The organism is Chloroflexota bacterium (assembly GCA_011322445.1).
In the GTDB taxonomy this organism is placed as follows: Bacteria; Chloroflexota; Anaerolineae; order Anaerolineales; family DRMV01; genus DRMV01.
Genome location: DRMV01000032.1, coordinates 1 through 111,327, shown reverse-complemented (window position 1 = coordinate 111,327; position 111,327 = coordinate 1). Strand labels below are relative to the sequence as shown.

Genomic DNA, 111,327 nt, shown 5'->3' with positions numbered 1-111,327 from the left:
GCCTTCCCCAAAGCCGAGACGCGCGTCCTGCCCGACCTCGCCGGGCACGATCGCGTGGTTGCCGTTGTCATTCCTGATTCCTGATTCGCCATTCCTGATTTTCTCCCCCATGCCCCTTATCCTCCCCGCCTCCGACCCCGAAGCCCGCGCCCGCGCCGCCGAAGCCCTGCGCCGCGGCGAACTCGTCGTACTCCCCACCGATACGGTCTATGGCCTCGCCGCCTGGCCGTGGGATGCGGCGGCCATTGGCCGCATTTACGCGGCTAAAGGGCGGCCTGAAGCCAAAGCCATTCCCGTGCTTGTGGGGGAAACCGGCCACCTCGCACGCGTCACCGACGCCTTGCCTCCCTGCGCCGAGCGGCTCGCGGCGCGGTTTTGGCCCGGCGCGCTTACGTTAGTGGTGCCCAAACACCCCGACCTGCCTGCGGCGCTTTCCCCCTACCCCACGGTGGGCGTGCGGATGCCCGACCACCCCGATGCCCTTGCGCTGCTGCGCCTCACCGGCCCCCTCGCGGTGACTTCGGCCAACCGTTCCGGCGAACCCCCGGCCCGCACCGCTGCCGAAGCCGTGGCGCAACTGGGCGACGCGGTGGCCGTGGTGTTGGATGCCGGTCCCGCGCCTGGTGGCCTGCCTTCCACCGTGGTGGATTGCACCGCCACCCCACCGCGGGTGCTGCGCCCCGGCCCTGTCGCCGCGGCAGAGGTTGCTCGCTGTGTAGAAAATTGCGAATGAAGGAATTGCGAATGGCGAATGAAGGAATTGCGGATGAAAACCAAGCGACTAAGCGACTAAGCGACCACCTGACTATCTGACTCCCCGACTTCCCCCCATGTCCATCCCCGAGCACCTGCGCCCCACGCTGGAAACCCTGCCCGAAAAGCCCGGCTGTTACCTGATGAAGGACGCCGCGGGCGAAATCATCTACGTCGGCAAGGCCGTCAACCTGCGGCGGCGGGTGCGTTCCTACTTCCACAAAAGCGCGCAGAAACACCCTAAAACCCGCAAACTGGTTTCCCAAATTGCGGAAATCGAATGGATTACCGTGGGCAGCGAACTCGAGGCGCTCATCCTTGAGATGAACCTCATCAAAAAGCACCGCCCGCGCTACAATATCCGCCTCAAAGACGACAAACGCTACCCCTACATCAAAGTCCACTGGCAAGACCCGTTCCCCAAGGTCACGGTGACGCGGCGGGTGGTGCAGGATGGCGCCCGCTACTTCGGCCCTTACACCAGCATGTGGGCAGTGCATCAAACCCTCGACGTCCTGCGCAAGATTTTCCCCTTCCTCACCTGCAACCGCCCCATCACCGGCCACGACCCGCGAGCCTGCCTCTACGCCGACCTGGGCCTGTGCGCCGCGCCGTGCGTGGGCGCGATTTCCCAGGAAGCCTACCGCCAGATGATTGCGGACTTGTGCGACTTCCTGGAAGGCCGCACCGAGCCGGTGGTGCAGCGGCTGGAAGCCGAGATGCGGCGGGCCGCGGAAAAACTGGCCTTCGAAAAAGCCGCCCGCCTGCGCGACCAGATCCAGGCCATCCACCAACTGGTGGAACGCCAGCGGGTGGTTTCCCAAAGCGGGTTGGATTCAGACGTGCTGGCGTTAGCCCGCGACGAGCGCAACGCGTGCGTGGAAGTGTTCTTCATTCGGGGCGGCAAACTCATTGGGCGGGAATACTTCCTGCTGGAAAACGCGGAAGACGCGCCCGCTCCCGACGTGCTGGCCGCGTTCCTGAAGCAATTTTACGGGCAGGCCGCGCACGTGCCGCCCAAGGTGCTGCTGCCCCACGATGTGGAAGAGGCGCAAATCATCCGTGAATGGCTCAACGACGCCCGCCATGCCACGGTGGAGATTTCCCTGCCCCAAAACGCGGAGCAGGAAGCCCTGCTGGAACTGGCCGCGCAAAATGCGGCGGAAACCTTGGCCGCGCTGCAAGCCCGTCAGGAAGCCGAAGCCGGCCAAATCACCGAGGCGCTGGCCGCATTGCAGGAAGCCCTTGCCCTGCCCGCACCACCCAACCGCATCGAGGGTTATGATATTTCGCACCTGCACGGCACCGCCGCGGTGGGCAGCATGGTGGTTTTCGAGCAGGGGCAGCCGCGCAAGGGGCATTACCGCCGCTTCAACATCCGCACCGCGGCGGGCGACGACTTCGGCAGCATGGAAGAGGTGCTCACCCGCCGTTTCCGCCGCTGGGAAGCCGCCCGCGCGCTGGCCGAGGAAAGCGCCCCCGGCAGTCGTCCCGACCCATCCTTCGTGCGCCTGCCCGATTTGATGCTCATCGACGGCGGCAAAGGGCAACTGGCGCGGGCGCTGAAGGTGCTCGACCGCTTCGGCCTGCGGGAGCGGATCTTCGCGGTGGGGCTGGCCAAGCGCGAAGAGGAAATCTATCTCCCCGGAAAGGCCGCACCCCTGCGCCTGCCCCGCAACCACCCTGGCCTGTTTCTGCTCCAGCGGGTGCGCGACGAGGCCCACCGCTTCGCCATCACCGCCAACCGCAACCGCCGCGTGCGGGAAGGGCTGACGTCCACGCTGGACGCTATTCCCGGTGTGGGGCCAAAGCGCAAACGGGCGCTGCTGCAGCATTTTGGCTCGGTCGCGGCTATTCGCCAGGCCACGGTGGACGAAATCGCCGCGGTGCCCGGCATCGGCCGCGGGCTGGCCGAGGTGGTGAAAGAGGCGTTGGGGTGAGAGAGGATGCGAGATGCAGGATGCAGGATGCAAGATGCAGGAGTGACGCATGGCGAAAAACGTGTGGATTGTGGACGATGACCGTGAGATGGCCGAAGCGATTGGATTGATGCTTCAACTGCTGGGTTGGGAGCATCGCATTTTCCTTTCGGGAAAGGCCGCCGGACGGGCTTTGTTGCAAGGCCCCCCGCCCGACGTTATCCTGCTTGACCTCAATATGCCCGTGGTTCCCGGCGATGAATTCCTGAAATTCGTGCGCAGCCGCCGCCAGTGGCAGCGCGTGCGCGTGTTCATGCTGACGTCGGAGTTTGCCGAAACCGAGCGCGCCCGCCTGCTTTCCCTGGGCGCCAACGGCTACCTCACCAAGCCGGTGGATTTGGATGAGTTGGAGCAGGTGTTGGGGCCTGGGGAATGACGGGCCATAGGCAGCATCCAGGGCAATGTGGGCATCCTTTCAGAAGCGCGCTCCTTTCGCATCTTGTGCTAAAATACCCCTTCGGAGGTGTATGATGGCAAAAAGCAAAAAAGCCAGGAAGCCCAAGATGAGCCGCGCACAGCAGCGCGCGATGCGCCGCCGCCAGGTGGTGATGGCTGTGATTGGTGGGCTGATCATTCTTTCCTTTGTAGTTACCCTCATCAAATAAATCGGCCATGTTCTCTTGGCAGCGGTTGATGGGGTGGTTGCTCGGGGTGGCCTTGCTTCTGGGCTTCCCCGTTTTTGCGCGCGCGGCCGAGCCTGCGCCCACCCCTTCGGCGCCTTCGGGCGCCTGGGTCGTGACGGCCGAGGTGGTGCGTTGGGCGCCACATGCTGCTACCCCTGCCGAGGCGTTGAAGGCGGTGGGCGTCTCGTTGCCCGCTGAAGCGGTTTTGACCGTCAACGGCCAGGCCTGGAAGCCCGACCGCTCTTTTCCCGCCGGTAGCGTGGCCGTGGTGCAGGTGCAGCCCGCTGTAAAGATGACGCTGATGGTGGATGGCGCGCCGCTAACGCTGCAGACGGCTGCCCCTTCTTTGGGCGAAGCGCTGTGGCGTGCTGGCGTGACGTTGCACGAAGGCGACCGGTTGCTCCCCGCGCCCTGGGTTTCCCCCGCAGCAACGCGTGATGCTGCGCTCAAGCGCGCGGTGCGGTTGCAGGTGCAGGAAGGCAAACAGGCTTTCCTGTTGACGAGTGCCGCCCCCACGGTGGGGCAGGCGTTGGCTGAAGCGAACCTGGCCCCCCAGGGGCTGGAAACCACCGTTCCCGGCGATGTCGCGCCTTTCCCCGAGAAGGGAAGCGTGGTGCTTCACCGCGTTTGGGAAAAGGTGGTGTTGCGCCAGTTGCCTGTGGCGTTTACTTCCAAAACCGAGGCGCGCGCCGATCTGCCGCTGGATACCGTCAAAGTGGTGCAGGAAGGGCAGTACGGTTTGCAGGTGCAGCGAATGCGGGTGCGGTATGAGGATGGGAAAGAGGTCGGCCGGGTGGTGGAAGACACCTGGCTGGCACGCGCCCCCCAGCCGCGCATCGTGGGCTATGGTACGAAAATCACGATTCAAACTTTGCAGACACCCGATGGCCCGGTGAAGTGCTGGCGGGTGTTGCGGGTGTATGCCACTTCGTATTCCCCCTGCCGCCTGGGGGTGGGCCATTGTTCGGATAAGACCTTTAGCGGCGCGACGCTGCGCAAAGGCATCGTGGCGGTCAAACGCTCGTGGTACGGCTATATGGCGGGGCAAAAAGTCTACGTGCCCGGCTATGGCTTTGGCACCATTGCCGATATCGGCGGAGGCATTCCTGGCCGCTATTGGATTGACCTGGGCTATACCGACAGCGATTACCAGTCGTGGCATCAGTGGACGACGCTTTGCTTCGTGGCCCCGCCGCCCCCGCCCAATCAGATTCCGTGGATCCTTCCCTGAACGTTCCCCAATTGCTGCGGCGATACGGCCTGCGGCCTGACCGACGCCTGGGGCAGAACTTTCTGGTCAGCCCGGGCGGTCTGGCGCGGGTGGTGGAAGCCGCCGACCTTGCCCCCGACGATGCGGTGCTGGAAATTGGCCCTGGTGTGGGCAGCCTGACCGTGTTGTTGGCCGAGCGAGCGCGGCGGGTGGTGGCGGTGGAACTGGACGAGCGCCTGCGGCCTGCCCTGGAGGCCGTGCTGCGGCCTTACCCCCAGGTCACGCTGGTGTTTGGCGACATTCTGCAGCAAGACATCGCCGCGTTGATGGGCCGCGGTGCCTACAAAGTGGTGGCGAATATCCCTTATTACATCACCTCGGCGGTTATCCGCCATTTGTTAGCCGCGCGCACACGCCCCGAGCGGCTGGTGCTGACGGTGCAGCGGGAGGTTGCCGAGCGCATTACCGCGCAGCCGCCGCACATGAGCCTGCTGGCGCTGAGCGTGCAGGTGTTTGGGGAAGCCCGGTTGGCGGCGCGCTTGCCTGCCGGCGCGTTTTACCCCCGCCCCCAGGTGGATTCGGCGGTGGTGCGGGTGGATGTGACCTCGCCCAGGGTGCCGGAAGCCCAGTTAGATGCTTTTTTCCGGCTGGCGAAAGCCGGTTTTGCTCAGCGTCGCAAAACGTTGCGGAATGCCCTCGCGGCAGGCCTGGGCTGGCCGACGGCGCAGGCTTTGGTGTTGTTGGAAGCGGCGGCCATTGACCCTCGCCGCCGGGCGGAGACCCTTTCGCTGGGCGAATGGGCAACGTTGACGGCGGCGTATGAGGCGCTTTCGGCGTCGTCGCCTTGAGAGGGCACCACACCAAGACGTCAACACGCCCCGCACATGGCGGGGCGTGTTTTGTGTTTTGGTCGGGAGTGAAGGGAGGTTACTGCTGGGCGGCGAGTTCCTGGTCGATGATTTGTTTGAACACGCTGAACGGTTGCGCACCCACCACCGGAATGCCGTTGATGAAGAACGTGGGGGTCGAGCGCACACCTAATTGTGCCGCGTATTGGGCGTCGGCCTGCACTTCATCGCGGTAGCGGTGTTCCTGGATGCATTGCTGGAACTGGTCGATGTTTAGCCCCAGTTCCTTGGCATAAGCCAGGTAGGCTTCTTGTCCCAGCCCTTTCGATTGCTTGAAGAGCGCATCGTGGTATTCCCAGTATTTGCCCTGTTCGCCGGCGCAGTCGGCGGCCTCGGCAGCGGGCAGTGCCTCGGGATGAATTTGCGTCAATGGGAAATCACGATAGACAATGCGGATTTTGTCGCCGTAGGTTTTGATCAGCTCGCCTTCGACCTGCTCAGCCCACTGGCGGCAGTAGGGGCACTGGTAGTCGGAAAATTCGATGATGGTGACAGGAGCAGTGGCAGGCCCCAGCGCGGGGTCGTCATCGGTGGAGACGTCGTAGCGTTTGGGTTCCCCCTGCGTAGCCTGGGCTGCGGCTTGGGGGGCCTGGTTTTGGGTTTGGGCCGCGGCTTGCGTGTGCCCTGTGCCCCAGACCAGGAAGCCCGCGAACAGCCCTGCCGCAAAGGCGACCACGATGAGGATATAAAAAGCGCTGACGACCAGAGGTTGTGAGTTGGAGGGGGGGAGTTGTTTCTTAGCCATGCGGCGGATTATACCATGCTGTCCTCAGGTGGTTTTGGACGCCGCAGGCGTGGTGCTTTTCTTTTCGGTTGTGGAAGCCGCGGGCTTGCTTTCCGAGGCCTTGGTTTCGGTTTTGCTTTCAGCAGCGGCAGGGCTGTCGGCCGATTTGCCGTTCCCGTTGCCCTGGGTGCCCGAGGGGGAACGATGGTCGGTTGCGTAGAAGCCCGACCCTTTGAACACAATGCCTACCGGTTTGTAGACGCGATGCAACGCCTCTGCCCCGCATTCCGGGCAGCGGGAAGGCTGGGGGTCGTTGAAGCCCAGGCGTTGATCGAAAGTAAAACCACAAACGTCGCAGCGGTAAGTGTAAACCGGCATAATGCACCTCGTCCCAAAGCAGGATCCTCACAACCGGCCCTTGCGGGCGAAGAGGATTATAGCGCGCCCGCAGGCGTGTGGCAAGTGCAGGCGAGCGAGAAAAGCGGCTGCTTTTGGGCGGTTTTGTGGGATAATATGGGGAACTTGAACCTTGGCTGGGAGAGGATGATGCTGCAACAACGCTCTGAGGCGAGACAAGCCTGGCTTGGCGACAAGGGCATCCGGTACGCGAAGCGTCTGCTGGCGGTGGTGGGGGCGATCGCGTTTTTGGCACTGGTGTTGCGCATTGCGTGGGTTTGCGATGATGGGTACATCACCTTCCGCACTTTAGAGCAGGTCATGGCGGGGCACGGCTTGCGGTGGAACCCCCACGAGCGGGTGCAGGTGTTTACCAGCCCGCTGTGGTTCTTCCTTTTACTGCTCCCTCGTCTGGTCTCGCCCCATGTTTTTCTCAATGCCTTGGGCGTTGCGCTGGTGGTGGATGCGGCGCTCTTGGTCGTGCTGTATGCCTGGGCGCGTCGGGATGGGGGTGTGTATTTTGTGCTTTTGCTGCTTTTGGTTGCCAGTAAGGGGTTTTTCGATTACACCACGGCGGGGCTGGAATCTCCCCTGGCGTATGCTTTGCTGGCGTGGTTTGCGTGGCAGGTGCGGGCCTGGGCGGAAGCACGCACGCCGCGCTCGAAGCGGGCTTTCCAGGTGCTGGCTGTGGGCGGGCTGGTGGTGCTGACGCGTTATGATTTGGCTTTGATGGTGTTGCCGGCGGCTGTGTGGGTCTGGTGGCGCATGCATTCCAGGGCTTCGTGGTGGTTTCACTTCCGCTCGTGGGTTGTGGCCTTCAGCCCGGTTTTGGCATGGGCTCTTTTTGCGCTGTTTTATTATGGCACGCCATTCCCGAATACGGCTTATGCCAAAATGCCCCCTGGCTACCCCCGCTGGGCGCTGCTGAAGGATGGGGTCAAGTATTTTGTCGCCCTCGGCATGTGGGATACAGCCAGCCTGGTTTTGTTAGGGGGCGGTTTGGGGCTGGCGGCATGGGCGGCGTGGCAACTTTGGCGGCATCGTGAGGTGCGCGATCGGGCTGAGGTGGTGGTGCCTGGGTTGCTCGGTGCAGGTATGGTGTTGCACCTGGCCTACATCGGCTGGGTAGGGGGCGATTTTATGGCCGGGCGCTTTGCTGCTTTTGATGTGTTGTGGGCGGTGATGCTGGTGGTTTGGTGGGCTTCCCGGCAGCCCACCTGGCGGCCTCTGCTGGTGTTGGCGGCGGTCGGGGCGCTTTACGTGGTGTTTTATCCCAACACGGCGCTCAATTCCCCCTTGCCTTACACCAAGCCTCGCATGTGGAAGGGGATTTCGGACGAGCGGGGCTTTTACGAGGAAGCCAGTTTGTTCATGTATTTGCATGGGCATTTTGCGACCTCAGGCCGTCCCTTCCCCCTGACGGATTGGACGGAAGAGGGGTTGAAGTTCCGGCAGGGGCCGCATACCGTGATTGTGGCTTCCAATATTGGTTATTTTGGCTATTGGGCCGGGACGGATAAAATCATTGTCGATCGTTATGCCCTGGCCGACCCGTTTCTGGCGCGTTTGCCCGCCCAGTTTCCCTCTCGCATTGGGCATTTCAGGCGATTAGTGCCGGCGGGTTATGTAGCGACGCTGGAAACAGGGCAGTTGCACATTCAAGACCCCGATTTGCGGGCTTATTACCGCCAGTTAGCGCTGGTCACCCAGGGGCCTTTGTGGTCGTGGGAGCGATTGAAGGCCATTTTTTGCTTGAATGTGGGTTGTTACCATCATTATCTGAGCGCCTGGGAAGCCCGGCAGGCGCGGTGAGCGACCTCTCAGCGCCGGGCGTGGAGATGGCGAGGTTATCGTGGTCGAAGCGCGAAACGCTGCGAGGGCCATGATCCGTAACTTGAGTTGAGGAGCAGGAGCAGGCTGATGCAAATTCGAGCGGTGACGGTATTCTCGCATTTGGAAGATGTGGCAACCGCGGCGAAAGTGGCCGCGACGGTGCGGCTGGCGTTGGAAGCCGCGGATGAGACCGTGCAGACGGTCCGTTGGGCGTTGCCGCCGTTCCCGTTGCTGGCCGCCGATGAGGTGGAGGCAGTGGGGCTGGCCCGGCAAGTGGGGGAGGCAGCCCAGGCGTACGGGCTGGATTATGTGTCTTTAGGACCGGCGTTGCCTTCCCGCCCCGAAACCTATCGCTGGGTGCCGGCGATGCTGGCTGAGGCTCCGGCAGTTTTTTGCAGCGGCGTGATGGCGGATGAAGATGGCATCACACCCGCGGCGGTTCAGGCCTGCGCGGCGGCGATAGCCGAGTTGGCGCCGCTGGAGCCTAACGGCTTTGCCAATTTGCGCTTTGCCGCGTTGGCCTCGGTGCCTGCGGGGGCGCCATTTTTCCCTGCGGCTTATGCCCCCCCGCTGTTGCCGCGTGGGCAGGTGTTGGTGGCGCTGGCGCTGGAAGCCGCCGATTTGGCGGTGACGGCTTTTGCCGAGGCCCCCGACGCCCCCGCGGCGCGTGCGGCGTTGGTAGAGCATCTGGAAGCCCACGGCCGGCGCTTGGCCGATCTGAGCGCGCGCAGCGCGGCAGCACATGGTGCGCGTTTTCTTGGGCTGGATTTCTCCCTCGCACCGTTTCCCGAGGAAGCCGTTTCGATTGGGGCAGCGTTGGAACGCCTGGGCGTGCCGGCTTTGGGCGCCCAGGGATCCCTGGCCGCGGCGGCTTTCCTGGCCGATGCCCTCGACCGGGCGGCTTTCCCGCGCACGGGGTTCAACGGCCTGATGCTGCCGGTGCTGGAAGACCCTGTGCTGGCCGCGCGGACGGCTGAGGGGCTGTTGACGGTGAAGGATTTGTTGGCTTACAGCGCGGTGTGTGGCACAGGGCTCGATACTGTGCCTTTGCCCGGCGATACCACGCCGGCGCAACTCGCGGCTGTGTTATGGGATGTCGCTGCGCTTTCCCGTCGCCTGCGCAAGCCGTTGACGGCGCGCTTGATGCCTGTGCCTGGCAAGCAGGCTGGTGACCCGCTGACCTTTGACTTCCCTTATTTTGCCAACGGACGGGTGATGGCTTTGCAAGCAGCGCCCCTGGGCGGCGTGTGGCAGGGGAAGGCTTTTGACCTGCGCCCGCGCACGCCCGCGTGAGTTTGCTGCGGGCTTGGTTTGGGTTTGGGGCCAGCGTGCCGGGCAGAGGGCGGTTACTGTCGGAAGACAGGGGCTTGCCTGGCGCGCTTTGGCCTTGCTTTTCGTCGCAGCATACCTTGCACAAAGTGAGCCGTGGGGGAATTCCCTCTGCTGGTACTTTTGGGGGACAAAAGAAAAAAATCAGTTTAGGAAAAGTTGGGTATAATGTAACGTAGCGGCAGAATGTGCGTTTAGGTTTGCTTTGGAGTGTTGCATGGCTTTAATTCCTCAGAAAGCCCTCCCCACGCAAGAGCGGCGACGCAAGCGACGGGCACAAAGCCTGGTCGAAACGGCTTTGTTTTTCCCTATTTTGCTGATCATTTTTTCGGCGCTCATTGAAGTGGGGTTCTGGATGGTGGACTATCTCTCGTTGATCGACGCGACGCGGAATGCTGCCCGCTTTTCGAGCGACAGTTACTATTATGTGCGCGATAACGACACCAATTGCCAGACGACACACGATTTCTACCGTCAAACGGCCTGTGCACTGTTGCAGGAATTAGCGCAGGAAAGGCCGCGCATCGTGCTTGATACTGCGGCAGATGATATTGTGGTGTCGGCGGTATCGGTGGAACAGGGAGTGGGTGTGACGGCGCGCTTTCCCGATGCGAATGGCTGGTCGCTTTATGGGCATTTCACCTCGCGTTTGAGCGATGCGGATATTAACAGCAGGTTGGATCTGAACGCGCCCAATACGGGGCTGGTGATTGTGGAAGTGTTCTATCATTACCACCAGCGCTTGAAACTTCCCTGGGTGACGCCGTTCCTCCCAGATCCCATCTTGATTTACACTTATGCAATCATGCCGTTGACATCGGCGGAACCCACCCCTACCCCTGCGCCTTGAGGATGCTCGGCTTATGTTCAAAAAGCAGCAAGCCCGTGTTGGACAGATGATGGTCATTCTGGCCGTAGCCCTGGTTGGGGTTTTGGCCTTTACCGGCTTGGCGGTCGATCTGGGGCGGTATTTGCTGGCGATGGGGCGTTTGCGCCAGGCCGCGGACGCGGCGTCGCTGGCGGCCGCGGCACAGTTTCGCGAGAACCGCACCATTGCGGAGATGACGGATGCTGCCCGTTCAATGGTGGTAGCCAATGGTTTTACGCCGACGGCGTTTACTGTCAATACTTGCGATACCAAGCCGGGCGACCCTTATTTGTGTAATCCTCCTCGCAGCAAGAAAGTTGAAGTTGATGTGGAAGCAGAGATGCCGACGGCATTCCTGCAAATTATTGGGATTAACACCTTACGTTTGAAGGCTGTGTCAGTCGGTGAAGCCGCGTCGATGGACGTGGTGCTGGTGATCGACACTTCGGAGTCGATGACGTATGACGCCGCAGCGGGCAATCCTATGCGCGACCCCTCGCAGTGTAATCCGGGGCATCGTTGTCATCCTTTTGAAGAGGTGCGCGCCGCGGCGAAGAATTTCACCTCGCGGATTTTAAACCTGCCCCCGGCCAAGGAACAAGACCGCCTGGCGATTGTGACGTTTGCAGATGGCTGGCGCACAGGAGATACGGGCCCGCATTTCCCGGCGGGAGTGAGCGGCACGACTTCCCTGGCTCAGGCGTGGACGTACAATTACACCGATGCGGTGGGCATTCTGGATAGTTTGCAGGTGTTTGACCCTGGCTGGACATGCAGCGCGGATGACCTGGCCGGGAAGGGGGATGAGCTGGGGCCCTGTCGGCGCTATGACGGCGATGGGAATTATCAAGGGCTGGATTGCCCGCTTTTCCGTAATCCCTCGTACCATGATCCTTCGACTTGCACCACCACAGCCATCGGTGGCGGGCTGTACTGGGCGGCGCAATTGCTGAGCACCAGCGGCCGTGAAAATGCGCTCTGGATTGTGGTCGTGCTGACTGACGGGGCGGCAAATTCCACGCTGCCGGCGCCGGGGGATGATTTGCGAGACCACGCGCACGCGTTGGCTTCCCTGCCCATTGGCTTTTGCCCGCCTTCGACGTTTGGCGCTCCCCCGTTTTGCCGGGATAACAGTGTCGCGAGCCGGCATGTCTATCCTGATCCTAACTACGACGCTGACGATTATGCGCGCGACATGGCCGATTGGCTGGCGTGCAGTGCAAACCCCGCGGCGGGGTGTTCCACCGCTGGGCAGGGGGCGGCGATCTTTTCCATTGGCCTGGGGCCGTTGGTGGTCAAGGTGCAGTCGCCGGATACGGTGCCTGCGGGCGGCGCGCTGTTGCGATATATTGCGGCGGTGGGCGACGATGGTGACCCCAGCACCGATCCTTGCGCAGGCATTACGGATTACACGGCGTGGTGCGGCAACTACTATTACTCGCCTACTGGCTCGAAACTGGACCGGGTCTTCGAGGATATTGCTTCTCGCTTGTTTACCCGCCTGACCCACTAAGGGCAGGAGGAGGCTGGCATGGATAAGATTGTGGGTTTTTTGCGGGGCCGTCGTGGCCGACAGGCACAGGGGGCATTGGAGTTTGCACTGCTGTTACCAGTGGTGCTGACGATGCTGTTTGCCATGATCGAGGTCGCGCGTCTCTTTCAGGCTTATGTGGTGGTCGAGAATGCTGCCCGCTACGGTGTCCGTTATGCGCAAACGGGGGAGTACGACCCCACTTATTGCACTGATTTGGATGGCGATGGCACGCCGTGCGATGGCGCGAGCAAAGATGCTGAAATTGATGCCGCGCGCGTGCAAAGCATCAAGGCTGTGGTGAAAGGGGTTGCCGCCGGCATTATGCGCAACGACACGGCGACGAAGGACCAGCCGGGCTATTTCCATATCACGGTGTGCAGCTCGCGCCCCGGTTTTGTGTATCATCCCTACCCTGATGACTATTGTTCGCCGCATGATGACGCGGGCGACCCCTCGTTGGGGACGACGCGTGTGTTGATTTCGGTCACCTTCAACCATCCGGTGATCTTACCGATTATGAGCAACATCGCGCCTTTTGTGCGGCTTCACGCGGAGCGCACGGGCATTTTGGAGCAATTCCGCGTGGCGAAGGTGGTGGGGCTGCCGCCGCAAATTCGCGTGCCTACGCCTACCGCATCGCCGACGCCTATTCCTCCCACGGCAACGAATACACCTTCTCCCACGGCAACCCCTACCGCGACGCCTACACCGGAGCCGAGTTGTGATTTGGTCTCTGTGGGCATCTTGCGGGTGGGCGACAGCACGATTGGTAATGGCAAATTGGGCATGACCATCTTCAATGGCAATACGGTGCCCATTTACTTTGACGGTGCTTCCATTGAGTGGACGAAGGTCTATTCGAAGGAATACTTCAATTACGCCAAATACGCGGGCGAGAAGTATGTGACTAAAGATGACAAGACGCCGCCGTCGGCTGCGACGGCTTCCCCGCCGATTAAGACCGGGCCAGGGGAACAGGAAACGTGGATCGCGGACTTCAACAAATATGACAAGAACTCGCTCTTCAGACAAGGGGATTACAACGTCACTTTGCAATTCCATTTGGAAACAGGGCAGACTTGTTCCTTTACCGGTAGTTACGTTTTTACGCCCATTCACGTGGAAATCGTGGTGCCGCCAGCAGGTTGGGTGGTGGATTCCGACGACGACCGCGCCCAATCTCGCTTTGAGGCCGTGGCCTGGGATCCTCTCGTGGGCACGGACAACGGTGATGGTATTAGTAAGGTGCAGTTCAAACTGGAACTGCCAGATGGTTTTGCGAAAAGCCATACCGAGTACGTCAAGCGTTATTGCTTCTTCAAAGGCGATACGACGTGTGGCAAAATGTGGAGCTCGTGGTGGGATCATCTGCATAATGCGAACGGCACGGCACGGGTGTTGGCGCGAGCATATTCGTCGCAGCGCGGCCTGTGGTCGGATTGGGTTGAGCAAGATTTCCAGGTGAACTTCCCAGCCACCCCCACTCCGACGGCAACGCTTACCCCCACCCCGACGCCAACGCCGGATTGCAACTTGATATCGATCAGAGATCTGCGGGTGAACGGCACGACGCTCACAGCGTGGGTCACGAATGACAATCCGGTGCCCATCCACCTGACTTACACCAAAGTGTGGTGGCCGACGCTGGACGCCGCTCGCCCCGATGTGTTCCTTGGCTGGATCACGTTGAACAACAATTACTTCAGCGGGCAGGATAACAGTTCGCCCACTGAGACCAACAATGGCATCACCATTGGCAATGGCGGTTGGTGGTGGTGGGGAGCAGGTTGGTTTGATGACCGCTGGCGCAGCGTTGCGCCTTACGGTGAGTTGGGCGTGCATTTGACCTTTGATAATCGCTGTGATGTGGAAACGAGTATCTTCCAGCCTTCGCCGACGCCTTCGCCCACGCCGACCATCACTCCCTCGCCGACCATTACCCCGACGCCGACGATCACGCCGACGCCTTCGAATACACCGACGCCTACCAGGACGCCTACACCAACCAAGACACCTACGCCGACGAACACGCCGACGATTACCCCGACGCCTACGCCGACACCGACGCCGAATTGCTCGCTGATTTCGGTTTCGACTTCCTTGTATGTCAGCGGAACGCAAATTCGGATGCGGGTCAGGAACGACAATCCCATCAGTGTGCCTTTGCTGAGTTCGTCGTTGACGTGGAACACCTTCGTTTCCGGCTCGTATGTTGATTACTTCCAGTGGAACTGGAGCACTTACTACCGCGGCAATGATTACTCGTCGCCGACCAGTGCCAGCACAGACCGGGCCTTCCCTGCCGGCGCGAACTATTACTGGAGCGCGGCGTTTGGGAATGTGCCTTCGCCTTTGTCGGGCTCTTACCGGGTGACGTTGAACTTCGCGGGCGGGTGCTCGGTGAGCAGTTCGCTCAACGTGCCTACCCCCACGCCCACGCCAACGCCGAAGGCCTCGCCCACGCCCACGCCGGTGCCGCCGACGCCGACGCCGACCCCGCAGCCGACGCAGCCTTCAACACCGGTGCCGACCACCTGTTTTGACTGCTAAGCACTTCCTTGGAAATGCCGTTGCAAAAAAGCCCCGCCACGCCTCGGCGGGGCTTTTTTGTTAGGGTTTTTTACGGGTTACAATAGAGCCAGCGTTTGGTGCTTTCCCAACGGAGGTGGATATGCGCGCATCGATGAGTCGCACAGAGCGGTGGTTTTTCTGGGGGTTGGTAGGTGGTGTGGCGTTGCTGGCCGCTGCGGCGTTGGCCGTGGCCCTGACGCGCCGGCAGCAGGCGGCTTACCGTACCGACGATACGCCCTCGGCAGTGGTGTATAATTTTCTGTTGGCGCTGCGGCGCGGCGAGCCGGATGTGGCCTATGCTTTCCTGGGGGAGATGTCGTGCAAACCCTCGTTGGATGACTTTAGCACGCGGGTAGAGCCTTTAGCCCGCATGGATGTGACCCTGGGGGCGACACGCCAGCAGGGCGACCGTGCCTGGGTTGCGTTGACGATGTATTACAACGACGGGCCCTTTTCGGAGGGCCGGGGGCCGACGGAGCAAGTGATGCTTCAGCGGGAAGGCGGTCGCTGGAAAATTGTACGCCTGCCCCCGGAATTGTGGCCTTTTTCGCCGCCCTGGCCTGAGGGCCAATGCCCGCCGTCCCGAGGAGGTGACTGATGGCGAGTTTACGGCGTTTGTATACCTATGGTGCGGCATTGGCCGCGTTGGAAGCCTGGCTGTGGAGCCTGGTTTCCCTGACCACCAAAGCGCTGCGGGGGGCGCTCTGGGCCCGCCCGGAAGACCTGGCAGGGGCATTGGCGGCGTTCATCATTGGTTTGCCGGTGTTCGTGTTCCACTGGCGGTGGGCGCAGCGCGATGCAGCAGCCCGTGAGGAAGAACGCCACGCCGCGGTTCGCGCCGGGGCGCTTTACCTCGCGTTAGCCCTCGCGTGGGGGCCCGCCTTTCATGCAGCCGCGGCGTTGCTCGCCCGGGGGCTGGAGGGCCTGCTGCCCTTACCGCAATGGACGACGCTCTTCCCCGGCCTTTCGTGGCAGCGCGCCGTGGCCGTGTTGGTGCTTCATAGCCTGGTGGGCGGATACTTTGCCTTCGTCTTGCGGGAAGACACGCGCGCCGGCCTGACCGATGCCCCGGCCATCGCCCGCCGCTGGTATCGCTACCTCTGGCTTTCCTATGGCGTGGTGTGGCTCTGGCTGGGAGTGCATGATTTCCTCAGCGTTTTTGCTCCCCCTGACGACCTCTTTGCCCCCCTGGTGCTCAACAAATTTGTGGCGCAGGGGATCGTTTTTGCAGCCGGAGGGCTGCTGATTGTTGTAGGGTGGGGCGTCCGCTGGTGGCGGGAAAGCCTCAGCGGGCCGCGCGACCGCCAGTCGGCCGTGATTGCCGGTTTTCTGGTCGTGTGGACGTTGGCCGGTCTGGCTGTCGCCGTGGCTGCGGTGGGGGTGGCCGTGCAGCGGGCGCTGAGCGTGCTTCTCGGCGATGCCTATCGCCTGTACCCTCCGGCGCGTACGGCTTTGGTGGCTGGTGTGCCTTCTCTGGCGCTCTGGCTGGCAGCGCAGCGCGGGCTGGCACGTTTTGCCTCCGCCTGGGAAGCCCCCCGCCGCGCCTCGCTCTACCGCCTGATGCTCAGCACGATTGCCCTGGCCGGGCTGTTTGTGCTCAGCGGCGGCGTCGTGAGTTTGCTGAGTTACATTTCCGGCGTCTGGTTTGCGACCTTGCAAGATCACGTCAGGCTGGCGGCCGGCTTCACCTGGGCGGTTTTTGGCCTGGCCCTGTGGGCGCTGCCCTGGCGTGCCTTGCAGGCCGAAGCCGAGGCTGATGAAACCGCCCGCCGCACCCTCTTGCGCCGCGCTTACCTCTACTTCGTGCTCTTTGTGGCTTTGATGGCCGCCATGGGCTTTGCCACCGGCGCGACCTTTGAGGTGCTGCGGGCGCTGCTGGGCGCACCTTTCCACGGGCGCGGCTTTGTCTTTGCCCTGGGTATGACCCTCTGGGCTGCTGCCGTGTTGGTTTACCATGCCCACCTGCTTTGGGAAGACCGCCGCGCCGATGCTGCCCGCAGCGAAGCGCGGGTGCGGGCTTTTCGGGTGCTGGCGCTCTCGGCTACCCCCGATGCTCCCTGGCTGGAAGCGTTGCAGGTTGAGGGGGAAGGCCCTACTGTGGTAGCGCGCACCGTGGCCGATGCGCCGCCCACCGAGGAGACTTTTGGCGCCGTGGTGTTGGGCGAAGATGCGTGGCTGGCGCTTTCCCCTGCCTGGCAGCGCTGGCTCGCGGCCTTTGAAGGGGAACGCATCATGCTGCCGCGAGAGGACGACCGCTGGCTGTGGCTGCATGGTCCCCACGCACGGCGCACTGCTCCGAAATTGCTGCACGACCTCGCGTTGGGCAAGCGTCCGACCCCGGGCCGCCCCAGCGGTGTATGGCTGATTCTGGCCTATCTCGGCATTTTCTCTCTCATTTCGTGGGCGTTGGGCATCGCATTGCCCTTCGTGCTGGGACTGCTGTTTGCCGGAGGGATGCGTTGACGCCGCGGGTTTGCCGCTGCTACCGCTGGGGCGAAGTGCCTTACCGGGAAGCCTGGGCGCGCCAGCGGGCGCTGGCTTCCCGCATTGCCGTAGGAGAGCACCCGCCCGCTTTGCTGCTGCTTTCCCACCCGCCGACCTTCACCTTCGGGCGGCGCGGCGACCCCGCCAATCTGCTGTGGGGCGAGGAAGGCGCACGGCGGCGGGGCATTGAGGTGGTCTGGGTGGATCGCGGCGGCGATGTGACCTACCACGGCCCCGGTCAGATTGTGGGCTACCCCCTGCTGCCGCTGGGGCAGCCTCTGCCGGTGGGCGCGGGCCGGTTTCGCCTTCCTGAAAACGATTATCTCGGCTACCTGCGCCGTCTGGAAGCCGTCCTCATCCGCACCCTGGCTGCTTTTGGCGTCAAGGGCTTCCGCATGGAGGGCATGACGGGCGTGTGGGTACGCCTGCCCGACGGCGCGCCCGGCAAGATCGCCGCCATTGGCGTCAAAGTGGATGCCCGCGGCATTTCGCAGCACGGCTTTGCCCTCAACCTCGCGACTAACCCCGCACACTGGGCGGGCATTGTGGGCTGCGGCCTGCGCGGCTATGCTGTGGCGAACCTGGCCGACCTGGTGCAGCCCCCCCCGCCGTGGGAAGCCGTGCTGGATGTGCTGCAAGCGGCTTTTGCTGATGTTTTTGGGTGCCTCTGGGCGCGCGATGGTATAATTCCTGCCGCTGGTGAGCGCCCCAGTAGCTCAGGGGATAGAGCAACCGCCTCCTAAGCGGTGGGTCGCGGGTTCGAATCCCGCCTGGGGCTTTAGGTAGCGCAGAGGCGCAGAGAGGGACGCCAAGGGCGCCAAGGAACGAAGGTAAGCGCTATACTCTGCGGTATTTTGGTGTTTTTTGCTCAATCAACGCCAATCTGTGCTAATCTGTGAAATCGGTGGATGCTTTTTTTGCGTTGTCTTGTGGCCACCTGAGCAGTGACTCAGCCAAAGCGTTGCGGCTTAAAAAAGAAAAAGGCGGCTGTGTGCCGCCTTTTTGGTGCCGAAGGTGGGAGTCGAACCCACACGGGGTGTAGGCCCCAACGGATTTTGAGTCCGTCGCGTCTGCCAATTCCGCCACTTCGGCACGCACGGTCAAGTATAATCGGATTGGCGGCGAAGGTCAATATTTGGTGCATGGTGCACGGTGCACAGTGCACAGTGCATACTACACTGAACACCGTGCACCGTTCACTGAACACAGGAGTCTTTCCATGCGCTTAGGCATTATCGGCCTTTCCCAGAGCGGGAAAACCACGGTTTTCAACGCCCTTACCCGCGGCGACGCCCCCCTCACCATGAGCGGCGGGCGCTTTGAGGTGCATACTGCCGTGGTGGACGTCCCCGACCCGCGGGTGGACGCCCTTTCGGCCATGTTCAACCCCCGCCGTACGATTTACGCCAAAGTCACCTATGCCGACATCGCCGGGCTGGAAGGCAAGGCCGGCGGCGACATTTCCGGCCCGCTGCTCAACCAACTCACCCAGATGGACGGGCTGGTGCACGTCGTGCGCTGCTTCGAGAGCGACAGCGTGCCGCATCCCATGGGCAGCGTGGACCCGCTGCGCGATGTGGCTGCGATGGACGCCGAATTCCTGCTCAACGACCTGATTGCCGTGGAGCGCAAACTGGAGCGGCTGGAAGAGGAATGGAAGAAAAGCGCCCGCGACCGCAAGCAGGTGGAGCAGGAGCAGGCGCTGTTCCACAAACTTCACGAAGCCCTTTCCGCCGAAATCCCCCTGCGGGATGTGGAACTCACCCCCGCCGAGGAAAAACTGCTGGCCGGTTTCGGCTTTCTTTCCCGCAAGCCGCTGCTGATTTTGTTCAACCTTGGCGAAGGCCAGGAACCCCCGACGCTGGACTACCCCCACAAGCGCAGCGCGGTGGCTTCGCTGATGGGCAAACTGGAGATGGAAATTGCCCAACTGCCGCCCGACGATGCCGAGATGTTCCTCGCCGAATATGGCATTGAGGAACCCGGCCTGAATCGGGTCATCCGCCTTTCGTATGAACTGCTGGGGCTGATTTCGTTCTTCACCGTGGGCGAAGACGAAGTGCGGGCGTGGACGGTGCGCCGCGGCGCGAAAGCCCCCGAAGCCGCGGGCGTGATTCACACCGACCTGCAAAAGGGCTTCATCCGCGCCGAGGTGATTTCCTACGACGACCTGATGGCCCTGGGCAGCATGGCCGCCGCCCGCAAGGAAGGCAAACTCCGCCTGGAAGGCAAGGATTACGTCGTCCAGGACGGCGACATTCTGCACATCCGTTTCAACGTCCGCTGAACGCTGCACCCTGCACCCTGCACCCTGCACCCTGCAACTTGCAACTTCCCCCTGGAGATTACCCATGACCGCTTATACCCAAACCCGTTGGAGCCTGAACGACCTGTTTGAATCTCCCCAGGCCGCCTTAGCGGCTTTCGACCAACTGGACGCGATGGTGGCCGAGGTAGAAGCCCGCCGCGCCGACCTGCGCCCCGACATTTCCACCGAGGCTTTCCTCGAACTCTTGCAGCGCCTGGAAGCCATTGACCGCCTTGCCAACCGTATTTACGGCTATGCCCACCTGCGCTTTTCCGAAAATACGCAGGATGAGGAAGCCCAGAACCTGCTCGGCCAGGTGCGGCAGCGCATGGCGGGCCTGCAGAACCGCTTGCTGTTCTTCGACCTCTGGTGGAAAGCACTGGATGACGAGAACGCCGGGCGGTTGATGGCGGCTTCCGGTGATTACCGCTATTACCTGGAAAAGATGCGCCTTTACCGCCCGCACACGCTTTCCGAGGCCGAAGAAAAGGTCATCAACCTGAAGGACACCACCGGTGCGATGGCGCTCATCACCCTTTACAGCGCCATCACCAACCGCTACACCTTCAAAATTGAAGTGGACGGCGAAACGAAGGAACTCACCCGCGGCGAACTGATGGTCTATGCCCGCCATCATGACCCCGACCTGCGCGCCGCAGCCTACCAGGAACTCTATCGCGTTTACGGCAACGACGGCGCCATTCTGGGGCAGATTTACCAGAACGTGGTGCGCGACTGGTACAACGAAAACGTCGTGCTGCGCAAGTTTTCCAGCCCCATTGCGGTGCGCAACCTTGCCAACCACCTGCCCGATGAAGTCGTGGACACCCTGCTGGATGTGGCGCGGGAAAACGCCGAGGTCTTCCGCCGCTTCTTCCGCCTGAAGGCGCGCTGGCTGGGCATGGAACGCCTGCGCCGCTACGACATTTATGCCCCCGTGGCGAAGTCCGACAAGACCTACGACTTCGGCCAGGCGGTGGAGATGGTGCTGGCGGCTTATCGCCGTTTCAACCCCAAAATGGCGGAACTCGCCGAGAAGATTCTGGCGGAAAACCATCTGGATAGCGAAGTACGCAAGGGTAAAACCGGCGGAGCGTTCTGTTCCACCATCGAACCCGGCCTGACGCCGTGGGTGCTGGTCAGTTATCAGGGGCGTCCCGACGACGCTGCCACCTTAGCCCACGAACTCGGCCACGCGGTGCATTCCCTGCTGGCTTCCCACCACACCGCCTTTACCCAGCACGCCATCCTGCCCCTCGCCGAGACGGCTTCCACCTTTGGCGAGATGCTGCTGGTGGATATGTTGCTGGAGCAGGAAACCGACGAGGCCGTGCGCCGCGACCTGCTCTTCCGCCAGGTGGATGACAACTACGCCACCATCATGCGGCAGGCTTATTTTGCCATGTTTGAGAAGCAGGCGCACGATATGGTGCAGCAGGGCGCGTCGGTCAACGCCCTGGCCGACGCCTACATGGAAAACCTGCGCGACCAGTTCGGCGATGCGGTGGAAATCGGCGACGAATTCCGCTGGGAGTGGGTTTCCATCCCGCACATTTACCACGCGCCGTTCTATGTGTATGCTTATGCCTTCGGGCAGTTACTGGTGCTCTCGCTTTACCAGCGTTACCAAGAGGAAGGCGAGGCGTTCATCCCCCGCTATCTGGACCTGCTCGCCGCGGGCGGCTCGAAACCGCCGATGCAGATTCTGCAGGAAGCCGGTGTGGATGTCACCCAGGCGGCGTTTTGGGAAGGCGGCTTTGGCCTCATCCGCCGCTGGGTGGAGCAACTGGAAGCCCTGCCGATGCCGTAAGTCTGCAAGTAGCCTCAGTTTCGGATAATGTCTCTGGTAGCGTTTCGTGCTGAGCGGAGCGACCAACGGGGGCGAAGTCGAAGCACGAAACGCACTTATCCGCGACTCAGGTTAAGTAGGGCGGGACGCCATCCCGCCTTCCGATGGGTTACACGGCGCTTTCCGTCACGGGAAGCGCCGTTTTTCGTCAGGGCGCGGGCGTGGCTGTGGGGATGGGCTTCCCCAGCACTTTGCCGACCTGCGCCATGATGAAGTTTACATAGGCCTGCGTGCCGTAATAGCGCAGGTGGATGTGGTCTTCCACAAACCATTCGGGGTGTTGCAGCGCCAGGGCGTGCCAGTCAATCAGGTACGCCTGCGGCCAGCGGGCGACGCCTTCTTCGATGCGTTTGTTGACGAAATCTTCCCAGCGCACGGGGCGGCGGATGTTGACGAAAAACACGGTGGTGACGCTGTGGGCGAGCAGGGTTTTCATGGCGTCGTCTAAGGTTTCCGGGGCAAAGGGGTAGTTGGTGCCCAGATGGATGACGACCACGGGCGCCAGTTGGCCTTTGGCGGCCAGTTCGGGGATGAGGGTGGCGAGGTCGCTCATCTTGCGGCCGGGTTTGGCGTCCACGACCACCTGCTTGCCCCAGGCCTGCCAGAATTTGAAGGTGACGGCTGATTGCAGCACCGAATCGCCGATGATGGTGAGGCTTGGGCCGGGGTGCGGGGTGGGGAAAGCCGTGGCAACGGGGCTGGGGAAGGCGGTGGCAGCGGCTGTGGGAAGGGCGGCGGCCACGGCGGTGGCGGGGCGGGGCGTGGTTGTAGGGCTGGGGAAGGCTGTGGGGGTGGGAAAAGCCGTAGGGGCCGCGCTTGCGGCGGCTTCCGGCAAGGGCGCTGGTTTGGCTTGCACCAGCCCCTGCACGTTGGCCGCCAGCAGGGCGAGAAAAACGCCCACGGTCAGCGGGGCGAGCGAAGGCCGCTGCGCCCACCGGCGGCGCAGACTGCCCCACCAGGCCTTGAAGCCCTGCTTGCGGATGGGGTGTTCCAGCCAGCGGTAACTGGCTTCGGCCACGGCGAAGGTGAGGGCGAACTGCACCACGACCGCCGCGGCGAGGGGAACCTGCCAGTCTTCGCCGGGGCGCAGCACGGCGAAAATCGGCCAGTGCCAGATGTAGATGCCGTAACTTCGCAGCCCTACCCAGCGCGGCACAGGGTGCCCGAGCAGTTTTCCGAAGGTGGTGTCGGGGTGGGCGACGGCGAAAACGACGGCCAGCGTGGCAGCGTCTACCAGCAGAAAGCCGCCGTAGTAGAGGAAGGGGGTGTAATCGTTGACGCGGGCAAAGATGACCAGCAGGCCGGCCAGGCCGCCCCAGCCGAGTATTTCGGCCCAGCGGCGGCTGCGGGCGCGCAGGGCGGCGTTTTCCCGCACGTGGTGGGGACGCCAGAGCGCGGCAAAGGCTGCCCCGAAAAGGATGGCCGCGGCCCGCGTGTCGGTGCCGTAGTAGGGGCGCGAAGGGTCGGTGTAGGGCACATAAAGGTAAGCGCGCCACGCAGCCGAGGCCAGCGCCAGCACCACTGCAGCGAGGGTAAAGCGCTTCAACAGGCGTTTGGGGCGTCGGAAGTCGCCGCCCGCGGCCATCAGCGCGGTGAAGATGAGCGGCCAGGTGAGGTAAAACTGCTCTTCCACTGCCAGCGACCATAGGTGCCGCAGCAACGGCGGGCGGCCAAACTGCTCGAAGTAGGAAATCTTGCGGAGGATGTAAACCCAGTTGGTGACATAGGCCAGCGCGGCGGGGACGTCTTCCCGCAGGCGGAAGAGGGCGTCGGGGGCGACCAGGCGCGCCATGACGGGCACCAGCAGCAGAAGCAGCCACAGCGCCGGAAGCAGGCGTCGGGCGCGCCGCAGCCAGAAATTGCCGTAGTTCAGCCTGCCATCGTCCAGCCAGTCCAGCAGCAGCAGCGAAGTGATGAGGTAGCCGGAAAGCACGAAAAAGACTTCCACGCCCAGGAAGCCGCCATCGCTCAGCGGCAGGTTAGCGTGGTAAGCCATCACGGCGAGCACGGCCACGGCGCGCAAGCCGTCCAGGCCGGGCATGTAAGGCAGGCGGAGGTGTTTTTGGCTCATGAGCAAAAGGGCCCTGTTGAAAGGCTGGTGCCAAGTATAACCCGAAAAGATTTTGTTGGGGGAAGGTTGCAAGAACGCGGTAGAATGAAGGTAGCGAGTCCCTTGTCGAAGACTATGGAGGCAACCATGTTCAACAAGAAAACCGTCCGCGATGTTGAGGTGGCCGGGAAGAAAGTGCTCGTGCGGGTTGATTTCAATGTGCCCCTGAAAGAAGGGCAGGTGGCCGACGACACCCGCATTCGGGCAGCGATTCCCACCATCGAGTATCTGTTGCAAAACGGCGCCGCCGTGGTGCTGATGTCGCACCTCGGGCGGCCAAAAGGCAAGCGGGTGCCGGAACTTTCCCTGCGGCCGGTAGCTTCCCACCTGAGCGACCTGCTGGGATTGCCGGTGGCCTTTGCCGAAGATTGCGTGGGCGCGCCGGCGGTGTCGGCCAAGGCTGTCTTGCAGCCTGGCGGCGTGCTGCTGCTGGAAAACACCCGCTTCCATCCCGAAGAAAAGAAAAACGACCCCGAATTTGCCCGCCAACTGGCGGCCGACTGTGACCTTTTCGTCAACGACGCCTTTGGCTCGGCACACCGGGCGCACGCTTCTACCGTGGGCGTGGCGCACTATTTGCCCGCGGTGGCCGGTTTCCTGATGGAAAAGGAACTCCGCTACCTCGGCCAGGCGCTGGAAGCCCCGGAGCGGCCGTTTGTCGCCATTTTGGGCGGGGCGAAAATCAGCGACAAAATCGGCGTCATTCGCAATTTGCTCGGCAAGGCCGATGCCATTCTCATTGGCGGCGGCATGGCGAACACCTTTTTCGCCGCCCAGGGCTTTGCGATGGGCGATTCGCTGGTGGAAGCCGACGCTATCGAGACCGCTAAAGCCCTGCTGGCCGAAGCGGGCGGCAAACTGCACCTGCCGGTGGATGTGGTGCTTGCCGATGCCTTTGCCGCCGACGCCAACCGCAAAACCATGCCGGTGGGCGATGTGCCTGCCGGGTGGCGGGTGCTGGATATCGGCCCTGAGACTGTGCGCGCTTTTGGGGAAGTCATCCGCACGGCGCACACGGTGGTGTGGAACGGGCCGATGGGCGTGTTCGAACTGCCGCCGTTTGCGGAAGGCACTTTCGGCATTGCCAAAGCGGTGGCCGAAAGCGGCGCTGTGAGCATTGTGGGCGGCGGCGATTCGGTGGCGGCGATTCATCAGAGCGGCCTGGCCGACAAAATCACCCACTTGAGCACCGGCGGCGGCGCTTCACTGGAGATGTTGGAAGGCAAAGTGCTCCCCGGCGTGGCCGCCCTGGAAGACCGCTAAGCGGCCGGGTGTTTGATTTTTGATGCTGGCTCCTGCGGTTTCCCAAACGCTGTTGGCCCTCAACCGCGACTTCTACGCCCGCTTTGGCGCCGCGTTTGCCGAGAAGCGCGGGCGCTTGCAGCCCGGCGTGGCGCGCCTTTTGGAGCGCGTCCCGCCGGGCGCGCCGGTGCTGGATGTGGGCTGCGGGCATGGCAACGTGCTGCGCGGTCTGCGCGCACAGGGCTTTCGGGGGCGATACGTGGGGCTGGATTTCAGCCCCGATTTGCTGGAACACGCCCGCGCCGCGGCCGCTGACCCACCCCCTGAAACGGATTTCCGCATTTTGCGGCGTGACATCGCCGAGCCGACGTGGGATGAGGGGCTGCCTGCGCCTTTCGATTTTGTGATGGCTTTCGCGGTGCTGCACCATCTGCCGGGGGAGGCGTTGCGCCGCCGCATCGTGGCGGCTGTTCGGGGGCTGCTTGCCCCTGGCGGGCTGTTTGTGCATTCCCACTGGCAGTTTCTCAACAGCGCCCGCCTGCGCGCCCGCATTCAGCCGTGGGAAAGCGTGGGCCTGCACCCCGAAGACGTCGAGCCCGGCGATTATTTGCTGGATTGGCGGCACGGCGGGCGGGGGTTGCGTTACGTGCACCACTTTTCGCAGCCCGAACTGGAAGCCCTGGCGGCTGCCACCGGCTTCCGAGTGCGGGAGACTTTTCTCTCCGATGGCGAAGGCGGCCGCTTGGGGCTGTATCAGGTGTGGGAGGCGGTGGATGGGTAGGCCGCGCACGTTCACGGTAGATGCCGTGGTGTTGCGCCATACCGATTTTGGCGAGGCCGACCGCTTGCTGGTGCTCTACGCGCGCGGGCGGGGCAAACTGCGCGCGCTGGCGAAAGGGGTGCGGCGTATCCGTTCTCGCAAGGCCGGGCATCTCGAACCGCTGACGCCGGTGCGGCTTTTCCTGGCCGAAGGGCGCGATCTTGCCATTGTGACCCAGGCCGAAGCCCTCGAAACGTTCCCGCGTTTGCGCCGCCATTTGCTTCGCATGACCTATGCCTTGCACGTCGCCGAACTGGCCGACAAATTCACCTACGAAAACGAAGACCATCCGGGCTTGTATCGCCTGCTCGTGGAAACCTTGCGCCGTTTGGAAACTTTCCCCGACGCCGACCTGGTTGTGCGCTATTACGAACTGCACCTGCTCGACCTGGTGGGCTTTCGCCCGGAACTGCAGCATTGTGTGCGCTGCGGTAAGGCCCTGCGCCCGGAGCCGCAGTTTTTCGCCCCGCGGGAAGGTGGCGTGGTGTGCCCGCACTGTGGCGCTGCTGGCGGCGGGCTGACCGCAGTGAGTGTGGACGCGCTGCGTTACCTGCGCCACTGTCAGCGCAGCAGTTTTCGGGAAGCCGCCCGGGCGCATCCTGCCCCTGTTGTGCATCGTGAGATGGAAACCCTGCTGCATGGTTACCTTGTCCACGTGCTGGAACGCCGTTTGAACGCACCGGTGTTCCTGAACCACCTGCGCCGTTTGGGGGAAATGGATGGTGCTGACGACATGAGCGCCTGAGACCCTGGAACACAAGCCACACACGGCGGGCGGTTTTGCCACCCTTCGGCACGACTCTTGCACCTGCTCTCACAGGCCATTCGCTTTTGGGAGCAGACCATGACCGAACAAAAACCTCGCCGTTTTGGGCTTTATTACAGCACCACAGCCGACCGCTACCGCCAGGCCGATTTGGATGGGGTAGTGCCGCTGTTGCAACGCATGGGGGTTGGTTGGCTGGTGGTGCGCAGCACGGCGACGCGTGCCGTGCCGGAAGACTTCCTCAAAGGGTTGCTGGCGCACGGCATCACGCCTTTTGTCCACTTTGTTTTGCCGCTGGAAACCCCGCCTGCAGAGGTGCAGGTGCTGCTGCGGTCGTATGCCCGCTGGGGGGTGCGCCAGGTGGCCTTCTTTGACCGTCCCAACCTGCAAGAAGTGTGGGGGAACGCCTGGGGGCAACCTGACCTGCCGGCGCGCTTTCTGGATGCTTTTACCCCCCTGGCTGCGGCCGCCGACGCTGAAGGCCTGCAGCCCTTCTTCCCGCCGCTGGCCCCCGGCGGCGATTACTGGGATCTGGCCTTCTTGCGGGCTGCATTGCAGGGCCTGCGGCGGCGCAACCCGCTGGTGGCCGAGCGGTTGGGGCTGTGCGCTTATGCCTGGGCTGAAGGCAAGCCCCTTGAATGGGGCCGCGGCGGCCCGGAGGTGTGGCCGGCTGCTCAGCCCTACTTTACCCCCCCTGACAGCGAAGACCACCGCGGCTTCCGCATTTTCGACTGGTACGCGGTAGAAGCGCGCGCCGCGCTGGGGCGGGTGCCCTCGATTTTCCTGATGGGGATGGGTAGCCGCTATGGCCGCGAACCTGATGAGGCGGTGGAAAGCACGAACACGGCTATTGCGCGCCTTTTCTGGGAAAACGACCTGCCTGCCCATGTGCTGGGCGGCGCTTTTTGGGTGCTGACGGCCCCGCCGGAATCCCCTGAAGCCTCGGCGGCCTGGCTGGAGCCTTCCGGCAAGCCCCGTGGCGCGGTGGCGGCGTTGGAAGCCCTGGTGCCGCACCCCTCGCGGCCTGAGCGCTCGTCCAAGCACGCGGCTGTCGCGACGCAGCGTTACATTTTGCTCCCCTCCTTTGCCCGGGGGGTGCCGCCGCATTACCTCAGCGCCGCTTTGCCCTGGCTGCAACGCGGCGAGGCGACCGTGGGCTTTTCCGTCGAGGAAGCCTTGCGCGCGCAACAGATTACCTTGCTGGGCAGCCCTGACGACTTTCCCACAGAAGTGCGCACGGCCTTGCAGGCTTCTGGCGCGACCCTGGAATGGGTTCCTGTGAATTCTCCTACGGAGGTGGCATCGTGAGTACGGTGGTCAAGGTGATCGGTTTGGGTGGCGGTGGCTCCAACACCGTGGCTCGGATGGTGGAGTTTGGTGTGCAGGGTGTGGAATTCATCGCAGCGAACACCGACGCCCAGGTGCTGCGCACCAACCCGGCGCCGGTCAAACTGTTGTTAGGGCCGCACACCACTCGCGGCAACGGTGCAGGCGGTCGGCCTGAAATTGGGCGCAAGGCCGCCGAAGAAAGCCGTGAGGCGCTTCGCGAAGTGCTGGCTGGCGCCGATATGGTCTTCCTGACCGCGGGGATGGGCGGCGGCACGGGCACCGGCGCGATCGCCGTCGCTGCCGAGGTTGCCAAAGCCCAGGGCGCGGTGACGATTTCTGTGGTCACGACCCCCTTTGCTTTCGAAGGCACCCGCCGCGCCAAAAACGCTGCAGCCGGGCTGCGCAGCCTGCGCGAACACACCGATACCCTGGTGGTGGTGCCGAATGACCGCTTGCTCAAAGTGGCTCCCCGCAACCTCTCGTTGGAAGCCGCTTTTCGCCTGGCCGATGAGGTGCTGCGCCGCGCCATTCAGGGCATTACCGACATCATCACCCAAACTGGCGTCATCAATCGCGATTTCAACGACATCAAGCGGTTGATGGCTTCCGGTGGCGGGGCGTTGATTTCGATGGGCACCGGCAAAGGCGAAAAGCGCGTTGAGGAAGCCATTCACGCCGCCCTCAGCAATCCCCTCTTGGGTCACATTTCCCTTGCCACAGCCACCGGTGTGCTGGCGAATTTCGTGGGTGGTGACGACCTTTCGTTGTGGGAAGTGGTGGGAGGCATGGAAGCCTTGCATGCCCGCTTGCCCGAAGAGGCCGATGTGGTTTGGGGTTTCAGCACCGACCCGAACTTTACCGGCCGGGTGCAACTGACCCTGCTGGTGACCGGCGTCGGTGGGGTGCCGCTGGCTGCTTCGACGCGGGTTGGAAAACAGGCTGAGCGGGTGGCCGTGCCGCCGCCGACGGCAACGACGCCTTCGGCAGCGGCTGTTCCCGCCGCCGACCTGGATGTGCCGGCTTTCCTGCGCCGCCGGTTGCGCTCTACGACGGTAGGGTAATGCGATGCCTTTGCTTTCCCCCGAAACCCTTCAGGCGGTGACCCGGAAGGTTGCCCGCAAGTTCCCCGAAGTGCGCGGCATCAAGCCAACCGTGCGCCGGGAAGGTGAGGCATTGGTGCGCTTGATTTACCGCACCGAGGCCGAGACCGCCGATGGGCATAAAATCATCCGGCGGGTGCGGGTGGTGGTCACGCCTGAAGGGAAGATTCTCAAAATGACCACCTCGCGGTAGGTTTTAGGGGGGCGGGGGGCTTGCGATGATCTGCCGGGCGAGGTGCAGGAAGGCCTCGGCGGTGGGGGCGGTGAGCAGCGCGCGCCTTTGAGCGCGGTCGGTTAGCCAGGGGGCCAGGTAACGCGCCGCGTATTTGCGGAACAGGATGACCCCCCGTTCAGGGCCGTAGAAATCGAGGCTGCGGTGCAGATGCCGCTGCAGCACATCCCATACTTCGCTGGGGGAAACGTCTTCCCGGCGGCGACGGGCGAAGATCCAGGGGTTGTTGATGGCTGCCCGCCCGATCATTACGCCTGCCGCCCCGGTGTGGGCTTTCATGCGCTTGATATCGGCGGGTGTGCGCACATCGCCGTTGCCCAACACCGGAATGCGCAGGAGTTGCACCACCTCGGCGATAGCATCCCAATCGGCTTGGCCTTTGTAGCGCTGCACGCGGGTGCGTCCGTGAACCGCCAGCAACGCGCCCCCGTTTTCTTCCACAACGCGGGCAATCAGGCGGTAATTGCGGCAGTTTTCGTCCAGCCCCAGCCGAATTTTGGCCGTGATGGGCACTTGCAAGTGGCGCGCCAGCAGGCGGATGATGCGGGCGACTTTGATGGGGGTGCCCAGCAGGCCTGCCCCGGCGCCACGGCGCACGATGTGCCCATCGGGGCAGCCCATGTTGATGTCAATGGCCGCGGGGCCGTACTCCTGCAGCCGCAGGGCGGCTTCCAGCAAGGTTTGGGGGGTGCTGCCGTAGATCTGGAAAACGACCGGCTGCTCCCACGGCAGGTACTGCCAGCGCGGGCGGATGTGCTCTGGCCGCTGGAGGACATCGGGCGCGTGGATGAATTCCGTGTAACTGATGGCCGAGCCCAACTCGCGGCACACCGACCGAAACGGCAGGTCGGAATAGCCATCCATCGGGGCGAGCACGGTATCGCCGTAAACCGGCGTGGGGCCGAGCCAGAAAGTGGGTTCAGGGGGCATGGCAGCGGGCGTGAGAAAGCCCTTCCCCACCGCCGGGCAGGGAAGGGCTGGAGGGGAACCTCAGTTTCCACAGATTGGCGCAGATTGCTTCTATGAAATCTGCGTCATCTGCGGTTGCTACGCGACTTTAATTTCCTTCTCCGAGCCCCACAGGCCGTGGATGTTGCAGTGGGAAAGCGCCATCAGGGTGCCTGGTTCACCCACCTGCATCGAGAAGGTGACGGTGGGGTGGGCGTACACGGGCCCTTTGTTGGGGCCTTTGGCCGATTCGCCGTGGGCGCGGAAGTCGAAGCGGCCGACGTGATGGGCAAACTTGCTGCCTTCGGGCTGGAAGAAGACGTCAATCCAGGCGATGAAGTGCTCGGTGGTGTTGGGGTGGGGGATGTCTTTGCCCACACTGACGGTAATCTGGAACGGCTCATTGGCCTTGACTTCGTCGGGACATTCGATGACTGGCGCGTGCTTTTCTTTCTTCCAATCGGCCGTTTGGATGGCTTCCTGCAGTTTCATGGGATAACCTCCTCTTGATTTTGGGGGAATGGGGAAACGTGCTTCAAGTATACAGGTTTTTTCTGATAGAAGGCTTAAAAACAGGGGGATGCGCGATTTTCCACCTCATCTCACTGCGAGGCGGCTCGCCATGCCATGACATGGCAATGATAGCGTTTTTTATAACTGCGTGAATTCTGCCAAAACATCCTGCTTTTGAGGGCTGTTTTATCCTTCGGGCAGAGGAAGCCAGGCTTTGTGAGGCCACAATTTTTGAACCACGCGGCGGCAGAATATGCCGGTTTTGCGTTTGGCTGCTACGAAATGCTCAGGCCGAATTGGCGGCTTGGGCATCTGGGTTGGGCGCGCCAGCACCGTGAGGTAGAGCGGCAACAGGGCCGAACGCGGCTGCCCGTGCTGGCGCAGCGTGACGATTTCATAACCTGCCTGGCGCAGGGTTTGCCGCAGGGTGTGGGCGCTGAAGTTGGTGAGGTGGGCGACTTCAAAACTGTCGTGGCAATACAGGTTGGGCACTTCGATCAGCAGCCAGCCGTTGGGGGTGAGCAGTTTTTCGCGGAGCACCGTGAGGTAGCCGACGGGGTCGGGCAGGTGTTCCAAAACGTGAGACATGCTCACCAGGTCGAAGGGAGACTCTTCAGCAGCCAGCAGGGCTTCGAGGGTGGGGTAAACCATCAGGCCGCGAGGTTGGGTGTATTGGCGGTAGGCATTGCCCGGTTCGATGCCGCGCACTTCGCAGCCGTAGTGCTTTTGAAAGGCTTTGAGCAGGAAGCCTGCCGAACATCCGATATCCAGGTGACGCTGGACGCTGGGCACGGTGGCCTGGGTAAAGGCCAGCAAGGCCTGGGCGCGCTGAGCCTGGACTTGCAGGTCTTTCGGGGAAGGCCCTTCGTTGCCTTGATAGAGCCGCCGGTATTCGGCGGTGTAAAACGCTTCCAGTTCCTCGGCGCTCATACGTGGCGATTGATAAACCAGCCCACAGCGGGTACAGATGCGGTTGTGGATGGTGTAGCCGCGAAAGGCGCGGGTGTCGAAGGGGCGGCTCTCGTCATGACCGCAGAGGGGGCAGGGGGTGGTTGTGGGCATTGGGCTTACCTCTTGGGGCAGGGGTCAGGCCAGCGCGGCTTGTAAAGCCTGCTTCAGGCTGCGAGCGGGGGTAATTTCCAGGTCGCGGGGCGCTTTGAGCCGCCGACCGACCTGTTTGGGTACGATGGCGACCTTGAAGCCCAGGTTGGCGGCTTCCCGCAGACGGGCTTCCAACTGGCTGACGCTGCGCAGTTCGCCCGAAAGCCCTACTTCGCCGATGAGCACCGCGTCGGCGCGCACCGGGCGGTCTTTGGCTGAGGAAGCCAGTGCCGCAGCCACCGCGAGGTCGGCGGCGGGCTCGCCCACGCGCAGGCCGCCGACCACGTTCACGAAGACATCCTGGTCGCTCAGGCGCACGCCCGCGCGGCGGGTGAGCACCGCGGCCACCAGCAGCAGGCGGTTGAAGTCCACGCCGTTGGCGGTGCGGCGCGGGTTGCCAAAGGCGGTAGGGTTGGTCAGCCCCTGGATTTCCACCAGCAGCGGGCGGGTGCCTTCCATCGTCACGGCAATGGCCGAACCGGGGGCGTTCACCAGTCGCTCGGCGAGGAAGGCTTCCGAAGGGTTACTCACTTCCACCAGGCCGCGCTCGTGCATTTCGAACACGCCCACCTCGCTGGTGGTGCCGAAGCGGTTTTTCACCGAGCGCAGCAGGCGGTAAGCCTGGAAGCGGTCGCCTTCCAGGTAGAGCACGGTATCCACGATGTGTTCCAGCACTCGCGGCCCGGCAATCACGCCCTCTTTGGTGACATGCCCTACCAGGAACACGCTCAGCCCGCTGCTTTTGGCAAGTTCCCGCAGGCGGCTGGCGCATTCCCGCACCTGGGAAACCGACCCCGCGGACGACTGCAGGTCGGGCAGGTACACCGTTTGAATGGAATCCACCACCAGCAGGCGGGGCTGGACGGTTTCCACATGGGCGAGGATGGCTTCCAGGTCGGTTTCGGTAACGAGATAGAGGTTTTCGGGGAAGGGGCGCTCGCTACCGTCGGCAGTGCGCCAGAGGCGCTGGGCGCGTATCTTGATTTGCCGCTCCGACTCTTCGCCCGAAACATAGAGCACCCGCCCGACGGCGGCCATTTCCAGGGCAGTTTGCAGCATGAGGGTAGATTTGCCGATGCCCGGGTCGCCGCCGACCAGCACTACCGAGCCGGGCACAATGCCGCCGCCGAGCACGCGGGCAAATTCGCCGATAGGCAGGGGAAGCCGCTCGCCGAGGTTGCCCTCGATTTCGTGTAGTCGGCGCGGCTGGCCGCGGGTTGTTGTCCGGCGGCGGCCTTTGCTGCCCCCGCTGGGCGCGATCACTTCTTCGACAAAGGAATTCCATGCGCCGCACTGCGGGCAGCGCCCCATGGGTTTGGGCGCCCGCTTGCCGCAGTTTTGGCAGACGTAGACGGTGTGGGGTTTCGCCATTATGCTTTCAGCGCGTCCAGAATGGCCTGGCCGAAGTGTTCGAAGCGCCAGGGAATGTCCGCCATCAGGGGGCGCAGTTCCTCTAAGGTGCTGGGGTTGGCTGCAGCGATGGCTTGTAAATGGGGCTTGGGCAGCACGACATCGGAAGGCACGCCCAGGCTTTTGGCGGTGTTCTGCCGCCACCGGCGCAGCGATTCCAGCCGGGCGAGGGCCTCGTCGGAAGGGCGGGTGTGCCGTTCACGGGGGCGGGGTTTGGCTTGCAAGCCGCGGCGGATGGCGGCCAGCACGCCTTCGCCGTGCTGACGGATGCGCGCGCCGCGCATGCCGGGCACCTGCCGCAATTCGCCCTGGTTGCGCGGCAGGCGCTGGGCCAGGGCGATGAGGGTTCTGTCATCCAGGATTTTGAAAGGTGGGACGTCGCGACGCTCGGCTTCGGCTTCGCGGTAACGCCACAGGGCTTCCAGCACGGCAGTTTGCTGGGGGGTGAGGTGATGGCCGCCGCGCTGCCACAGCGGGGGGCGTCCATTGGCAGCGATGGGGTGGGTCAGGCGGGCAAAATCTTCCTGCGCGAGCGGCAGCAGCCCTTTGGCTTCCAGTTGCTCATAGAGCAGGTCGCGCAGCGGCAGCAGGAAGTGTGTGTCCAGCCGGGCGTAGTCCAGCATTTGGGGGGAAAGCGGGCGTTGCCCCCAGTCGGCTTTCTGAAACCGTTTTTCTAACCTGGTGCCGAAAAATTTTTCCAACAGGGCCCCAAGGCCAACCTTTTCGTAGCCCAAAATGCGGGCGCTGACCATGGTGTCGAACAGGTTGGTGAAGGTGAAGCCGAAGTCGCGGTGCAGGCCGAGGATGTCGTATTCTGCCGCATGGAAGATTTTTTCCACGTCGGGGCTGGCAAACACCGGCGCAAGCGGGGAAAGGTCGTCCAAAGCGAGGGGGTCTACGAGGTAGTCGGCTTCTGGGGTCGAAAACTGTAAAAGGCAAACCTGCTCGCGATAGGCGTGCAGGCTGTTGGCTTCGGTATCTACACCGATGTGGGGGTGGCGGCGCAGTTCGGCAGCGAGGGCAGTCAGCGCATCGGGGGAATCTACCCAAACGGGCGGGTGGTTGGGCATGGGAAAGGTGCTCATGGTTGTGGGGTTGGGGTGTTTTGGGGCGAAGGGTTGGCCTGGTAAGGCTGTTTGGGAGGCAAGGGGATGCCGTAGTGTTTTTGGATGTAGTCCAGCGTGACAGGGATGGTTGTGGGCTCGGGTGTGGCTGTGGTTTCCAGCGCGCTGCGCAGCACGAAGGTCGTCGCTGCCTGGCGCGCCATGAAGAAGTTGAGCACCACTGCGTCTTGGGGGTTTAGGGCCAGCACGACCAGGCCGGTGGGTTGAGGTGTGGTGGTGGGCTGGGGGGTGAGGGAAGCCGTTTCGCGGGCGAAGTAGAGCACGCGCGCGCCGCGTACAGTCAGTTGCGCCACCATGCGAGGGCGTTGGTTTTCGCCTGGCACCACGTAGATTGGCACGCCCAGGAAGTTGTCTTCTGAGGGTTGCCCCAGTTGGCCGGCAGGCACGAAGGCGTAAGCGCCGGTTTCCAGGTCTTTGCTGAGGATTAAGACATGGTTGGAAAGGCGCGACTGGAAGCCGACGTCCAGGTCGGTAAAGAGGAAGGTGACCACGATGTCAACGCGGTCGCCGGGGCGAGGGGCATAGGCGACGCTGTCGAGGCGGGTGATGGGGTAGGCAATGGCGACTTCGCCGGGGTGGAGCATTTGCGCCAGTTCAGAGCCGCGGCCAATGGGTTTGCCGCGGGGCGCGAGTTGACTGAGGCGCACGGGTTGGCCGATGGCCAGCGGTTCGCGCAGCAGCTGGCCGACGACCTGGGAGACGGTGGCCGCTGCGTCGTCGGGGACGCTTTTGCTGGGCATTTGGGTGGCGGTGAGGTCGTCGGCGGTGAGCAGCGCGCCCGCGGGCAGGCTGCGGGTGAGCACGACCACCGGCCGCATGATGGGCGTGGGTGTAGGGGTGGGGGTATTGGTCGGAGTGGGGGTAGCCCCTGGCGTGGGTTGGCCCGGCAGGGTGAAGGGCACGGTGCCGGTTTGCCGGTAAACCCACACGCCGTAACCGACGGCGGCCAGCACAAGCACCAACAGCATGAAGAGCACGCCCTGGAAGAATTTCCGAATCATGATGGCACCTGCGGAAGCAGATCGAGCGATTCACCCAGCAGGCTCTGACAGAGGCGCTGGGTTTCGGTAAAGAGGTCAACGCCGGGGGGGAGTTGCAGGTCGAGGTTGACTTTCATGGTGAGGAAGTGAGCGGCGCGGCGGGCTTCGGCGGGGGCATCGGGTTGAGCCAGCAGCACTTTGAGGCGCTCGTAGGCGTTGGGGCCGGGGTCGGGAATGCCGGTGCGGCGGAAGTATTCGCCGAGGATGTGGCCGGCGGCGCGACGGGCACGCACGCGGGCACGGCCTTCCATGCCGCGCGCCCGTTCTTCCAGCCCCAGGCGGATTTCTTCTTCAGCGGCGGCTTTCCAAGCAGGCTTTTCGTTCATGCGGCGTCTCTCAGCAAAAATTCGCGCTTTAGTTGCTCATCCGGCACTTTGCCTTCTAACGGAAGGTGAATATCTACAGGCATGTCAAGGCGGCTCAGGTAGCGCACCATCAGCGGCCCGACCACGGCCCAATCCAACCCGCCCAGCCCGCAGCCCAGAGCTGGCATGGCTAACGATTTGATGCCCTCGCTGCGGTAGTTCTGCTCAATCCATTGCAGGCCTTTTTCAATGTCGTCCAGCCGAGAGCGTTCGCGCCAGTGCCGTTTGGTGGGGAAAAAGAGGAACCACGTTTGCCGGTTAGCGTTGGTGAGCATGGCCGGTTCGTCGGCCAGGGCAAGGTCAAGCGAGGCTTCGCGTTTGTAGAGGTAGGGCTTGCCGGGGCGAAGCCAGCCGCGCTTGCAGGCATCCTGGTAACGGACATAAGCATCGGGAAACTGGTATTTGGCCCGCGAAGCCAGCCCTTTGCCCATCACGCCCACCGTATTGACGCTAATGGTGAGCGTTTGCAGCGTAGAAAAGAACATATCGCCTTCCACCAGCCGCAGGGTGGCGGTGAGCCGGATGACACGCTGCGGCTGGAAGAACATCTGCGGCTCCGGAATGATGGGCACTTGCTTGCGGCTCGTGTTCTGCAAAAGCGATGCCACCCGCTGGCGGGCATCGTTATCGGGTACGTAAACCGCTTTGATGAATTCCGGCGGCACCGTATCGGGCACTAACACCTCGGCCATGATTTTGCGCTTGGAGCCGTCGGTGTCGCTCCACCACGTGAGCGCCGCCGCCCGCAGGATTTCTTCGCTGTATTTTGCCCATTCGCGACGGGGCAAGATACGCGTTTCGTTGCGCGCCGCGTTGCCATCGGTAATGAACACGCCTTCTTGCTCTAACACGCTTTTGTCCACGCTCAAAATCGCCAAATCGCCCAGCCGCCCCTCCATCACCAGGCGGTAGAGCATCGGGTTGCGCGGCTGAAAGTAAAGGTTCGCGTATTCCCACAGGGAGCGGCCGGCGGGCGTGCTCTTGCTTTTGCGCCAGGCCACAATGCCTTCATCGTAAACGCGCGTGAACTCCACGCCTTCCCGTTCCACCCCGGCATGAGACAAAATGCCTTTTGCAAAAATGGAAGGCAAGTTGTCCTGGTGGGCGATGTAGTAAAGTTCACGCAGCCGCTTCGGCATTCCCGCACCTCATCCCTAATTCCTAATTCTTCATTCTTGATCCTTTTGCGCCAACGCTTCCAGCATCTTGATCGCCTTGTCCATGCGCTCGATCGTCTTGGCCTTGCCCACGATTTCCAGCGTCTCGAACAGCGGTGGGCTGACGCGCTGGCCGGTGACCGCGACGCGCACCACGCCAAACACCTGCCCGGCCTTCAAGCCGAGTTCCTCAACCAGGGCGCGCATGGGCGGCTCGGTGTTTTCGGGGGTGAAGGCTTCTGCAGGCACCGCGGCGAGCACCTCCCGGGCACGGCGGGCGACTTCCAGCGATTGCGCGGCGTCCAGTTTCTTCGCAATCAGTTCCTCGGGCACCGGCTCCACATCATCGCGGAAGAAAAAGCCTGCAATTTTCGGCGCTTCGTCCATCGTGGTAATGCGGGTCTGGATGAGCGGCACGATGGGACGCAGGTCATCGGCTGTGACTTCGGCGTAGCCTGCAGCATGGAAATAAGGCACCAAACGGCGGGCCAGGTCGGCTTCCGGCAGGGCGCGGATGTGCAGGCCGTTGAAATGGTCCAGTTTGGAGAAATTGACGGCGGCCGGAGAAGGTTTCAGGCGCTCCAGGTCAAATTTCTCAATCAGATCTTGCATGGTGAAGAACTCAGTGTGGTCGTCGTAACTCCAGCCCATGAGGGCAATCCAGTTGTTGACCGCTTCGGGCAGGTAGCCAAGTTCCTCCAGGTCTTTGATGAAGATGGATTTGTGCCCCTTGCGGAAGACTTCCGCATCGCGCTTGCTCATTTTGCCCTTGCCGCTGGGTTTGAGGAAGACCGACAGGTGCACCCAGATCGGCTCTTCCCAGCCGAAGGCGCGGTAGATGTGTGCGTGCAGGGGGAAGGTGGGCAGCCATTCGGAGCCGCGAATGACGTGGGTAATGCCCATCAGGTGGTCGTCCACCATCGCGGCGAGGTGATAGAGCGCCCAGCCGTCGGATTTGACGAGGATGTAGTCGTCCAGGGTGCGATTTTCCACGGTGATGTCGCCGCGCAGCAGGTCGTGGACGGTAATACTGCCTTCCCTGGGCATTTTGAAGCGGATGACGTGCGGCTCACCGGCTTCCACCCGACGGCGGGCTTCTTCAGGGGGAATGTGGCGGCACGTGCCGTCGTAGTGAGGCGGCTCGCCCCGGGCCTGCTGTTCCTTGCGCATCTGCGCCAGCCGCTGCGGCGTGCAGAAGCAGTAATAGGCGTGGCCGCTGTCTACCAGCTGTTGGGCGTATTTCTGGTAAATTTCCTTGCGCTCCGATTGGCGGTAAGGGCCGTAAGGGCCGCCTTTGTCGGGGCCTTCGTCCCATTCCAGCCCCAGCCAGCGCAGGCTGTGCATCAATTCCTCTTCTGCGCCGGGCACGTAGCGCTTGCGGTCGGTATCTTCGATGCGCAGGATAAACTGGCCGCCGGTCTGGCGGGCAAGCAGGAAGTCGTACAGGGCGGTGCGCGCCCCGCCGAGGTGCAGGAAGCCGGTGGGCGAGGGCGCAAAGCGAACACGGGCGGGTTGGGAAGCGGTCATAGAAACACCTTTGGGAGGAGAGTTGGGTAGTCGCGTCGTCGGGTAGTCGGTTAGAAGGAAAGCGGTTCGCGGCGCATGGCCACGCTTTCCACCAGGCCGATGCCCAACAGGGCGGAAAGCAGGGAACTCCCGCCGTAGGTAATGAAGGGCAACGGCAGGCCGGTGACCGGAATCAGGTTGATGTTCATCGCGATGTTGACCGCCATGTGGAAGAACAGCATGATGCCGATGCCGTAGGCAATCAGGGCACCGAAGGTGTCGTGGGCGGTGCGGGCAATGCGGAAAATGCGCCACAGCACCAGCGCCAGCATCACGATGACGAAAACCGTGCCGACAAAGCCAAATTCCTCGCCAATCACCGAGAAGATGAAGTCGGTGTGGCGCACTTTGAGGAAGCGCAGTTGCACCTGGCTGCCGTGGCCGTAGCCTTGTCCGAAAAGCCCGCCAGAACCCAGGCTGATGAGCGCCTGCTGGACGTTGTAAATTGCACCGTGGCGGGCGTTGGGGTCGGGAAAGAGGAAGTTGATGATGCGGGCTTTCTGGTAATTGGCCAAAAAGGGCCAAGCCAGGAAGGGGGAAACCGCCCCTGCGGCCGCGAAAAGGGCAAGGTGCTTCCACGTCAGTCCGGCAGCCCATAACATCCCGAACCAGATGACCAGAATGGTGATCGAGGTGCTCAGGTCGGGCTGCAGCAAAATAGGCACCACGATGGCCGCGGTCAACAGGCCGCTGATGGCAACCCAGCGGAATTCGTGCAACTGGTGGCGGTGCCGCTCGAAAAACGATGCCAGCACCAAAATCACCACAATTTTTGCGATTTCCGAAGGCTGGATGAAGAAGATGCCGATGTCGATCCAGCGGGCGGAGCCAAACGCGGCTTTGCCGATGATGCCCAGCGCAGCCAGCAGCAAGGCTGTGGCGACGTACAGGTACTTGCCGAACGTGGCCCAGTAATGGTAATCAATGGCAGCGGTGGCAAAGAGCACGCCGAAGCCGATGACGGCAAAGATGATCTGCCGCTTGACCAGCCCGGCGAGCACCACGTTGCCTGCAATAGCCGAGCGGATGACGGCTACGCCAAAGATCACCAGCGTGGCAACCAGCCCCAGCAGGATGAAGTCAAAGTGCTCCCAGTAAGAACGGCGCATAGGGTTAACGACGGGCGCGCCGCGCAGGGCGGAGGGGGATGTTGGCGACCAGATATTGTTCGCGCCCGCTTTGCGAAAGTTGGATTTCGACCGCCTGGGGTTCGATTTCCACGTAGCGGGAAATGACCTCAATGAGTTCGTCTTTCAGCGCGCCAAGTTGACCGGGCGTCAGGTCGGTGCGGTCGTGCACCAATACCAGTTGCAACCGGTCTTTGGCCTGGCTGGCGCTGTTTTTGTTGCTTCGCAGGCGGTCGAGCCAGCCCATGTCAGTCTCCTTTGCCGAAGAGCCGCCCCAGCCGTTGCAGCAGGCCGCCCTCGTCTTCCATTGGCATGAGCGGCACTTCTTCGCCCAGCAGGCGGCGGGCCACATTGCGGAAGGCCATCCCGGCGCGGCTTTTTTCGTCCAGCGCCACGGGGGTGCCGCGGTTGGCGCTCACGACCACGCTTTCGTCTTCCGGCACCACGCCCAGCAGATCGATGGCGAGCAGTTCCAGCACATCGTCGGCATTCAGCATGTTGCCTTCCCGCACCATTTGCGGGTTCAGGCGGTTGAGCAGCAGGCGGGCGGGGCCTTTTTCTTCGGCTTCGATCAGGCCGATGATGCGGTCAGCATCGCGCACCGCGGAAACTTCGGGGTTGGTGACCACCACCACCTGGTCGGCAGGGGCGATGGCGTTGCGGAAGCCGCGCTCGATGCCCGCGGGGGAATCGATGAGAATCCAGTCGAATTCCTGCCGCAGTTCGTTGCACAACTGCACCATGTCGGTGGGGGAAACCGCGGTTTTGTCGCGCGTTTGCGCGGCGGGGATGAGGAAGAGGTTGGGCAAGCGTTTGTCGCGAATCATGGCCTGCCGCAGGCGACAGCGGCCTTCCACCACGTCGACCAAATCGTAAACGATGCGGTTTTCCAGCCCCAGCACCAGGTCGAGGTTGCGCAGGCCGATGTCGGCATCCACGCAGACGACCTTTTTGCCCATCTGGGCCAGGGCGGCGGCGATGTTGGCGGTGGCTGTGGTTTTCCCGACGCCGCCTTTGCCGGAGGTGATGGTCAGTACGGTTCCAGGCATAAATCCTCGCTCGTTGAGTCGTTATTTGCCTTGCCACGGCTCGGCGATGACTTGGCCGTCTTTCACCGAGGCGATTTCAGGGGTGGGTTTGCCCCGCCGGGGCGGTGCGGTGGCGACCAGCCCGGCGATGCGCAGTTGCGTGGGCGAAAGGTCTAATGCGCACACCACGGCCTCTTCGTTGCCGTCGGCGCCGGCGTGGGCCACGCCGTGGAGGCGTCCCCACACCACAATGTCGCCGCCGGCGACAATTTCAGCCCCGGGGTGCACGTTGCCGATGACCACCACATGCCCGGGGAAGGCAATGCGCATGCCCGAGCGGAGGGTGCGGCGCACCAGCACGGCTTCTTCGCCCGTAGGGGAAGCCGCCGGGGCCCGCGGGGCGGGCGCCGGTTTAGAGAGGCGGGTGGCAAGCCCCAGGCTGCGGGCGGTTTCCTGCGTTTTGGGGGATTCGCTTACCACGGCCCAGAGGGTGATTTCAAAATCGCCCAGCAGGTCGCGCAATTTGCCCAACTGGGCGGCTTTGATGGGGCGTGCGCCTACATCCAGCGCCACGCGCGCGCCCTGGAAGAAGTCGGCCTGGCGGCCAATGGCTTCCAGGAGGGCTTGCTGGGCGTCTTCCCATGCCCCGGCGTCGCCAACGGTGACGAGCAGGCCATCACGAATGCCCTTGATGGCAACTTTGGGCCGCGGGGTTTTCTGCGTTTCCATTGCGTTGATTATAGCATGAAGTGGAAGGTGAGTTTGGCGGCGTCCCCCGAGGGCTCAGGCAGTTTCGAGCGTCCAGCCGGGTACTTCCACGCTGCGCAGCGGGGTGGTGTGAGCCAGTTGTTTCGCAAGGGCTCTCAAGGGCTGGCCGTTTTCTGGGTGGCGCAGGCCAGGGGCCAGTTCAGCCAGCGGCACAGCCCAATAGGCGTAGCGCCAGACGTCGGCATCAATCACCCGGTTGCCTTCCACCAGCACGTCCAGGTCGATGGGGCGGGGAGCGTTGGGGTCGGCAGTGCGCATCCGCCCTAAGGCGGCTTCGATAGGGCGCAAGATGGTTTCTTTGAGGTGGGCTGCGCTAAAAGGGGCGCGCACCACGACCGCGGCGTTGTAAAAAGGCGGGCCGCTCGTCCCCACGGCTGGGCCTTCCCACACGCGGGAAAGCGCCACCACCGGCACGCGCACTTCCAGCAGGCGCAGGGCGCGCGGGAGGTTCTCGGCCGGGCGAATGTTGCTGCCGAAGCCGATGACAATGCGCTGGGTTTTAGGTTCGCGAGCGCTCAATTTCGACCCCCACCGAGTCGGCGAAGCGCACCGCCCCTGGTTTTTCGACCCGCACCTGCACGCGCGCGACGCCGGGTTCTTCCAGGCACAGGCGCGCCAGGTCGCCTGCCAGGGCTTCCACGGTGTAGCGGGCCGCGGTTTCGGCGTGCGCGAGCACTTTCTTCGCCACCGTGCGGTAGTTGACGCAGTCGGCGATGTCGTCGCTGGCTTCGGCGGCGCGATTGTCGGTGAACAGCACCAGGTTGATGAGAATTTCCTGCGGCTTGTCGCGTTCCCACGGGTTGATGCCGATGATGCCACGCGCCCGCAGGTTGCGAATGATGACCTTGTCCATGCGCTCTCCCTAAAGGCGGAATAAATCCATCAGGCGGTAGGCATCTCGCAGGCTGCCTTTGAAGCGCACTTTGCCGGTGAAATAGGCTTTCATGGCGTCCAGTTCGCCGTTGGCCAGGGCCAGGAAGTCTTCGACTGAGGCGGTGAGCTGCATGGCCTGGGGGTCGTCGGTGGTGCCTGGGGTGATGGTCAAACGGCCGTCGTGGATGCGCAGCACCCACGTGCCCCCGCCTTCGCCTGTGAGGTTCAACTGCCCCACCACGCTGACCCCGGCAGCCTGCTCAGGGCGGAAATGCCGTTGCACCGCGGCTAAAACGTCGTCTACTTGATCGAAATGGCTCATGAGGTTCCTCAGGGTAGAAATTGAGGGTAGCGCACGGCAATGGCTGCTGTGAAGACGGCCAGCGTGACGACCGTGCCGATGGCAACGTCACGATAAGGGCGGTGGTCACGACGGCTGAGGTAGGCTGCGCCGTAGTCGTAAATCTTGCCCCCGAGGTCGCTCCATTGCGGCCCCGCGAAGGCAGAGAACAACATTCCGCCGAGCAACCCGCCGACATGCCCCCACATATCGATGCCGCTTTGCAGGCTCCAGACCAGGTTGACGGCAATCCAGAACAGGGCCTGCATGACCATGCTGCGGGCGAGGTTGCCGAGGTAGTGTTGATTGGCGTAGAAAACCACCAGGTAAGCGCCCAGCAGGCCGAAAATGGCGGTTGAAGCGCCCAGGGAAGGCGCGGGCGTCAGCGCGGTAGAGAGGGCGTTCCCGGCATAGGCGCTGACGATGTAGAGCAAGCCGAAGCGCCACGGCCCCAGCAGGCGTTCCAGTTCTGGCCCTAACACATAAAGCCCCCACATATTCAGACCAATGTGCAGCAGCCCCGCGTGCAGGAACATCGGCGTCAACAGCCGCCAGTATTCGTGGGCGTTGACGATGAGCGGGGTGTATTTGATGCCCCACTGCACCGGCCAGTCCACCCCTGTCAGGGCTTCCGAGAGCATTTGCAGTAAAAACACCAGCACGGTGAGCGCGCCGATGGACGCGCTCACCCAGGGGAAATTGGGAGGAATGCGTTGTCGCCAACCGCGCCAGCCGGTGGGGCGTGGTTTGGGGGGCGTATAGGGCGTGTAATTCATAAGTTGACCTTTCGCGGAGGAATGTGGTGATGTTCGGCTTCGATGATGGCGATGATGGTATCGACGGTTTCTTCTAACGCGTGCTCGTGGTTGACGACCACATAATCGAATTCTGTCATGCGTTTGAGTTCTTGCCGGGCGGTGGCGATGCGCAGGCTGAGGTCTTCTGCCGATTCCGTTTTGCGGCGTTTCAGCCGCTCGACCAGTTCCTCTTCGCTGGCTGTGGTGAGAAAAATCAGCACGGCATCGGGCACCAGGCGGCGGATGGTGGCTGCGCCTTGAACGTCGATACGCATGATGACGTCCTTTCCGCTGGCCAGCGCTTCGCGCACCTGCTGTTTGGGAATGCCCTTGTAGTCGCCATACACGATGGCGTATTCCAGCAGTTCGTCTTCTTCAATCATGCGGGCAAATTCTTCGCGGGAGATGAAGAAGTAGTCCACGCCGTGGCGCTCGTCGGGGCGCGGCGGGCGGGTCGTGGCCGTCACTACGAAGTGGATGGGCAACTGGCGTTCCTTCATCCGCTGGATGACGGTGTCTTTCCCGACGCCGGAAGGGCCGGAAATCACAATCAGCAACGGTGAGGAAGGCGGAGGGGCAAAAGAGGTCATGCGTGTAACTCCGAAGGGGGGAAGATGGCTATAATTGTAACACCCCATCGGCTTATCTTTGCGCGAGGAGGTGCAGATGCCTGCTTACACGTATCGTTGCCGTGCGTGCGGGGCTCGTTTTACGGTGCGGATGTCGTATCAGGATTACGGCAGGCAAGCGGTGGAATGCCCCCGTTGTGGCGGCGCAGCGGTGCAGCGGGTGCTTTCCCGCGTGCGCGTGTTGCGGTCGGAAGAAGCCATGCTGGAATCCCTGGCCGACCCTGCGCGCCTGAGCGCGCTGGAAGACGACCCCCGCGCCTTGGGCAAGGCGATGCGAGAGATGAGCGCCGTGCTGGGGGAAGACCTGGGCCCGGAATTTGACGAAGTGGTCGCCCGGTTGGAAAAAGGCCAAAGCCCGGAAGAAATTGAGCCCGTTTTGCCCGTGGAAGAAGGCGGGCGTGGAGGAGAAGCCCCGGCGCCGGCAAAAGAAGGGGCATCAGGCGATGCGGGGTGATACGACTTCGCCCAACGCCCAGCGCAGCAAACCGGGGCGCATGGCGGTGCGGGTGGCGGTGAGGCGCAGGCCAGCCCGGGCGAAGAGGGCTTCCAGGGCGGCGGCGTCCCAGCGGAAGTTGGCTTCGGCGCGGGCGGCGAGGTTGAGCAGGGTTTCGCGTGCCAACCCTTCAAGGCCGCGGGCGGCGGCCAGGGCCTGCGCGGCGGCCACGCTCATGTGCTCGGAGGGGTTGAGCACGGCGACGTGGCCGCCGGGAGCGGTGACGCGCTCCATTTCCTGCAGGGCGGGCAGGGGGTCGGACAGCAGATAGAGCAGGTTGGAGGCCAGGGTGAGGTCGAAAGCCCCCGCGGGGAAGGGTAAAGCCTCGGCGTGGGCCAGCGCCACCAGCGGGTGCAGCCTTTGCATGAGCATCTCGGGGTCGCTGTCAATGCCGACGGCCCAGTGGCCGCGCTGGGCGGCCAGGGCCGGGGCAAGCGCCGGGCCGGTGCCCACATCCAGCACGCGGGCGGGTCGTTCTGGAAGGCACCAGCCGACGAAGCGCGCCAACGTGCGTCCCCACCCGGTGCGGGTCTGGAGTTCCAGAAAGTAGGCGTGGTCTTCGGCGGGGAGGGGCATGGGGAGGGCGAGGGCGGGTTTTCGGGGTTTCAGGGCTTCGGTGTCGGGCGGTTGAGCGCCCAGATGATGGCCAGGCCGTCCAGGGTCAGCCAGGGGTTGATGATGTCGATGATGTCGGTTTCCTGAGCGATGATTTCGGCCAGGCCGCCGGTGGCAATGACTTTCATTTCAGGGCCGAGTTCGTGGCGGAAGCGCGCCACGATGCCTTCCACCAGGCCGACATAGCCAAACAGCAGGCCCGATTGCATCGCGTGGACGGTGTTGCGCCCGATGGCGCTGGGGGGGCGTTTGAGTTCCACCCGCGGCAGTTTGGCGGCGCGCATGAACAGGGCTTCTGAGGCGATGCCGATGCCGGGGGCAATGGCCCCGCCGAGGTAGTCGCCTTCGGCCGAAATGGCGTCGAAGGTGGTCGCGGTGCCGAAATCGACCACGCAGGCCGGGCCGCCGTAGAGGGTGCGGACGGCGGCGGCGTCCACGATGCGGTCGGCGCCCACGGCGCGCGGGTCTTCGTAGCGAATGCGGACGCCGGTGCGGACGCCGGCTTCCACCACCAGCGGCTCATGGCCGAGGTAGCGGCGGCAGGCTTCGGTGACGCGCCCGGTGAGCGGCGGTACGACCGAGGCCATGCAGATGCCGGTGAGCTGGTCGCGACGAATGCCGGCGTGTTCCAACAACCCCGTGAATTGCAGGCCGTATTCGTCGGGCATCCGCTTGTGGTCGGTGGCTAAGCGCCAGCGGGGGCCGGCTTCCTGCCCGCGGTAGATGCCTAAGGTAATGTTGGTGTTGCCGATGTCAATCGTGAGGAGCATGAAGGGCTCCATTTTGGTGGGCGGGGCACCATCGTGGCGGGATGTTATCCCGCTCTACGGTCTTAGAAAGTCTCTTTTCCCGTGCCGATGAGCATGTTGTCGATCAGGCGGGTTTTGCCCACGAAGACGGCCATGGAAAGCAGGGCTTTCTCTACCCTGCCGTGCAGTTCTTCCAGGGTGTCGGGGTCGGCGCAGGAAACATATTGCAGCCGCGCCAGCGGTTCGGCGCGGATGGTGTCTTCCATGATTTTGCGCAGGGTGTCGGCGTCGCGCTCGCCCTGCTCGAAGGCCGTTTTCGCCGCTGTGAGGGCGCGGTAAAGCACGGTCGCGGCCTGGCGCTCTTCGGGGTTGAGGTAGGTGTTGCGGCTGGACATGGCCAGGCCGTCCGGCTCGCGGCGGATGGGGCAGACCACGATTTCAATGGGGAAGTTCAGGTCGCGCACCATTTGCTGGATGACGCGCGCTTGCTGGGCGTCTTTCTGGCCGAAGTAGGCGCGCTGGGGCTGCACGCCGTTGAAAAGTTTGGCCACCACGGTGGTCACGCCGCGGAAATGGCCGGGGCGGCGGGCGCCTTCCAGCAGTTGGGTGATTTTTTCCACCTCAACCCAGGTTTGGAAGCCGGGCGGGTACATCACCTCGGCGGTGGGCGTCCACACCAGGTCCACGCCCTCGGCTTCCAGCAGCGCCAGGTCGCGCGCCAGGTCGCGGGGGTAACTTTCCAGGTCTTCGTTGGGGCCGAACTGGGTGGGGTTGACGAAGATGCTCACGGCCACGCTCGCGTTGTCGCGCTTGGCGCAGCGCACTAACGAGAGGTGGCCGTCGTGCAGGTAGCCCATGGTGGGCACGAAGCCTACGGGCTCGGGCAGTTGCTTGCGGGCTGCCCATAGTTCTTCGAGGGTGGTGACGACTTGCATGGGGAAGCCTCCTTAGCAGGGGAAGGCGGGCGGGTCAGCGCATTTCCCGCCGCTCGGCCAGCGCGCCGCGCAGGGTGTTCTGGTCGGCGTATTCCACATCGCCGCCCACGGGAAGCCCGCGCGCCAGGCGGGTGATTTTCACCCCTGACGGCGCCAGCACCCGATGGAGGTACATGGCCGTGGCGTCGCCTTCCATGCTGGGGTTGGTGGCGATGATGACTTCCTCGACCTCGCCCGCGCGCACCCGCGCCAACAATTCGCGGATTTTCAGGTCTTCCGGCCCGATGCCCTCGATGGGGGAAAGCGCGCCGTGCAGCACGTGGTAGAGGCCGTGGTAGGCAGCCGTGCGCTCAATGGCGACGACATCCAGCGGCTCTTCCACTACGCAAATCAGGCTCTGGTCGCGTTGCGGGTCGCTGCAAATCGGGCATCGTTCGGCGTCGGCGGTGGTGAAGTTGAAGCACTGGCGGCAATAGCGCACCTCGTCCAGGCCAAGGATGGCTTCGGCTAAGGTGTGCCGCAGGTCGGCCGCAGGCTCGCGCAGCAGGTAGAAGGTGAGCCGCGAGGCGCTTTTGGGGCCGATGCCGGGCAGGGCCGCGAAGGCGTCGATGGCGCGTTGGATGGGGTCGGGGAGGGGCATAAGCAATCAGGGTGCAAGATGCAGGGTGCAAGATGCAAGATGCAAGATGCAGGTTGCGGGTTAGAACGGCAGGCCGAGGCCGCCGAGGGCCTGGGTGATGCCGCCGAGGCGTTCTTCGCTCAGTTTTTGGGCGGCTTCCAGGGCGTTGTTGAAGGCGCTCACCAGCAGGTCTTGCAGCATTTCTGCATCGCCGTCGGCCAGCAGGTCGGGGTCAATGGTGACGCTGACGCATTTGTTGGCGCCGGTGAGCACTACCGAAACCGCGCCGCCGCCTGCCGTGCCGGTGACGGTTTCTTCGGCCAGTTTTTGCTGGGCTTCCATCAACTGTTGCTGCATTTGTTGCAGCATCGCCATGGGGTTAGAGCGTTTAGAGGGGCGGTATTTCGCCATGCGAGGTTCCTCCTGTTTTTCGGGGCTGGGTTTGCACGATTTTGCCGCCCAATTCTACCGCAACCCGCGCGAGGGGGTGCTCGGCCAGCACTTCGGGGTCGATTTCGCCTTTGCCGGGCATGGTTTTGAGCACCACCGCGACGGGAAAGCCCAGCACCTGCTCGCACGCGCGACGCAGGGCTTCCTGGCGAGCGGGTTGCAGCAGCAGGCCGCGGGTGCCGGGTTCGCCCCGCAGGCCGATGGTGATGGTGTTGTGGGAGACCGCCACCGGGGCGGCGGCCTGTTGTTTGAGCAGCGCCCGCAGGCCGTCATCCACCGCGGCGAGGATGGCTTCCCACCGCTGGGCGACGGTTTCCAGGGCCAGGGCCAGGGCAGGGGTTTGTGGGGCCGCGGCGCTCTGCCGGGAAGGGGGCGCTGCTGGCGGCGGGGAAGAATTTCCCGCGGGGGAGGCGGTGTTTCTGGCAGCGCGCGGCGTGGATGGCGGCGCGGCAGAGGCTTCCTGGGGGGTGAGGGTTTCCAGGAAGGCGATTTCCAGCGGCAGGCCGGGGTGCCAGTCGGCGCGGGCTTCTGCCGCCGCGTGGGTGAAGGCGCGGATGGCCCGCAGCAGGTCGGGCAGCGCCAGCGCCTGGGCCTGTTGGGCCAATGTGGGGCGGCTTTCAGGGGGCAGGTCCAGCAGGTCGGCGTTGCCGGTTTTGGTGAGTAGCAGTTGCCGCAGGTAGGCCACTACCTGCCGGGCCAGTTGGCGCGGGTCGGCGCCGCTGTCGAGCGCGGTGTGGATGATGCTTAGGCCGCGGGCGCTTTCCTGAGCGAGGAGGGCTTCTACCAGCGAGACCACCGTCTGGTCTTCGGCGGTGCCCAGCACCTCGCGCGCCAGCCTCACCGTGATGGGCTTGCCGGTCGAGGCCATCTGGTCGAGCAGCGAGATGGCGTCGCGCAGGCTGCCGGTGGCCTGCCGCGCCAGCCATTGCAGCGCCTGCGGTTCGGCTTCCAGCCCTTCGCCTTCCACGATGCGCTGCAAATAGGCCGTCATCTCGGCTACGGGGATGCGCCGAAACTCGTAACGCTGGCAGCGGGAAAGCACCGTGGCCGGAATTTTGTGGATTTCGGTGGTGGCGAGCACGAAGATTGCGTGGGCGGGCGGCTCTTCCAGGGTTTTGAGCAGCGCGTTGAAGGCCGCGGTAGAAAGCATGTGCACTTCGTCGATGATGTAGACCTTGTAGCGCCCCTGGCTGGGGGCGAAGGCGATTTTGTCGCGCAGTTCGCGGATGTCGTCCACGCTGGTGTTGGAGGCAGCGTCGATTTCAATCAGGTCCATGAAGCGCCCGGCGTTGATGGCTTCACAGTGGTTGCAATGGTCGCAGGGGCGCTGGGCGGGGTCGGGTTCCAGGCAGTTGACGGCTTTGGCAAGCAAGCGGGCGGTGGTGGTCTTGCCGGTGCCGCGCGGCCCGGCGAACAGGTAAGCGTGCGCCACCCGCTCGGCGGCGACGGCATTCCGCAGCGTCTGGATGACGTGCTGCTGGCCGACGACGTCATCCCATGTGCGGGGACGCCATTTGCGGTAAAGGGCTTGCGTCATGCTTTCACCTCGCTTTGGGGGCGCTCAGGGCACCTGATAGGTGGCTGCCACTTTGCCCTGGGGCGTGCGCAGGGAAACCGTCGCGCCGCTCGTCCAGATGGCTTTGTTGAGCCCCCAGTACAGGTCGACGGGCGTGTTCTGGAAGCCGCCTTTCGTCCACACCTGCAGCGCGCCGCCCTGTTCTAACTGGACGGCAGGAAAGATGTAGGTGTGGCCGCGCCCGTCGTCCAGTTGCCAGCCCTGCAGGTTGAGGCTGTGCTTGCCGTGGTAGGCAAGGATGACCCGCTCGTCGTCTAAAATGCCTGCGCCCAGCACGCCTGAGATGACGAGGTCGCCGGGGGAAAGCGCCACCGGCGTGGGGGTGGGGGCGCGGCCGGGGATGAGGAGTGCCTGCCCCACCGCGAGGGGCGTATCGGCGGTCATGTTGTTGAGGGCAAGCAGGGTTTCAACATCTGTGCCGAAGCGGGCAGCGATGCTGCCCAAAGTATCGCCGGCGCGCACGGTGTAGACGAAGCGCGGCAGGGTGGGCGTGGCGGCAGCGAGGGGATGCACGGTGGCGGCGGCCACCGCGGGCGTGGGCGGGGGCGGTGGCAGGTGAGAACGCCCCCACAGCGTCAGCACGCCCCACGCGGTGCAGGCTGAGACCACCACGTTGAGGGCGAGGTAAAAGAGGGCGCGTTTCCAGTTGAGGTTCATGGTTTCCAGGCTGGCCGCAAAGGGCAGCTGGCTTTATGATAGCACAAAACGGCGATGCCCCGACGACCCGACTGTCCGACTACCTGACTACCCGACTATCTGACGACCCGGCTATATCGGCAACCGGCTCTGATACGGCGGCATTTGCAACGCCCGCCGAATGCGGTGCTCGATGTCTTCCAAATGCTCGGGGTAGCGCACGAAATCCATCGCGGTCGTGTCGATGGTGAGCACCGGCTCGCCGCGATGGTGGTTGGCGAAGTGGTCTTCGTAAGCCGCGTGCAGTTGGGTGATGTAAGCCGGGTCCATGTTGCGCTCGTAAGGGCGGTCGCGCAGGGCGATGCGCTGCATGAGCACTTCGGGCTCGGCGCGCAAATACACTACCAGGTCGGGGCGGGGGATCTTTTCCGCCAGCGCCTCGTGGACGCGATAATACATCGCGAGTTCGTCGCCTTCCAGGTTGATGCGGGCGAAGAGGGCGTCTTTTTCGAAGGTGTAGTCGGCAATCAGGCTCTTGCCGCTTTCCAGGGAGCCGGGCACGGCGCGGTTTTGCTGGTGGTAGCGGCTGAGCAGGAAGAAAATCTGCGTCTGGAAGGCGTAGCGGGCGCGGTCTTCGTAGAATTTGGCAAGGAAGGGGTTTTCTTCAAAAACTTCCAGCAGCAGTTCGTCGGCCTCCAGGCGGGGCTGCAGCAGGCGGGCGAGGGTGGTCTTTCCCACGCCGATGACGCCTTCGATGGCGATGTAAAAGGGGGAAGAAGCGGCGCTCATGGGAACCTCGTTAGGATATTCTCAAGCTGGATTTGGTCATTCAGAAAGCGCCATCAGCCCCTGATGGCGAATCTCACCCATCCCCCGAAGAGCCTCGCTGACACTCGGCTCATCTGCCCCCTTCCCTCCCTTCGTAAGGGAGGGAAGGGGGCGGCTCCGGCGGGTTGAGCGAAGCCGAAGCCTCGCCGGAGCGGGGGTAGGGAGAGATCGTACCTGGCTTCGGGCGCTCCCCTGCGGGGGTCAGCCCACAATCAATTAGGGCAAGATCGCTTTGAGTTTGCGCAGCCAGTTGTGGGCGAAGATGGCGGCGATGTCGTCGTTGGTATAACCGCGGGCTTCCAGCAAGGGCGCGAGTTTTTGCAAATCGGCCACGGTGTCAATGCCCGCGGGCACGCTTTCTACCCCAAAGCCGCCGTCGAAATCGGAGCCGAGGGCCACATGGCGGCTGCTGCCGGTGCGCTGGCAGATGTAGTCGATGTGCTCTACGACCTTTTCCAGCGGGAGGCGCGGGTCGCCGGGCTTCCAGGCGGCATCCAAAAAGCGGTTGAAGGGCACGATGCCGATCACGCCGTCGCGGGCGGCGAGGGCGTCGATGACATCGTCGGGCAGGAAGCGGTTGCTGTTGCTTTCGGGCAGCAGCGCGGCGGGATTGGCGTGGCTGGCGATCACGCCGCCTTCGTAGGTTTCCACGGCTTCCCGGGCGGCCTCGGCGTCCATGTGGCTGAGATCCAGCAGGAAGCCCGCCGCGGCCATGCCGCGCAGCAGGGCGCGGCCTTCGTCGGTGAGGGGGCCCGGCTCGCCGGTGCCGCCGCAGAAGCGGGTGCCTGCCCACGCGGGGCCGATGACGCGCACGCCGCTTTCCCACCACGCGGGCAGTTCGTCGGGCGTGCGGACGCCCTCGGCGCCTTCCATCAAAATCACCAGCCCAATGGGTTTGGCGGCTTCGGCGGGCTTTTGCTTCCATTCGGCGATGTGGGCGTTCAGGTCGGCGCGGGTGCGCAGCAGGCGGAATTTGTCGGGATGCTCTGCGGTCAGGCGGTGGTAGGCTTCCACCTGGGCGCGGTAGAGGCGGTGGGCCTCTTCGGCGTTGGCGTAGGTGGGCGTATCCCACTGACCGGCTTTGCGGCGGTTGGGGGCGGCAAAGAGGGTGCCGAACACGATGCCCACCTGCCCGCGCAGGTAGTCGGGGTAGCCCAGCAGGGTGTTGCCGTTGACCTGCGGGGCAGTGCTGCCGGTTTCGGCTTCGGCGCGGCGGGTTTCGGCGGCGCTGCGGGTGTAGTCGCGCCCGAAGGTGAGCATGTTCCAGGCTAAATCTTCATGGGCATCGATGATCATTGGGAAACCTCGTTGGCGGGGAGATACACGCCGACGACGCGGTTCTGCGGGCGCAGGTAGGTTTGGGCAACCCGCTGGACGTCTTCCGGCGTGACGGCTTCCAGGCGTTCCAGGAAGCGGGTGTACCATGCGTAGTCGGCGAACATGGCGCTGTAGCCCATCCAGAAGGCCTGATTGGAGATGCTCTCGCTGCCGTAGGCAAAGAGGGCGCGCGCCTGTTTGAGGGCGCGCTGCAGGTCGTCTTCGGGGGGCGGGGCGTCTTGCAGGCGGGCGATTTCGCCGTCTAAGGCTTGCAGGGTTTCTTCGGCGGTGCGGTCGGGGTGCACGATGGCGTGCAGGGTGTAGAGGTAGGGGTCGATGGTGGGGTGCAGCACGCCGCCCACACTGACGGCATATTGCGTATCTACCAGGGCGCGGTAGAGGCGCGAGGTCTTGTTGGTCAGGCCGCTGCCGAACAGGTTGAGGTTGGTGGGGCCGCTGAGGAGGCTGTCCAGCGCCAGCAGCGGGAAGAAGTCGGGGTGGGTGGCGTTGGGGGCGTGGTAGGCCACCTGCAGGAAGACGGTTTCGCCGGGGCCTTCCACGGTGACGCGGCGCTCGCCGCGCTGGGGCGGTTCCGGGCGGGCGCGGCGGGGCGGGGCTTCCCCCGCAGGGATGCTGCCGTAGGCTTCCTGCACCCGCTGGAGCATGGCTTCGGCCTGGAAGTCGCCCGCGATGGCCAGCACCGCGTTGTTGGGGATGTAGTAGGTGCGGTAGTGGCGGTAGAGGTCGTCGCGGGTCATGGTTTCCAGGTCGGCCAGGTCGCCGATGACCTCGTGGTGGTAGGAATGCACCCGAAAGGCCGCGGCCTGCACCTCTTCGGCCAGCAGGAAGGAAGGCTCGTTTTCGTTGCCCTGCCGCTCGGAAATCACCACGGTGCGCTCGGAAGCCACCTCGTCGGGGTCGAAGCGGCTGTTGACCATGCGGTCGCTTTCCAGGTCGAGGGCCAGTTGCACCTGGTCGGCGGGCAGGGTTTCGTAGAAGGTGGTCCAGTCCAGGTAGGTGAAGGCGTTCCAGGTGCCGCCGGTGCGGGAGATGGCCTTGTCGAGCACGCCCGCGGGGAATTTGGGCGTGCCCTTGAACTGCATGTGCTCGACCCAGTGGGAAATGCCGGTGATGCCGGGGATTTCGTCGCGCGAGCCGACGCGGTACCACACCCAGTGGCTGATGATGGGCGCGGTGTGGATTTCTTTGAGGAAAACGGTGAGGCCGTTGGACAGGGTGGTGGTGAGCATGGAACCTCCGCGGGAGAGAGTGGTGGTTCCCATTATAAACGCTTTCCTGGCAAGTTCGTGTATAATCGAGCATGGCGCGCGATGGGAAGGTACAAACGCGCCCGCTGGTTTTTGTTCCCTTTTCGATTCAGTCCGAATGAGGAGCGTGTGATGCATAAATCTTGGCGTTTGGTCTTCTTTGTTGTGGTGGCCGCGGCGCTTTTGCTGGCTGCTTGCGGTCCGGCGACGCCCATTCCTTCGCCGACGCCGTCTGAGGCAACGGCTGCTCCCGCTGCCGCGGCTTCGCCGACGCCGCTGCCTGCCATCAGCGGCCCCAGCGCCGTGAAGGTTACCGGCGAATTCGATTACACCAACGACATCATTACGACCTACTACGTCGAGCAGGCCGTGGCGCTGGTGGATATGTACGGCTTTGTCACCCGCAACCGCGATTGGGAAATCCCGGTGGAATCGCAGGTGCTGGGGTATCTCAAACTCGACCCCAAAGCCAAGCATGGCACTTATGAAATCGAATTGCCGGCGCGCCCTGAAGCCCACTTTGCCGATGTGGACAACAACGGCCACAAGGACAAAGGCGTGCAGATTTTCGCCGTCAGTTACTGGCCCAACCTGACCGGCGGCCCTTATTCGGTAGGCGACGACCGCTCTTACGGCTGGCCGGGGTATCTGGCTTCCGTGAAAACCGATTCGGAAAATCAGGATGAAGTCATCGGCGGCAAACTGGTGGTGTGGGCGCCTGACAGCCAGCAGGAATTCCCCACCGGCTTTGGCCCCGATGGCAAACTCTTTACCAAAGACGACCCCGTCGCGCCCATTCCGGCGGGTTATACCATCGTCGACCTCAACCAGAAGCCTTTCAAATTCATCCGCGCCGAGGTGGCCGACCTGACGCTCTACGAGCCGAAAGAGGCGGCAATCAAGGACTTCTCTAAACTTTCCTATACCGAAGCCTTCGACAAACTGTTCGCGTTTGCCCGCAAGGAGTACGCCTTCAATGGGTATCCCAACAAAGAACCGGATTGGGACGCCCTTTACAAAGAACTCAAGCCGCGGGTCGAGGAGGCTCAAAAGAACAACGACCCCAACGCCTTCTGGCTGGCGCTGCGCGATTTCACCTGGGCTTTCAAAGACGGCCACGTGGGCCTCAGCATGACCGAGTACGGCTATCAGCTCTTCATGAAGGCCACTGAAGGCGGCTATGGCTTCGCCATTCGGCGGATGGACGATGGCCGCTATCTGGTGGTGTATGTGCTCAAGGGCGGCCCGGCCGATGAGGCGGGGATCCAGAAGGGCGCGATCGTGACCGAGTTCAACGGCCAGCCGATTGACGAGGCGCTGAAAAAGATCAAGCCGTGGTCGCTGCCGATGTCCACCGAATGGGCGCTGCGCTACCAGCAGGCGCGTTACCTGCTGCGCGCCCAGCCCGGCGACAAAGCCACGGTGACCTTCATCAACCCCGGCACACAGCAGCCCAAGACGGTGAAACTGACCGCCGTTGCCGAGCGCGACAGTTTCAACTACACTTCCATTTACCACAATGCCCCCAAGCAAACCTACCTGCCGGTGGACTACCGCATTCTGGATTCCGGTGTGGGTTACATCCGCATCAATTCCAACTACGACGACCTCAACCTCATCATCCGGCTGTTCGAGCGGGCGCTGAAGCAGTTCCAGGCGAAGAAGGTGCCGGGGCTGATCATCGACATGCGCTACAACAGCGGCGGCGCACCGCTGGGGCTGGCGGGTTTCTTCACCAAAAAGACCATCACCCTCGGTCAACTGGAATACTACAGCGACAAGACCGGCAAGTTCGAGCCGGAAGGCGAGCCGGACAAGTTCCTGCCCAACGAAGAACAATATCACTTCGATAAACTGGCCGTGCTGGTGGGGCCCGCGTGTTACAGCGCCTGTGAGTTGGAAGCCTATGGCTTCAGCAAAGTGCCCGGCGCGATGGTGATTGGGGAATACCCCACCAGCGGCACGGAAGCCGAGGTTTCCCGCGGGCAAATCAAGATGCCCGATGGCCTTTCTATGCAGATTCCCACGGGGCGCTTTGTGAACCCCGACGGTTCGCTCTTCCTGGAAGGCCAGGGCGTGCAGCCCACCCTGCGGGTGCCATTGACCCCCAAGACCCTGCTGCGGGACGACGACGTCGTGCTCAAGGTCGCCGAGGAAGCCATCCTCAAGCCCGCGGGCGCGGGCATTGAACCTTCGGGCCCGCCGCAGTTGGTGGCCCCCGACAAAGCGCAAGGGTATTTGCTGAGCGGCACCAAGTTCCTGGAAGACCTGGCGCGCGAGAAACCCACGGCAGAAGACTTTGCCAGGCCGGGCACCATCACCTACACCGTGCCGGTGAGCGATGGCACCAAGCCGTTGGTGTGGTCGTATGGCTGGTGCGCCAGCGACAAAGACACCCTCGCCGACAACTTCAAGCACATTCAACTGACGTTCACCCTGGACGGCCAGGTCGTGCCTGCTGACGCCCTCTCGACTTACGAGTATCAGACCAGGCAGGGCCTTTCGTGCCGCCTGGTGTATGCCGTGTTGAAAGACTGGCCTGCCGGCGAGCACCACCTCAGCATCAAGGCCACTTTCACGCAGAAAATCAACGATGGCCAGGATGACTACCCCGCCGGCGATTACATTTTGGCCTACAATGTCTATGTCAAGCCGTAACCCTGGGGGCGGGGCGGGATGGCATCCTGCCCCGCCTGCATGGTAAGGAACACTGCATACCGGGCCCCCGGAGGTTGAGATGACGCTTTTCCAGGCTTTCGTTTTGGGCATCGTGCAGGGTCTGACCGAGTTCCTGCCGATTTCCAGTTCCGGCCATCTGGTGCTGGTGCCGCACCTGCTGGGCTGGCACTTCCCGAAAGATGTGGCCTTTGTGTTCGATGTGCTGGTGCAAATGGGCACCCTGCTGGCGGTCATTGTCTATTTCTGGGATGACCTCTGGGGCATCACGGTGGGCTTTCTGGAAGCCCTGGCCCGCCGCCGCCCGTTGGAAACCGCCGAGGCCCGTTTGGGGTGGTATCTCATCCTGGCAACGCTGCCCGCGGTGGCCGGGGGGCTGTGGCTGAAAGATTCGGTGGAAGCGGCGTTTTCCTCGCCGCGAGCGGTGGGCTTTTTCCTCTGGGGCACGGCGGCGCTGCTGGTGCTGGGGGAACTCGTCGGCCGCCGTCGCCGCAACCTGGCTCAACTCAACTGGGGCGACGCCCTCGTGATGGGGCTGTTCCAGGTGTTGGCGCTGTTTCCCGGCGTTTCGCGCAGCGGCAGCACCATCAGCGGCGGCATGGTGCGCCACCTGGACCGCCCGACCGCGGCGCGCTTTTCCTTCCTCATGTCCGTGCCGGTGATGCTGGGGGCGGGGGTGGTCGCGCTCAAGGACTTGCTCACCCTGCCTGCCCTGGGCGCCGCCTGGCTGCCGGTGCTGGTGGGTTTCCTGACGGCCGCCGCGGTGGGCTATCTCGCCATCCGCTGGCTGCTGCGCTACCTCGGCAGCCACAGTTTGTATGTTTTCGCCGTTTATTGCGTTTTGGTAGGCACACTCATTTTGGTGACCCTGCCCTGATCTTCGCCGGAGGAAAGCGGCATGACCTTCAACGCCCGCCTGATGCTGCGCTTGCTTTCCCATAGTTTCTTCCGCTCTCGCAACACGCCCGGGCGGCTGTGCCCGCAGCGCGTGGGTTTCCTCGTTACCCAAATGCTGCTGTTCTACCCCCTGCTAGGGGCGGCGCACCGCCTTGCCTGGGCAGCCGACCGCCTGCTCTTCCCCGGTTTTCGGCGGCAGGAAGTGCGCGAGCCGGTTTTCATTGCCGCAACCCAGCGTTCCGGCACCACCTTGCTCATGCGTACCTTGCAGCGCGACCCCCAGTTCGTGCCGATGGATTTGTGGGAAAGCCTGCTGGCGCCCTCGGTGGTGCAGCGCAAACTTGCCTGGGCGGTAAAAGCGCTGGATGATCGGCTGGGGCAGCCTTTGCAGCGTGGCTGGGTGCGTCTGGAAGCCCGTTGGAGCCAGATGCCCAACGCACGCGATTACTTTCGCGTCCATCGCCTGAGTTTTCTGCAGCCTGAGGAAGACGTCCAACTGCTGCTGCACCAGGCGGCCTGCTACGACCTGCTGGCGTTCTTCCCTTTCCCGGAACTGCTGGCCGATTACGCCGATTATTCCCGCCGGGTGCCCGCAAAGCGCCGCCGCCAGGAAATGGCCTTCTACCGCAGCATGTTGCAGCGTCACCTCTACGCGCACGGCGGCGGGCGGCATCTGAGCAAACCGCCCACCTTCTCTTCGGCCATGCCCGACCTGCGCGCCGCCTTCCCCGATGCCAAATTCATCCATCTGGTGCGCCATCCGGCCGAAGTCATCCCTTCGGCGGTGGCGCTGTGGTACGGCCACTGGCGCATGAACGGCTGCCCCGGCGATGTGCGGCGGGAGGCCCGTATCCTGGCTGAGGTGTATTGCCTCTGGTATCGCCGTTTACACGAAGACCTGGCCGACCTGCCCCCGAACCGTTATGTGCGGGTTGGCTTTCGCGACCTGACGCAAAATTACCGCCAGACGGTGCACCGCATTTACGAGCAACTGGAACTCGCCATGCCGCCCGCGCTGGCGCGCTATCTGGAAGCCGAAGACGCCCGCGTGCGGGCTTACCGCAGCCCGAACAAATACACGCTGGAACAGTGGGGGCTGAGCCGGGAAGACCTGGCCCGCCTGTGTGCCGGCGTGGCCGAGATGTACGGTTTCACGTTTTGATAGGGAGGGGCGGCAATGAGGCGGTTCGTCGGTTAGTCGGTTAGTTAGTCCATTGGTGGGTGGTGCTCTGCGGAGTCTGTGCAATCTGTGGTTTTTCGTAACTGTTCAGCTCTGGAAAAACAGGCCGCGAATCACGCGGATAAAACGGATGGCCGCGGATTTTTAGGGCGCCAAGGCCGCCAAGAAACGGACGGGAGCGTTGGGCTTTTCAGCGTTTTTTCCCAATCTGTGCTAATCTGTGCAATTGGTGGATGTTTTTCTGCGTAATCTGTGGTTTCTCCTTACCGAGGCTGAGCAGTTACGGTTTTTCCTTGCTATGAGGGTGCGATGAAAGATCTCCATGACCGTGTCATCATCATCACCGGCGCTTCTGGCGGCATTGGTGCTGCCGCAGCGCGGGCTTTCGCGCGTGTCGGGGCGCATGTGGCGCTGGCCGCGCGCCGTCCTGAAGCGCTGGAAGTCGTGGCCGCGCGGGTGCGCGCCCTGGGCCGGGAAGCCCTGACCGTGCCCACCGATGTTACCCGCCGCGCCGATGTAGCCGCGCTGGTGGCGCGCACCCGTGAGCACTTTGGGCGCCTGGATGGCGTGGTGGCTAATGCCGGGGTGTACCTCCGCAGCCCAATTCGCGACCTCACCCCCGATTTGCTGGAACGTTCCCTGGCCGTCAACTTCTATGGTGGGGTGTATCTGGTGCTGGAAGCCCTGCCGCACCTGCTGGCGCGGGGCGAAGGCCATATCGTGCTGGTCACTTCCATGGATGGCAAAAAGGGGCTGCCCCCCGATGCTCCTTACGTCGCGGCCAAGTTTGCCCTCAGCGGCTTTGGCGATGTGCTGCGGCAGGAACTCCACGGCACCGGCGTGGGCGTCAGCACCGTGTTCCCCGGGCGGGTAGATACGCCGATGATTGCCGACCTCAAAGTGCCGTGGATCTCGGCCAAGATTCCGCCGGAAGCCGTGGCGCAGGCCATCGTGCGGGCGGTGCAGCGCAACCGCGCCGAGGTCATCGTGCCCTTTCAGGCGCGCTTGCTCTATTGGGCGCAGTGCTTCGCCCCCCGCCTGGCCGACTGGGCAGTGCGGGCGTTCCGCTTGCAGGGGTGGGAATAAACTTCCCAGCGCGGGGGCTTTACGATGGGGGTGTGCGCCCCTCGTCGGGTTCCCTGGCGGGGCGGTCGAGCCACAGTTCACGATACTGGCGTTGCCAGTCTTGAGCAAAGCGCAGGGTGACCACCGGTGCCAGGGCAATGGCCACGGCCAGCGGCGCGCCGGTCAATCCCACAGCCCAAAAGAGCGCCCAGGCGGTGGCCGCGGCGAGGGCGTTGCCACGCGCCGTGTGGTGCAGCAAAAGCACCCAGGCAATCAGCCATCCCACGGCCAGCAGCGCGCCCAGCGGAGAAACGGCCAGCAGCGCGCCGAAGGTGGGGGCGTTCCCCATGCCGCCGCGAAAACCGGCGAACACCGGCCAGATGTGCCCGGCCACCGCTGCCGCGGCGGTGAGCGCCACGATGAGGGGGCCTGCTCCGGCTGCCTGTGCCACCGCTACGGCGACGTAACCTTTGAGCACATCGAGCGCAAAGACGACCAGCCCCCACCCCCAGCCGATGTGCCGCATGGTGTTGGTGGCACCGGCGTGCCCTGAGCCGCTCGTGCGGATGTCGACGCCCGCGACGCAGCGGGGCAGCCAGACGGCAAACGCCAGCGAGCCCAGCAGGTAACCGACGAGCGGGAAAAGCCAGTGCCAAAGGGTCATGGGGTGGTGTTTCGCGCTTCCAGCAGCCGCCGGAAAAGCCCCTCCTGCGCGGCCAGGGCGTCGGGCGCGCCGACCTGCACCACCCGGCCGCCTTCCAGCACCACCACCCGGTCAACTGCAGTGATGGTGTGCAGCCGGTGGGCGATGATGAGCGCGGTGCGGCGGGCCAGCAGCGCCTGCAGGCCTTCCTGGATGGCGGCTTCGTGCTCCGGGTCGAGGCTGGCAGTGGGTTCGTCGAGGATGAGGAAGGGCGCGTTCTTCAGCAGCGCCCGCGCGAGGGCAATGCGCTGCGCCTGCCCGCCGCTCAGGCGCGCCCCTTGCTCGCCGACCACGGTTTCGTACCCCTCGGGCAGGGCGCGGATGAATTCGTCGGCGCGGGCAATTTTCGCCGCCTGCACCACCTCTTCGCGGGAGGCGTCGGGGCGGGCCAGGCGGATGTTGGCTTCCACGGTGGTGTTGAAGAGGTAGGGCTGCTGCGGCACCCAGGCCACCCATTGCCGCCAGGCTTCTGCCGGAATTTCGGCCAGGCGTTGCGCACCGGCCAGGATTTCGCCGCTTTGGGGCACGATGAACCGCAGCAACAGGTAGGCAATGGTGCTCTTGCCCGCCCCGCTTGGCCCTACCAGCGCCACCTGCATCCCCTCTTCAATGGTGAAACTCACCCCTTGCAAGGCTGCTTCGCCGCCGTCGGGGTAGGTGTAGGTGACGTTTTCCAGCCGCAGCGGGAAGATGGCAGCCGCCGCGGCGGGGGAAAGCCGCGCCGCCGGGGGGCTTTCCCTGCTTGCGGCCTCGGGCGCGGCGGCCAGGGGTGGGGTTTCCAGCACGCCGAAGATGCGCTCCGCGGCGGCCACACCGCCCATGCCGGCATGAAAGCGCGCCCCCAACTGCCGCAGCGGGAAGTAGAATTCCGGCGTGAGGAGCAGCACGAAAAACGCCTGCTCAAAGGTTAGCCGTCCGTAGAGCAGCCGCAGGCCGATACCCACGCTGACCACCGCCGTGCTCAGCGTGCCCACCCATTCCAGCACCAGCGCCGAGATGAAGGCCACCCGCAGCACTTCCAAAGTGGTCTGGCGGAAGCGGTCGCTCACCTCTTCCACCCGCCGGATGTATTCACGGCTGCGCCCCAAAATTTTCAGCGCGGTCAGCCCTTGCAGCGCATCCAGCAGGAAGGCGCTCATGCGGTTGAGTTGTTTCCATTGCTTTTCGGTCAGGCTTTGCGCGATGCTGCCGATGAGGTTCATGAAGAGGGGGATGAGCGGGGCGGTGAACAGCAAAATCAGCCCGGAGAACCAATCGCGCGGGAAGACCAGCACCAGCACGAGCAGCGGCACGGCGGCGGCGAGCACCACCTGGGGCAGGTAGTGGCGGAAGTAGGTTTCCAGTTCTTCCAGCCCCTCGGTGAGGGTGTTGGTGAGTTCGCCGGTGCGCTCGCCGTGGGTGTAAACCGGCCCCAGGGCGGCCAGGTGGGCGAGCAGGCGTTCCCGCAGGGTGCGTTTGACGTCGGCAGCGACCCGGAAGGCGCTCACCTCAGCCCCCCAGGAAGCCGCCCCCCGCGCCGCCAACACGCCGACGAAGGCAAGGGCTGCCCAGCGCAGGTCGGTCAGGGCGGCTTTTTCCAGAAAGACGGCGTTGACCATCCACGCCGCCAGCGCGGCCTGGGCTACGATGAGGAAGCCGCCCAGGATGCCCAGCCCTACGGTGATGCCGAAGGCCACGCGGGGGCCGCGCAGCAGTGCCATCAGGCGACGGTCGATGTTCATGGCTTCCGCTTACCCCACACCCGCCGGGTCGGCGAGCACTTTGTCGCCGCCGCGCTGGATTTCCCACGGGTAGACGATGTAGGCATCGGTCATTGCGGCGTAGAAGTCGGGGCGCAACGCGCCGAACAGGCTGCGATGGGGGTTGAAGTGCAGCACGCAGGTGTAGGGGATGCCGCCGGCGGCTTCCACCCGCGCCCGTACCGCGGTCATTGTGCGGCCGGAGCCCCACACATCGTCCACGATGAGCGTGCGGCGGCCTTCCAGCAGCGGCTCATCGGGGAACTGGATGAATTTCGGCCAGGCGACCAGTTTGGCGCGGGCCATGGCCATCTGCGCCGGAAAGTCCACCGCCGCCAGCAGAATGTGGGTCAGGCCGAGGGCTTCGGCCAGGATGCCGCCGGGCACAATGCCCCCGCGGCTGATCATCACCATCGCGTCGAAGGCCACATCAAACTGGGGGATGAGGTGGTCAATCAGAGCATCGACGTCGTTCCACGTGAGCACTTCTTTGCGCATCTTCTCGCTCGCAAAAGGGAATACAATAGGAAAGGGTGGCCGGCGTTTTGTTGGTGGGCCGCCCGGTTGCCTGGGCTTCGTCTTTGTGGGTAGGCGACACAAATTGTACCATCACCGGAACCTTTTCCCGCCGTGGAGCGTCTATCCATCGCAACACGCACTCACAAGAATACCGGAACCCTTTTCAGGAGGTGTCTTATGTCCAAGCAATGGATGGCAGGAATCGCTGCAGGCGTTGTCGTGCTGGCGTTAGCCTTCGCTGCGGCGGTGGGGGCGTTTTCTCATCGCGTGCAGGCTGCGCCCTTGCCGGAAGCCACGAACTGCCCCCCGCAACGCACCATCACGGTCAGTGGGCAGGCCTCGGTGACGGCCACGCCCGACGTGGCCTACATTACTGTGGGTGTGCACACCCAGGCCAGGCAGGCGGCCGATGCCCTCAGCGCCAACAACGCCCAGGCCGCCAAAGTGTATCAAACCCTGGGGCAGTTCGGCATTGAAAAGAAAGACATCCGCACCACTTCGGTGTCCCTCTACCAGCGCGAAGAGCGGGATAAGAACGGCAAGGTCATTGCCCGCTACTATGTGGTGGACAACACCATGCAGATCACCGTGCGCAACCTGGACAAGTTAGGGCAGGTGCTGGACGCCGTGGTGCAAAACGGCGCGAACCGCCTGCAGGGCATCCGCTTTGATGTCAGCGACCGGGCGGCCTTGCTGGAGCAGGCGCGGCTGGAAGCCGTGAAGCAGGGCAAGGCGCAGGCGGCAGCCATTGCCGAAGCCGCAGGGGCAAAACTGGGTGAGGTGCAGACCATTTCGTTCCAGAGTTTGGTGCAGCCTGTGGAACGGGCTGAGGTGATGATGGCTGCGCCGAAAGCCGCGGGTGAAGTGCCGGTCAGTGGAGGCCAGTTGACCGTGACGGCGACGGTTTCGATGGTGTTTGCACTGACTTCGCCGTAGGACGGCATGCCACGTCGCGGCGCTGCCGGTCGTGGTGTGGCAGGCTTACTTCTCCCTCGTAGGGCGGGATGCCATCCCGCCCTACGACGACGCCTGGGGGGTGCGGTAAAATCGTGGCAGACCTTTGCCCTTTCTGGAAAAGGAAGTTGCCGATGAGAGCCTTCCGTTTGCTCATTGCTCACCACCTGGGGCGCTGGCTGATGGCCGCAGGAATTGCGGTGCTGTTGGGCGCCTGTGCGCCTGCCACACCCCCTGCCACGCCGTCGCCAACCCCGCTTCCTCCGCCGACCGCTGCCCCGGCCGCCACGCCCACACCGACGCCTGTGCCCACCATTCCCTGCCGCGCTTCGCGGCAAGGCGTTTCACCGGCGCGTGAGGCCCAGGAATATCTGACCGCTTACGACCACATTCTCGGCAATCCCCAGCAGGCGGCGGTGTTTCTGGTGGTGTATAGCGATTTCCAATGCACTTCGTGCGCTGCACTCGCGCCGGTGTTGCGGCATGTGCAGCAGGCGCATTCGCAAGAGGTTGTGCTGGTTTTCCGCCATTTCCCGCTGCTCAACCTGCACGACAAGGCTGCCCTGGCTGCTCAGGCTGCCGAAGCCGCGGCCCGTCAGGGCAAGTTCTGGGAGATGCACGACCTGCTCTTCGCCGAACAGACGCGGTGGACGGGGATGGACGGCAAGGCTTTCCTGGCTGACCTGCAAAATGCGGCTCAACGCCTGGGGCTGGACACCAACCGTTTTCAGCACGACCTGCAAAGCCAGGAGATTCGCGACCTGATACAGCGCGCCTGGCAAAACGGCATCAACCACAACCTGCCCGCCGTGCCCATGCTCTACATCAACACCCAACTTTACACCGGCCCGCTGGATTTCAAGGATCTGGATGCGGTGGTGCGGCTGAAGATTTTGGAAGCCCACCAGTTTCACGCCTGCCCCCCGCGAGCCATTTCGCCCGATGCGAAGGTGGAAGCCGACCTGCTCACCACCCGCGGCGTGGTCACGCTGCGGCTCTTCCCTGATCAGGCCCCCGCGGCCGTCAACAGTTTCGCTTTCCTGGCTGCTCACGGGTGGTACGACAACAGCCCGATTCTGGAAGCCACGGCCGACCTCGTCCGCACGGGCGATCCTTCCGGCACCGGCTACGGGAATGCGGGGTATACTTTCGGGCTGGAAATTGCCCCCGATTTGAAATTCGACCATCCCGGCGTGGTTGCCCTTTACAGCGCGGGCGGCGAAACGAACAGCAGCCAGTTCTTCATCACTTTGAAAGCCTTGCCGCAGTATGATGGGCACGCGACGATTTTTGGGGAGGTGGTGACGGGGATGGATGTGGTGCGCGCGTTGACCGTGGGTGACCACCTGTTGAGCGTTAAAATTCGGCTCAATGGTGCGCATTGGCCGTAATGTGCTATAATGCCGCTCATCTTGTTTCAAGGAAGGGACGATGAACTGGCTTCAGTTTGTGATTGATGTTTTTCTGCACCTCGACAAGCACCTTGCCACGGTGCTGCAAACGTTCGGCGGCTGGACGTACGCGCTGTTGTTCTTCACGCTCTTTCTGGAAACCGGCTTTGTGGTGACGCCTTTTTTGCCCGGCGATTCGCTGCTTTTTGCCGCGGGCACGTTTGCCGCCCTGGGCGACCTCAACCTGGCGCTGTTGTTCCTCGTGATGGCCTCGGGCGCGATTTTGGGCGATACGGTCAATTACTGGGTGGGGCATTTCATTGGCCCTCGGGCATTTTCAGGTGAAATCAAATACCTCAAAAAAGAGCACCTCGACCGTACGCACGAGTTTTATGAGAAGTACGGCGGTTTTGCCGTTGTGGTGGGGCGCTTTGTGCCGATTGTGCGCACGTTCGTGCCTTTTGTGGCGGGCATTGGCACCATGACTTATAGCCACTTCATCACGTACAACGTCTTGGGGGCGGTGGCATGGACGGGCTTGTTCCTGGGACTGGGTTATTTCTTTGGGAACATTCCGGTGGTGAAAGACAACTTTAGTCTGGTGATCATCGGCATCATTGCGGTCTCGGTGTTGCCGGGCGTGTGGGAATATTACAAAGCCTGGCGGGCGCGCCGCGGCGCGGCAGCGAAGTAAGGTTTTCCATCCGGGCCATTCAAAAAAAAGCGCACCCTTCGCGGGTGCGCTTGTGTTTGTTTGGGGGAAGGTGCGGGTGGCGTTATTCGCTCGCCGCTTCCTCGCTGGCTTCGGTTTCTTCTTCCGCCCTGGCCTCTGCTTCGGCTTCGGGCGCTTCGACTTCGGCTTCGGGGGCGGCTTCTTCTGCTGGGGCTTCGGCAGCCTCGGCTTCGGCGGCCTCGCCTTCCTGCAAGATGCCTTCCAGCACCTCTTCGGCTTCTTCCATTGCAAGCCGCAGGTCAAGGTCGGCGTAGGCGAGGGAATCCACCTTCTTCAGGCTCAGGCCGATGCGGCGGCGCTCAGGGTCGATGCGCACGATGCGCAGGGTGACCTCGTCGCCCTCGTGGACGACCTCACGCGGGTGCTCTACATGCTGGGTGCTCAGTTCGGAAATGTGAATCAGCCCTTCCAGGCCGTTTTCCAGGCGAGCAAAGGCGCCGAACTTTTCCAACCGGGTGATAACCGCGTTGACCAGCATGCCTTCGCGCAGCCCCTTGGTCTTCTGCTTCCAGGGGTCTTCCTGCAACTGACGGATGGAGAGACCGATGCGCTTGCGCTCGCGATCGACCTCGATGACCTTGACGGTGACTTCCTGGCCGACTTTGAGCACGTCGCTGGCCTTGCCCACGCGCTCCCACGAGATTTCGGAGAGGTGCACCAGGCCGTCGGCACCGTCGATGTTGACGAAAGCGCCGAAGTTGGTCAGGCTGGTCACGCGTCCGGTACGCACATCGCCCACCTGGAGGGTTTCCAGCAGTTGCTCTTTGAGCACTTCGCGCGATTCGCGGGCCGCGGCGCGTTCCGAGAGGATGAGCCGACGGCGCTCGCGATCTACCTCAATGACCCGGACGGCGATGGGCTGCCCGATGAGGGCCTTCCAGGCTTCCAGGTCTTTGTCGGGGCGTCCACCGCCCACCGAAAGCCGCCGCTCTCGGCTGACTTGCGAAGCAGGAATGAAGCCGCGCAACCGCCCGAAGCGCACGACCAAACCGCCTTTGTTGACCCCGGCAACAGTGCCGTGGAAAGTTTCCTTGCTGTCGCGCATCCGCTCGGCTTCGTCCCAGTCTTTGGCTTCTAAGGCGCGGGTGTACGACAACTTGGCCGTGCCGTCGCTATCTACCGAAACCACATAGACCGAAATTTCGTTCCCGATTTGGATTGCCGCACTTTCTTCTTCGCTCAAGCGTTCCAGGTCTCGCTTGGGGATGACGCCTTCGGATTTCGCGCCAATGCCGACCAGAACTTCGTTATCGGTGATGCTGGTGATGACGCCTGTGCGAATTTCCCCCGCTTTGGGAAACTCCAGGGAAAAGCCTTCTGCTTCCAGAAGGTCTTCCATGGTCATTTGGGGTTCTTCTTCGTGTGCTTCTGGTGCTGTGGGTTCAGGTGCAACCTCCTGCCCCGTAGGGGCTTCATTCCATTCCATAAGACCAACTCCGTTGTTGAAAGATGGGGTAATTATAACAGGTGATGAGAAAAGTTGGCAACCTTTGTGGTATAACTGCGGAAGCACGGCATAGCAGAGGTGCAGTGCGATGATTTCTATATCGGGGCGCGCACAGCGGCTTCCCGGGCTGTTGTCGCGAGCGGTGGCAAGCCGTTGAAGTGGTTTTCCGCAACGCATGATGCCGATTGGAGCTTTTGAAGCCCTCGCCGCGAGAGAGTGGCCGGGGGTGGCTGTGGGGTGCCCGATAATCTTTCTCTCAAAGGATGTTGTGTGACGGCGATTTTTCCTTTTACAGCGATTGTCAATCAGGAACGCATGAAGCGCGCCTTGATTTTGAACGCCATTGACCAGCGGATTGGGGGCGTGCTCATTCGCGGCGAGCGCGGCACGGCCAAGTCTACCGCGGCGCGGGCACTGGCCGCCTTACTGCCCCAGGTCAAGGTGGTGAAGGGCTGCCGCTTTGGCTGTGACCCCGACCAGCCGGAAACCTGGTGCACTGAGTGCCAGGCGCGCGCCGAGGCCGGGGAAGACCTGGCGCACCAGTGGGTCTGGAAGCCGGTGCCTTTTGTCAACCTGCCGGTTTCGGCCACGGAAGACCGCGTGGTGGGCACCCTGGATATCGAGCGCGCCATCCAGCGCGGCGAGCGCCATTTCGAGCCGGGGGTGCTGGCCGCCGCCAATCGGGGCATTCTTTACATTGACGAAGTCAACCTGCTGGACGACCACGTGGTCGACCTGTTGCTCGACGCTGCCGCGATGGGCGTCAACATCGTCGAGCGGGAAGGCATTTCCTTCTGGCATCCGGCGCGCTTCATCCTCGTGGGCACGATGAACCCCGAAGAGGGCGACCTGCGCCCGCAGTTGCTCGACCGCTTTGCCCTGGCGGTAGACATCCGCGGCGTGAGCGACCCGGCCCAGCGGGTGGAAATCATCGAGCGCAACATTGCTTTCGAAGCCTCGCCGGAAGGCTTCCGCGAGGCATGGCAGCCGCATGAAAAGGTGCTGGCCGAACGCATCGTGCGCGCCCGTGAACTGTTGCCCAATGTGACTTATACCAGCCGCGACCTGCTCACGATTGCCACTTTCACCGCTTCCCTGGGCGTGGACGGCCACCGCGCCGACATGGTCATCCTCAAGGCGGCGCGGGCGCAGGCGGCTTACGAAGGCCGCACGGCCATTACCACCGACGACATCATGCTGGCGGCGGAACTGGCGTTGCCGCACCGCCTCAAGCGCACGCCCCTCGGCCAGAGCGAAGTGACCTTTGCAGAATTGCAAGAGCGGCTCAACGAACTGGTCGGCCAGCGGGAAAGCCAGCCTTCCACCACGCCAAGACGGCATCGGCAGGAGGCCGAAAAGGCAAAAAAAGTCCTCGGGGCGTGACGGCCGACGGCGGGGCGCAGCCTGCCGCCGCCGACAGCCTGCGCGCCGCGCCGCAAGAGGTCTTCCAGACCGGCGACGGGCGCTGGTGGGAAGGCGGCCAGCGCAGCGGCCTCGTTCAGCAAGCAGCGCTCACGCCCCATACCCTCACCACACCGCAAGATGCCCGCACCCGCCGCCAAAGCGGTCGCCGCTCGCAAACCCTCACCGACCGCAAAAGCGGGCGCTACATTCGGGCGCGCGTGCCCCGCGGCAAAGTGACCGACCTTGCTTTCGATGCCACCGTGCGCGCGGCGGCGCCGTACCAACAGGAACGCCGTGCCCACGCACCCGCAGACGCCCCCGCGCTCATCCTCAAACCCCACGACCTGCGCGAAAAGGTGCGCGTCCGCAAGGCGGCCAACCTCATTCTCTTCGTGGTCGATGCTTCCTGGTCGATGGCGGTGGCCGAGCGCATGGCCGCGACGAAAGGGGCGATTTTCTCGCTGCTCACCGATGCCTACCAGCACCGTGACCGGGTGGGGCTGATCGTTTTCCAGAAAAACCGCGCCACGCTGGTGCTGCCGCCTACCCATTCGGTGGACCTGGCCTCGCGGGCGCTGCAAAACATCCCCATTGGCGGGAAAACGCCGCTCTCGGCAGGGTTGCTGCTGGCCTATGAAGTGCTGCGGCGCGAAAAAGTGGCGCATCCCGACGTCCGTCCGCTGCTGATTGTGCTCACCGACGGCGCGGCCAATGTGGCTATCAACCCTGACGTGCCGCCGCTGGAAGAAGCCTACACCATCGCCGAGCAGATTGCCGCCGAAGGCATTCAGAGCCTGGTGCTCAACATGGAAGTCGCCGAATTTGACCAGGGCTATGCTCGCGCGCTGGCCGAGCACCTCAAAGCCCCCTGCCGCACTCTGGCCGACCTGCGCGCCGAAACCCTCTACACCACGGTGCGCGCGGCTTTGAGTTGATCTCTGACAACGTTTTCGAGGAGTTCTATGGCTGAAACGCAATCCAACCACACCGTCACCGTGGTCATTCCGGCCTACAACGAGGAAGAGACCATTCGCGACATTTTGCAGCAGGTGGCCGCGACCGGCATCCCCACCGAAATTGTCGTGGTGGATGACGGCTCGACCGACCGCACCCGCGAGATTTTGCGGGCACTGGAAGCCAGCGGCGAAATTCCCCACCTCAAGGTCTACTACCACGAGAGGAACCAGGGCAAAGGCGCGGCGCTGCGCACCGGCTTCCGGCATGCCACCGGCGACCTGATCATCATTCAGGACGCCGACCTGGAATACGACCCCCGCCATTACCCCCAACTGCTGCAGCCCATTTACGAAGGCAAGGCCGATGTGGTCTATGGTTCGCGCTTTCTGGGCGCGCCGCGGCGGCCGATTCTTTTCTGGAACATGGTCGCCAACAAAATCCTCACGCTGATTACCAACATCCTTTACAACACCATCCTTTCCGATATGGAAACCGGCTACAAGGTGTTCAAGCGTGAAGTGGTGGCTGATATGCCCTTACATGCTCGCAGTTTCGATTTCGAGCCGGAATTCACCGCCAAGGTGCTCAAGCGCGGCTACCGCATTTTCGAGGTGCCAATAGCCTTCAACCCGCGCGACTACACCGAAGGCAAGAAAATCAAAGCCCACGATGGTATCATCGCCTTGTGGACGCTGTTGAAATACCGTTTCGTGGATTGACCCCCGACTATCCGACCACCCGACTATCTGACTACCCGACTATCTAACCACCTTGACCCATGTCTAAAATCTACGATGTCACCATTCCCATTGCCCCGGGGCACATGCCTGTTTGGCCGGGCGACCCCGAGCCGGTGCTGGAACGCTTCCTCAGGATGGAAGACGGCCACGACGCCAATGTGTCGCGCCTGGCGGCGTGCGTGCACCTGGGCACTCATGTGGATGCGCCTTACCATTTTCTGGCCGAAGGCGCAACGGTGGAAACCCTGCCGCTGGGCGCCTTGACAGGCAAGGCCTATGTGGTCGACCTGACGGGGCTGGAAGGCCACATTACCGCCGCGGCGCTGGCAGCCGCTCACCTGCCTGCCGATGCCGAGCGCGTGCTTTTCAAAACGCGTAACTCGCGCTGGTGGGCGCGGGGCGATACGGCCTTCCACACCGATTTCGTGGCCCTGACCGCCGACGCAGCGGAATACCTGGTGGCCCGCGGCGTGCGGCTGGTGGGGGTGGATTACCTTTCGGTGGCGCCTTACGACGACCCCGTGCCCACGCACCGCATTTTGCTGGGGGCGGGCGTGGTGGTCATCGAAACCCTGGATCTTTCGGGGGTGCCCGCGGGCGCTTACACGCTTTACTGCCTGCCGCTCAAACTGGTGGGCAGCGAAGGTGCGCCGGCGCGCGTGATTCTGACGGCGGGGCAATGAGCCACACGCGCCTGCTGAGGAGGATGCTGTGAACGACGTCACGCTTTGTGAAGCCTTCCCGCTGCAACAACGGCGGGAAGAGGCCTGTTTTGCAGCCGCCGCAGCGCGGCAGGCGGGGCTGCTGGTGCGCCGCATTCAGCGCGACCTGGCCGCCGAAGCCTTTGCCAAATCCGACCGCTCGCCGGTGACCGTGGCCGACTTTGCCGCCCAGGCGGTGGTGGCCGCCATGTTGGGGGAAGCCTTCCCCGGTGAGGCGCTGGTGGCCGAAGAGGCCGCCGCGGCTTTGCGCACCGCCGACCATGCCGCTGTCGCGGCCAAGGTGGCCGAATATGTGCGCACGGTGCGGCCCGGCGTGGATGACGAGGCGGTGCTGGCGTGGATTGACCGCGGCGCAGCCCCTGCCGAGGGGCGTTTTTGGGTGCTCGACCCCATTGACGGCACCAAAGGCTTCCTGCGGGGCGGCCAGTATGCGGTGGCCTTTGCCCTGGTGGAAGACGGCCAGGTGCAGGTGGGGGTGCTGGCCTGCCCCGAACTTTCGCTGGAAGGCGCGCCGGGCGGCTGCCTGGCCGTGGCGGTGCGCGGGGGCGGGGCCTGGCTGGGGGCTTTGGATGCCCCCGTAGCCTGGCGGCGTTTGCGGGTTTCTGGGGAAACCGACCCGGCCAGGGCGCGAGTGCTGCGTTCCTTTGAGGACGCGCATACCAACGGTGCGCAAATCGAGGCCGTGATGCAGGCTTTGGGCAGCGCCGCCGAGCCGGTACGGATGGACAGCCAGGCCAAGTATGCCGTGCTGGCGGCCGGCGGTGCGGAGGTGTATTTGCGTTTGCCTACGGCCGACCGCCCCGATTATCGGGAAAAGATTTGGGACCAGGCTGCCGGGGCGTTGGTGGTGCAAGAGGCCGGCGGCACGGTCACCGACATGGAAGGCCGCCCCCTCGATTTCAGCCGCGGCCGTCGGTTAGAGGCCAACCGCGGGGTGGTGGCGACCAACGGCGTGCTGCACGCGGCAGTATTGGATGCGCTGCGGGCCGTGGGCGTGTGATGCCTTGGGGCTGTAGGGCATGAAATGGTGTTTTTGAGCGCTGTGAAGCGTTTTCTTGCCCGCTACCGCTGGGAAGCAGTGGCGTTGTTGCTCAGCGTGCTGGCTGTGGCCGGCTCGTTGTGGGTTTCGGCGCACGTTTACGAGCGCCTGCCCCATCTGGAAGATGAAATTGCCTATTGGTGGCAGGCCGAAGTGGCGGCTCACGGCCAACTGACCGTGCCCAGCCCGCCGGGCGACCCGCAAAGTTTCTTGGTGCCCTTTGTGGTCGATTGGCACGGGCGGCGGTTTGGCAAATATCCCCTGGGGTGGCCGGTGGTGCTGGGGCTGGCGATGCGGTTGGGCTGCGCCGCGTGTGCGAATGCTTTGCTGGCTGGGCTGGCTGTGTGGCTGACTTTCAGGCTGGGCGCGGCGCTCTGGCGGCCCGAGGTTGGCGTGTTGGCCGCCGCGCTGACGCTGACTTCGCCTTTTTTCTGGCTGAACAGCGGCTCGCTGCTTTCGCATCCGTTGGAGTTGGCACTGAGCGCGGCTTTTGCGCTTTTGTGGGCGCGGCTGGCGCGGCATGATGGCGCGCCGCCTCCGGCTTTCCTGCCCTGGCTGACGGGGGCGACTTTGGGGGCGCTGGCGTTGACCCGCCCCTGGACGGCGGTGGGCGTGGCGCTGCCTTTTGCTTTGCACGGCCTCTGGCTGCTGTGGCGCGGCACGCCCCGGCAGCGAAAGGCTGTGCTGGCCGTGGGCGTTACGGCCGCGGGGGTGGCTTCGCTGCATTTCGCCTGGCAATGGGCGCTTACCGGCGACCCCTTGCGGAACCCTTACACCCTTTGGTGGCCTTACGATAAAATTGGCTTTGGCCCGGGCCACGGGCGTTACGGCCATACGCTTCACATGGGGTGGATCAACACCCGTTTCAGCCTGCAGGTGGGCATGGGCGATCTGTTCGGGTGGGGTCGCTTTTCGTGGATTTTCCTGCCTTTGGGCCTCTGGGCCGTGCGGCGTGATGTGCTTGCCTGGCCTGTGCTGGGGGTGTTTCCCTCTTTGGTGGTGGTGTATCTCGCTTATTGGGTGGGGGCCTGGTTGTTTGGCCCGCGATATTACTACGAAGGGTTGTATAGCCTGACCTTGCTGACTGCCACCGGTATTTTCTGGCTGGCAGGTTGGCCGCTCAAGCGGGGGAAGGCACCATCGCCGCGGACGCCGCGTAGCCGTTGGGCTTTCCTGCGGGGGGCGATGGTGGCCGGCATGTTGGCCTTCCTGGTGATTGCCAACGCCCGGTGGTATTTGCCGCCTCGCCTGCAAATGATGCACGGCCTTTACGGCATTAGCCGAGAGCGGCTGGCGCCTTTCCTGACGCCGGAAGCCCAGGCCCTGACCCCTGCTGTGGTTTTTGTTCATACCGAGCATTGGATGCCTTACGGTGCGCTGCTTACGCTGGAAGACCCGTGGCTGACCACTCCGTTCATTTTCGCGTGGAGCCGCGGGCCGCGCGCCGATGCCCGGGTGCGGGCGGCTTTTCCTCAGCGGCGGGTGATTCGGTACAATCCCCGCTTCCCTTATCATTTTGTGCTCATCGTACCTTCAGGTTAGCCGTATCCTTTGCCCTTTTGGGGCGTCATAGAGAGTAGGAAGGCCTATGGCTGCAAACAATGAGGCTCAATGGTTGGCGGCAGCGCGTGCATGGGATATGGACGCTCTGGCTGCCATCTACGACGCTTACAGCCCACTGTTGTATCGCTACGCCATGCGTTTTTTAGGCGATCAAGATGTTGCCGAGGAATGTGTGGCCGAAACGTTCGCCCGGTTTTTGCAGGCGCTGCGAAATGGCGGTGGGCCGAAGACGCATCTCAAAGCATATTTGTATCGGGTGGCGCACAACTGGATCACCGACTATTATCGTCGCCAGCCGCCCCCCGAAGTGAACGTCGATGACCTGGCGCACGCGCTGAGCAGCGATGAGCAGACGTTGAGCAGTCAGGTGCTTTTACAGGAAGAGCAGCAGCGGGTGCGTGCGGCGCTGCGGCTGCTCACCCCGGAACAACGGCAGGTGATTGTGCTCCGATTTTTGGAGGAGTGGTCGCTCAAAGAAGTCGCCGAGGTGATGCAGAAACCGGTCGGAGCAGTCAAAGCCTTGCAGCACCGAGCCCTGGCTGCGTTGCGAAGGATTTTGGAGGAGGAACCCCATGAGTGAATTGGACCCCCGCCTGCGGAAACAACTGGCTGCTTTGCAGAATGTGCCCCCGCGCGACCCGCGGCGGGCAGCAGAGGGGCGCGCCCGGTTTCTGCAGATGGCGGCGGAAATGAAACCCGAAAAATTGCCCGAGCAGGCCGTATCCTCTGGGCTGTTTTGGCGTCTCAAGAAGTGGATTCAGCCAAAACCCCAATTGCGAAAGGAGGGCCTGAAAATGGTCAACATTTTAGTAGCAGCCCTGATGGCAATCAGTGTCATCTTCGGCGGCGGCGCAGCCGCAGCCTACGCGTCGCAGGACGCATTGCCTGGGGATACTTTGTACCCCGTGAAAGAGGTGGTCGAACAAGCCGAACTGGCATTCACCACCAATCCGCAAGCGAAGGCCGAACTGCACCTGGAATTTGCCCAGGAACGCGCGGCCGAGATTCAAACCCTGGTGGCGGAAGGCCGCACCGACATGATCCCGCAGGCGACGCAGAACATGGCCGAGCACCTGCAGGCCGCTGAGCAGATTGCCGAGCAAATGGCCCAGCGAGGCCAGGCCGATGCAGCCGCCCGGGTGGCTGTGATGACCGATGTCGCTGCCCAAATGCTGCGGCAAGCGGAAGCCCATGCCGACGAGCATAGTAAGCAAGCCTTGCAAGTAGCGTTGCAGCACACTGAAGAAGCGCAGATGCGGGCAATGGAAGCCTACGCCGAAGCCGAGCGCCACGCCACGCAGGCTGAGAAACAGGCTCAGGAACAGGCTGGCGAGATGCAACAGGAAGCCGCCCAGCAGGGTGAAGAGGCCGCCAAGCAGGCCGAGCAGCACGCTGGTGAAGCCATGAGCGCAGCGGGCAGCCATGCCGAAGGCGAGATCTTCAAAGTGGAAGGCACCGTGGAAAGCATCGACGGCAACACCTGGGTCGTGAACGGGAAGAGCGTGGTGGTCCCCGAAGACGCCAAAGTGAAAGGCGATGTGCAGGTCGGTGATATGGTCGAAGTGCACGGCTATGTTGACCCCGATGGGCAGGCCATGGTAGTGCAGGCCAAGGTCATCCCTCAGACCGAGGGCAACCAGGAAACCCACCAGGGTGAGATGAAGCAGGTGATCACTTTCCAGGGCGTGGTCGAAGCCCAGAACGCTGACCAGTGGGTGGTCGCCGGGCGGACCCTCAACATCACCGAAGACACGAAGATTCAGGGTCAGATCGTGCCGGGTGACCGGGTGATGGTGGTCGCTGAGGCCGAAAGCGACGGCAGCCTGAACGCCAAAGCCATCAACTTCATGAGCCGCCAGGAGCAAAACACCAACCGCTACGAAGAACAAAATGGTCAGCCCACCATGAGCCCGGAATCCACCGAGACGATGGAAGAGCAGACCGAGACCCCGGAACCTACTGAAACGATGGAGCCGACCGAGACTCCGGAACCGCCCTTCATGTGGGGCATGGGCAACCCTACCGCCACCCCTGAAGGTGAGCACGAACACGAAGGCAACCACTAATCTCTATCACGCTTGAAAATGCAACAGCGCCCTCTCAGCCGAGAGGGCGCTGTGTGTTTGTTTTATAAGAGCCTGTCGAAATGCCCGAGAGGGGCTGGGGAGTGTCGAAGCCAGCCGCAGCAGGCTTTGGAGATGACGGTGTTCCCTTCACCTGTTCCCTCAGAGGGCCTGTAATGGGATCGCCGTGGGGTTTCGATTGACGTCAAAGCCCCCGAGCAGGCAACCCGACGGCACCCAACGGAACCTCCTTAGGGCTGCTTCCTCTCGGACCTGACCCGGTTCGGAGGGCGTTGCCGCGTCGGACCCACTCGGGGACGCCCCAAGCATACCGCGACCGGGCGGGTTTTGTCAAATCCCCCGCCTTGAAGCCGCAGGTTGGGGCTGGGTTCAGAATTTATTCCAGAATTTTGATTTCGTCGGGCAGGTTGGGCACCAGGCAGAGGAAGACAAAGTCTTCGCTGCCGATGTTTTCGTAAGAGTGCGGCACGCCAGCGGGGATGAACACCACATCGCCGGCATGCACTTCGTAGGTTTCGTTGCCCAAGGTAATGCGGGCGTGCCCTTGAAGGACGTACTGTTCATGCTCCACCGCGTTGGTGTGCCGGGGCATGCCGCCGCCGGGCTTCATGGTGAAGCGCCGCATGGCGAAGTGCGGCCCTTCTTCGGGAGAAATCAGAATCTGGATGGTGGTGTCCTTGCCGGCGTTGACGGGTTGGTAGGGGACTTCATGAGCATGTTTGACGGGCATGGGGTTTCCTCCGGAAATCAGGGTGCAGGGTGCAAGATGCAAGATGCAAGATGCAAGATGCAGGTTGCAGGGTGCAAGATGCAGGTTGCAGGTTGCAGGTCAGGATGCAGCGACAAGTTGTTGCCACCATTGCTTGAGCAAGAGGGCGTCTTCTTCCAGCACAGGGCTTTCGCATAAAATGCGCCCCGCGGCGTCGAAATCTTTGAGGGCGCGGAAGATAGCCTGCACGTCCAGGTCGGCTTCCTCAAATTTGAGGTGGTTGCGCTCGCCTTTGGGGCCGTATTCGATGCCCGAAAGGTGGATGTGCAGATGGCGTAAGGCGTCAGCGCCGAGGGCGTTGCCGTAGGCTTCCAGCACGCGGGCCCACTCGTCGTAGGAATTCATGCTGCCGTCGCCGGGGCGGGCATGCAGGTGGGCGAAATCGAGGCAAGGGGCCACGCTGGGCACGGCCTGGCTCATCGCGAGGGTGTCTTCCACCGAGCCGATGACCGCGCTTTTGCCCATGGTTTCCGGGCGCAGGGTGACTTCCACGCCCATCTCGCGCAGTTCGGCAGCCACGGCTTCCAGGCGGGCGATGGCCTTGGGCAGCACCTCAGCGGGCGGGCGGCCAAAGTACGAACCCGGGTGGAACACAATATCGGTCGCACCGGCCAGGAAGCCGTAATAAGCGGCGTCCATCAGCCGCTTGCGCGATTTCGGCCATTCTTCGTCGTCGGCGTTGAGGTTGATGAAGTAGGGCGCGTGCACGCTGAGCGCGACGTCGTGCTCGGCGGCGGTGGCTTTGATGGCGGCGCAGGTTTTTTCGCTCACGCGCACGGCGCGCACCCAGCCGAGTTCCAGTGCGTCGAGGCCGAGTTCGCGCAGGCGCAAAATCGCACCTACGCTGCCGCCGGGCTTTTTCGGCGCCGATTTGGGCGTGCCCACGGTGCCAAAACGGAAAGAAAGGGTCATGCGTGACCTCCAGCGTGAAAAGGGGCGGGGGGCAGGTGGCGGGCCCAGGCCGCGCGGGCGCGGCGTACCCATTCCCGCTCGGGCTCAAAACTCAGTATCTCTTCGGCAGTTTCCCACGAGACCCAGCGAGGGATGAACTGGCTTTCGGCCGCGGTGTCCGGTTCGGTGGGGCCTTCCCGCAGGAAGAGGAAATAGTGCTCTTCGCGCACCCACGTGCGGCCCTGGTAGGGGAAGGCTACCCGCTGCGTGCCGAGGTCGGCCAGCAGGCGAAGGCGTTGGAAGCCGCTTTCTTCGGCGATTTCCCGCAGCGCGGTTTGCAAAGGGGCTTCACCGGGGTCGATGTGGCCTTTCGGCAGGCGGATTTCGCCGCGTGCGGGGCGTTCCAGTACCAGCACTTCTTGCGAGGGGCGGACGATGACGCCGCCAGCCGCGCGGTAATCGAGGGGGAGAGCGTCTGAAGAAGGCATGGGCTTTTCTCAAGGCAGGAAGGCGGCCAGGCGGTGCCACAAGGGTGGCCCCAGCACCAACAGGCCGATGACCACAGCCCCACTGGCGGCCAGCAGCACGCTGGCGGCGGCGGTGTCTTTGGCAGCTTTGGCAGTGGGGTGGACTTCGGGCGAAACCAGGTCGACCAGGGCTTCGAGCGCGGTGTTGCCTGCTTCGGCGGCCCACACGACGGTGATGGCAGCGGCCAGCAGCGCCCATGAGCGCGCCTCTAAGCGCAGCCATAGCCCCAGCGCCACCACGCCCACCGTGGCCGCGGCATGGATGCGCGCGTTGGGCTGGGTGTGCAGCAGGTAGCCCAGCCCCTCGAAGGCGTGGCGGAAGGCCTGGATTCGGGAAGGCGTTTTAGACATGCGTGTGTGGTCAGAAGCCGCCCGACAACGGGGCGGACAGGCTTAGGGTGGTGAGAGGGGGCAGCCCAGGCTTTCCAGGATGCGGCGTTGGGCTGCCCACATGCGGGCTTTTTCGTCGGGGTTGGCATGGTCGTGCCCCAGCAGGTGCAGCACGCCGTGGACGGTCAGCAGGCAAAGTTCCCAGGCGATGGGGTGGCCGCCGCGTGCGGCCTGCGCCGCCGCGCGAGGGTAAGCGATCACGATGTCGCCGAGGTAGAGCGCGCCCGTTTCGGGGTCGGTGCTGCCGTCTTCAAAAGAGAGGACGTCGGTCGGCGCGTCGATGCCGCGATAGCGCGCGTTCAGGCGGCGGACGGTTTCGTCGTCGGTAATGAGCAGGCTTAGCGCCGCGGGCGGGGCTTCCTGTTGCTGCAACGCTGCCACCGCGGCCCGGCGCAGCAGGTCGGCGTCCACGGCTTCCTGGTAGGGAGGCTCAATCGTCAGATGAATGGTGGGCATGGTCGTCGTTTTCCGGCGGAGGAGAAGCCTCGGCGTCTTCCGTTGCGGGGGGCTCAGGGTCGCCCGTGGCCAGCGCCCGCGCTTCGGAAGCAGGAATGGTCGCCTGGCCGCGGTTTTCCTGCAGTTGGGGGTATTGGATGCGGGGGTGGTAAACCCCTTGCAACGCGGCGACGAAGGTGTCTTCGATGGTTTTCAGGTCGTGCAGGGTAAGTTGGGTGTCGCTGAGTTGCCCTTCGCGGATGCGGGTGGTGATGGTGTCGTGCACCAGGCGGCGCAGTTCGTGTTTGTCGGGGGGATGCTCGGCACGGGCGCGCGCCTCGCAGCCGTCGGCCAGCATCACGAGGGCGGTTTCCTTGCTTTGGGGGCGCGGGCCGGGGTAGCGGAAATGTTCGATGTCTACCTTGTTGGCATCGCCGCCGGCCTCTTGCACCGCGCGGGCATACTGATAGCGGGTGATCAGCGTGCCGTGATGCTCGGCGATGAAATCTTGAATGCGGCGGGGCAGACGGTGTTCTTTCGCCAGCGCCAGCCCGTCGCTCACGTGGGCGATGATGATACGGGCGCTCTCTTCGGGCGAGAGGCGCTCGTGGGGGTTGGTGCTGCCGGGGGGCTGATTTTCAATGAAGAACTGGGGCCGCAGCACCTTGCCGATGTCGTGATACAACGCACCGACCCGCACCAGCAGCGCATCGGCGTGCACGGCCCGGGCGGCTTGTTCGGCCAGGTTGGCGACTTGCAGGCTGTGCTGGTAAGTGCCTGGCGCTTTTTGCAGCAGTTCTTGCAGCAAAGGTTGGTCGGGGCGGGAAAGTTCCAGCAGTTGGATGGGCGTAATCTGCCCGAGGGGCGGCGCAAGGAAGTAATGCAACACCAGGGCCAGGCTGGAAGCCAGCACGCCGTTGGTCGCCGCTGCCCCCAGCAAGGTGATCATGCCCGGCAGGTCGGTGGAAGGCGAGGCCAGGCGGGTGGCGAGCAGCACCGTGCCCCCTGTCAGGGCCATGCCCGCGCTGGCGAGGAAGAAGGTGCGCATGCGCTGCACCTGGCTGAGCAGCACCACGCCCGCAATGCCCAGAAAGGCGTGGTAGGTCATCAACTCAAAGCCGTGGGGCAGGTGATACAGCCCCAACGCCAGCAACGGCAGCAGAAATACCAGCGCGCTTTCGGCGTCGAACAGCAGGAACATCACCAGCGGGTAGGCGGCAAAGGGGTAGACGTAGGGCAGCACGATGTGCCCAGGGATGGTGATGCGCGCCCCCACCAGGAAGAGAATGCCCAGCCCCCCGGCAATCGTCAGCGCGGTGATGTTTTCGCCCAACATGGGGCGGCGCAGGCGGATGTAGGCCGCCAGCACCAGGAAAGCAATCAGCACCAGCAACAGCGGCGCGAGGATGGCTTGCCAGCGAGCCGTGCCTTGCAGCAGGCCGTATTCTTTCAGTGCTTCAATGTCTTCAGGGGTCAGGACCTGCCCGCGCTGGACGATGGTTTCGCCCCGTCGGAAGGCCCGCACCACGGGGGGCACGGCTTCCCGCGCCTTTTCGCGGGCCGCCTCGGTGAGCGAGGCGCTGTAAAGGCTGTTGGGGGCGAGAAAGGCTTCGACCAGCCGCTCGACCAGGTCGGCCTGGCGCTCGGGCATGGTGAGGGTGATGAACGCGGGGATGTTGCGGCGCGCTTCTTCCAACTGGTCTTCACGGATAGGCGCGCGCATCATGGTTTCCAGCACGCGTTGGGCTTCTTGCTGGATGTTTTGCCAGCGTTCGTCGTCGAGGGTGAGGAGGTAGCGTGCCTCGCTGGCAGAAAGGTGCAACCCCTGGATGGCCGCGAGGTCGGCAAGTTTTTGTTGCTGGGTGGCGTAAGGGTCGGCGCGCACCGCGGTAATGAAGGTCAGCGCGGCGCGCAGCCGTTCCAACTGGCGGCGTCCGATGCTGGCGTCGGGCGGAGCATAGACTTTGGAAACCGCCTGCGCGGCGGCCTCGCGGCGCTTTTCGGTGAGGACGGCGCTTTCGTAGGTGTGGCTGTAAGGGGCAAGGATGTCGCGCGGCGCGACTTCGCCCGCGTGCAGGGCGAGGTTGTCTTCGGCGGTGCTCAACCACATGATGCCTGCAACCGCGGCGAGCATCAGCAGCGCGAGCAGGGCGCGCCGCAGCCGCCACGCCTTGGCCGAGGGGTGGATGGAAGCGGAAGCAGGGGATGCCGTAGGGGGTGTCAGGCCGGACATAAAAATCAGGAGCCTTGCAGCAGGCGACGCACCACCTGGCTGGCTTCCTTGCCGGTGGCGCGGCCCTGCAGGCGCGGCATCAGCGCGGCCATCACCTTGCCCATCTCGCGGGGCGAGGTGGCACCCACTTCGGCGATGACCTCACGCGCCAGGGCTTCCAGTGCTTCGGGGGTGAGCGGCGGCGGGAGGAATTCCTGCAGCACCGCAGTTTCTGCTTCTGCGTCGGCAATCAGGTCGTCGCGGCCAGCGCGCCGGGCGCCTTCGATGGTTTCCCGACGGGCTTTGATTTCCTTTTGCAGTACGCCGAGCACCGCATTTTCGTCCAACTCGCCGCCGTGCTCCACTTCCGCGAGCTTGATCGCTGCCAACGCGAGGCGCAGCGTGCGCTTCTGCAGGTCATCTCGCTGGCGCATGGCCTCTTTCAAGGCCTCTTGAAGTTGCTGTTTGGTGTTCATGGCCTTCATTATACCGCAGGCGGTGGCCGAAACTCCCCGCCCTTGCCTTCCCGTGATAGAATAAACGCGCAGGATAGATTGGATGATTCTCGGAGGTTCAAAATGGAAGCCCAAACCGGTTCTTACAAAGTGAAAGTTGGCCTGGCGCAAATGCTCAAAGGCGGCGTGATTATGGATGTGGTGACGCCCGAACAGGCCAAAATTGCCGAAGACGCGGGCGCGGTGGCCGTGATGGCGCTGGAGCGCGTCCCTGCCGATATTCGGAAGCAGGGCGGCGTGGCGCGCATGAGCGACCCCGAACTCATTCTCAAAATCATGGATGCGGTCAGCATTCCGGTGATGGCGAAGGTGCGCATCGGGCATTTCGTGGAAGCCCAGATTCTGGAAGCCCTCGGCGTGGATTACATCGACGAATCCGAGGTGCTGACCCCCGCCGACGAAGAGCACCACATCGACAAGCACCAGTTCAAAGTGCCCTTCGTGTGCGGGGCGCGCAATCTGGGCGAAGCCCTGCGCCGCATTGCCGAAGGCGCGGCCATGATCCGCACCAAAGGCGAAGCAGGCACCGGCGACGTGGTGGAAGCCGTGCGGCACGCCCGGGCGGTGTTGGGTGAAATCCGCCGCTTGCAGACGATGGCCGACGAAGAACTCTACACCTACGCCAAGGAAATCGGCGCGCCGCTGGATCTGGTGCGCGAGGTGAAGGAACTCGGCCGCCTGCCGGTGGTCAACTTCGCCGCGGGCGGCATCGCGACGCCCGCCGACGCGGCCCTGATGATGCAACTCGGCATGGACGGCATCTTCGTGGGTTCCGGCATCTTCAAGTCGGAAGACCCGCCCAAGCGCGCCGCGGCCATTGTCAAGGCTGTGACCCACTACAACGACCCCGCCATCCTGGCCGAAGTGAGCAAGGGCCTGGGCGAGCCGATGCGCGGCCAACAGGCCGCCGACCTGCCCGCTGAAGCCCGCCTGGCCGGCCGCGGCTGGTAATTTACCCTCGCAGTTTGCTATTCGCCATTGCCTATGCCCATGCCTGCTCCGAACCTTCTTCCCCCTGAGAAAGTGCCGCCCCCGCGCACCGACTTCACCGTGGGCGTGCTCGCACTGCAAGGCTCGTTTTGGGAGCATGAAGTGGTGCTTCGCGAAATCGGCGTCGCCGTGCGCGAAGTGCGCCGCCCCGCCGACCTGGATGGGCTGGCGGGCCTCATCATCCCCGGCGGTGAATCGACCACCATTGGTAAACTGGCCGTGGCTTTTGACCTGCTGGAGCCGTTGCGGGCCTTTGGCCGCGACCACGCCATATGGGGCACGTGCGCGGGGGCGATTTTCCTCTCGAAGGATGCCCGCCGTGACCAGCCGCTCCTTGGTCTGATGGACATCACCGTGGAGCGCAATGCCTTTGGCCGTCAGGTCGCCAGTTTCGAGGTGGATATTCCGGTGCCTGCCCTCAAAGCCGTCGCCCCCGACGACGACCGCCCGTTCCATGCCATTTTCATCCGGGCGCCGCTCATCGAAACCGTCACCCCGCCCGCGGAGGTGCTGGCGACGTTGGAAGACGGCCGCATTGTAGCCGCCCGCCAAGGGCATCTGCTGGCTACGGCCTTTCACCCCGAACTGACCGACGACACCCGCTTTCACCGCTACTTCCTGCACCTGGCCGGATGGGAACCTGACCGGTGAGCACTTTGCCCCGCGCGTTGACCTGGCGCGACCTGCCGCTGTTGTATCGTTACCGCGAACAGGCGCTTTGCCTGGATAGCCGTCGCGCGGTCATTGGCGGCGCGGGGCTGGTAAGCGGCGCGTTGGTGGCATTGTTTTCCGCTGCCACGGGGATGGCGGTGGTGGCCGATGAAGCGGCCGAGGGGGCGCCGTTGGTAGGCCTGGCCGAATACAATCCCCAGGAAGGCATTGCACGCCTGCTCTACCTGGCCCCCAAAACCGCCCTCTCGCCTGAAACTGCGCTGACCCCGCTGGTGGAAGCCTTGCTGGCGCACCCCGCGCTGCGCGGCGCGCGCGCGTTGCTGGCCGACGCCCCCCAGCAGGCACCGTGGCTGCCCGCGTTGCGGCGGGCGAGCTTTCGAGTGTTTGCCCGGCAGCGGTTGTGGCAGATGCCCACAGAACATGCCGAAGCCCGCGCAGGCCGCTGGCGGTGGCCGCGTGCCGATGAGCGTTGGGCTGCCGACAGGCTTTACACCAACCTGACGCCGCCGCTGGTGCGGCATCTTTTGCCGCCGCCTGCCGCGGCTCCTACCGCGGTGGTGTATCTGGAGGACGGCGAGGTGCGGGGCGTCGCCCGCTGGGAAGCCGGCCCGCAGGGTATTTGGGTTGTTCCCTGGCTCGACCCCGACATTGCTGCCCCGTGCGAGGCCTTACGCGCGCTGGTGGCCTTCCTGCGCACGGGCGAAAAGCCCCTCTACATTGCCGTGCGCGAAGCCCAGGTGTGGCTGGAAGGCCCCCTCGAAAGGCTGGATGCCCGCCCCAGCGAGCCGCTGGCGTTGCTGGCGCGTTGGGCTGTGCAGCCCCAACCCGTGGCCGAGGCGGTGCCTGCGGCCGCGCAGCGGGAAGCGCCTCAGCCTACTCTGTTTGCCAAATGAGGGTCGTATGACCACCCGTAAAATCACCGACGATCTGCACGCCCTTTTGGCCGTGCTGCCCCCTGAAATTGCCCGCGCTGTCGAGAACGCCGACGACAGCGACAACCTCCTGGAAGTCATCCTCGACCTCGGGCGGGTGCCCACGGCGCGCTTTACCCACGGCGAAATCGTCTTGCGGGAAAGCGAAGTCACCCGTGAGGAGATTGACTACGTCGTGGCGCGGGTCGGTGCGTTCGATGAAGACAACCGCGCCGGCATCGAGCGCACCCTGCACCGCATCGCGGCCATCCGCAACCGCCGCGGCGATGTGGTGGGCCTGACCTGCCGCGTGGGGCGCGCGGTTTACGGCACGGTGGATATCATTCAAGACCTCATCGAGAGCGGCAAGAGTGTGCTCCTGCTGGGCCGCCCCGGTGTGGGCAAGACCACCCTGCTGCGGGAAGCCGCCCGCATCCTGGCTGAGAAAAAGCGCGTCGTCATTGTGGATACCTCCAACGAAATCGGCGGCGATGGCGATGTGCCTCACCCGGCCGTGGGGCGCGCCCGCCGGATGCAGGTGCCCATGCCCTCGTTGCAGCACGAGGTGATGATCGAGGCGGTGGAAAACCACAACCCCGAGGTCATCGTCATTGACGAAATCGGGCGTGAACTGGAAGCCCTGGCCGCGCGCACGATTGCCGAGCGCGGCGTGCAACTCATCGCCACCGCCCACGGCAACGCGCTGGAAAACCTGCTCCTCAACCCCACGCTTTCCGATTTGGTCGGCGGCATCGAATCGGTCACGCTTTCCGACGAGGAAGCCCGCCGCCGCGGCACCCAGAAAACCGTGCTGGAACGCCGCTCGCCGCCCACCTTCGACATCCTGGTGGAAATCCAGGACCGCGACCGCCTGCTGGTGCACAAAGATGTGGCTGAGGCGGTGGATGCCCTCCTGCGCGGGGCACCGCTGCGGGCGGAACTGCGTTCCCGTGACGCAGACGGCGAAATCCATATTGAGGAAATCACCCTCAAGCAAGAGAACAACCGCGACCGTCGCGGGCCGAAGCGCCGCGGTGTGCCTTCCTTTGCGGGGGGCGAGGAAATGGAAGAGGAAGCGCGCTACGCCCAGCCCGCGGCGCAGGGCGGGCGCGGCTTGCGGCCGATTCGCATTTACCCCCACGGCGTGGCCCGCAACCGGCTGCGCAAAGCCGCCCAATACTTGCATGTGCCCGCCCGCGTGGTGGATAACCTCGGCGATGCGCAGGTGCTGGTGACTTTGCGCTCCTACTATCGCAAGCGCCCGCGGGTCATCGTGGACGCCGAAAACCGCGGCCTCCCCATCCATGTGCTGCGCTCCAACACCGTCAAACAGATGGAGACCTTCCTGGAAAACCTCTTCCACCTGGAAGCCCGCGCCGACAGCATGACCATCGACCAGATCCTGGCCGAAACCCAGGCCGCCATTGAAGCCGTGCTGGAGGGCGCCGACTGGGTAGACCTTACCCCGGCGCCTGCCGACATCCGCCGCCTGCAACATCGCCTGGCCGAAGAGGCCCACCTGGCTTCCCGCTCCTACGGGCGCGAGCCTTTCCGCCGGGTGCGGATTACGCGGGAAGGGTAACATGGGGGGGCTGTTCATCACCTTTGAAGGGCCGGAAGGTAGCGGCAAGAGCACGCAGGCGCGCTTGCTGGCCGAATTTCTGGAACGCCAGGGTTACACCGTCGTGCTGACGCGCGAACCGGGGGGTACGCCCATCGGCGACCAGATTCGTCAGGTATTGCTCAACCGCACCAACCAGGCCATGCACCCCCGCACCGAGGTGCTGCTCTTCCAGGCCTCTCGCGCCCAGCATGTGGAAGAACTCATCTCCCCGGCGCTCAAAGCGGGCAAAATCGTGATTTGCGACCGCTATGCCGATTCCACTTTAGCCTATCAGGGCTATGGCCGCGGTGAGGATGTTGCCGAACTGCGCCGCCTGATTGACTATGCCACCGGCGGCCTGTGGCCCGACCTGACGCTGTGGCTTGACCTGCCGGTGGAAGCCGGGCTGGCGCGCATTGCACCGACGCGCCGCAACCGCCTCGATGCCGAAGCCCTGGCCTTCCACCGCCGGGTGCAGGCCGGGTATGCCCAACTGGCCGCTGCCGAGCCGCAACGCTGGGTGCGCATTCCTGCTCACCGCCCGCGGGAAGCCGTCCAGGCCGATGTGCGCGCCGCGGTGCTGAGACGGCTGACGCAGCCTTCCCCTGCGAAGTAGCCCCTGTTCAGCCTGCCTGCGATAAGCGCGCAGAAGCGCAAAGAAGGCCAGGACGCCAAGAGGTTAACGCCAAAGCGCGCAGAAGGCAAAAGGCGCAAAGAGCATTTCCGTGTTTTCTGTGCTAATCTGTGAAATCTGTAGTTCTCCCTTCCAAGGCTGAACAGTTCCCTTGCTTTGTTGAGGCTGTTCCCCCCGCGGTTCCCGTGGGTTCGCATTCCCCCTTGATTGTGAGGTGCTTATGACCGCCTCGCCGCAATTCGTCGGACGCGTGTTAGAGGCTTCCGCCACCGCTTCCCTGGTAGGCTGCCGGGTGCCGCAACTGCAGGAAAGCGGCCTGGCCTTCGGCGCGCTGGTGCGCGTCGCCGCGCCTGAACAAGACGCCGCGCCTGCCTCGGAGATTTTCGGCATCATCTCCGAAATCCGCCTGCCGGGCGACAACCTGGTGCGGCAGTTGACCATTGCCCCCGAAGTGCCCCCCAGCATCCACGCCGACCAGCACCAGCGCAACCTGCCGGTGGAAATCGGCGTGCTTTCGCTGGGCTACCGCACGGCCGAGGGACGCATTGTGCACCTGCTGCCGCCCCGCCCCCCGCTGACCCTGGCGAACCTCTACCTCTGCTCGCCCGCCGAAGTGCGCGAATTCACCCGCGCCGGGCGGCTGGGCTACTTCCGGCACATCCTGCGCGCCGCCGACGTGCCCGCCGATGAACTCCTGGCCGTTCACTTCCGCCAGGCGCGGCAGGCCCACGCCGAAACGGGCGACGACGCCGAATGGGTGGCCCAGGCCACCCGCCACCTGATCACCCTCTTGCGGGATGACTACGACCGCCTCACCAGCGTGCTGGACGCGCTGGGCGAAGTGGTCGCTTGAGGGCCGGGATGCGGGCGCGCTACGTTTTCCCGCCGGGCTTCTTGTGGGGCACGGCCACCGCCGCCCACCAGGTGGAGGGCGGCAACACCAACAACACCTGGCACGCCTGGGAGCAGGCCGGGCGGGTGCTGGAAGGCCACACCGCCGGGCGCGCCTGCGATTGGTGGAGCGGCAGGTGGCGAGAAGACTTTGACCGCGCCGCCGAAGCCGGGCAGAACGCCCACCGCCTTTCGGTGGAATGGAGCCGCATCCAGCCCGCCCCCGACCGCTGGGACGAAGACGCGCTGGAACATTACCGCCAGATGGTGCGCGGCCTGCGCGAGCGGGGGATGATGCCCTTCGTCACCCTGCATCATTTCACCGACCCGCTCTGGCTGGCTGAAATGGGCGGCTGGGAAAACCCCGAAGCCCCGCAGCACTTCGCCCGCTTTGTGGGCCGGGTGGTGGATGCCCTCAAAGCCTACGTGGCCGACTGGTGCACCATCAACGAGCCGAATGTCTATACGGCGCTGGGTTACGTCGAAGGCATTTTCCCGCCGGGCAAGCAAGATGTGCGTCTCGCGCTGCAGGTGGCCGAACATCTGGCGCTGGGGCACGCTGCGGCCTACGAAGTCATCCACCGCTTGCAGCCCGAGGCGCGGGTGGGGCTGGTGCTCTACTACCGCCCGATGACGCCCGCCCGCCCGTGGTTCCCGCCCGATGTGGCCGTGGCGCGCGCCCAGCACCGCTGGTTCAACCACTACTTTGCCTGGGCAGCCGGGCTGGGGCGGCGCTTGCTGCCCGTCGGCAGCCGCCGCGACCGCCGCCTGGGGCCTTCGCTGGATTTCTTCGGCCTGAACTACTACACTTCCGACAGGCTGGCCTTTGCCCCCCACCGGCCGGGTTATGCCCGCCGGGTCTTCCCCCCGGAAGCCCCCCTCAGCGAGCACGGCGACATCGCCCACGCCCCCCAGGGGATGTTCCAGGGCATCCGCTGGGCGCAGCGCTTCGGCGCGCCGGTCATCGTCACCGAAAACGGCGTGGAAGACGGCGAAGACACCCTGCGCCCGCGCTATCTGGCCGAACACATCCACCAGATGTGGCGTGCTTTGAACCTTTACGGAACGGTCAAAGGCTATTTCCACTGGACTTTGGTGGACAATTTTGAATGGGACCGCGGCTGGACGCGCCGCTTTGGCCTCTGGGCGCTGGAACGGGAAACCCAGCGCCGCACGCCGCGCCCCAGCGCCGACTTCTACGCCGCCATCTGCCGCGCCAACGCCCTGGACACCGACACCGTCGCCCGCTATGCGCCCCAGGCTTTGCCCGCCCTGCTGCCGGGCACCGCAGGGCCCCCATAGCCACGGCCGTGTTAAAATGGGGATAGGAGAACGCCTTTGTGAGGAAAACCATGCCTTTGTCAGGAATTATTGCCCGTCCTCTGCTCGGTGACTGCCGGGAAGTGCTGAAAACGCTTCCGGATGAGTCTATTGATTTAATTGTGACCTCTCCGCCTTATGCCGACCGGCGGAAACACACCTACGGCGGCGTGCATCCTGACCAGTATGTAGAATGGTTTTTGCCCATTAGCGCCGAATTGAAGCGCGTTTTGAAGCCCACGGGAACTTTCATTCTTAACATCAAAGAACGCGTGGTCAACGGTGAACGACACACCTATGTCTTGGAACTCATCCTCGCCTTGCGGGAACAGGGTTGGCTGTGGACGGAAGAGTTCATCTGGCACAAGAAGAATTCCTACCCTGGCAAGTGGCCAAACCGCTTTCGGGATGCCTGGGAACGCCTCCTGCAATTCAACAAACAGCGCCGTTTTCACATGTACCAGGAAGCCGTGATGGTGCCGGTAGGAGACTGGGCGCAAAAACGACTTCGCAACCTCAGCCCTACCGACAAAATCCGTGATGTCTCTCGTGTGGGGAGCGGTTTTGGCAAGCGTGTGGCCAACTGGGTAGGGCGGGAGAAAGTTTACCCCACCAACGTGCTACACCTTGCCACAGAAACCCGCAACCGCAACCACAGTGCCGTTTTCCCCGAAGCCTTGCCGGAGTTTTTCATTAAACTGTTCACGCGCGAAGGCGATTGGGTGCTGGACCCTTTCATGGGGTCGGGAACCACCCTGAGGGTGGCCTACCGCTTACGGCGCAATTCTATTGGCATTGACATCATGCCGGAATATTACGAGCAGGTCAAACGCACTTTAGCCGCTATGCAACCCTACCTGCTGGCTGAGGAGCCTGCCACTTATGACACCAAAACCTCTGAATCTTGAAAGTGTCCGAGATTATATTGCCGAGCACATCGGCACGTTCCACCAGCGTCGTTTGGAAAGCCTGGAACGGCTACGTTTGCACCAGATTTTGCGGCGGAAGAACCCCTATCTCTTTCGCGCCAAGAATATCCTTACCGCCGAGGCACTCATCCGAAGCATTCTGGATGCCCACCTCTCTTCACAGGAAGAGACACTTTTTGGTGAATTTCTGGAGGGCCTGGCGATTTTCGTGTGCCAGCAGACTTTTGGAGGGCACAAATCCACTGCTGAAGGCATTGATCTGGAATTCCAGCGCGAGGGCACTTACTACCTTGTCTCTATCAAATCCGGCCCTAACTGGGGTAACTCCAGCCAGATCCAGCGCATGAAACGCAACTTTCAGCAGGCCATCCGGCGCTTGCGGCAAAATGCAGGGGTAGGTACAGTCGTAGCCGTTAACGGCTGTGCTTATGGCCGTGACAACCATCCTGATAAGGGGGATTATCTCAAACTCTGTGGGCAACGGTTTTGGGAATTCATTTCCGGCAATGAGCGGCTCTATTTGGACATCATTGAACCGCTGGGGCACCAGGCCAAACAGCGCAATGCAGTTTTTCAACAAGCCTATGCTCAATTGATCAACCGGCTGACGCGAGACTTCCTTCAAGACTTCTGTCATGCCAATGGCCTGATTGACTGGGAAAAACTGGTCGCTTTCAACGCTGCAGCCAACGCCCGTTGATACTTCCCTTGCCCTCAAGGAGGCTCGCATGGCAACTTCCTTTGGTCGTGAACTCGCCCCTGCCGACCTCTACCGCGCCACTGACCCCGCCGCGCTGGGCGCAGAAAGCACCGCCGCTTTGCCGCCGCTGGAAGGCGTGGTCGGTCAGCCGCGCGCTTTCCGCGCCCTGGAGGTGGGCACCGCCGTGCGCGGTGAGGGGTTCAACATTTTCGTCCTCGGCCTGCCTTCCAGCGGGCGCACCACCCTCGTGCAAGATTACCTCGCCCGCAAGGCCGCCGATTTGCCTTCCCCCGACGACCTATGCTATGTCCACAACTTCGCTGCCCCCGACCACCCGCGCATGTTGCGCCTTCTGGCCGGCCAGGGCAGTCGCCTGCGCAGCGCCCTGGATACTTTCGTGACGACGGTGCGCCAGGAAATGCGCCGCGCTTTTTCCGCCGAGGCTTACCGTCGCGAGCGCGACCGCCTGGCTTCCCAATTGCAGAAAAAGCAGGAAGAAGCCCTCACCCAACTGCAAATCAAGGCTTCCAAACTCAACTTCGCCATCGTGCAGACGCCTTTTGGCCTCGCCCTGGTGCCCGCCGTGGAGGGCAAGCCCCTCTCGCCGGAAGAACTGGAAAAACTGGATGAGGAAAAGAAAGCCAAACTGGAGAAAATCCGCGAGACGCTGCAGGGCGAGGTGGAGAAAACCCTGGAGCACATCCGCAAGATGGAGCAGGAAGCCCGCGAGCGCCTGCAGGAACTCAACCGCCGCACCACCGAGTTCGTGGTCGGCCATCTGGTAGAAAAACTCAAAGCCGAGTTCCCCTACCCGCCCGTGGAGGCCTTCCTGGATGCCGTGCGGGAAGACATCATCGCCAACGCCCAGCGTTTTCTGAAGGATGACGAGAACGACGGCCCGGCCTGGGAAATGTGGGCGCGGCGCTACCGCGTCAACGTGGTGGTGGACAACGGCGAGCAGCAGGGCGCGCCGGTGGTGCTGGAAACCCACCCTTCGTACTACAACCTGCTGGGGCGCATCGAGCACGAAGTCATCATGGGCGCCACCCGCACCGACCACACCCTCATTCGCGCCGGCGCCCTGCACCGCGCCAACGGCGGCTTCCTGCTGCTGCCCATGTACGACCTGCTCGTGCACCCTTATGCCTGGGATGGCCTCAAGCGCGCCCTGCGGACCGGCAAAATCCGCATTCTGGAACTCGGCGCGCAGATGGGCTGGGTGAGCACCGTTACCCTCGACCCCGAACCCGTGCCCCTGCACCTCAAAGTGGTGCTCATCGGGACGCCGATGATGTATTACCTGCTGCGGGCTTACGATGAAGATTTCGGGCGGCTGTTCAAGGTGCGGGCGGAATTTGCCGATACCATGCCCCGCACCGAGGCCAGCGAGCGGGAATATGCCCTTTTCATCCGCACGGTGGTGGAACGGGAAGGGCTGCCGCACTTCCGCAGCGACGCGCTGGCGCGGGTCATTGAGCATGGGGCGCGCCTGGCCGAAGACCAGAGCAAACTTTCCACCCGCTTTGGCCAGGTGGTGGACCTGCTCCACGAAGCGGCTTACTGGGCTCAGCAGGCCGGGCACGAGCAGGTGACCGCCGAGGATGTTTCCCGCGCCATTCGCGAGCAAATTTACCGCGCCAACCTGCTGGAAGAGCGCATTCAGGAAGAAATTGCCCACGGCGTACTGTTGATTGACGTGGAAGGCAAGGCGGTGGGGCGCATCAATGCCCTTTCGGTCGTCATGTTGGGCGATTACGCCTTTGGCTACCCAACGCGGGTCAGCGCCACCGCCTACCCTTCGCGGGAAGGCGATGTCGTGGACATTGAACGCCGCGCCGAACTCGGCGGCCCGATTCACACCAAAGGCGTGCTCATTCTGGGCGGCTTCCTGGGCTGGCGCTATGGCCGCCGCCGCCCCCTCAACCTCCTGGCCCGGCTCACCTTTGAACAATCCTACGGCGGCGTGGAAGGCGACAGCGCCTCGGCTGCCGAACTGCTCGCGCTGCTCTCGGCCATCGCCCAGGTGCCCCTGCGCCAGGATCGCGCCATCACCGGCTCCATCAACCAGCACGGCCAGATTCAGGCCATCGGCGGCGTGAACGAGAAAATTGAAGGCTTTTTCGCCACCTGCCAGGCCAAAGGGCTGACCGGCGAGCAGGGCGTCATCATTCCCGAAGCCAATGTGCGCCACCTCATGCTGCGGGAAGAAGTCCGCCAGGCCGTAGCGGAAGGCCGTTTCCACATTTGGGCGGTGCGCACCGTGGACGAGGCCATCGCGCTGCTGACCGACATGCCCTCCGGCGAGCCCGATGAAGAAGGCAACTTCCCCGAAGGCACCTTCAACCGCGCCGTACAGGATGGGTTAGACGCCTTTGCCGAAGCCCTGAAGCGGGAAGACGGGGAGGAAGACGGCGACAGCGAGGAAGGGGAAGGCGAAAGCGAGGGCAGCAAGCCTTCCCGCCCGGCCGGGGACGGGGAAGGAAAAAAGTAAGTGCAGGGCGGGACGCCATCCCGCCCTACGGCGTTTTGGTGCCCCCGCGGATTTTCTGAAACTACCCCAATTCGTGCTAAAATGAGGCCATGCGCAAAATTTTCCTCTGGTTGGCCGTTGGGCTGATGGCCGCGGTGGCTGCAGCGCGGGTGTCCGCGGCGCAGCCACAAGCCTGGATTGCCGTCTTTGGCCTCGACACTGCCGATTTCCCGCGCGTGAGCGCCTGGGTTGAAGCCTGGGACGCGCAGGGGCAGTTCATTGCTCACATTCGCCCGGCCGACGTGCAGGTGAGCGAAGACGGCCACCCGCGCGCGTTGGCCGCGTGGCAAGAGCAGCAGCCTGGCGCCCAGGTGGTGATTGCGGTGGAAGCCGGGCGGGCCCTTGGGGTGCGCGATAACCTCGGCGTTAGCCGCTACCAATACATCTACAACCAGGTCCGCTCCTGGGCTGACCAGCCCCATGACGTCCCTTACGACCTCAGCCTGGTGACTTCCGATGGCACACAAACGGCTCACTTGGCCGATTTTCCCACCTTTGAGCAGGCGCTGGATGCTTACAAGCCCGACACCAAGCCCGAGGAAACCGGCCTCAAGGCGCTTTCCGCCGGTTTGAAACTGGCCGTGGACCCGACGCCGCACCCTGGCATGGGGCGCGCCCTGCTCTGGATTACGCCTCTGCCGAGCCAACAGGCGCTTAAGGATTTGCCGCAGTACCTTTCCCTCGCGCAGCAGTCGCGCGTGCGGGTGTATATCTGGTTGGTGGGGCCGCCGGAATTGCAGCAGAACCCCGAAGCCCAGCAGTTGGCCGAGTTCGCGAACAACACGCTGGGGCGGTTGTATTTCTTTTCCGGCGCTGAAACGTTGCCGCTGCTGAAGGACCTTTTTGCGCCCCTGACGCACATTTACCGCCTGACCTATATCAGCGAAGCCGTGCATGGCGAGAACCATACCCTGCGCCTGACCGTGCATACGCCGCAGGGCGAAACCCTCACCGCCAGGCCGGTGAACTTCCGGTTTGCTTTGAAGCCGCCGGAAGTGGCCTTGCTCGACCCACCGCAGGAAATCACCCGCGTGCTACCGGAAGGCGAGACCGACCCCGCGAAGCGCCGGCCCGCCTCGGTGACGGTGCGGGTGGGTGTCAGTTTCCCCGATGACCACCCCCGCAGCCTGCAGCGGGTGGCGCTGCTGGTTGATGGGAAGCCCGTTGACGTGCGCACCGAACCGCCCTATGACACGTTGAGATGGGACCTGACGGCATATCAACATGGCGGCGCCCACACCCTTCAGGCCGAAGTGGAAGATATGTACGGGCTGGTGGCCCGTAGCCAGCCGGTCACGGTGCAGATTTCGGTGCCGCAGCCTGCCACCACGCTGACGGTCACCCTGGCGGCGTATCGGCAACCGTTGACCATTGCCATTGTGGTGTTGGCCGGGTTGGTGTTGCTTTCAGTACTCTGGTGGGGTGGCCGACGGCGGCCGCGACGGGCAACGGTTCCCGCTGCAACACCTTCCCCTGCGGAGGCGCATGTTGCCCCGCACAGCCGGCCTCGCTGGTGGTCTTGGGTGCCTCGGCGTCAGGCCGCCACGCCTGTCCCCACAAGCGGGGCACTGGCTTATTTGGTGCCGTTGGCCTCGGCCGTGGCCGAGATGCCCGACTTGACGACCCTGCGCATTGAGGCCACGGAGGTGACGCTCGGCTCTGACCCCGCGCAGGCCGATGTGGTGGTGGCCGACCCGTCTGTCGAGCCACTGCACGCGCGGTTGTGGCGCACCGATGAAGGCGTGTTTTTCATTGCCGATCAGCGTTCGGCGGCGGGCACGTGGGTGAACTACGCACCGGTCTCGCCTGAGGGCGCGCGTGTGCAAGAAGGCGACCTGGTGCATCTGGGGCGGGTGGGTTTCCGTTTCCGCCTCAAGCCCGATGAACCGGTGCAGGTGCGCATTCACCCTACCTCGCTGAAAGCATAGCAAGATGCCCGCGATTTCGCAGTGTGCGCTGTACCGGCTGGCGCACGCTGCAACCGCTTACGCCCCAGAAGGTTTTGGCTGTTATGACGCAGTTTATTGACGAAGCGCAAATTCTCGTCCGCTCGGGTAAAGGCGGCGATGGGATGGTGCATTTTCGCCGTGAGAAGTACGTGCCTAAGGGCGGTCCTGATGGCGGCGATGGGGGCCGTGGCGGCGATGTGGTGCTGGAGGTCAACCCGCACCTCAACACTTTGGCACATTTTCGTTTTCAGAAGCGCTTCATCGCCAAAGATGGCGGGCGCGGCGGCCCGGCACGCATGAGCGGGAAGTCGGCCTCGCCGCTGGTGGTGCCTGTGCCTCCCGGCACCGTGGTGTACGACGCCGACACCGGTGAACTGCTGGGCGACCTGACCGAGCCAGGCCAGCGCCTCGTGGTGGCCAGAGGCGGTCGCGGCGGACGGGGCAACGTGCATTTTGCCTCCTCCCGCAACCGGGTGCCCCGCCTGGCCGAGCGCGGCGAGCCAGGCCAGGAACGGCACCTGCGGCTGGAACTCAAACTCATCGCCGACGTGGGGCTTGTGGGGGTGCCAAATGCCGGTAAATCGACTTTCCTGAGCCGGGTCACCAACGCCAAGCCCAAGATCGCCCCTTACCCCTTTACGACCATTACCCCTAATTTGGGTGTGGCGCAACTGGATGTTGATAAAACCCTCGTGCTGGCCGACATTCCCGGCCTGATTGAGGGCGCGCACCAGGGCATTGGGTTGGGGCACGACTTCCTGCGCCACGTTCAGCGGACGCGGGTGCTCATTCATTTGCTCGATGGCCTTTCGACCGACCCCCTGGTTGATTTCGCGCAGATCAACACCGAACTGGCGTTGTTTGACCCCGATCTGGCAGAAAAGCCGCAAGTGGTGGCTTTCAACAAGATGGATTTGCCCGAAGTGGCCGAGCGCTGGCCCGAGGTGGAAGCCGCGCTGAAGGCGCGCGGCTATCAGGTTTTCCCTGTTTCGGCGGTGACCGGCGAAGGGGTGAAGCAAGTGCTGTGGCGAGCGGCCGAGATTTTGGATACCTTGCCGCCGGTGCCTCCTGCTGAAGCCGATGCTGTGCCGGTTTATCGCCCCGAAGAAGACCCGCGGGCGTTTACCATCGAGCGCCTGTCGGAGGGCTTCCGGGTGCATTGCCCTGCGCTGGAACGCGCTGCGGCGATGACTTATTGGGAATACGATGAGTCGGTGCGGCGTTTTCACCGCATTTTGGCTGCTTTGGGCATTGAGGCGGCGCTGCGCGAGGCCGGTGTGCAGGAAGGCGATACCGTCTTCATCGGCGATTATGAACTGGAATGGCGCGAGGAGGCTTCCCTATGAGCCGACCGATGCGGATTGGTGTGTTCGGTGGCACGTTCGATCCGCCGCATCTCGGGCACCTCATTCTGGCCGCCGAGGCGCATTTCCAGTTGGGGTTGGACAAGGTGCTGTGGGTGCTCACGCCCGACCCACCGCACAAGCGCAACATGCCACATACGCCCTGGCCGCGGCGTGCGGCAATGGTGCTGGCTGCCATTGGCGATAATCCGGCCTTTGAACTCAGCACGGTGGATATTGAGCGCCCGGGCCCCCACTACGCCGTGGATACCATGCGCCTGCTGCGGGCGTCTCAGCCGCACGCCCAGTGGGTCTATTTGATGGGCGGTGATTCCCTCCACGGCCTACCTACATGGCACCGTGTGCGGGAATTCCTGGACCTGTGCGACGAACTCGGCATCATGCGCCGCCCCGGTGATGAAATTGATTTGACGATCGCGGAATCTTGCCTTCCGGGCGTGGTGAGCAAGGTGCGTTTTGTCAATGCGCCGTTATTGCAAATTGCCGCCCGTGAACTGCGGGAACGCGCTGCCAAGGGCGCGCCCATTCGCTATTACCTGCCGGAAGCGGTTTACGCGCTCATTCAGGAATGGCGGCTTTACCGCTAATCTGCACCTTGCAACCTGCACCTTGCAACCTGCACCTTGCAACTTGCATCCTGCATCCTGCATCCTGCAACTTGTATCCTGCAACCTGCCCCTTGACGGAGGCTGTTTATGAAGCGCTTTCTTCTTCGACTGGTTGTCAACGCCATCGCACTCTACGTTGCGGTCAAAATTGTGCCGGGGGTGCATCCGCAAAGCACCCACTGGTACGCTTACCTGTGGCTGGCGTTGATTTTTGGGGTGGTCAATGCCTTGCTGCGCCCGTTGCTCAAACTTCTTACCTGCCCGCTGATTGTGCTGACGCTGGGACTGTTTACGCTGATTATCAACGCGTCGATGTTTGCCCTGGCCGGATGGATTGGCTCTCGTTTCGGGGTGGGCTTCACGGTTGATGGCTTTTGGGCGGCCTTTTGGGGTGGCGTGGTGACCAGCCTGGTTGCCATTGTGTTGGGGCTGTTCGTCAAGGATGAAGATGAAGCCCACGGCGAGGTCAAGGTTGTGGTTGTGAAGGATAAGTGAAATGCAATCCCGAAGTGCGCGCTGGCTGGCTTTCCTGGTAGCAATAGCGGTGGGGGTGGGGCTGGGGTTGTATTACGGCTGGGTGGTCAGCCCGGTGGCGTATGTGGATACCGCGCCCAATACGCTGCGGGCCGACTACAAGGCCGATTACGTTCTCATGGTCGCGGAAGCCTACCAGGCCGATGGCGATTTGCCCGCTGCCCGCCGGGCGCTGGCGTTGTTGGGAGACGACCCTGCTGCTTCGGTGCAGGCGGCCATCACTTTTGGCACAGCGCATGGCTATGCTTCACAAGATCTCTACGCCCTGCAGCAATTGCTTGCCGCGTTGCAATCCCAGCCGGTGGAGGGAAGCAGCCCATGAACCGTCGTCGGCCGTGGTTTTTGCTGACCGGCTTGCTGCTGGGGCTGGGGGTGGGGTTGTTCCTGGCGTGGGTGGTGTTTCCGGTGCGTTACACCGAAACGGCGCCCGATACCCTGCGGCCGGATTTCAAAGAAGCCTACCGGGCGTTGATTGCCCGGGCGTATGCTTATGACCACAACCTGCCGCGTGCGCGGGCTCGGTTGCGTTTGTTAGGGGAAAGCCAGCCTGCCGAGGCGTTAGCAGCCCAGGCGCAGCGGGCGCTGGCCGCTGGCAGGCCCCCGGCAGAAGTCCACGCGTTGGGAGAATTGGCGGCTGCGCTGGGGCAGGCGCCAGGCGCGCGGCTGCCTGTGACGGCTTCCCTCGCGGTGGGGACTGCAAGCGCCTCGGCGACCGCGCCCCCTGCGGCCACGCCCACCCTGGTGGCGATGGCTTCCCCTACCCGCGGCGCGACGCCTTCCCCGGTGCCTTCGGGCTTCCCTACCTTGCCCCCTACGCCGACCCCCTTGCCCACCCGCACCCCTCAGCCCGTCAGCACGGCCGGCGCGCCGTTGGTGCTGCGGGCGCTCAAGCCCTATTGCGACCCCGACGGTGGCCCGCTGTTGCGCATTTTCGTGCGCGATGCGGCCGGCAACCCTTTGCCCGGCGTGGAAATCAACATCCACTGGCTGGGCGGTGATGAGCGCATTTACACGGGCCTCAAGCCCGATGTGGACCTCGGTTATGCCGATTTTCTCATGGTGCAGGATGAGGTGTATCAGGTGCGCCCAGCTTATGGCGTGGCGGTGACCGATTTGCGCCCCCGCGAGTGTCAGACCGACGAAGGCTCCCGTTTTTGGGGCGGCTGGACGTTGACTTTCGTGCAGCCGTAGCCGCGAAAGCAAAAGGAGATTGTGATGGCTTTCATGCCAGGTGCTCAAGTCGGCCCTTATCAGATTTTGGAACAATTGGGGCAGGGCGGCATGGCGACGGTGTACAAAGCGTATCATCCCGCACTGGACCGCTATGTCGCGCTGAAGGCATTGCACCCTGCGTTTATGGAAGACCCCAATTTTCTGGAACGCTTCCGGCGTGAGGCGCGGGTGGTCGCGCGCCTCGACCACCCCAACATTGTGCCGGTGTATGACTTCAGCGAGCACGAGGGACGCCCTTATTTGGTGATGAAGTTTGTGGAAGGCGAGACGCTGAAAGCGCGCTTGCAACGCGGTCCCCTGACCCTGGATGAAATTGGCCGAATTGCCGAAGCAGTCGGCGCGGCATTGACGTATGCTCACGAGCAGGGCGTGCTTCACCGCGATGTCAAGCCTTCCAATGTGCTCCTCAGCACCGATGGCCGCATTTACCTCACCGATTTTGGGCTGGCGCGCATCGCCCAGGCCGGGGAATCTACCCTTTCCAGCGACCGTTTGCTGGGCACGCCGCAGTATATTTCCCCTGAGCAGGCGTTGGGCAAGGGCGATCTCGATGCCCGCACCGACATCTATGCTTTTGGGGTGATGCTCTACGAAATGCTGCTGGGGCGGGTGCCTTACAATGCCGATACACCTTATGCCATCATCCACGACCACATTTACGCCCCCCTGCCCCGCCCGCGCGACCTCAACCCCAACCTGCCGCCTGCGCTTGAACGGGTGTTGCTCAAAGCGTTGGCGAAGCAGCCCGAAGACCGCTTTGCCGATGTGCCCGCCTTGATGGAAGCCTTGCAGCAGGCCCTGGCCGAAGCCGACGGTTTCCAGGCCATGCCGGCAGAGCCGCCGCGCGGTCTGGTGAACACCCTCGGCAATGCACCTGCTGGTGCGGCCACGTTGCCGGCCACGGGAACCTCCGTTGCCCCAACCGTGGCGACATTGCCGGCAGCGTCAGCGGGCGCATCTTCGGGGGAGCGCCCCTCTGCTGAAACACCGCCGGAGCCTGCCGCTTCGTCGCGCCGCAGCCGCCGCTGGGTGTGGGGGGTGTTGGGTGTCGTGGTGCTGGTGGGGTTGGCCGCTGGCGCGCTGTGGTGGGCGCGCCAGACTTCGCACACTGCCCTGCCTTCCTCAGAAGCGCCTCACCATACTGCCACGGCACAGCCTTCGGCGGCGTTGGATGCAATCCCTGCGGCGGTGCTCGACGACCCAGCCCTGGCGGGCGCTGTGCAGGCTGTGAAAGACGCCCCACAGTCGCCCGAGGTCTGGCTGGCTTTGGCGGCCCAGGCGTGGGAACACCAGCACCCCGCGTGGGAGACGTTGGAAGAGGGCATTACCCTGGCGCGCCAGCGTCGCGACTGGCAGGTGCTGGCCGATACAGCCGAGGAACTGGCACACGATGGTTACACTTTGCCAGCAGCCCGGCTTGGCCTGGCGGCTTATACCGTTTCTCCGCCGCAGGACCGTCGCGACCGCGAAGAGGCGTTGCGGGGGCTGGTTTTCGACGCTGCCCTCACCCAGGATTTCCCCCGCCATTTGCCTTTCCAGGCTTTAAGCGCCGTCAACCCGCAACTGGCGGCGGCAGCCTATGCCCGTTACAATTACCTTGTCGCTGGCAATGTCGAAACCGGCGACCGCTTTTTCTTGCCTTTGAAGAAGGCCCACCCCGACCTGCCCGAAGTGTTGCTGGTCGATGCCGAGCGGGCGTTTTTCGTGGAACACGATAGTCGGAGAGCCCTTGCTTTGTTGCAAAGGGTGTTTGACCATGCCGAACAGATGCCCGCGTGGGCGTTCAAGGTGGCTCGTGAAGACAAAGCGTTGTTTTCTAAGCAGCCTTGATGCCCACCGCGCGCCCTTTTCAGGAGGTTGCGATGCGTAAGCCCTTTGTTGCTGGAAACTGGAAGATGCACAAAACTGTGGAAGAGGCCCGCCTGCTGGTTTCCGAAATGCTGGATGGCCTGCAGGCTGTGGAGGGCGTGGAGAAGGTGCTTTGCCCGCCTTTCCCCGCGCTGCTGCCTGTGGCCGCCATGCTGGCCGGCACCGACATTGGCCTGGGCGCCCAAAACATGCACTGGGAAGAGGAAGGGGCGTTCACCGGCGAGGTTTCCCCGCGCATGGTGGCCGAGTTTGCCCGCTTCGTGATCTTGGGGCACTCTGAGCGCCGGGCCTACTTTGGGGAAACCGACGAAACCGTGCACCGTAAGGTGGAGGCGGCTTTGAAGCACGACCTGACCCCCATTGTTTGCGTGGGTGAGACCCTGGCCGAGCGCGAAGCCGGGCAGACCGAGGCGGTCATCACGCGGCAGGTGCGCGGTGCTTTGGCCGGCTTCCCTGCCGACGCGGTGGCCGCGATGGTGCTGGCCTACGAGCCGGTGTGGGCCATTGGCACGGGCAAGGCTGCCACGCCCGAAGAGGCCAACCGGGTGGTCAAAGATATCATTCGCGCCACCCTGGCCGACCTGTTTGGGGCCGAAACCGCCGAGGCTGTGCGGGTGCTTTACGGTGGCTCGGTGAAGCCTCACAACGCAGCGCCTTTCTTTGCCCAGCCCGACATTGACGGCGCGCTGGTAGGCGGCGCCAGCCTGAAAGCCGACCAGTTCGTTGCCATCGCCGCCGCTGCTGCTGAGAACGCCTGAAACCTGCGCCAACCCCTCTGGCCGAATGGACCCCCATGCCCTACGACCGCTTTGGACGCCGTTTACATTACCTTCGCATTAGCCTGACCGATCGCTGCAACCTGCGCTGCGTGTATTGCATGCCCGAAGATATGACCTTCGTGCCCAACGCGGCGCTGATGCAGGATGACGAAATCTTGCGCCTGGTGCGTATTTTTGCCTCGCTGGGTGTGGATAAAATTCGCCTTACGGGCGGTGAGCCGACCGTGCGCCCGAACGTGGTGGAACTGGTGCGCGGCATTCGTCACACGCCCGGCATTCGCGAAATCACGATGACGACCAACGGCATCTTGTTGAGCCGGCTGGCGCAACCGCTCGCCGAGGCGGGGTTGAACCGCGTCAATGTCAGCCTCGATACGCTGCACGCAGGCAAGTTCCGCCGTTTGACCCGTTGGGGCGACATCGAAGACGTGCTCGATGGCATCCACGCTGCCGAAGAGGCCGGGTTGCAGCCCGTCAAAATCAACGCGGTGGTGGTGCGCGGCTATAACGAGGAAGACGTCGTGGAAATGGCGCGCTTGACGGTGGAACACCCCTGGCAGGTGCGTTTCATTGAGATGATGCCGTTTGCCGGGGCTACCGACTTCCAGCGGCTGATGTTGGTCACGGCTGAGCAGATGAAAGTGCGCATCGAGGCCGCGTTAGGGCCGCTGGAGCCGGTGGATGGCGGGCGGCTGGACGGCGAAGCCCGCCTCTTTCGGCTGCCGGGAGCGCGTGGGCAGGTCGGCTTCATTGCCTCCGTCAGCCAGCCGTTTTGCGCGGCCTGCACCCGTCTGCGTCTGACCGCCGACGGCCACCTGCGCCTTTGCCTGTTGCGGGAAGACGAAGTGGATCTCCTCACACCGCTGCGGGAAGGCGCTTCGGATGAAGACTTGCGCCGCTTGATAGCTACTGCAGCCTGGCGCAAGCCTTGGGGGCATGGCCTGGCCCAAGGGGAAGCCCCGCAGGACCGTACCATGAGCCAAATTGGCGGCTGATGCCGCTGTTGGGAGGTTTTTCTTGAGTATCCAAGCCGTAATCTTCGACCTGGATGGCACTTTGCGCGTTTCCCGCCCGCGTTGGGAGGAAATTTTCATCCGCGAGGCCAAGGCGCTGGGAGCGCACCCCACGCCTGAAGACGAATGGAGGGTGCAACGCTGGGCGCATTACTTTTGGGCAGGTTCCGATGAGTTGCACCGCTTGTTGCGCACCTATGGCGAAAGCGACAAGTTCTGGATTGGCTACAATCGCGAGCGTTTGCTTCGCCTGGGCTGCGACGCCGCCTGTGCCGACCGCCTGGCCGAGCCACTGTTCCACCGCCTCAACCATTTGCAAGAGATTGTGCAAGACGTGGTGCCCGAAGACGTCCTCCCCACCCTGCAAAGGCTGCGGCAGCAAGGCTATCGGTTGGGGTTGTTTACCAACCGCCGCGAGCCCCTCAACGGCTACCTGGAAGAGATCGGTCTGGCCGATTACCTCGATTTTGCCCTGGTGGCGGGCGAGGTGGGGGTGTGGAAACCGGCACCGGAAGCCTTCCTGAAGGCTGCCGAAACGGCCGGCGTGCCGCCTCACCAGGCCGCCTATGTAGGCGACAACTACTACGCCGACATTGTGGGTGCGCGACGTGCCGGGTTGCTGCCGGTGTTGCTCGATCCTTTGGCGCTGTTCCCCGAAGCACAAAACCCGGTCATCCGCCGGATTGGCGAGTTGCCGCGCGTGCTGGAGGCGCACTGAATGGGTGAACGCGTTCCCCGGGCTTTTTTCGCCCGCCCCACGCTGGAAGTGGCGCGTGACCTTTTGGGGGCGCGCCTGGTGCATCGGGAAGCCGATGGCCGCCGGGTGGCGGGCATCGTCGTGGAAACTGAAGCCTACATCGGCGAGGAAGACCAGGGCTGCCATGCCCGCGCCGGGCGCACGCCGCGCACCGCGGTGATGTATGGCCCGCCGGGGCATGCTTACGTTTACTTCACTTACGGCATGCACTGGCTTTTCAATGTCGTCACCGAGCGGGAAGGCTTCCCCGCGGCGGTGCTGGTGCGGGCGCTGTGGCCGCTGGAAGGGTTAGACCTCATCGCCGCCCGCCGCCGCGGCCGCCCCCGCCGCGAATGGACCAATGGCCCCGCCAAACTCTGCCAGGCCCTGGCCATTGATGGCCGCTACCACGGTGCAGACCTCTGCGCCCCTGATGCCGACCTCTTTCTGGAGTTCGACCGCACTTTCTCCGACGAAAGCGTGACCATTGGGCCGCGTGTGGGTTTAAACACAGTGCCGGAGCCGTGGAAGAGCATCCCCTGGCGGTTTCGCGTGCATATCACCCAGCCCTGACGAAACAAGGAGGCAAAGATGGGTTTACTGGAAGGCAAAAATGCCTTGATTTTCGGCGTTGCAAACAACCGTTCCATTGCCTGGGGCATTACGCAGGCATTCCAGCGGGAAGGCGCACACATTGGCCTGAGCTACGCTGGCCCGGCGTTGGAGCGGCGGGTGCGTAAACTGGCCGATGAAATCGGCTGCACTTTCGTCGAACCGTGCGATGTGACCCAAGACGACCAGATTGAAGCCCTGGTGGAAAAGGCCAAGGCCTATTTTGGGCATATCGACATCCTCGTGCATGCGGTGGCTTATGCCGAGCGGGAAGACCTTGCCCGGCCGTATTACCAGACCAGCCGCAGCGGCTTCCACACGGCAATGGACGTGAGCGTCTATTCGTTCACCGCCCTGGCCCGGGCTTTCCAGCCGCTGATGCCGCCGGGCGGTGCTTTGCTGACCATGACTTATTACGGCGGGGTCAAGGTGGTGCCGCACTACAACGTCATGGGCGTTGCCAAAGCCGCACTGGAAGCCAGTGTGCGCTATCTGGCTTATGACCTGGGCAGGATGGGGCTGCGGGTCAATGCCATTTCCGCCGGGCCCATCCGCACCCTTTCGGCCGCGGGGATTGCGGGGTTCCGCTCGCTTTACAAGACCATTTTGGAACTTTCGCCCCTCAAGGAAGACATCACCACCGAAGATATCGGCCACGCGGCGGTGTTCCTGGCTTCCGATATGGCGCGCCGCATTACCGGCGAGGTGCTGTATGTGGATGCGGGGTATAATGTGATGGGTTTCCCCGACCCGGATGCCCTCGAAAAACTCGTGGAAAAGGTGAGTGACTGAACATGTTTCGTCGTGGTGGACGCCGCATTCCTGCAAGTGAAGAAGCCACTGCTGCCCCACCCCCCGCCGCGCCGTTAGGGCGGGTGACCTCGGTGCTGGGGCCGGAGGTGCGGGTCAAGGGCCGCATCACCGGCCGCGGTGGCATTCGAGTGGAAGGCTCGTTTGAAGGTGAGATTGATTTCGATGGCCTGCTGGTGGTGGCAGAAAGCGGGCGTGTGACGTGTGAAGAGGCTCGCGCGAAAACGATCATCGTGGCGGGCATTTTCAAGGGCAACATTGTGGCAGAACGGGTGGAAATTCGGCGCACCGGCCGTGTGTGGGGTGATGTGGTGACCACTTCGTTTGCCACCGAGGAGGGCGCTTTCTTGCGCGGGCAGATTCGCATGGAAGAGCAGTTGCCCGCCGAGGAAGCCCCGCCTGCCGAAGCGGAAGCCCCGCCCGAAGCCAAGGCGGACGCCACTGAAGCCGAAGAATAGAGCACAGCCCCTCACAACGAGGGGCTGTTTTTTAGAGGTTGAGGGATTGCTGCCGTGGTCTTCCTGTGGCTCGGCCCTGTGGCGATTAAGGGATTTCCGGGTTGTCCAGGCGCAGGCCGTGCCCGCGCACGGTAACGATGTAGGCGTGAGCGGGGTCGACGGCAGCCAGGCGGTCGCGCAGACGGCGCACCAGGGCATCCAGCGCCTGGTTAGAGATGCCGATGGCTTCTTCGCCCCACACCGCGCGGATGATTTCTTCGCGCGGCACGACCTCGCCTTCCCGCCGGTAGAGCGTGGTGAGCAGGCGGAACTGGGCTGCGGAGAGCGGCGGAAAGATTTCCTGCCCGCGCAGCCACACCTGGTGGGTTGCCGGGTCGAGGCGCAGGGCTTTGTGGGTGGGTGGCGAGGCGCTCTCGGCGGCATCCAGCGGCAGCGTGGCGTCGGAACTGGCGACCAGAAAGCGTTGGGCGAGGGCAATTTGCACCACGTCGCCGTCTTCTAAGCGCACTGGCGCGGCCACGCGCGTCCCGTTCAGGTGGGTGCCGTTTTTGCTGCGCAGGTCTTCGAGCAGCAGCCCGCGCGAGGTGGGGGCAAGGCGAGCATGGCGGCGCGAGACCTGCCGGTCGGGAATGACGATGTCGCAGGCCGGGTCGCGCCCGATGGTGATGGGGCGTTCTACCGTCCAGCGCATGCCGTCCAGCGGGCCGCCTTGGGCGATGAGCATGAAAAGCAGGTCTTCAGGCGATGAAGTCATGGGTATGCCTCGCGCATCAGCGTAGGGGAAAGCCCTGGGGCGGCCTGTAAGCCGCATTCTGTCCAGCAGGGGAACCTGCCTGGGTGGTCATCTGTCTGGGCCGGGGCGTTACCGCCTCGGCTCGGTGCGGCCTACCCGGGGCTCGAGGGGTGCGGGCCACACCCCGGCGGCACGCGGCCGCCTTTGCCCCTGCTTGGCCTTGCTCCTGGCGGGGGTTGCCTGGCCGCGCCGGTTACCCGACGCGCCGGTGGGCTCTTACCCCACCTTTTCACCCTTGCCCGCACCTGCGCCGCAGCGCAGGCCGCTGGCGGTTTGTTTCTGTGGCCCTATCCGAGGGGTTACCCCCTCCCGGGCGTTACCCGGCGCCATGCCCTGTGGAGTGCGGACTTTCCTCGACAGCCCTGACGGCTGCCGCGACCACCCGGCCGCCCCAAAGCTTCCGCTGTAATCTTAAGGCTTTTGGGGAAGGTTGTCAACCAGTGGAGCGCAGCCTGTCCAGCGCCGAAAGGCCAGCGCGGCCTGGGCGACCAGCATACCCCAGCCGTTGGCCGCCGCGAGGCCGGCGGCGCGTGCCTGTTGCAGCAGGCGGGTTTCGGCAGGGTTGTACACCAGGTCGTACACTCGCGCCTGGGGCGGGAAAGCGGCTGCGGAAGGCCAGGGGCTGGTTTCGGCGCGCGGGGCCATGCCCAGGGGGGTGGCGTTCACGATAAGGTCGGGCGGTGGGAGGAGGGTGGCGCGCTGCGCCCACGGCAGAGGGCGGCACAGCGCGCCGGAAGGATGGCTTGCGGCGGCTTTCAGGGCGGCGCACAGCGTGGCGGCTTGCGCAGGCTGCCGGGCGGCGACGGTTACTTCCCAGCCTGCCTGCAGCAGTGCGTAAGTGACGGCGCGCGCCGCGCCGCCCGCGCCGAGCACCAGCGCCCGGTGGGGGCGGGTTGCCCAGGCGCCGAAGTGCGCCTGCAGGTCGTGTAGGAAGCCGGGGGCATCGGTGTTGTCGCCCCACAGGCGGCCGTGGTCGGCCCAGAGGGTGTTGACCGCGCCGATGGCAGCCGCTGCGGGGGTGAAATCGTCGAGCCACGGCAGCACGCGCTGTTTGTGGGGAATGGTGACGTTCAACCCGTGGATTTCCTCGCGCCGGAGGGCTTCCAGGTGGGCACGAAGTGCCTCGGGGTGTCCCGGCGGCACTTCGTATAGCCGGTATTCCCCCGCGAGGCCGCAGCGCCTGAGAAAGCCGCGGTGCAGTTCCGGCGAGCGGCTGTGGCTTAGCGGGTAGCCGAGAAGGCCCAGGGCGTAGAAAGTTCGGGGGGAGGGCATGAGGGGAGGTGTCGGGCGTCAGGTGTCAAGGGGCAAGGGTCGGGTGTGGGGTCTCAGGGGGTGAGGGTGAGGGGAGCACCCAGAGTGCGCAGGCTTTCGGCAAAAGAAGGGAACGATTGTGCGATGATTTCCGCCCCTTGCACGGTGATGGGTGCACGCGCCGCCAGCCCGGCCACGGCAAAAGCCATGGCAATGCGATGGTCGCCGCCGCCATCCAGCACGCCGCCGTGCCACGGCTGCCCGCCGTGAATGCGGAAGCCGTCGGGCAAGGCTTCGGCGTTGACCCCCAGCGTTTGCAAGCGTCCGACGATGGCGGCAATGCGGTCGCTTTCCTTGTGGCGGAGTTCGGCTGCGTCATGGACGACGGTTTCTCCCTCGGCGAAGGCTGCCACCACCGCAAAAGCCGGAAATTCGTCCACCATGCGTACCACCAGGTCGCCTGTGATGGTGATGCCGTGCAAGTGGGGGGTATAGGCGATGGTAATGTCGCCGTAAGGTTCGCCGTAGGTTTCGCCGCGCGGGGTCACTTCCAGCGCGGCACCCATGTGTTGCAGCGCATCCAGGAAGCCGGTGCGGCCGGGGTTGAGGAGCACCCCCCGTAAGGTGATGCGGCTGCCGGGGGTAATGGCCGCGGCCGCGAGGGGGAAGGCCGCGGAGGAAATGTCGCCCGGGAGGCTGAGATTCAGGGGCGGGATGTGGGAGGGGATCGGCGGCGAGAGGCGCACGGTCAAGGGGGCAGGGCGTTCCACTGGCAGCCCTAAGGCAGCAAACATGCGCTCGGTGTGGTCGCGCGAAAGCGCGGGTTCGGTCAGGGTGGTGGGGGCGTTAGCGGCCAGGGCGGCCAATAAGAGCGCGGTTTTGACCTGCGCTGAAGCCACCGGCAGGCGGTAGGTCAGGCCGCGTAGCGGCTGGTTGGCAGGGCGGGCTTCTAAAATCAACGGCGCGTGGCCGTCGGCGTCGTGAATGGGAACACCCATGGCCTGCAAGGGGGCTGTGACGCGCCGCATGGGGCGGCGTCGCAGCCCTGGCGAGCCGTCCAACACGGCGGGCGCCCCCGCGGCGGCCAGAAAGCCTGCCAGCAGGCGCATGGTGGTGGCCGAATGGCCGCAGTGCAGCCTGGGCGCCCTGGCAGCGCGTGGGATGCCTTCCAGGCCGCGGCCGCGCACCCGCAGGGCCGTGGCTTCCATCTTCCACGGGATGCCGAGTGTTTGCAGGGCTTCCAGCAGGGGGTGGGTCACACCGGCGTTCAGGAAGTTGGCAATGCGGCTTTCGCCGTGAGCCAGGGCGGCAAAGAGCGCCGCACGATGGGAAAGCGATTTGTCGCCCGGCAGGGTCAGTTCGCCGCGCAAGGGGCGGCTGGCGGGGGAGACGGTCAGTTGCATTTAGGCTTTGCCTTGTTCCAGCAGGTGATAGAGGGCTTTGAAGTCGGGGTGGCGAGCCTGCTGGATGACTTCGCGCAGGTGAGGGAATTCGGATGTCAGGGTTTCCAGAAAAGCCAGCGCAGCAGGGTGCAGGGGCATATCCTGTGGCCAGATGGCTTTGAGGTAGCGTTTGAGCGGGGCGTCAGTGAGGGTGATGATGTGCAGGCGGTGGGCGTCTTCGGGGGTGAGCATGCACTCCGGCAGCAGCGAGACGCCGATGCCGTGGGAAACTGCTTTTTTGATGGCGTCGGGTTGGTCGAGTTCGGCGATGATGCGGGGGTGGGTGTGGTGTTGAGCGAAGAGGTTTTCCATCCAGCGGCGCGTTTGCGCCTGCGGGGGACGCGCGATGAAAGGCTGTTGGTGCAGGCTGCTGAGGGGTAGGGTTTGATGGGCGATCCATGGCTCGGAGGGTGGAGTGATGAGCACGAAGGGGCTCTCTTGCAACACGGTGTAGGCAACCGCTTTTTCGTCGGGAAGTTCCCCCTCGATGAGGCCGAGGTGGAGGGTGTGGCGGGCAACCGCGGCCACGATTTCAGAAGTAGTGGCTGTGTGCAGGTGCACCATGATGTGGGGGTGCTGGGCGACGAAGGTTTTGAGCCACGCGGGGAAGCAGTGGGCTGAGAGGGAAGGAGTGTTGCCGAGGTGAAGGTGGCGGGTAAGCGGCGCGTCGTGCAGCCCCGCGGCCAGCGCGTCTTCCGCGGCCAGCAGCAGCCAATGCACCGCGTGGGCGTATCGCTGGAGGGTGTGCCCCTCACTGGTCAGCCGGGCGCCGTGGGGCGTGCGCTCGAACAGTTTTACCCCCAGCAGGGCTTCCAACTGGCGCACTTTTTGGCTGACGGCAGGCTGGGTCAACAACAGGGCTTCGGCGGCTTTGTTGAAACTGCCGTGCTCGGCGACGGCCAGAAAGACGCGCAGCCAGGAAGGTGTTAGGAGGGACATGGGGGCCTCACAAGGGGCAGGGTATAAGTTTCAATTATAGCATCTGTAAGCAGTTGGGGACGACGCTTTTGGGGGCTTCCCTTCTATAATGTGAGAGCAAAATGAGAGCCTGGCATCGGTAAGTCTTATTTTGCCTCATTTTTGCCCAAGATTCAAGGAGGAGGTTCGGAAGATGGCGAAGTTCAAGAACGGTTATGAAGGCGTGGGATGGCTGAAGCGCCAATGGCCGTGGTGGACGGCAGGTGTGCTGACGGCCAGTGCTGAAATCATCAACTTTCTCTTTTTGCCTTTGGGGCATCCCAAGCACAAGTTTGTGGGGGTCACCAGTGGTATGGCCCGCATGTTGGCAGGGGTGGAAAGCACCCTCTTCGGTGGCAGCCTGATTGCCACCAGGCCCGATTATCAGCCTTCCATTCAGTGGGTCATCATCGGCGCGATGGTTGCGGCGCTGGCGTTTGCCTGGCTGGAGGGCGAGTTCCGCTCGTGGGCGAAGTATCCCAAGAAGGGGCTCTTCTTCGTCGCTTTGGGTGCTTTTCTCTTCGCATGGGGCACCCGTGTAGCCGGCGGCTGCACGCTGCACCACCTCTTGGGCGGCTTTGCGGCGATGAACCTCAAAAGCTGGGTCGTGATGACCTCGGCGACCATCGGCGCCCTGGTAGGGTTTGTGGTGCTGCGTAACCTCAACCTTTCGCAGTATTTCAAGAGTCAGGAAACCCTTTGGTTTACCCTCGAGGCGGCAAAGCGTGGCTGGGCCGATGGCCTGACGGCCTCGGATGATGTCAAAGACTCCAAGGGCTTGCGCTATGCCTTGTATGTGATTTTGGGCGTGATCGTCGTCGTTGTGATCTACAACGCCTTTGCTGGCAACGGCTACGCGCTGAAGATGGGATGGGCCGACAGCATTGAGAAGACCAAAATTTATGGCAGCATGCTCATCGGCAAGAATTTGGGCAACATTTTCATGCTGTTGGTGGTCGGGATGCTGCTGGGCACTTCGGTTGCCAAGACCGGCTTCGGCACCGAATGCGGCCTGATCAACCCCGAACTGGGGCGAGAAGTGGAGAAGGGTGAAGTGCAGTCGGCTCGCCGCTGGCGCATCCCCTACTCGCTGCGCACGGTGTTCGTTTCGTTCCAGCCTTTCTCGGCGCTGAGTTTGCACATCTTCCTCACTGGCCTGGTGATGTTCATCGCTTTTGCCTTCTTCGGCATTATGGAAGGCCACCACTGGGCTACTGAGGCGTTTGCGGCCACTTATGTCGGCCCTGAATTCCACACGGTGGGCATTAGCGCCAGCAGCATCCGGGTGCAAACCACCCTGCCGATGGATATTTTCGGCGGCCTGCTGCTTGGTTTGGGCACCATCTTCATGATTGGCTGCGAGTTCCGTAACTACGGCCGCACCGGCCTGCTTTACATCACGGGCTTGCTGATCTGGCCGTTCTTCTATGTCGGCTACCTGCCCTACACGCTGGCCCGCGATTTCTGGGATGGCTTGATGGCGAGCATGCCTTACGCTCCGACCACTTTCGTGCCCGCCTTGTTGGCCCCGCACAGCCATGTGCTGCAGGTGTTGATCTATGCTCTCTATCTGGCGTTCTGGCTCTACATGTTCTTCTGGGCTGTGCGCCGGGGTGCCCGCAATGTGGGTGTGAAACCGAGCGAGATTGTGAAGATGTCTTCCGAAGACATGTATCTCTCTCGGTTGGAGAAACTGGAAGCCGAGGGCCGCATGGAAGAGATCGACCGGCTGGAGAAAGAACTCTACGAGATGGCTCAGAAATAGGCGACCTGACGATGCCAGGACGGGAAGCCTTGTGTGGGGGCGGGAGATTCTCCCGCCCCTCACGCGTTGTTGCGGGTACAATTAGAGTAGCCTCGGTTATGGAGAGCCCAGTGTGCCACCAACGGCGTGCGAGGGGCCGTAACCGGGGGAGCGTCATTAAGGAGGTCACACGATGGCAAAGAAGCGTCGAAAGGCAAGCATTGCGCGGCGCCCTCGTTTGGCGGCCTGCCGCGGCGGGCTGGCAGCAGGGTTGGTGCTGGCGGTGGTGTATGCCGTCTTGATGATGAGCATCACGGTGTGGGGGTGGCGTGGTTTAGGCCAGGGGACGGTGGTGGTTTGGGGCGTGGCGCAGGCTGTGCTGGCGTATGGGGTTTTTTGCCTTTACCGCCGCCAGCGGGCGGCGCGGTGGGGCGCGGTGGCGGCGGTGTTGGCGATGAGTGCGGTGTTTACGTTTGTGCCCCCTTCGCCGTTTCTGGGCGCGGCACTTCAGGCGCTGGCGCTGGCAGGGTTTAGCTTGGTCTTGTATGATTTGCAGAAAGTGCTCGGCGTACCGATGATGTTGCCGGGCGGGTTGATCTTTCTTTCGGTCATTGCCAGCCTGCTCAATTCGCCGCTGATGGCTTTTGTGGGGCTGGCGTTCCTGGCGCTGGGCAGCGCGTTGGCGTTGACCCGGCTCTAAGGGGCTTCCGCCCCGGGAGGTGCCCATGCGCGGCTTGTGGTTGGAAGATCGCACGCTGACTTACCGCACCGACCTGCCCATGCCCGACTTGCAGCCAGGAGAGGCGCTGCTGCGGGTGCGGCTGGCGGGTATCTGTGCGACCGACCTGGAGATGGTGAAGGGTTATTACCCCTTTACCGGTGTGCTGGGGCATGAATTTGTGGGTGAGGTGGTGCGAGCGCCCGCTGCCCCGGCATGGGAAGGCCGCCGCGTGGTGGGCGAAATCAATGCGGCTTGTGGGCATTGTGCCCAGTGCCTTGCCGGGCGCCCCACCCACTGCGAGAACCGCACCGTGTTGGGTATTTGGGGGCGCAACGGTGTGTTTGCCGAATATACCACCCTGCCCATCGCCAACCTGCACCCTGTGCCCGATGAGGTGCCCGATGAAATGGCGGTGTTTACCGAACCACTGGCCGCGGCGCTGGAAGTTCAGCAGCAGGTGCACATTCGCCCTGACGATAGCG

The 111,327-nt window shown here is 63.6% G+C and carries 109 protein-coding genes, 2 tRNA genes, 2 other RNA genes and 4 pseudogenes (1 of these 117 only partly in view); 68 read left to right on the top strand and 49 right to left on the bottom strand.

Annotated elements, in window-relative coordinates; all coding sequences use genetic code 11:
• From prmC to rsmA, 6 genes are all read left to right on the top strand, one after another.
• Positions 1–84 carry the 3' end of a peptide chain release factor N(5)-glutamine methyltransferase gene (gene prmC / locus ENJ54_05995; protein ID HFC09383.1) on the top strand. The gene continues 765 nt to the left of window position 1, outside the view, so only the last 84 of its 849 coding nucleotides appear in the window; its start codon lies off the left edge, out of view; its stop codon occupies positions 82–84.
• A 25-nt stretch (positions 85–109) separates the two neighbouring features.
• The gene (locus tag ENJ54_05990; GenBank protein HFC09382.1) at positions 110–733 is read left to right on the top strand and encodes a threonylcarbamoyl-AMP synthase; all 624 of its coding nucleotides are present in this window, start codon (positions 110–112) and stop codon (positions 731–733) included.
• Positions 734–830: 97 nt separating this feature from the next.
• Positions 831–2,693, top strand: a complete 1,863-nt coding sequence (gene uvrC / locus ENJ54_05985; protein ID HFC09381.1) for an excinuclease ABC subunit UvrC — start codon at positions 831–833, stop codon at positions 2,691–2,693.
• Positions 2,694–2,742: 49 nt separating this feature from the next.
• On the top strand, positions 2,743–3,108 hold the full coding sequence (locus tag ENJ54_05980) for a response regulator (protein ID HFC09380.1): 366 nt from the start codon (positions 2,743–2,745) through the stop codon (positions 3,106–3,108).
• Positions 3,109–3,344: 236 nt separating this feature from the next.
• Positions 3,345–4,586, top strand: a complete 1,242-nt coding sequence (locus ENJ54_05975; protein ID HFC09379.1) for a DUF348 domain-containing protein — start codon at positions 3,345–3,347, stop codon at positions 4,584–4,586.
• A gap of 29 nt (positions 4,587–4,615) precedes the next feature.
• Entirely contained in the window at positions 4,616–5,413 is a 798-nt protein-coding gene (gene rsmA, locus ENJ54_05970) for a ribosomal RNA small subunit methyltransferase A (GenBank protein HFC09378.1), read from the top strand.
• A 79-nt stretch (positions 5,414–5,492) separates the two neighbouring features.
• On the opposite strand, the gene ENJ54_05965 is transcribed toward rsmA, so the two are convergent.
• Both ENJ54_05965 and ENJ54_05960 read right to left on the bottom strand, forming a co-directional pair.
• A complete protein-coding gene (locus ENJ54_05965; protein HFC09377.1) occupies positions 5,493–6,218 on the bottom strand; it encodes a DsbA family protein in 726 nt (241 codons plus the stop codon).
• Positions 6,219–6,242: 24 nt separating this feature from the next.
• Positions 6,243–6,575 carry a zinc ribbon domain-containing protein gene (locus tag ENJ54_05960; GenBank protein HFC09376.1) on the bottom strand — a complete coding sequence of 111 codons (333 nt, stop codon included), beginning with the start codon at positions 6,573–6,575 and terminating at the stop codon, positions 6,243–6,245.
• A gap of 168 nt (positions 6,576–6,743) precedes the next feature.
• Between ENJ54_05960 and ENJ54_05955 the strand changes: the two genes are divergently transcribed.
• From ENJ54_05955 to ENJ54_05905, 11 genes and pseudogenes are all read left to right on the top strand, one after another.
• Complete coding sequence (locus tag ENJ54_05955; protein ID HFC09375.1) at positions 6,744–8,405, top strand: hypothetical protein; 1,662 nt, start codon at positions 6,744–6,746, stop codon at positions 8,403–8,405.
• 108 nt (positions 8,406–8,513) lie between these two features.
• On the top strand, positions 8,514–9,719 hold the full coding sequence (locus ENJ54_05950) for a DUF711 family protein (GenBank protein HFC09374.1): 1,206 nt from the start codon (positions 8,514–8,516) through the stop codon (positions 9,717–9,719).
• A gap of 253 nt (positions 9,720–9,972) precedes the next feature.
• Positions 9,973–10,605, top strand: coding sequence for a pilus assembly protein (locus ENJ54_05945; protein ID HFC09373.1), 633 nt, complete (start codon positions 9,973–9,975; stop codon positions 10,603–10,605).
• Between the two features lie 13 nt (positions 10,606–10,618).
• Positions 10,619–12,136, top strand: coding sequence for a VWA domain-containing protein (locus ENJ54_05940; GenBank protein ID HFC09372.1), 1,518 nt, complete (start codon positions 10,619–10,621; stop codon positions 12,134–12,136).
• A gap of 18 nt (positions 12,137–12,154) precedes the next feature.
• Positions 12,155–12,328 (top strand): annotated as a pseudogene (locus ENJ54_05935) (pilus assembly protein).
• 1,716 nt (positions 12,329–14,044) lie between these two features.
• Positions 14,045–14,227 (top strand): annotated as a pseudogene (locus tag ENJ54_05930) (hypothetical protein).
• Between the two features lie 270 nt (positions 14,228–14,497).
• Positions 14,498–14,689 (top strand): annotated as a pseudogene (locus ENJ54_05925) (hypothetical protein).
• Between the two features lie 139 nt (positions 14,690–14,828).
• A complete protein-coding gene (locus tag ENJ54_05920) occupies positions 14,829–15,326 on the top strand; it encodes a hypothetical protein (GenBank protein ID HFC09371.1) in 498 nt (165 codons plus the stop codon).
• A complete protein-coding gene (locus tag ENJ54_05915; protein HFC09370.1) occupies positions 15,326–17,191 on the top strand; it encodes a hypothetical protein in 1,866 nt (621 codons plus the stop codon). The genes ENJ54_05920 and ENJ54_05915 overlap by 1 nt, the downstream gene beginning before the upstream one ends.
• Entirely contained in the window at positions 17,086–17,955 is an 870-nt protein-coding gene (gene lipB / locus ENJ54_05910) for a lipoyl(octanoyl) transferase (GenBank protein ID HFC09369.1), read from the top strand. The genes ENJ54_05915 and lipB overlap by 106 nt, the downstream gene beginning before the upstream one ends.
• Positions 17,918–17,990: transfer RNA gene (locus tag ENJ54_05905), tRNA-Arg, on the top strand. Before lipB ends, ENJ54_05905 begins: the two co-directional genes overlap by 38 nt.
• 225 nt (positions 17,991–18,215) lie before the next feature.
• Here the strand turns inward: ENJ54_05905 and ENJ54_05900 are convergent.
• Positions 18,216–18,304 (bottom strand) — tRNA-Leu (locus ENJ54_05900).
• A 127-nt stretch (positions 18,305–18,431) separates the two neighbouring features.
• Between ENJ54_05900 and ychF the strand changes: the two genes are divergently transcribed.
• The gene (gene ychF / locus ENJ54_05895) at positions 18,432–19,499 is read left to right on the top strand and encodes a redox-regulated ATPase YchF (protein HFC09368.1); all 1,068 of its coding nucleotides are present in this window, start codon (positions 18,432–18,434) and stop codon (positions 19,497–19,499) included.
• Between the two features lie 64 nt (positions 19,500–19,563).
• A complete protein-coding gene (locus ENJ54_05890) occupies positions 19,564–21,330 on the top strand; it encodes a M3 family oligoendopeptidase (protein HFC09367.1) in 1,767 nt (588 codons plus the stop codon).
• Positions 21,331–21,517: 187 nt separating this feature from the next.
• Here ENJ54_05890 and ENJ54_05885 read toward each other — a convergent pair whose 3' ends face one another.
• Positions 21,518–23,440 carry an acyltransferase gene (locus tag ENJ54_05885; GenBank protein HFC09366.1) on the bottom strand — a complete coding sequence of 641 codons (1,923 nt, stop codon included), beginning with the start codon at positions 23,438–23,440 and terminating at the stop codon, positions 21,518–21,520.
• Between the two features lie 126 nt (positions 23,441–23,566).
• Between ENJ54_05885 and ENJ54_05880 the strand changes: the two genes are divergently transcribed.
• The 6 genes from ENJ54_05880 to ENJ54_05855 all read left to right on the top strand — a co-directional run bounded on the left by ENJ54_05880 (position 23,567) and on the right by ENJ54_05855 (position 28,929).
• On the top strand, positions 23,567–24,742 hold the full coding sequence (locus tag ENJ54_05880) for a phosphoglycerate kinase (protein ID HFC09365.1): 1,176 nt from the start codon (positions 23,567–23,569) through the stop codon (positions 24,740–24,742).
• 22 nt (positions 24,743–24,764) lie between these two features.
• Positions 24,765–25,502 (top strand): class I SAM-dependent methyltransferase, encoded by a 738-nt coding sequence (locus tag ENJ54_05875; protein HFC09364.1) that lies wholly within the window; start codon positions 24,765–24,767, stop codon positions 25,500–25,502.
• Positions 25,447–26,286, top strand: a complete 840-nt coding sequence (recO, locus tag ENJ54_05870) for a DNA repair protein RecO (protein HFC09363.1) — start codon at positions 25,447–25,449, stop codon at positions 26,284–26,286. Before ENJ54_05875 ends, recO begins: the two co-directional genes overlap by 56 nt.
• Positions 26,287–26,385: 99 nt before the next feature.
• Positions 26,386–27,615, top strand: coding sequence for a hypothetical protein (locus ENJ54_05865; GenBank protein ID HFC09362.1), 1,230 nt, complete (start codon positions 26,386–26,388; stop codon positions 27,613–27,615).
• Positions 27,576–28,697: a cell division protein FtsZ gene (ftsZ, locus tag ENJ54_05860; GenBank protein ID HFC09361.1), complete on the top strand. Its 1,122-nt coding sequence runs from the start codon at positions 27,576–27,578 to the stop codon at positions 28,695–28,697. Before ENJ54_05865 ends, ftsZ begins: the two co-directional genes overlap by 40 nt.
• A 4-nt stretch (positions 28,698–28,701) precedes the next feature.
• On the top strand, positions 28,702–28,929 hold the full coding sequence (locus ENJ54_05855; protein ID HFC09360.1) for a hypothetical protein: 228 nt from the start codon (positions 28,702–28,704) through the stop codon (positions 28,927–28,929).
• Positions 28,930–28,932: 3 nt separating this feature from the next.
• Here the strand turns inward: ENJ54_05855 and ENJ54_05850 are convergent, their stop codons facing one another.
• The 18 genes from ENJ54_05850 to ENJ54_05765 all read right to left on the bottom strand — a co-directional run bounded on the left by ENJ54_05850 (position 28,933) and on the right by ENJ54_05765 (position 43,715).
• Positions 28,933–29,898 (bottom strand): tRNA-dihydrouridine synthase family protein, encoded by a 966-nt coding sequence (locus ENJ54_05850; protein HFC09359.1) that lies wholly within the window; start codon positions 29,896–29,898, stop codon positions 28,933–28,935.
• 117 nt (positions 29,899–30,015) lie between these two features.
• Positions 30,016–30,408 (bottom strand): Neelaredoxin, encoded by a 393-nt coding sequence (locus tag ENJ54_05845; protein HFC09358.1) that lies wholly within the window; start codon positions 30,406–30,408, stop codon positions 30,016–30,018.
• A 207-nt stretch (positions 30,409–30,615) separates the two neighbouring features.
• Positions 30,616–31,491, bottom strand: a complete 876-nt coding sequence (locus tag ENJ54_05840) for a class I SAM-dependent methyltransferase (protein HFC09357.1) — start codon at positions 31,489–31,491, stop codon at positions 30,616–30,618.
• 24 nt (positions 31,492–31,515) lie between these two features.
• Positions 31,516–32,901, bottom strand: coding sequence for a DNA repair protein RadA (gene radA, locus ENJ54_05835; protein ID HFC09356.1), 1,386 nt, complete (start codon positions 32,899–32,901; stop codon positions 31,516–31,518).
• Positions 32,901–34,025: a ribonuclease D gene (locus ENJ54_05830; GenBank protein ID HFC09355.1), complete on the bottom strand. Its 1,125-nt coding sequence runs from the start codon at positions 34,023–34,025 to the stop codon at positions 32,901–32,903. Before ENJ54_05830 ends, radA begins: the two co-directional genes overlap by 1 nt.
• Entirely contained in the window at positions 34,022–35,065 is a 1,044-nt protein-coding gene (gene cpaB / locus ENJ54_05825) for a Flp pilus assembly protein CpaB (GenBank protein ID HFC09354.1), read from the bottom strand. The genes ENJ54_05830 and cpaB overlap by 4 nt, the downstream gene beginning before the upstream one ends.
• On the bottom strand, positions 35,062–35,430 hold the full coding sequence (locus tag ENJ54_05820) for a hypothetical protein (GenBank protein ID HFC09353.1): 369 nt from the start codon (positions 35,428–35,430) through the stop codon (positions 35,062–35,064). Before ENJ54_05820 ends, cpaB begins: the two co-directional genes overlap by 4 nt.
• The gene (locus ENJ54_05815; protein ID HFC09352.1) at positions 35,427–36,608 is read right to left on the bottom strand and encodes a DUF4433 domain-containing protein; all 1,182 of its coding nucleotides are present in this window, start codon (positions 36,606–36,608) and stop codon (positions 35,427–35,429) included. Before ENJ54_05815 ends, ENJ54_05820 begins: the two co-directional genes overlap by 4 nt.
• 30 nt (positions 36,609–36,638) lie before the next feature.
• Positions 36,639–38,153 carry a glutamate--tRNA ligase gene (locus tag ENJ54_05810; GenBank protein HFC09351.1) on the bottom strand — a complete coding sequence of 505 codons (1,515 nt, stop codon included), beginning with the start codon at positions 38,151–38,153 and terminating at the stop codon, positions 36,639–36,641.
• A 50-nt stretch (positions 38,154–38,203) separates the two neighbouring features.
• Positions 38,204–39,301: a rod shape-determining protein RodA gene (locus tag ENJ54_05805; protein HFC09350.1), complete on the bottom strand. Its 1,098-nt coding sequence runs from the start codon at positions 39,299–39,301 to the stop codon at positions 38,204–38,206.
• Between the two features lie 4 nt (positions 39,302–39,305).
• Entirely contained in the window at positions 39,306–39,566 is a 261-nt protein-coding gene (minE, locus tag ENJ54_05800; protein HFC09349.1) for a cell division topological specificity factor MinE, read from the bottom strand.
• 1 nt (position 39,567) lies between these two features.
• Positions 39,568–40,368, bottom strand: a complete 801-nt coding sequence (gene minD, locus ENJ54_05795; GenBank protein HFC09348.1) for a septum site-determining protein MinD — start codon at positions 40,366–40,368, stop codon at positions 39,568–39,570.
• A 21-nt stretch (positions 40,369–40,389) separates the two neighbouring features.
• A complete protein-coding gene (gene minC / locus ENJ54_05790) occupies positions 40,390–41,076 on the bottom strand; it encodes a septum site-determining protein MinC (protein HFC09347.1) in 687 nt (228 codons plus the stop codon).
• Positions 41,077–41,130: 54 nt separating this feature from the next.
• Positions 41,131–41,634, bottom strand: a complete 504-nt coding sequence (gene folK / locus ENJ54_05785; GenBank protein HFC09346.1) for a 2-amino-4-hydroxy-6-hydroxymethyldihydropteridine diphosphokinase — start codon at positions 41,632–41,634, stop codon at positions 41,131–41,133.
• The gene (locus tag ENJ54_05780; protein HFC09345.1) at positions 41,615–41,968 is read right to left on the bottom strand and encodes a dihydroneopterin aldolase; all 354 of its coding nucleotides are present in this window, start codon (positions 41,966–41,968) and stop codon (positions 41,615–41,617) included. Before ENJ54_05780 ends, folK begins: the two co-directional genes overlap by 20 nt.
• Before the next feature lie 9 nt (positions 41,969–41,977).
• Complete coding sequence (locus tag ENJ54_05775; protein HFC09344.1) at positions 41,978–42,310, bottom strand: SCP2 sterol-binding domain-containing protein; 333 nt, start codon at positions 42,308–42,310, stop codon at positions 41,978–41,980.
• Between the two features lie 8 nt (positions 42,311–42,318).
• Positions 42,319–43,104, bottom strand: coding sequence for a rhomboid family intramembrane serine protease (locus tag ENJ54_05770; protein HFC09343.1), 786 nt, complete (start codon positions 43,102–43,104; stop codon positions 42,319–42,321).
• Entirely contained in the window at positions 43,101–43,715 is a 615-nt protein-coding gene (locus ENJ54_05765; GenBank protein ID HFC09342.1) for a guanylate kinase, read from the bottom strand. The genes ENJ54_05770 and ENJ54_05765 overlap by 4 nt, the downstream gene beginning before the upstream one ends.
• 76 nt (positions 43,716–43,791) lie before the next feature.
• Here ENJ54_05765 and ENJ54_05760 point away from each other — a divergent pair, with 76 nt between their 5' ends.
• Entirely contained in the window at positions 43,792–44,208 is a 417-nt protein-coding gene (locus ENJ54_05760) for a zinc ribbon domain-containing protein (protein ID HFC09341.1), read from the top strand.
• On the opposite strand, the gene ENJ54_05755 is transcribed toward ENJ54_05760, so the two are convergent.
• From ENJ54_05755 to ENJ54_05710, 10 genes are all read right to left on the bottom strand, one after another.
• Positions 44,191–44,823: a class I SAM-dependent methyltransferase gene (locus ENJ54_05755; protein ID HFC09340.1), complete on the bottom strand. Its 633-nt coding sequence runs from the start codon at positions 44,821–44,823 to the stop codon at positions 44,191–44,193. The two genes, ENJ54_05760 and ENJ54_05755, sit on opposite strands and share 18 nt — an antisense overlap.
• A 29-nt stretch (positions 44,824–44,852) precedes the next feature.
• On the bottom strand, positions 44,853–45,632 hold the full coding sequence (locus tag ENJ54_05750) for a type III pantothenate kinase (protein HFC09339.1): 780 nt from the start codon (positions 45,630–45,632) through the stop codon (positions 44,853–44,855).
• A 62-nt stretch (positions 45,633–45,694) separates the two neighbouring features.
• Positions 45,695–46,546 carry a pantoate--beta-alanine ligase gene (locus ENJ54_05745; GenBank protein ID HFC09338.1) on the bottom strand — a complete coding sequence of 284 codons (852 nt, stop codon included), beginning with the start codon at positions 46,544–46,546 and terminating at the stop codon, positions 45,695–45,697.
• A 34-nt stretch (positions 46,547–46,580) separates the two neighbouring features.
• Positions 46,581–47,186, bottom strand: a complete 606-nt coding sequence (gene recR, locus ENJ54_05740) for a recombination protein RecR (GenBank protein HFC09337.1) — start codon at positions 47,184–47,186, stop codon at positions 46,581–46,583.
• 60 nt (positions 47,187–47,246) lie between these two features.
• Positions 47,247–47,540, bottom strand: coding sequence for a YbaB/EbfC family nucleoid-associated protein (locus tag ENJ54_05735; GenBank protein ID HFC09336.1), 294 nt, complete (start codon positions 47,538–47,540; stop codon positions 47,247–47,249).
• A gap of 13 nt (positions 47,541–47,553) precedes the next feature.
• Complete coding sequence (gene dnaX / locus ENJ54_05730) at positions 47,554–49,152, bottom strand: DNA polymerase III subunit gamma/tau (GenBank protein ID HFC09335.1); 1,599 nt, start codon at positions 49,150–49,152, stop codon at positions 47,554–47,556.
• A 24-nt stretch (positions 49,153–49,176) separates the two neighbouring features.
• A complete protein-coding gene (locus tag ENJ54_05725) occupies positions 49,177–49,848 on the bottom strand; it encodes a LysM peptidoglycan-binding domain-containing protein (protein ID HFC09334.1) in 672 nt (223 codons plus the stop codon).
• Between the two features lie 111 nt (positions 49,849–49,959).
• Positions 49,960–50,616, bottom strand: coding sequence for a deoxynucleoside kinase (locus tag ENJ54_05720; GenBank protein ID HFC09333.1), 657 nt, complete (start codon positions 50,614–50,616; stop codon positions 49,960–49,962).
• Between the two features lie 255 nt (positions 50,617–50,871).
• On the bottom strand, positions 50,872–52,080 hold the full coding sequence (locus tag ENJ54_05715; protein HFC09332.1) for a peptidase M19: 1,209 nt from the start codon (positions 52,078–52,080) through the stop codon (positions 50,872–50,874).
• On the bottom strand, positions 51,948–53,378 hold the full coding sequence (locus tag ENJ54_05710) for an insulinase family protein (GenBank protein HFC09331.1): 1,431 nt from the start codon (positions 53,376–53,378) through the stop codon (positions 51,948–51,950). Before ENJ54_05710 ends, ENJ54_05715 begins: the two co-directional genes overlap by 133 nt.
• Between ENJ54_05710 and ENJ54_05705 the strand changes: the two genes are divergently transcribed.
• The 4 genes from ENJ54_05705 (at position 53,373) to ENJ54_05690 (ending at position 59,079) form a co-directional block, all read left to right on the top strand.
• On the top strand, positions 53,373–55,898 hold the full coding sequence (locus ENJ54_05705) for a PDZ domain-containing protein (GenBank protein HFC09330.1): 2,526 nt from the start codon (positions 53,373–53,375) through the stop codon (positions 55,896–55,898). The genes ENJ54_05710 and ENJ54_05705 overlap by 6 nt on opposite strands.
• A 79-nt stretch (positions 55,899–55,977) precedes the next feature.
• Entirely contained in the window at positions 55,978–56,793 is an 816-nt protein-coding gene (gene uppP, locus ENJ54_05700) for an undecaprenyl-diphosphatase UppP (GenBank protein HFC09329.1), read from the top strand.
• 21 nt (positions 56,794–56,814) lie between these two features.
• Positions 56,815–57,975 carry a sulfotransferase gene (locus ENJ54_05695; protein ID HFC09328.1) on the top strand — a complete coding sequence of 387 codons (1,161 nt, stop codon included), beginning with the start codon at positions 56,815–56,817 and terminating at the stop codon, positions 57,973–57,975.
• Positions 57,976–58,302: 327 nt separating this feature from the next.
• Complete coding sequence (locus ENJ54_05690) at positions 58,303–59,079, top strand: SDR family NAD(P)-dependent oxidoreductase (protein ID HFC09327.1); 777 nt, start codon at positions 58,303–58,305, stop codon at positions 59,077–59,079.
• Positions 59,080–59,098: 19 nt separating this feature from the next.
• Here ENJ54_05690 and ENJ54_05685 read toward each other — a convergent pair whose 3' ends face one another.
• The 3 genes from ENJ54_05685 to ENJ54_05675 are packed head-to-tail and all read right to left on the bottom strand — an operon-like array spanning position 59,099 to position 61,998.
• The gene (locus ENJ54_05685; GenBank protein ID HFC09326.1) at positions 59,099–59,722 is read right to left on the bottom strand and encodes a glycerol-3-phosphate acyltransferase; all 624 of its coding nucleotides are present in this window, start codon (positions 59,720–59,722) and stop codon (positions 59,099–59,101) included.
• Positions 59,719–61,461, bottom strand: coding sequence for a thiol reductant ABC exporter subunit CydD (cydD, locus tag ENJ54_05680; GenBank protein ID HFC09325.1), 1,743 nt, complete (start codon positions 61,459–61,461; stop codon positions 59,719–59,721). Before cydD ends, ENJ54_05685 begins: the two co-directional genes overlap by 4 nt.
• Positions 61,462–61,491: 30 nt before the next feature.
• Positions 61,492–61,998 carry a phosphoribosyltransferase gene (locus ENJ54_05675; protein HFC09324.1) on the bottom strand — a complete coding sequence of 169 codons (507 nt, stop codon included), beginning with the start codon at positions 61,996–61,998 and terminating at the stop codon, positions 61,492–61,494.
• 198 nt (positions 61,999–62,196) lie between these two features.
• On the opposite strand from ENJ54_05675, the gene ENJ54_05670 reads away from it, so the two are divergent.
• From ENJ54_05670 to ENJ54_05660, 3 genes are all read left to right on the top strand, one after another.
• Positions 62,197–62,955, top strand: a complete 759-nt coding sequence (locus ENJ54_05670; GenBank protein ID HFC09323.1) for a DUF541 domain-containing protein — start codon at positions 62,197–62,199, stop codon at positions 62,953–62,955.
• 152 nt (positions 62,956–63,107) lie between these two features.
• Entirely contained in the window at positions 63,108–64,364 is a 1,257-nt protein-coding gene (locus ENJ54_05665; GenBank protein ID HFC09322.1) for a hypothetical protein, read from the top strand.
• A gap of 40 nt (positions 64,365–64,404) precedes the next feature.
• On the top strand, positions 64,405–65,058 hold the full coding sequence (locus ENJ54_05660) for a DedA family protein (GenBank protein ID HFC09321.1): 654 nt from the start codon (positions 64,405–64,407) through the stop codon (positions 65,056–65,058).
• 277 nt (positions 65,059–65,335) lie between these two features.
• Here ENJ54_05660 and ENJ54_05655 read toward each other — a convergent pair.
• A pseudogene (locus ENJ54_05655) lies at positions 65,336–66,442 on the bottom strand (S1 RNA-binding domain-containing protein).
• 372 nt (positions 66,443–66,814) lie between these two features.
• On the opposite strand from ENJ54_05655, the gene ENJ54_05650 reads away from it, so the two are divergent.
• The 8 genes from ENJ54_05650 to ENJ54_05615 all read left to right on the top strand — a co-directional run bounded on the left by ENJ54_05650 (position 66,815) and on the right by ENJ54_05615 (position 75,035).
• Positions 66,815–67,927, top strand: a complete 1,113-nt coding sequence (locus ENJ54_05650) for a magnesium chelatase (GenBank protein HFC09320.1) — start codon at positions 66,815–66,817, stop codon at positions 67,925–67,927.
• Between the two features lie 38 nt (positions 67,928–67,965).
• On the top strand, positions 67,966–68,883 hold the full coding sequence (locus ENJ54_05645) for a VWA domain-containing protein (GenBank protein HFC09319.1): 918 nt from the start codon (positions 67,966–67,968) through the stop codon (positions 68,881–68,883).
• A gap of 27 nt (positions 68,884–68,910) precedes the next feature.
• Positions 68,911–69,624 carry a glycosyltransferase family 2 protein gene (locus tag ENJ54_05640; GenBank protein ID HFC09318.1) on the top strand — a complete coding sequence of 238 codons (714 nt, stop codon included), beginning with the start codon at positions 68,911–68,913 and terminating at the stop codon, positions 69,622–69,624.
• A gap of 59 nt (positions 69,625–69,683) precedes the next feature.
• Positions 69,684–70,328: a cyclase family protein gene (locus ENJ54_05635; protein ID HFC09317.1), complete on the top strand. Its 645-nt coding sequence runs from the start codon at positions 69,684–69,686 to the stop codon at positions 70,326–70,328.
• 61 nt (positions 70,329–70,389) lie between these two features.
• Positions 70,390–71,367: a 3'(2'),5'-bisphosphate nucleotidase gene (locus tag ENJ54_05630; GenBank protein ID HFC09316.1), complete on the top strand. Its 978-nt coding sequence runs from the start codon at positions 70,390–70,392 to the stop codon at positions 71,365–71,367.
• Between the two features lie 24 nt (positions 71,368–71,391).
• Positions 71,392–72,948 (top strand): hypothetical protein, encoded by a 1,557-nt coding sequence (locus ENJ54_05625; protein ID HFC09315.1) that lies wholly within the window; start codon positions 71,392–71,394, stop codon positions 72,946–72,948.
• Positions 72,949–72,994: 46 nt separating this feature from the next.
• Positions 72,995–73,549 (top strand): sigma-70 family RNA polymerase sigma factor, encoded by a 555-nt coding sequence (locus tag ENJ54_05620; GenBank protein ID HFC09314.1) that lies wholly within the window; start codon positions 72,995–72,997, stop codon positions 73,547–73,549.
• Positions 73,542–75,035, top strand: a complete 1,494-nt coding sequence (locus tag ENJ54_05615) for a hypothetical protein (GenBank protein HFC09313.1) — start codon at positions 73,542–73,544, stop codon at positions 75,033–75,035. Before ENJ54_05620 ends, ENJ54_05615 begins: the two co-directional genes overlap by 8 nt.
• 210 nt (positions 75,036–75,245) lie before the next feature.
• Here the strand turns inward: ENJ54_05615 and ffs are convergent.
• Together ffs and ENJ54_05605 are read right to left on the bottom strand one after the other, a co-directional pair.
• An RNA gene (ffs, locus tag ENJ54_05610) (signal recognition particle sRNA small type) lies at positions 75,246–75,345 on the bottom strand.
• Positions 75,346–75,429: 84 nt separating this feature from the next.
• The gene (locus ENJ54_05605; GenBank protein HFC09312.1) at positions 75,430–75,783 is read right to left on the bottom strand and encodes a cupin domain-containing protein; all 354 of its coding nucleotides are present in this window, start codon (positions 75,781–75,783) and stop codon (positions 75,430–75,432) included.
• Between the two features lie 29 nt (positions 75,784–75,812).
• On the opposite strand from ENJ54_05605, the gene ENJ54_05600 reads away from it, so the two are divergent.
• A complete protein-coding gene (locus tag ENJ54_05600; GenBank protein HFC09311.1) occupies positions 75,813–75,920 on the top strand; it encodes a phosphotransferase in 108 nt (35 codons plus the stop codon).
• Here ENJ54_05600 and ENJ54_05595 read toward each other — a convergent pair.
• The 6 genes from ENJ54_05595 to ENJ54_05570 are packed head-to-tail and all read right to left on the bottom strand — an operon-like array spanning position 75,883 to position 80,753.
• Positions 75,883–76,806 (bottom strand): hypothetical protein, encoded by a 924-nt coding sequence (locus ENJ54_05595; GenBank protein ID HFC09310.1) that lies wholly within the window; start codon positions 76,804–76,806, stop codon positions 75,883–75,885. The two genes, ENJ54_05600 and ENJ54_05595, sit on opposite strands and share 38 nt — an antisense overlap.
• Positions 76,731–77,201 (bottom strand): NUDIX domain-containing protein, encoded by a 471-nt coding sequence (locus ENJ54_05590; GenBank protein HFC09309.1) that lies wholly within the window; start codon positions 77,199–77,201, stop codon positions 76,731–76,733. Before ENJ54_05590 ends, ENJ54_05595 begins: the two co-directional genes overlap by 76 nt.
• Positions 77,202–77,210: 9 nt before the next feature.
• The gene (locus tag ENJ54_05585; protein HFC09308.1) at positions 77,211–77,591 is read right to left on the bottom strand and encodes a diacylglycerol kinase family protein; all 381 of its coding nucleotides are present in this window, start codon (positions 77,589–77,591) and stop codon (positions 77,211–77,213) included.
• 42 nt (positions 77,592–77,633) lie between these two features.
• Entirely contained in the window at positions 77,634–78,086 is a 453-nt protein-coding gene (gene ybeY, locus ENJ54_05580) for an rRNA maturation RNase YbeY (protein HFC09307.1), read from the bottom strand.
• Complete coding sequence (locus tag ENJ54_05575; GenBank protein ID HFC09306.1) at positions 78,061–80,298, bottom strand: HDIG domain-containing protein; 2,238 nt, start codon at positions 80,296–80,298, stop codon at positions 78,061–78,063. The genes ybeY and ENJ54_05575 overlap by 26 nt, the downstream gene beginning before the upstream one ends.
• Positions 80,299–80,303: 5 nt before the next feature.
• Complete coding sequence (locus ENJ54_05570; GenBank protein HFC09305.1) at positions 80,304–80,753, bottom strand: GatB/YqeY domain-containing protein; 450 nt, start codon at positions 80,751–80,753, stop codon at positions 80,304–80,306.
• A gap of 102 nt (positions 80,754–80,855) precedes the next feature.
• Between ENJ54_05570 and pdxS the strand changes: the two genes are divergently transcribed.
• From pdxS to ENJ54_05455, 23 genes are all read left to right on the top strand, one after another.
• Positions 80,856–81,743 carry a pyridoxal 5'-phosphate synthase lyase subunit PdxS gene (gene pdxS, locus ENJ54_05565; protein ID HFC09304.1) on the top strand — a complete coding sequence of 296 codons (888 nt, stop codon included), beginning with the start codon at positions 80,856–80,858 and terminating at the stop codon, positions 81,741–81,743.
• 39 nt (positions 81,744–81,782) lie between these two features.
• Positions 81,783–82,433: a pyridoxal 5'-phosphate synthase glutaminase subunit PdxT gene (gene pdxT / locus ENJ54_05560; GenBank protein HFC09303.1), complete on the top strand. Its 651-nt coding sequence runs from the start codon at positions 81,783–81,785 to the stop codon at positions 82,431–82,433.
• A complete protein-coding gene (locus tag ENJ54_05555) occupies positions 82,430–83,347 on the top strand; it encodes a hypothetical protein (protein ID HFC09302.1) in 918 nt (305 codons plus the stop codon). Before pdxT ends, ENJ54_05555 begins: the two co-directional genes overlap by 4 nt.
• Before the next feature lie 7 nt (positions 83,348–83,354).
• Positions 83,355–84,947, top strand: a complete 1,593-nt coding sequence (locus ENJ54_05550) for an AAA family ATPase (protein ID HFC09301.1) — start codon at positions 83,355–83,357, stop codon at positions 84,945–84,947.
• Position 84,948: 1 nt separating this feature from the next.
• Positions 84,949–85,584 carry a dTMP kinase gene (locus ENJ54_05545; protein ID HFC09300.1) on the top strand — a complete coding sequence of 212 codons (636 nt, stop codon included), beginning with the start codon at positions 84,949–84,951 and terminating at the stop codon, positions 85,582–85,584.
• Positions 85,585–85,822: 238 nt separating this feature from the next.
• A complete protein-coding gene (locus tag ENJ54_05540) occupies positions 85,823–86,455 on the top strand; it encodes a hypothetical protein (protein ID HFC09299.1) in 633 nt (210 codons plus the stop codon).
• An 8-nt stretch (positions 86,456–86,463) separates the two neighbouring features.
• Positions 86,464–87,795 (top strand): glycoside hydrolase family 1 protein, encoded by a 1,332-nt coding sequence (locus ENJ54_05535; GenBank protein ID HFC09298.1) that lies wholly within the window; start codon positions 86,464–86,466, stop codon positions 87,793–87,795.
• A gap of 50 nt (positions 87,796–87,845) precedes the next feature.
• Entirely contained in the window at positions 87,846–88,721 is an 876-nt protein-coding gene (locus ENJ54_05530; GenBank protein HFC09297.1) for a site-specific DNA-methyltransferase, read from the top strand.
• Positions 88,696–89,442 (top strand): cytosolic protein, encoded by a 747-nt coding sequence (locus ENJ54_05525; protein ID HFC09296.1) that lies wholly within the window; start codon positions 88,696–88,698, stop codon positions 89,440–89,442. The genes ENJ54_05530 and ENJ54_05525 overlap by 26 nt, the downstream gene beginning before the upstream one ends.
• Before the next feature lie 28 nt (positions 89,443–89,470).
• Complete coding sequence (locus ENJ54_05520; GenBank protein HFC09295.1) at positions 89,471–91,933, top strand: ATP-binding protein; 2,463 nt, start codon at positions 89,471–89,473, stop codon at positions 91,931–91,933.
• Positions 91,934–92,022: 89 nt separating this feature from the next.
• Positions 92,023–93,900: an FHA domain-containing protein gene (locus ENJ54_05515; GenBank protein HFC09294.1), complete on the top strand. Its 1,878-nt coding sequence runs from the start codon at positions 92,023–92,025 to the stop codon at positions 93,898–93,900.
• An 83-nt stretch (positions 93,901–93,983) separates the two neighbouring features.
• Positions 93,984–95,267, top strand: coding sequence for a GTPase ObgE (gene obgE / locus ENJ54_05510; GenBank protein ID HFC09293.1), 1,284 nt, complete (start codon positions 93,984–93,986; stop codon positions 95,265–95,267).
• Positions 95,243–95,872 carry a nicotinate (nicotinamide) nucleotide adenylyltransferase gene (nadD, locus tag ENJ54_05505; protein ID HFC09292.1) on the top strand — a complete coding sequence of 210 codons (630 nt, stop codon included), beginning with the start codon at positions 95,243–95,245 and terminating at the stop codon, positions 95,870–95,872. The genes obgE and nadD overlap by 25 nt, the downstream gene beginning before the upstream one ends.
• Before the next feature lie 108 nt (positions 95,873–95,980).
• On the top strand, positions 95,981–96,388 hold the full coding sequence (locus ENJ54_05500; protein ID HFC09291.1) for a phage holin family protein: 408 nt from the start codon (positions 95,981–95,983) through the stop codon (positions 96,386–96,388).
• Between the two features lies 1 nt (position 96,389).
• Positions 96,390–96,749 carry a hypothetical protein gene (locus ENJ54_05495; protein HFC09290.1) on the top strand — a complete coding sequence of 120 codons (360 nt, stop codon included), beginning with the start codon at positions 96,390–96,392 and terminating at the stop codon, positions 96,747–96,749.
• Positions 96,746–97,618 carry a hypothetical protein gene (locus ENJ54_05490; protein ID HFC09289.1) on the top strand — a complete coding sequence of 291 codons (873 nt, stop codon included), beginning with the start codon at positions 96,746–96,748 and terminating at the stop codon, positions 97,616–97,618. Before ENJ54_05495 ends, ENJ54_05490 begins: the two co-directional genes overlap by 4 nt.
• A 24-nt stretch (positions 97,619–97,642) precedes the next feature.
• Positions 97,643–99,490 carry a serine/threonine protein kinase gene (locus ENJ54_05485; protein ID HFC09288.1) on the top strand — a complete coding sequence of 616 codons (1,848 nt, stop codon included), beginning with the start codon at positions 97,643–97,645 and terminating at the stop codon, positions 99,488–99,490.
• A 32-nt stretch (positions 99,491–99,522) separates the two neighbouring features.
• Complete coding sequence (locus tag ENJ54_05480) at positions 99,523–100,287, top strand: triose-phosphate isomerase (GenBank protein HFC09287.1); 765 nt, start codon at positions 99,523–99,525, stop codon at positions 100,285–100,287.
• 35 nt (positions 100,288–100,322) lie between these two features.
• Complete coding sequence (gene moaA / locus ENJ54_05475) at positions 100,323–101,303, top strand: GTP 3',8-cyclase MoaA (GenBank protein HFC09286.1); 981 nt, start codon at positions 100,323–100,325, stop codon at positions 101,301–101,303.
• Positions 101,293–102,039, top strand: a complete 747-nt coding sequence (locus ENJ54_05470; protein ID HFC09285.1) for an HAD family hydrolase — start codon at positions 101,293–101,295, stop codon at positions 102,037–102,039. The genes moaA and ENJ54_05470 overlap by 11 nt, the downstream gene beginning before the upstream one ends.
• Positions 102,040–102,630, top strand: a complete 591-nt coding sequence (locus ENJ54_05465; GenBank protein ID HFC09284.1) for a DNA-3-methyladenine glycosylase — start codon at positions 102,040–102,042, stop codon at positions 102,628–102,630. It abuts the gene before it with no gap.
• Positions 102,631–102,648: 18 nt separating this feature from the next.
• Positions 102,649–103,461 carry an enoyl-ACP reductase gene (locus tag ENJ54_05460; GenBank protein HFC09283.1) on the top strand — a complete coding sequence of 271 codons (813 nt, stop codon included), beginning with the start codon at positions 102,649–102,651 and terminating at the stop codon, positions 103,459–103,461.
• A gap of 2 nt (positions 103,462–103,463) precedes the next feature.
• A complete protein-coding gene (locus tag ENJ54_05455; GenBank protein ID HFC09282.1) occupies positions 103,464–103,937 on the top strand; it encodes a hypothetical protein in 474 nt (157 codons plus the stop codon).
• A gap of 85 nt (positions 103,938–104,022) precedes the next feature.
• Here the strand turns inward: ENJ54_05455 and ENJ54_05450 are convergent, their stop codons facing one another.
• From ENJ54_05450 to ENJ54_05430, 5 genes are all read right to left on the bottom strand, one after another.
• Entirely contained in the window at positions 104,023–104,691 is a 669-nt protein-coding gene (locus ENJ54_05450) for an FHA domain-containing protein (protein ID HFC09281.1), read from the bottom strand.
• Between the two features lie 31 nt (positions 104,692–104,722).
• Positions 104,723–105,124, bottom strand: an RNA gene (rnpB, locus tag ENJ54_05445) — RNase P RNA component class A.
• 17 nt (positions 105,125–105,141) lie between these two features.
• Positions 105,142–106,002: a shikimate dehydrogenase gene (aroE, locus tag ENJ54_05440; GenBank protein ID HFC09280.1), complete on the bottom strand. Its 861-nt coding sequence runs from the start codon at positions 106,000–106,002 to the stop codon at positions 105,142–105,144.
• Between the two features lie 53 nt (positions 106,003–106,055).
• Entirely contained in the window at positions 106,056–107,384 is a 1,329-nt protein-coding gene (gene aroA, locus ENJ54_05435) for a 3-phosphoshikimate 1-carboxyvinyltransferase (protein HFC09279.1), read from the bottom strand.
• A complete protein-coding gene (locus ENJ54_05430) occupies positions 107,385–108,362 on the bottom strand; it encodes a LysR family transcriptional regulator (protein ID HFC09278.1) in 978 nt (325 codons plus the stop codon). It abuts the gene before it with no gap.
• A gap of 172 nt (positions 108,363–108,534) precedes the next feature.
• On the opposite strand from ENJ54_05430, the gene ENJ54_05425 reads away from it, so the two are divergent.
• The 3 genes from ENJ54_05425 to ENJ54_05415 form a co-directional block, all read left to right on the top strand.
• A complete protein-coding gene (locus ENJ54_05425; GenBank protein ID HFC09277.1) occupies positions 108,535–110,145 on the top strand; it encodes a hypothetical protein in 1,611 nt (536 codons plus the stop codon).
• Positions 110,146–110,317: 172 nt separating this feature from the next.
• Positions 110,318–110,824: a hypothetical protein gene (locus ENJ54_05420; protein HFC09276.1), complete on the top strand. Its 507-nt coding sequence runs from the start codon at positions 110,318–110,320 to the stop codon at positions 110,822–110,824.
• 25 nt (positions 110,825–110,849) lie between these two features.
• Positions 110,850–111,327 (top strand): alcohol dehydrogenase (locus ENJ54_05415; protein HFC09275.1); only part of this gene is annotated, 478 nt, incomplete at its 3' end.

Coding starts and splice junctions, on each gene's coding strand:
- ENJ54_05990 (HFC09382.1), top strand. CDS start 110: ATGCCCCTTATCCTCCCCGCCTCCGACCCCGAAGCCCGCGCCCGCGCC.
- uvrC (HFC09381.1), top strand. CDS start 831: ATGTCCATCCCCGAGCACCTGCGCCCCACGCTGGAAACCCTGCCCGAA.
- ENJ54_05980 (HFC09380.1), top strand. CDS start 2,743: ATGGCGAAAAACGTGTGGATTGTGGACGATGACCGTGAGATGGCCGAA.
- ENJ54_05975 (HFC09379.1), top strand. CDS start 3,345: ATGTTCTCTTGGCAGCGGTTGATGGGGTGGTTGCTCGGGGTGGCCTTG.
- ENJ54_05965 (HFC09377.1), bottom strand. CDS start 6,218: ATGGCTAAGAAACAACTCCCCCCCTCCAACTCACAACCTCTGGTCGTC.
- ENJ54_05960 (HFC09376.1), bottom strand. CDS start 6,575: ATGCCGGTTTACACTTACCGCTGCGACGTTTGTGGTTTTACTTTCGAT.
- ENJ54_05955 (HFC09375.1), top strand. CDS start 6,744: ATGCTGCAACAACGCTCTGAGGCGAGACAAGCCTGGCTTGGCGACAAG.
- ENJ54_05950 (HFC09374.1), top strand. CDS start 8,514: ATGCAAATTCGAGCGGTGACGGTATTCTCGCATTTGGAAGATGTGGCA.
- ENJ54_05945 (HFC09373.1), top strand. CDS start 9,973: ATGGCTTTAATTCCTCAGAAAGCCCTCCCCACGCAAGAGCGGCGACGC.
- ENJ54_05940 (HFC09372.1), top strand. CDS start 10,619: ATGTTCAAAAAGCAGCAAGCCCGTGTTGGACAGATGATGGTCATTCTG.
- ENJ54_05920 (HFC09371.1), top strand. CDS start 14,829: ATGCGCGCATCGATGAGTCGCACAGAGCGGTGGTTTTTCTGGGGGTTG.
- ENJ54_05915 (HFC09370.1), top strand. CDS start 15,326: ATGGCGAGTTTACGGCGTTTGTATACCTATGGTGCGGCATTGGCCGCG.
- lipB (HFC09369.1), top strand. CDS start 17,086: ATGGCTGATTCTGGCCTATCTCGGCATTTTCTCTCTCATTTCGTGGGC.
- ychF (HFC09368.1), top strand. CDS start 18,432: ATGCGCTTAGGCATTATCGGCCTTTCCCAGAGCGGGAAAACCACGGTT.
- ENJ54_05890 (HFC09367.1), top strand. CDS start 19,564: ATGACCGCTTATACCCAAACCCGTTGGAGCCTGAACGACCTGTTTGAA.
- ENJ54_05885 (HFC09366.1), bottom strand. CDS start 23,440: ATGAGCCAAAAACACCTCCGCCTGCCTTACATGCCCGGCCTGGACGGC.
- ENJ54_05880 (HFC09365.1), top strand. CDS start 23,567: ATGTTCAACAAGAAAACCGTCCGCGATGTTGAGGTGGCCGGGAAGAAA.
- ENJ54_05875 (HFC09364.1), top strand. CDS start 24,765: ATGCTGGCTCCTGCGGTTTCCCAAACGCTGTTGGCCCTCAACCGCGAC.
- recO (HFC09363.1), top strand. CDS start 25,447: ATGGCGAAGGCGGCCGCTTGGGGCTGTATCAGGTGTGGGAGGCGGTGG.
- ENJ54_05865 (HFC09362.1), top strand. CDS start 26,386: ATGACCGAACAAAAACCTCGCCGTTTTGGGCTTTATTACAGCACCACA.
- ftsZ (HFC09361.1), top strand. CDS start 27,576: ATGGGTTCCTGTGAATTCTCCTACGGAGGTGGCATCGTGAGTACGGTG.
- ENJ54_05855 (HFC09360.1), top strand. CDS start 28,702: ATGCCTTTGCTTTCCCCCGAAACCCTTCAGGCGGTGACCCGGAAGGTT.
- ENJ54_05850 (HFC09359.1), bottom strand. CDS start 29,898: ATGCCCCCTGAACCCACTTTCTGGCTCGGCCCCACGCCGGTTTACGGC.
- ENJ54_05845 (HFC09358.1), bottom strand. CDS start 30,408: ATGAAACTGCAGGAAGCCATCCAAACGGCCGATTGGAAGAAAGAAAAG.
- ENJ54_05840 (HFC09357.1), bottom strand. CDS start 31,491: ATGCCCACAACCACCCCCTGCCCCCTCTGCGGTCATGACGAGAGCCGC.
- radA (HFC09356.1), bottom strand. CDS start 32,901: ATGGCGAAACCCCACACCGTCTACGTCTGCCAAAACTGCGGCAAGCGG.
- ENJ54_05830 (HFC09355.1), bottom strand. CDS start 34,025: ATGAGCACCTTTCCCATGCCCAACCACCCGCCCGTTTGGGTAGATTCC.
- cpaB (HFC09354.1), bottom strand. CDS start 35,065: ATGATTCGGAAATTCTTCCAGGGCGTGCTCTTCATGCTGTTGGTGCTT.
- ENJ54_05820 (HFC09353.1), bottom strand. CDS start 35,430: ATGAACGAAAAGCCTGCTTGGAAAGCCGCCGCTGAAGAAGAAATCCGC.
- ENJ54_05815 (HFC09352.1), bottom strand. CDS start 36,608: ATGCCGAAGCGGCTGCGTGAACTTTACTACATCGCCCACCAGGACAAC.
- ENJ54_05810 (HFC09351.1), bottom strand. CDS start 38,153: ATGACCGCTTCCCAACCCGCCCGTGTTCGCTTTGCGCCCTCGCCCACC.
- ENJ54_05805 (HFC09350.1), bottom strand. CDS start 39,301: ATGCGCCGTTCTTACTGGGAGCACTTTGACTTCATCCTGCTGGGGCTG.
- minE (HFC09349.1), bottom strand. CDS start 39,566: ATGGGCTGGCTCGACCGCCTGCGAAGCAACAAAAACAGCGCCAGCCAG.
- minD (HFC09348.1), bottom strand. CDS start 40,368: ATGCCTGGAACCGTACTGACCATCACCTCCGGCAAAGGCGGCGTCGGG.
- minC (HFC09347.1), bottom strand. CDS start 41,076: ATGGAAACGCAGAAAACCCCGCGGCCCAAAGTTGCCATCAAGGGCATT.
- ENJ54_05780 (HFC09345.1), bottom strand. CDS start 41,968: ATGGACAAGGTCATCATTCGCAACCTGCGGGCGCGTGGCATCATCGGC.
- ENJ54_05775 (HFC09344.1), bottom strand. CDS start 42,310: ATGAGCCATTTCGATCAAGTAGACGACGTTTTAGCCGCGGTGCAACGG.
- ENJ54_05770 (HFC09343.1), bottom strand. CDS start 43,104: ATGAATTACACGCCCTATACGCCCCCCAAACCACGCCCCACCGGCTGG.
- ENJ54_05765 (HFC09342.1), bottom strand. CDS start 43,715: ATGACCTCTTTTGCCCCTCCGCCTTCCTCACCGTTGCTGATTGTGATT.
- ENJ54_05760 (HFC09341.1), top strand. CDS start 43,792: ATGCCTGCTTACACGTATCGTTGCCGTGCGTGCGGGGCTCGTTTTACG.
- ENJ54_05755 (HFC09340.1), bottom strand. CDS start 44,823: ATGCCCCTCCCCGCCGAAGACCACGCCTACTTTCTGGAACTCCAGACC.
- ENJ54_05750 (HFC09339.1), bottom strand. CDS start 45,632: ATGCTCCTCACGATTGACATCGGCAACACCAACATTACCTTAGGCATC.
- ENJ54_05745 (HFC09338.1), bottom strand. CDS start 46,546: ATGCAAGTCGTCACCACCCTCGAAGAACTATGGGCAGCCCGCAAGCAA.
- recR (HFC09337.1), bottom strand. CDS start 47,186: ATGCCCCTCCCCGACCCCATCCAACGCGCCATCGACGCCTTCGCGGCC.
- ENJ54_05735 (HFC09336.1), bottom strand. CDS start 47,540: ATGGCGATGCTGCAACAAATGCAGCAACAGTTGATGGAAGCCCAGCAA.
- dnaX (HFC09335.1), bottom strand. CDS start 49,152: ATGACGCAAGCCCTTTACCGCAAATGGCGTCCCCGCACATGGGATGAC.
- ENJ54_05725 (HFC09334.1), bottom strand. CDS start 49,848: ATGAACCTCAACTGGAAACGCGCCCTCTTTTACCTCGCCCTCAACGTG.
- ENJ54_05720 (HFC09333.1), bottom strand. CDS start 50,616: ATGAGCGCCGCTTCTTCCCCCTTTTACATCGCCATCGAAGGCGTCATC.
- ENJ54_05715 (HFC09332.1), bottom strand. CDS start 52,080: ATGGTACACCCGCTTCCTGGAACGCCTGGAAGCCGTCACGCCGGAAGA.
- ENJ54_05705 (HFC09330.1), top strand. CDS start 53,373: ATGCATAAATCTTGGCGTTTGGTCTTCTTTGTTGTGGTGGCCGCGGCG.
- ENJ54_05710 (HFC09331.1), bottom strand. CDS start 53,378: ATGCATCACACGCTCCTCATTCGGACTGAATCGAAAAGGGAACAAAAA.
- uppP (HFC09329.1), top strand. CDS start 55,978: ATGACGCTTTTCCAGGCTTTCGTTTTGGGCATCGTGCAGGGTCTGACC.
- ENJ54_05695 (HFC09328.1), top strand. CDS start 56,815: ATGACCTTCAACGCCCGCCTGATGCTGCGCTTGCTTTCCCATAGTTTC.
- ENJ54_05690 (HFC09327.1), top strand. CDS start 58,303: ATGAAAGATCTCCATGACCGTGTCATCATCATCACCGGCGCTTCTGGC.
- ENJ54_05685 (HFC09326.1), bottom strand. CDS start 59,722: ATGACCCTTTGGCACTGGCTTTTCCCGCTCGTCGGTTACCTGCTGGGC.
- cydD (HFC09325.1), bottom strand. CDS start 61,461: ATGGCACTGCTGCGCGGCCCCCGCGTGGCCTTCGGCATCACCGTAGGG.
- ENJ54_05675 (HFC09324.1), bottom strand. CDS start 61,998: ATGCGCAAAGAAGTGCTCACGTGGAACGACGTCGATGCTCTGATTGAC.
- ENJ54_05670 (HFC09323.1), top strand. CDS start 62,197: ATGTCCAAGCAATGGATGGCAGGAATCGCTGCAGGCGTTGTCGTGCTG.
- ENJ54_05665 (HFC09322.1), top strand. CDS start 63,108: ATGAGAGCCTTCCGTTTGCTCATTGCTCACCACCTGGGGCGCTGGCTG.
- ENJ54_05660 (HFC09321.1), top strand. CDS start 64,405: ATGAACTGGCTTCAGTTTGTGATTGATGTTTTTCTGCACCTCGACAAG.
- ENJ54_05640 (HFC09318.1), top strand. CDS start 68,911: ATGGCTGAAACGCAATCCAACCACACCGTCACCGTGGTCATTCCGGCC.
- ENJ54_05635 (HFC09317.1), top strand. CDS start 69,684: ATGTCTAAAATCTACGATGTCACCATTCCCATTGCCCCGGGGCACATG.
- ENJ54_05625 (HFC09315.1), top strand. CDS start 71,392: ATGGTGTTTTTGAGCGCTGTGAAGCGTTTTCTTGCCCGCTACCGCTGG.
- ENJ54_05620 (HFC09314.1), top strand. CDS start 72,995: ATGGCTGCAAACAATGAGGCTCAATGGTTGGCGGCAGCGCGTGCATGG.
- ENJ54_05615 (HFC09313.1), top strand. CDS start 73,542: ATGAGTGAATTGGACCCCCGCCTGCGGAAACAACTGGCTGCTTTGCAG.
- ENJ54_05605 (HFC09312.1), bottom strand. CDS start 75,783: ATGCCCGTCAAACATGCTCATGAAGTCCCCTACCAACCCGTCAACGCC.
- ENJ54_05595 (HFC09310.1), bottom strand. CDS start 76,806: ATGGGTACGCCGCGCCCGCGCGGCCTGGGCCCGCCACCTGCCCCCCGC.
- ENJ54_05590 (HFC09309.1), bottom strand. CDS start 77,201: ATGCCTTCTTCAGACGCTCTCCCCCTCGATTACCGCGCGGCTGGCGGC.
- ENJ54_05585 (HFC09308.1), bottom strand. CDS start 77,591: ATGTCTAAAACGCCTTCCCGAATCCAGGCCTTCCGCCACGCCTTCGAG.
- ybeY (HFC09307.1), bottom strand. CDS start 78,086: ATGCCCACCATTCATCTGACGATTGAGCCTCCCTACCAGGAAGCCGTG.
- ENJ54_05575 (HFC09306.1), bottom strand. CDS start 80,298: ATGTCCGGCCTGACACCCCCTACGGCATCCCCTGCTTCCGCTTCCATC.
- ENJ54_05570 (HFC09305.1), bottom strand. CDS start 80,753: ATGAACACCAAACAGCAACTTCAAGAGGCCTTGAAAGAGGCCATGCGC.
- pdxS (HFC09304.1), top strand. CDS start 80,856: ATGGAAGCCCAAACCGGTTCTTACAAAGTGAAAGTTGGCCTGGCGCAA.
- pdxT (HFC09303.1), top strand. CDS start 81,783: ATGCCTGCTCCGAACCTTCTTCCCCCTGAGAAAGTGCCGCCCCCGCGC.
- ENJ54_05550 (HFC09301.1), top strand. CDS start 83,355: ATGACCACCCGTAAAATCACCGACGATCTGCACGCCCTTTTGGCCGTG.
- ENJ54_05545 (HFC09300.1), top strand. CDS start 84,949: ATGGGGGGGCTGTTCATCACCTTTGAAGGGCCGGAAGGTAGCGGCAAG.
- ENJ54_05540 (HFC09299.1), top strand. CDS start 85,823: ATGACCGCCTCGCCGCAATTCGTCGGACGCGTGTTAGAGGCTTCCGCC.
- ENJ54_05535 (HFC09298.1), top strand. CDS start 86,464: ATGCGGGCGCGCTACGTTTTCCCGCCGGGCTTCTTGTGGGGCACGGCC.
- ENJ54_05530 (HFC09297.1), top strand. CDS start 87,846: ATGCCTTTGTCAGGAATTATTGCCCGTCCTCTGCTCGGTGACTGCCGG.
- ENJ54_05525 (HFC09296.1), top strand. CDS start 88,696: ATGACACCAAAACCTCTGAATCTTGAAAGTGTCCGAGATTATATTGCC.
- ENJ54_05520 (HFC09295.1), top strand. CDS start 89,471: ATGGCAACTTCCTTTGGTCGTGAACTCGCCCCTGCCGACCTCTACCGC.
- ENJ54_05515 (HFC09294.1), top strand. CDS start 92,023: ATGCGCAAAATTTTCCTCTGGTTGGCCGTTGGGCTGATGGCCGCGGTG.
- obgE (HFC09293.1), top strand. CDS start 93,984: ATGACGCAGTTTATTGACGAAGCGCAAATTCTCGTCCGCTCGGGTAAA.
- nadD (HFC09292.1), top strand. CDS start 95,243: ATGGCGCGAGGAGGCTTCCCTATGAGCCGACCGATGCGGATTGGTGTG.
- ENJ54_05500 (HFC09291.1), top strand. CDS start 95,981: ATGAAGCGCTTTCTTCTTCGACTGGTTGTCAACGCCATCGCACTCTAC.
- ENJ54_05495 (HFC09290.1), top strand. CDS start 96,390: ATGCAATCCCGAAGTGCGCGCTGGCTGGCTTTCCTGGTAGCAATAGCG.
- ENJ54_05490 (HFC09289.1), top strand. CDS start 96,746: ATGAACCGTCGTCGGCCGTGGTTTTTGCTGACCGGCTTGCTGCTGGGG.
- ENJ54_05485 (HFC09288.1), top strand. CDS start 97,643: ATGGCTTTCATGCCAGGTGCTCAAGTCGGCCCTTATCAGATTTTGGAA.
- ENJ54_05480 (HFC09287.1), top strand. CDS start 99,523: ATGCGTAAGCCCTTTGTTGCTGGAAACTGGAAGATGCACAAAACTGTG.
- moaA (HFC09286.1), top strand. CDS start 100,323: ATGCCCTACGACCGCTTTGGACGCCGTTTACATTACCTTCGCATTAGC.
- ENJ54_05465 (HFC09284.1), top strand. CDS start 102,040: ATGGGTGAACGCGTTCCCCGGGCTTTTTTCGCCCGCCCCACGCTGGAA.
- ENJ54_05460 (HFC09283.1), top strand. CDS start 102,649: ATGGGTTTACTGGAAGGCAAAAATGCCTTGATTTTCGGCGTTGCAAAC.
- ENJ54_05455 (HFC09282.1), top strand. CDS start 103,464: ATGTTTCGTCGTGGTGGACGCCGCATTCCTGCAAGTGAAGAAGCCACT.
- ENJ54_05450 (HFC09281.1), bottom strand. CDS start 104,691: ATGACTTCATCGCCTGAAGACCTGCTTTTCATGCTCATCGCCCAAGGC.
- aroE (HFC09280.1), bottom strand. CDS start 106,002: ATGCCCTCCCCCCGAACTTTCTACGCCCTGGGCCTTCTCGGCTACCCG.
- aroA (HFC09279.1), bottom strand. CDS start 107,384: ATGCAACTGACCGTCTCCCCCGCCAGCCGCCCCTTGCGCGGCGAACTG.
- ENJ54_05430 (HFC09278.1), bottom strand. CDS start 108,362: ATGTCCCTCCTAACACCTTCCTGGCTGCGCGTCTTTCTGGCCGTCGCC.
- ENJ54_05425 (HFC09277.1), top strand. CDS start 108,535: ATGGCGAAGTTCAAGAACGGTTATGAAGGCGTGGGATGGCTGAAGCGC.
- ENJ54_05420 (HFC09276.1), top strand. CDS start 110,318: ATGGCAAAGAAGCGTCGAAAGGCAAGCATTGCGCGGCGCCCTCGTTTG.